Consider the following 114933-nt stretch of genomic DNA (forward strand, 5'->3'; position numbering starts at 1 on the left):
TTATCGTTTCCAAAGCGAAACAGCAATTAAGTACGCTGTCGAGTCCGCAATTCGTGAAGCTGGTATTCGAATTATTCCTCAGTATGAAGTCATCAATCAGTACGATAAGGCTTCAAAGCGAGGCGGCGAGAATCATTTCGTCGATGTGATGGGTACCTTTACCATTACGGATGGAGAAAATACGGTTGTTGGAACCATGCCCGGTAGTGGTCAAGATTCTGGTGAGAAGGCAATGGCTAAGGCTTGCACGAGTGCGCAGAAGTACTTCTACAAACAACTATTCAATATTACCGACAAGGATGAAGATCCGGACGCCGATGATAGTAATCCCAATGGCGGGTATACCCAGGGAACTCAAAAACGCCAACATCCTAATCCTACGCCAGCATCTAAGAAACAAAAGGACACGCTGGGGAAACTATTTCAAGCAATCTCAGACAAGGCTAAGACCGATTTAAATGTCGTTGCGACCGCCATTCTCAATAAGGCAGAGGCAACGAGTATGGATCAGCTAACACACGAAAGCGCAAATGAACTGGTTATTTTAGCAACAAACAAGCTAACTAAGTTATCTGAAGAAGGGAATAAAACAGCATGAGAACAATCACAATATCCGGAAACGTAGGTAAGGATCCAGAAGTACGATCAACACAAAACGGTATGCAGGTTGCTAATTTCAGTGTTGCGGTTCGTCAGAACCGGCAGAGTGAAGATGGCCAGTATGGGACCGACTGGTTCCGATGCACCGTCTGGGGGAACCGTGCGAACGTCATTCAACGTTTCTACCATAAGGGAAGCCATGTTATTGTATCGGGCGACCTAGAAATCACTGAGTACAATGGTCAGACCCAGCTAGGGGTTAATGTTAATGATTTTGACTTGCCTGATCGTCAGAGTGAATCACAACAACATAATACCCAGCAGACCGTACCGGCTAGCGATTCAATCGACGTTACAGACGACGATTTACCGTTCTAGTAAAGCAAGTGGTGGGTGGGAGGAATAGAGAGGTGAACGACTTTTGAATAATTACTTCTCTCATGATAGCAATGCTAGAAATTCAAGTAAGATGCTGCAGGTTCGGATGAAAGTCGGTGCAATCGGGTACGCCATTTACTTTATGCTTCTTGAACGTCTCCGCGATGAAGACGATTACACGAGTGTCAAAGATTATAATGCTATAGCCTTTGACCTTCGTGTTGATGCTTCGCAGATAAAAGCGGTTGTTGAAGATTTCGGGTTATTTGCCTTTACCGATGATGGTAAGTACTTCTACTCCGAAGGATTTAACAAAAGAATGGCGTTAAAGGATGCTAAAAGTAGGCGGCGGTCAGAAGCTGGTAAAAAGGGTGCCAAGTCCCGTTGGGATGGCAATTCTAAAGCTAATCCATCTACTGGCGAAGAAGAATCTAAGCCAAAGCCATCTCAGAAAAATAGCAATGCTATGGCAATGCCATCTGATTCGGATGGCAAGGAAAGTAAAGTAAAGGAAAGCAAAGTAAAGGATAAAAAAACAATACGTCCGAACTCGGACAAGCCGAAGTACGGACCTGATGATCAGCCGTATCAAATCGCCCAGCACTTGCTTAAGGCCATTCGGGATAATGACCCTGACTTCTCGCCTAAGGGTGACGAACGCAAGCTACAGACCTGGGCTAATGATATTCGTTTGGCTCACACCCAAGATGGCCACGCATACGACAAGCTTGATGGCATGGTTGACTGGTGCCAGCACGATGATTTCTGGAAGTCGAATATCTTATCAGGAGCCAAGCTCCGTAAACAATTCGACCAAATGAAAATGCAGGCGGCGTCACGCGGACGAGGTGGATCTAAGCCTACAAGGGCCAAGGAGACACTGCCAGACTGGGCGCAGAAGACGCCTGATAAGCCCGCGGACAAGACAAAGGGGCTAAGTCCTGACAAGCAGGCGGAGTTGGATGCACGCATCAAGAAATTTAAAGCGAAGAGAGCGCCTGAGGAGGCACAAGCATGAACGAAATTACACCCTTTGACTTTGAGGGGAAACAAGTACGTACGGTAGTTATGGACAATGAACCGTATTTTGTTGGGAAAGACGTTGCACTGGCAATCGGATATCTAAACACGAGCAAAGCCATTAAAGATCATGTAAAGGCTAAGTATCAGAGGGAGGAACGAATCGTTACCCCCTCTGGAATCCAGCTGATGACGGTTATTTCTGAGCCAGGTGTCTATCAGCTAGCCGGTCAAAGCCACTTGCCAAGTGCTGAGCCTTTTCAAGATTGGATTTACGAGCAAGTGCTCCCATCCATTCGCCGAGAGGGTGCCTATGTGACTCCGAAAACGGCCTATGACTGGATGTTGAATCCGGATAACATGATCAAGTTTCTGGAGAAGTACAAGCGATCCCAAGCTGAGGTTCAACGCCTACACGACGAGAACCAGATTATGGCACCTAAGGCACGGTTTGCAGACGCTGTCGGAGGATCAACCGATACGATTCTAATTCGTGAACTAGCCAAGTTATTGAAACAAAACGGCGTGCTTATTGGTCAGAATCGCCTGTTCGTTTGGCTTCGTGAACACGGATATTTAATCCGTAGTGGGCGCGACCGTAATCGTCCGACACAACGGTCCGCGGATTTGGGACTATTTCGGGTAAGAGAACTGGTCATTGAGCACTCAGACGGTCACACGACCATCAAAGGAACCACGCTTGTGACTGGCAAAGGGCAGCGGTACTTCATCAATAAGTTCTTGAGAATCAAGCAGGAGGCGTAGGCAATGCGAGAGATTAAATTCAGAGCGTGGAATTGCGTGAGAAAGTGTTATATCTACAACGTAGAGCACGAATACGACGATGACCTATGCTGCTTCTCTGATGCTTTAGATGATTCGGGATTGATTGCTGAGCAGTACACCGGGGTAAATGATACCAATGGCCGAGAGATCTACGAGGGCGACATCATACGTTTTCAGCTGTTTGCGACCGCTCAGGGAATCGTAGGCGACATCCGATACAACTCACGTTATGGATACTGCGTGTTTTTCTACAACGGCGTAAAGACGATGTGGCGGCAAGAATACTGGACCGATTACAAAGCGCTGCAAGTTGTTGGGAACATCCACGAGGACCCAGAACTGTTGGAGGGGGACAACGATGACTAATCCTAATTTAATTGCGGTACTTGCCGCCGTTGATCGCCTAATTCGAGAACACGGATATTCCCCGTCTGTTCGCGAGATTGGAGAGCTGGCAGGGTACACAAGTAGCTCGATGATTTATGACCGGATTACGGCGCTGTACGAAGCAGACTGCATTACTTATATGCCGATGCAAACGCGAACCATTCGGGTGACCAGCAAGGGTAAACGGGTACTGAAGGAGGCGGAAATACATGCCAATTAATACCGGGGGAATTTCATTTAATGAATCGATGGCCAGCACTAAAAAAGGCATAAAGGAAATGCTACTGCCAAAGGGCTTACGGGCCCGACCGTTGGATCGTATTCCTCCTATTACAATCGTTGTTCATGGTGATCCAGTACCTGCAGGACGCCCACGTTTTACACGAACTGGTCACGCCTACGACCCAAAAAAGAGTCACGTCTACAAGAGAATGGTGACTCAGGAGGCCAAGCTACAGTACAAAGGGCCGATGCTCGAGCATAAAGCGCTTCGCGTTGAAATCAAGGTTTACCGACCGATTCAGACCAGTATAAGTAAGCTCAAGCATAAGCGTCGAGCTGAAGGACTAGAGCGGCCAATCGTTAAGCCGGACACCTCAAATTACGTCAAGTTGATTGAAGACGCGCTCACAGGCGTTATCTGGGAAGATGACAACCTGATTGCTGATTTGGTGGCCAGTAAGTACTATTCGGACGAACCGAGAATCGAAGTTACAGTCACGGAGGCGGGAGTATGAGAGTGGATATGAATGGCCGCTTCTTCATGCTTAAGGGTGATCTTTACAGCATCGTCTTCAACACATTTTCAGGGGAATTCATGCTGGTTAATATTTCGACCCAAAAGGTTGAGGCTACGGGGAAGAGCTTTCGAAGAATGCGTGAGTTGCTAGACTATCTGGGAGCCAAGACCACTGAAATTGCATTTGAGGCGGCAGAGTAATGTCGAAACAACGGAAGTACTCTAAGTGACGTACAGTGAAGCAAAAGAAGCGTCGTATGGCGGAACACGCGCGGGAACACCAAGCTGAGGCTAAGGAAGGTAAACAAAAATGATTAAAAAATCAGGATAAATCACGTTCAAAATTGTTGATAAGGAGTAAAAGTTATGTCATTAAACAAGGAAATGGCTGAAATTAGAGCTGCTTACGCCAATTATGGCGACGATCCAGATAAGTGGCCGGAAAATGTTAAAAAAGAAATCCGCGGTCAAGATGAGGAACAGCATACGGCAGAAAATAATATCCTACGCCACCTGATTCTCCGTGGATACACCAGCGAATATATTGCACAAGAACGGTCAAAGTCACTGAAATATCTAAAGCAATTACGTGGCAGAATGAAAAGTCGTGACGAATTGGATTACCAAGCCACACCAGATGAATTAGCACAGTTGAAATACAACCTCGATCACATGGACAATCCTAGCAACCCAAAAATTGCTAGCGCTATGGGACGCGACAAAGATTGGGTGCGCTGCATGCGAGTGAAGCTACGGGAGGCAGACAATGACAGAAATTAGACCAGACTATTACCGCGGTAGTGATGGCAAAGATTTGTTTGACAGATTTGAGGCTGGACTTTTGTCCCCTGAGGAAACTATCGGCTTTTACAAGGCCAATGCCATCAAGTATCTAACTCGCGAAGCGGATAAAAATGGCGAAGAGGACTTAGATAAGGCCTTGACTTACATTGGTCGGCTAAAACAGTTTAAGTATCCGAAGAATGTTGATACAACTACCGATGAGACGCGCGGAAATTATAAGTTTGATAATGATCGTTACCGAAAACATCAGGAATTAGTTGCTCAGGCATGGCTGGACGGGTATCAAGTGGAGGCACAGCATGACACACGAACAGATTGAGTATCGCAAATACGTGCTGCAAGGCATGGCAAGCTATGGTGGCGATGTGGCACAGGCGTTAGTGTGGTGCGGCAATCACTTTATCAAGCTGGGCGATAGCCAACGCAACGCGATTAACAAGTTATCAGCGAAGGAACGCAACCAGGTTATTCATGAGCTGACAATGGCGGTGTATTGATAGGAATAGCTGAGTTTCAATCCAGATTAAGCGATCACAGCGTGCCTAAGGAAGTTTACATTGCTTTGGGTATGCTGAGCAATGCTGAGGTTAATAACGTGCTACACGAGCTTACACGGCCATTTTAGATAGCAAAAAAGGGCCGCCCAGCAGCAGCCCTTACCCAAATTATGCTTACTCAATGGTCAACACATTAATTATACCATTGATAGGGGCTGAAAGGGTTGGCTGAATTGGATTTTGACAATGTGAATATGGGAAGTCTCTTCCCAGAGGTAGATGTTGGAGCAACTTTGCAAAACGTGACACACTTTTTATCTGTAGTATTGCCTAAGATGGTCCGTATCAGTGGACAGTCAATGAGCGACTTAAAATCACCTGGCTATGATGGAATGCCAAAATCTCAGCCATCAGGTAATGCGACAGATTCAAGAATTGTGCGGCGGTTATATGCCGAAGAAGTCGTTAAACGGACAATCCAAGCAATTAAACACTGTGATAAAGATTGCCAGAATATCCTAGATGAACTATATCTACAAGAACTATCAGATACCATGTGCTTTATGGACTTAGGATTTTCTGAGTCCAGCTATTTCCACGTTTGGAAGCCCAAAGCACTATTGCAGTTTGCCGATTGCTACATGCTGGATGATCTCCATATTTTTAAAAAAAGCAGTTTTGATGCAGTTTGAGTGCAGTTTTTGTGCAGTCGGACTGCAGGCACCAGCCATATTTAAGGGTTATTCTAGTATCATCGAAAGAATTAAGAAAAACACGCATAGCTCAATGGCAGAGCAGGCAGTCATTGCCTGACGCGGGTTCGAACCCCGCTGCGTGCATTGTGGTGGAATGATGAACCGGCCACAAGATTACCTCCCTGAGTAACGTGCATAGCTCAACGGCAGAGCAAAGAAGATACGGGTTCGAATCCTGTTACACGTATTAGCCCGCCAAACTCCTTCATAAAATTGACCGGCCTGCATAACCGGTCATTAAGGACCTTTAACTCAGCTGGTTAGAGTAGATGGCTCATAACCGTTCGGTCGTAGGTTCGAATCCTACAAGGTCCATTGACCCTAAACAAATTTTTGCTTAACACTGGGTCATAAAACTAACCTGAAAAGAGGTGAAAACTTCTCTCAGTTTAGTTTGAAATTAGTCCGAGGGGCCGTCTGTGGTAGAGCGGCTCTTTTTTTGTTACATACGAATATTTTTCGTTGCTAAGTGTGTATTCAATGTGTATAATGTGATTATCGATAATAAAGAGGTGAGTAGTATGCCGATGAAGCCACGACAGATGGTTAAACTGTTGAAAGAACATGGCTTTATCGAGAAATCGCAGAATGGATCATCACATTTAAAACTCTACAACACCCAAAGCAATATTACTGTCATGGTACCGATTCATGCTAAGGAACTCGGAAAAGGGTTGAAGCGCGCGATTTTGAGAGAAGCAAATATAGAGAAACCATAGTGTTTCTTTATTGCGGCCAAAATGAGTGATCGTTTTGGTATACTCTCAAATACTAACCTGATTTTTTCTCCCTGAAGTATGAAACTGACAAAGAAAACACAAAGGAGATCGACTCTATGAAGAAGGATATGGTAATTTACCCTGCTATTTTTAGCGAAGATGGGGACTATATTTTTGTTCGAGTCCCTGACCTAAAAGGCGGGTTTACGCAAGGAAACAATACCTTGGACGCCGTTGCTATGACTGAAGATTTGATTGGTAACTTATTAGAAGACCAATCGGACTATCCTAAACCATCAAATCCGGAAGATATTAAACTAGAAGATGGAGAATCTTTGGTTTATATCTCAGTTGACTTAGCAGAATTTCGTATTAAGTATTCGCGAACCGTTCGCAAAAATGTGACTATTCCAGAGTATTTAAATGTAATTGCTAAGGAACGAAAAATTAATGTTTCCCAGGTATTAACTGAAGCGTTAAGAACAAAATTGGAAGTATAGTTTCAAACGTATAACGTCCTACGGGGCGTTTTTATTTTGCCCAAAAATAGGAGGTGGCCGGCATGGCCAGAATGATCAAAACAAAGTTCGGCCTTGTCAGCCGCACAGAGGCACGTTGCTTGGGCGACTTAGAGCGACAGCTTAAAGATGGATGGTGGCAGCGTAAAAAGCCACAGCGACCATTTAAACAGCGTATTACAGTATGGAGGAAGGACAATGCTAAAAAGCTATGACTTGTGGTACTGGGGCTATGACCCAGACAACCACGGTCAAAGCCAAATGCTACGCAAAGAGGTGCTGGTTTCGGAGACGACGCTTAAACGGTTCCTGTCACGTGCCAAGTACGATTATTACGAATTCGTTATTGACGATGGTCAGAAGTGGATTGTGGCGTCCGACCTGGTGCTGCAGTTGAGAGAAAGGGTGGATTAATCATGGATTTTGGTGAAGCAATTAACCTGATAAAACAGAAGGAGAAACTTCGACGTTCTGACTGGGATCGTGAAAAATATGTACGTAGGTTTGATCCAGTTGACAATGACGGAATGGCCAAAGAAGGAACACAACTGGTCATGAATGCAGGCAATGATGATTGGCTACTTGAACCCTATAATCCAACCACTAGAGATATGTTTGCTGATGATTGGGAGGTATTTAAATGAAAAAGCAATTAAGTGATAAAGAAAAGGCCAAGCTGTGGGACGATCTGCCAAATTACATTACCGTCAATCAACCTAACGGGGAGCTGATTGCTTATATCCCGCTTAAGCCCGAAGCGGGTTTCAGTGATGGCATGATTGTCAACAAGGACTATATCTTCACAGAAAACTATAGCAAAGAAGAAGCTCATTTTGCTGATATTGATGGCAAAGTCTACTACAAAGGCGCCATGACGTGGGAAAACCACAAGCAGGCACAGGAGGTTGTTGATCGTGACTGATAAAGAAAACAAGCACTCAATCCGGGTTAGCGACGGTACATTTATTACCTTTTTTGACACTACAAAATTTCATATCTTCGTAAACGATGAAAAATTAGTTGGGCTTGATGGTGAAGTGGCTATAAGAATCATGGACTCTGAATCGAATTATATCGATAAATTGGTGAAAATAGGAGTCCCACTGGGCATGCCGTCGGATAAAATATTGCGCGGATTGGTAAAAAAAGAGGAACCAATTCACTTGAAGATTCAGGATGATAACTTGGGTAATGTTTTTGAAAGCTGCTCTGGATATATCAGGCAAAGCCCTAACCTTGTTTATGGGAATGGATTTCCAATGGGCCAGTTTACAGTGGCCTGTGTATTTATGGATTAGGAGGCGCCCCCATGGGTAAAGGCAAGTATCAAGATTGGTTGACCCATGAGGGCTTGACCAAACTAGAAGGGTGGGCCCGAGATGGCCTAACCGATGAACAAATTGCTAATAATATTGGCATTGGTACAACGACTCTTTACAATTGGAAAAAGCGTTATGTGGAGATTGTGGAGGCCCTAAAAAAGGGAAAAGAAGTCGTTGATCGTGAAGTCGAAGGTTCACTTTTGCGGCGTGCCAAGGGATATACGACAGTTGACCATCAGTACAAAGTAGTTGATGTTGATCCGGATGTGCTGCATGCGCGCCGTCGTAAGGTGGCCAATACTTACAAGTTAGACCATCCGGAAGCAACCAAGCAAGAGGTTGATGACTATGCTGCCGAGAAAGTCCCAACGCGGGAAAGCATCGAGTTGTTTCAGAATCAGCATGAGGTGCCACCAGACACTACAGCAGCTATCTTCTGGTTAAAGAATCGTAAGCCAGATGAATGGCGTGACCGTAAGGAAACAGAATTGTCCGGTGGTGTCGGTGTTCAAGTCAGTGACCCGTATAAGAATCTTTCAGAAGAGCAGCTAGCCAAGCTGGCTGATGATGACGATGGATAAGAACTTAATTCGTCAAGGCGCACGGGTTGAACTGGCTCGGCGCTATTTCTTTTCCTATGCTCGGTTAATGGCCCCAGACTTCTACAAGCGAAGCCGAGGTTACTTAGTTGAATTGTGTGACGCCTTGCAGGACTTCGTGGTGTCTGACGATGATGTGTTGGTCATCAACGAGCCGCCGCGTCACGGTAAATCACGAACGGCGGGGCTGTTTGTCCAATGGCTTCTAGGCAAGGACCCGTCGATAAAGGTCATGACCGGTTCATACAACGAAACGCTGTCGACCACGTTTTCTAAGGGAGTTCGTAATTCCATTCAGGAGGTCAAGGCTGACCCAAACATTCCGGTGTTTGCAGACGTCTTTCCTGGCGTAAGTATCAAGCAAGGTGACGGGGCCATGAACCTGTGGTCACTTAAAGGTGGATACAACAACTACCTGGCCACTTCACCGACTGGTACTGCGACTGGGTTCGGGGCCGACGTCATGATTATTGACGACCTGATCAAGAACGCCCAGGAAGCCTTTAACGAGGTCAAGTTGGACGAGCAATGGTCGTGGTTCGTAAATACCATGCTGTCACGACTAGAATCCGGCGGGAAAATCATTATCATTATGACACGGTGGTCATCTCAAGACCTTGCAGGGCGTGCTGTGACCGAGTTGCCCGGATTAGGGTATAAGGTCAAGCACATCAGTATGAAAGCTCTCCAGGACGACGGAACCATGCTTTGCGAGGATATTCTGTCCCGTGCTCAGTATGAGCGGACATTTAAGACTCAATCGCCCGAGATTGCGGCGGCCAACTATCAGCAAAAACCAATTGATCAAGAAGGTCGGTTGTACAAGCACTTCAAAACTTATGACGAAATCCCACGAGATGAGCAGGGTAATCCGCTCTTTCGGGGGATTTTTTCATACACCGATACTGCCGACGAAGGCTCTGACTGGTTAGCCCATTACGTCTATGGGGTATATAACGATGAGGCCTACATCTTAGACGTAGTCTTCTCACAAGACCCAATGGAGACGACGGAACCAGCTGTGGCCCGATCGCTATTCGAGAATAAGGTCAATGCGGCCACAATCGAATCTAACAATGGTGGGCGTGGGTTTGCTCGGCAGGTTGAACGGCGATTGCGTGAGGAGTATCACAGCAACGTCACTAAGGTTCAATGGTTCCATAACGGGCAGAACAAGATTGCTCGGATTCTGTCGAACTCGACTTGGGTCATGGAACACATCTACTTCCCAGGAAATTGGCGTAATCGTTGGCCAGACTTGTTTGATTTTCTGACGCGATACCAGCGTGAGGGGAAGAATGAGCATGATGACGCCCCTGATGCTCTCACTGGTGTGGCTGAATCGGTTCAAAACAAGGTAAACATCAGCAAGCGTCCTAGCCGTCGCAAGCAAGCCAAAACATTAAGAAGGATGGGATTAGTATGACGAAGAAAATGGGCCACGTTAGCGCGATGGTTGCCAATGCACTGGACCGATACGCGTTAGGTCGCGATGGTGGTCAGATTACTATTGTCGACCGTGAAATTGGTGAAGCGTTTGTACTAAAGCTATCTGGTAAGAAGGCCGACATAGTGTGGCAGGTGCTGATTAGCACACACCCTAATCGCGATATCGGTAAGATTGAATTCGGTACAAAGAAAGGGCCACGCACCATTGATGAGTTAATCAAGACGGGGCCAGACGGAACACTTAAATCGAAACTGGGGTTGATCTAATGGCTGATGTACCTGTATTTGAGTGGAAGGGTGTTAGCATTGCTTCAATGAGTAAGCACGAGCTACTGGCGGCCATTAAAGATAATGAGCAAGGACGCAACTATCCGGATAGTGCCACAACAATCCTGTTGGGTGAAGCAATTAAGCGATTTCTTAATGAAGATGTTGATTTAGAAGATAAACGAGCTGAGGCACGAGAACGAGTGGTTAACGAAATGTTGGCCGGAACTGATGTGAAAGGGGATGAACTAGATGGCGGAAACGAATGATCCACAAGCCCATGGCATGTCTTTACCGTGGCCTGATCGTAAGAGTATCTACATGCTTCGTGGTGGCTCACGCTTTGGATTCGATGCTAACCAAGATTATCAAATGCCAGCTGGTGAATGGAATGCCATCAAAGCTAACCCAGACGCTATCAAGCCGATTCTTTCCTGGTTCGTTAACGACCATTACACCAACCAGCTTCCACGCTTGCTGACCCTCGAACGCTATTATCAGGCTGAAAATGACATTCACTTCTGGCGATCAGACAAGGCTCCTGACCGGGCTGACAACCGCATCACATCTGGTTTGCCACGGTACATTACGGACCAAAAGGTAGGCTATCAGTTTGGAAACCCACTAAAGTTTGCGTACAGTGACCCCGATAATCCTGACGACAGCGGAGAAGACATTGTGAACGCCATTGCGGCATTCAATGACGCGGTAGATGAGCCTTATCACGAGAAGGTGATGAGCAAGAACCTCAACAACACGGGCCGAGCGTACGAGTTGACCTACGTCAAACAGGGAACCAATGACTTAGCTTTGCGCGCTATTGATCCGGCCCACTGTTTTGTTGTATATGACACGACGATAGACCTAAACTCGTTGTTTGCCGTGCGTTATTACATGGTCAATTTCATGAAGACTACGACTTACTATATCGAAGTATATACGGATAGCATGGTCTACTACTTCACCAGCACGGATAGCCCGAACGGTGAGTACACGTTGACCGAACAGTCGCCACATTTCTTCGGCACGGTTCCAATCACCGAGTACAAGCTCAACGACGAGCGACTGGGTGCATGGGAGCCCAAGCTGGACGAGATTGACGCTTACGACAAGTCCATTTCCGAGATGGCAAACAGCCAGGAGGATTTCAATAACGCCATTTTGGTCATCTCCGGAGACGTGGATGACGATGACGACCTTGACGACGCGGAGCCGCTGACGAATGCTGACGGGGAGCAGATCACTAATTCAAATGGAGACCCCATCTACAAAGTTGACCGTGTCGACCCTGATAAGCGAATCTTGTTCTTAAAGCCGCGACTTATCGACAACATCGGCGGCGCCCCGACTGTGATTCAGACCTCAGCCGAGTATTTGACTAAGGAGCTTAACGCTCAGGGTTGGCAGACGTACAACGACCGATTACTTGCTGATATTCATAAGGACACTAACACACCAGATGTTACAGACCAAAACTTCGCGGCTAACGCCAGTGGTGTGGCCATGTCCTACAAGCTGTGGGGTTCTGACCAAGAACGGGCGACACAACAATCCTTATATACTCGGGGAATTAAGCGTCGAATCCGTTTGCTGGCCGCCTATTGGGCGAAGACGTCACTTATCAAGTACACAGACGAGGCTGAGCACGTCAACCCTAGCTATACGCCTAATCTACCGAAGAACGATAACGAAATCATTACGAACGCGGCCTTATTGCTAAAGACCGGTGCTATATCTAACCAGACGTTCTGGGAAGCGGTCGAATCAGCTACCGGGGTCAAACCTGATGGTGAAGAGAAGCGCATGAAAGACCAGAAGGCCCAGGACAAACAGGATGGATTAGATTACATGGATAAGATTGATGGCTCCGACCAAGATAAAGCTCAAGGTGGTGTAAGCGATGGCGAAGACGACAGTGACCGACCAACAGGAGGAACAGCGAATAAGCCAGCTCCTAAGCTCGGACAAACGATTTAAAGGCCAGACTGATAACTTATACTACCAAACACTGAAACTAATCAGTGATAATATCAGGACTTTCTACGCTCGATATGCCAGTAGTAAGGGATTGACCGCTGATGTGGTTCGCGAACGGGTCACTCACTGGGACTTAGACCAGTTCATGCACGCTATCGACCTGCTCACAGATGGTGATCAGTCCAGCGCTGACTTAAAGAAGCGGCTTAAGCTGACAAAGTATCAAGCAGCTGGCGGTGACCATGCTGACGCAGTTGCGGCCCTTATCGGTGCAACCATTGCCGTCACAACTGAGAAAGTCCACAAGACTAGTCGCCAGCACCTCGCTAACGACTATGTGTCTGAGCAAAAGTATCAGCAAGTCATTGCATCGAAGCACCTCACTTGGACGCTTCCACGTACCCAAGACGCTCAAATCACACCAGCCATTGGCCATGCGGTCGATGGCTCGGACTGGTCAGACCGTTTGTGGGTGCGCTCAGATGACATGGTCGCCGACGTTCAGAAAGTGGTACGCGATTCACTTAGTGGTGGATTAGATCAAGACCAGCTCGAAAAGCTCCTACATTTTGGCACTACAGGTATGGTACCAAAGGGTATTCAGGCAGCTGGTGAGACTGAAATGTGGATGGTCGACTGCCTTATTCGGACTGAATCGGCACGAGTAGTTGACAAGGCTACCATGGATTCGTTTAAAAGCCGACGCGTAAAACGCATTGATATTGTGACAGAGCCGGACGCCTGCGAAAAATGCCGCAAGCTGGCAGCTCAAGGACCGTTTTCGCTTAGTGAGTGTCCAGATTTACCATGGCATCCTAATTGCCGATGTAAGAAACGAGAACATGTAGAAGAACCAGTACCTATTTAAGGTGCTTTTTTTATGCCCTTTTTTCGGCCTGCGGGCTTTAAAGAACAGCTGATGAGTTATGCCACTCTAACAAGCATTCAAGGAGGGATTCACTATGCTAAATCGCATTTTGCAACACCAATTCTATGACGCTCCGGACGACAACAATGGCGGCCAACACGATGACCACCAGCCGGATGATGGTAAGAAACCAGTTGACCCAGATCCAGACGACAAGCCTGGTGATGACAATGACCACAAGGTTCCAGCTAAGGACCAGCGCAAGATTCGGCAGGACGCGGTCAACCAATTCAAGAACTCCGATGAGTTCAAACAAATGATTGCCGAAACAATGGCTGAGGGCGAAAAGCGGGCCAAAATGTCCGCCGATGAAAAGGCTGAGGCCGACCGCAAGGCACAGGAAGAACGAGACCAGCAGGAACGAGACAAGTTCCACCGGGAACAAGCTCATTTTTACGCACAACAAGAGCTTGCCAATCGTAAATTGCCCGCTACGTTTGCCGATTACATCGCCGATCAAGACCACGACACCATGGTGGCCAACGCTGATGCCTTCGAGAAGTCCTTCACTGATGCGGTTCACGCCGAAACGTTGAAACGAATGCAAGGAGACCAAACGCCAGCGGCTGGTACTCAAACACCCGGTGCAACAGTCACACAAAAGGACTGGGACGCTATGAGTTTTACGGATCAATACACGTTGATGCAAAAGAATCCTGAGTTGGCAAAACAGTTTACGAAATAGAAAAGGAGTGATTCACATTGGCAGATAATTTCACACAACTGGCCGGCATGCTTCAATCACCATTGTTTGGTCAGAACGTCATTAACGAGTCCACCAAGACTAACCGATTCTTAGCGTCTGGTATTTTGACACCAGATGCACAGTTTGGTGCTCATTTACTGGATTCCACAGAGGATTACATGACTTTGCCATTCACCAATGATTTAGCCGGCGATCCTGATCCATGGACTGATTTGGCCGATATCGAGGTAAGCAACGTCACGACTGGTAAGCAACGTGCTATGCGAATGCGGCTAGTTAAGGCGTTTGGCTACACTGATATTGCACAAGAATTCTCAGTATCTAACCCTGCAAATGTTATTGCAGCAAACTTTAGTGACTTCTGGGCTCGTGCAGAACAAAAAATGTTAGTGCAAATGTTGGCCGGTGTTTTTTCAAATACGGATATTGCCACAGCCAAGTTATTTGACGATTCAGCCAAGCAATTCGGTCCCCGTGGTTTCTTGGCAACCATCGGTCTATTAGGTGACTTGCAAGACCAAACGTTTAGCAAGATTGCCGTTAATTCCAGTGCTTATTCGGAAATGAAGGCACAACAGATGATTGATACAGCTAAGCCAAATGAAGCTGTTGGTCCTTTCGGAAACTATAATGGCATGCAGATCGTTGTCGATGACGACTTGCCACTGGATGAAAACGGAGTGGCCACTAGTTACATTTTTGGTAATGGATCAGTTGGCTACTCCGTGGCCAACCCAGCTAGTTCTACCGAAGTTGAACGAGAAGCCCGCAAGAATGGTGGTCGTACCAATGTCATTAACCGGCGTGTTGAAACCATGCACGTTATGGGAACATCGGTGGTTCCTAGCTTCCATTCAGCAGGTCAAACAGTCACCATGGCCGAACTGGCGTCGCCAGATACTTGGGAAGTCGTCAAGGATGTTGATCCACGGAACATCAAGGTTGTGGCATATAAGGCTAAGGTATCAACCGAATTCTTGCCTAAGAAGAAGGCATCTAGTGGTTCTGGGTCAGGTTCTGGAACAACTACAGGTAAATAAGAGGTGAACCGCAATGGCCGATAACAAGACGACACTCGATAAGCTAAAAAAGTACCCGCTGGCATCCGACCTGGACGATGATGAGTACCTACAACAGCTTATTGATGACTCGTGGACGACCGTACAGGCTGACCACATTAAGCCCGTTAAGCAGGAAGAGGCTAACCGCCTTCTGGTGCTTAGTGAGCTGTATGTGGACACCTTGGTGGCTAACGGCGGCGTTCAGTCTGCCAGCCATTTAGGTGAATCTCAGACCATGTTCGATTGGTCGAAAGGCAATGACCCGTACATGTTGCGGTACCAAGCCTTGGTCGATCAATTCGGACGTAGTTATCGCCGTGGTCGGGCATTCAGTCGGGATTGAGGTGGTTAGGTGGCAAGCTTTAATCACATTTCAGAGTGGATTGAGCGATCTAAACGGCTTAATCAAACGGATTTAATTGTTGGCGTTCCCATCGATGATTCGTTCTTACAGATGGTGGCCCGGGTCAATGAACATGGCATGGTTATTCGTGCCAAGAAGTCGTTTCTGACCATTCCCACTGCCGCAGCTAAGGGACGGAAGCCAAGTGAGATTCCTGGCCTGTTCCGTCCCAAGGGTGCACACAATCACGTCTTAGCGGTAGCTGATAAATCGGCACCATACGGCATGACCATCATGTTCGTGCTGAAAGAGAGTGTCCGGATCCCGCCACGGCGATTCTTATGGATTGCCTACGAACGGAATCACGACGCTTGGAACGAACTGATGGTTGCAGGGTTTTCGAAAGTAATGGACGGGAAGCAATCAGTGTCAGGGTTAGAAAGCCAACTCGGGCGCCGGATATCCAATGACATCAAGAAAACGATTAGAGACCTGCATACACCGCGTAATGCTGGCCTTACGGCAGACCGCAAAGGATTTGATGACCCGTTGCAAGATACGGGTAAATTAATCGGCTCAATCACTTGGGCCAACGAAAGGAAGTTATAAAGCATGGCTGAACAATTAGCAATTTATAAGAAGGGCAGCACCGACCTGGTGGCTGCTGGTGATCCTGCTACTGGGGTTGCAATCACGGGATTAACGGCAGGGACAGTTGTCACAACTGGCGACTACCAAGCTGCAAAGTACGATGGGAACGCTAAGAAAAATACGTCCGGTCTGGTCGACGTACCAGGCTTTACGGTTCTGGGTGGCACTCCTAAGGACGTTACTTCTACCCCTACCGGTGATGGGGCAACTGTCACGGGCAAGTAGTGCCCAACTTTAAACAGCTGAACACGTTTCACTTCATGTTCGACAAGATGAAAGAACCCCTAACTATCACGCCCTATTTGGGCAAGGACGGGAGTGACCCGCTGGGATTGGGTGGCCAGGACTGGGGGACACCGCTTAAGGTTATCGAACCCATTACTCTGACTGCTAACCCGGGGATTACTTACCAATCGGGTTCAGGGGGCGACATGGAAGTCAGCATCCTGGTATGGTCCTCGCGTACGCCGGGATTCAAAAAGGGGACCAAGGTTCTACGAGAGCAAACGGGTGAAACGTACACGGTCACTGGTGAAGCGCCGCTGACGCATAGCCAACTGACCTACTACCAGCTTCAACGGAACGGGGGCGACAACGATGAACAACCGGCAGGTTCTAACAGCTCTGGTGACGGAGCTAAACAAGTACCCGATGAATCCGGGGGAGAAGATCCCCTGGGTCTATGAGAAGGAGCCTGACACCAAAGGTCAGGTTCCTTTTTTTAGTTGGTCCATTTCCAACCCTCATAAGCGGGTCACCTTCAAACATGTTGGTGAGGCTTATCTGAAACTGATTCAGTTAAAGGTTCACTGTGATGACCCACTGGAAGTCAACGATCGAGTTGAGTGGCTGCAGAATGTCTTAGGATCCATGCAGCCACTTGAAAACCTGGCCAAACTGGGTATCTCAGTCGTTGACGTGAGTGACCCGGACCCACTCGATGAAGACTGGACGATTGAGGTTGAGAACCAAGTGGGCGTGACAATCACACTCATGGTCAACCCCAGTTATCAGGACCGGACGCAGGTCGGTGAGATCACGTCGGTCCAACCAAACTTCGAAATCAAAAAGGAGGAATCATAGCTAATGGCAATTACCAAAGTAATCAAGCAACCATCTGACTTGATCATCAACACGACCATCAAGGCGGCTAGCTTGGGCGGTAACGTTGCGCCGGTCGCTTTATTGCGCCGGGGTACCGATACTACTGAAGATGCCATCTTGGTGCACGACATCGATGAAATGCCTGACTTAGGCTTCGGTGAGAACACTGAAGAATATGCCCTAGTCGAATCAATGTTTGACGTAGATGGGTTCGTAGGACCAGTTCAAATCGGGACGTTTGCTAATGCAGATGTACTCAGCCTGGATGACCTGACTGCGACCCCTACGGCAGACGGTGCCAAGGTCACGGGGATGGTACCAGGAGTTCAGAAGTGGCTTGAAGACCACATCTTTGACGGCCCTAAGTGGTATATCCCTGTAGGCATGACGGATGACGACATCAAGGCCGCTGCTGATGTGCTCTACGCCAACCAACGAGGCTTCCTGGTACACCAAGTTGAAACCATCGACGAACTTTCCAAATGGCACGATTATGCCGTATCTACGCAAAGCCTGAAGAACCATGAAGGCCACTTCCACGCCGTCGTTGAAAAGAACGTCGAACACAAGGTCGCGGCCCAAGCTGTTGCCTTTGCTTCTACGACTGTTCTACTTGATTGGATGCGTATTGGAAACCTGAATCGAGACACCTTTACGCCAGACGACTGGACGCAAACCGAGCGGGACATGATTGAATCCTTAAACGGCCTGACCGTCGAAGACAAGGCTGGTGACTTCATGCTGTCCGGCAACATGGAATTGAACGGTGATTACATCGATAATGCCTTCAATGCCCAGTACAACACGGATTACATCCAGTTGAAGGGTCAAAAATGGCTCAACGGTAAGAAGTACACCACTTTCAACGATGACAACATCAATGAGTTAGTGGCAACTTTTGAAGCGGCTGGCGATGAGTTATTCCAACAAGGAACTGTTGCCGCTGGGGATGATGGCAAAGCAGACTTCCACGTTACTGCTGTGGCGCGGGCTAATGTTTTGGCCTACGAAATTTCCAAGCGAACCTACAAGTCCGTAACTATTAAGCAGACTCTGCCGAATGCGTTTGAGAAGGTCTACATCGATAACCAGGTAACACTCTAGGAGGTGGAATAAATGAACCAACGGATTCAATTAGATGACGGGACTTACTTCGCACTGAAGGATTCCCGATTCATTCACGTGTACGTGATCATTGATGGCGTCGCTACGGAACTTAACGGGTTCCAATCCGGTGAAGCGGTCAACTGGTCAAAGAAAGATAACGACGTTGAAGTGGCGTCTGACTTCAAGGGTGTGCCTTTGGGATTGATTAACCATTCTAAGCTGGGTCAATTCGTGGCCCATCTTAATGACGGGGCGCCAGCCCATGACGTTATCTACGGTTGCTACTACCGTCAAATGAATCACGACGCAAGCGTTGTACCTACCTTCGGGTTCAAGGTGCAAAACGACAACAACGGTGAAGTTGTGAAGTCCTCGGTTTGCCTGATTCAAAAGATGCCTAATGGCTCCGTATCTAACGGGATCACCTCGCGTGATTGGACCATTCTTGCCTTACAATACGACGACAGTTTCGGGAACGCAGCCTAACCAGCACGATAGAAGAGCTTACGACGGGTCTCCGGGCCCGCCTTGTACATACCCAAATTTGAAAGGATGGAATTTATTATGACTGAAAAAATGGCAGCACCCAAGGTTGATGTAACGAAGCTTCAGGCTCTCGATACCAAGAAGACGATCGAATATGGGGAACCTGACAAAGACGGGAACCACAAGACTCAAGACGTCGTTTTCCGTGATCCTGGTTATGGCGTCCTCCTTCAAATTCGAGGGAAGCAAAACGTTGGGAACAACGAACGGGACTTTGGCGAAATGGCCAACATGATCAACGAAAACGTGATTATTAACCCGCGGTATGCCTTTGCTGACCTGAACAAGGCCGTCACCAAGCGTGACGAATCTAAGGAAGTTGAACTCGATGGTCGGCAAGGTAAGAAGCCTCACATTGTGATGAAATTTCCTGGGTTCCGAGAAGCCTTAAACCTCAGTGCTGATATCCGTGGGGTTAACGGTGCCGATGCATCACTGGAAGTTCTTCAAGAACTTAATCAAGACGTTTTCCGTCGGGCCGACAATCCGGACAAACCATTAGATATGCAATTCTGGTCCGAAAACGGTGGTGGGCTGCAAGCAATTCAAGAGGCCACTGACTACTTTAACGAGGTCATGGATCGGAAGGGCTACGCAACAATTCTGGTGGAAGCCCTGACGTTTCTGCAACCACTCTTCTAATGACTCTAAGTATTACAACTCGGAAGGTGAGTTTGATCAGAAGCAACTAGATCGAGACGTTGACCGACTCTACGAGATTTACGAGCCCGTTTTAGCGGGTGTGGCTGAAACGCCTGATGAGGTCATGCACTGGCCCTTGGATAAACGAATCCTGATGGGCAACTTGGCACAAAGAATCATTGCAGAGAAAACGGATCAGCGGGCTGTCGCTGTGAATAACGGGATCGCCATGGCACTTGATTCAATCAACAAAGCCAATAAGAAATAGGAGGTGTGGCAATGGCTTGTGAAATTCGGCGTGAAGACGTCGGTATCGGATTCAACATTGATTATCAGGAATTGGAGAAGCTCGACACCACAATCGACAAGGTTGTCGATAAGATTGCCACACTAGGGCACAAGTTTGAGCCAATCAACAAACAGGTGACTAATTTTGGCCGAACTTTCGTCGATGCGATTGATAAAGACATTGGAGCTAATAATAGGTTGGCTGATTCTAACAAAGAAGTCAGCACCACCATGCAGAACAACAGCCGGGTGGCGACGACGTTCCGCGACAAGATCGCGAACATCAACACAGTCACGGACTCCTATACCAGCTCGCAAACGCGCCACTACCACGAAGTTGGAGCCGCTTTAGATCAAGTCAACGTTCACGCAAACAAGGTCGGTAATACGCTTCGCGACCTGCCAAAGGAAACAACCACCAAGGTGGCATTCGACACCAACGGGGTCAAGACCGGGGCCGCAGAAGTTCAAACTCAAACCCGCAAGGTCGGGGGTGAGATGGACAAGACGGCTAAGAAGTCACGGCGCCTGCACGACATTATTATGGGGACGTTTGTCGGGTCCGCCATTTCTAATGGGGTGATGGCCCTAACCAATGGGCTCCATGAAGCTGCTAAGGCTGGGATGGAGTACAACAAGGAACAAGACACGATGAAGACCGTGTGGAAGTCCTTGACGACTGAGGCACCCAAAGATGGTACCGGTCTGGTCAAGTACATCAACAGTATGTCCCAGCACTCTATCTACGCCGCCGACGCGCTGAACAAGATGGCCCAATCCTTCTATCACGTTCACTCGAACGAGAAAGAGACCAAGAACTGGACCAACGACTTCATCGCGCTGGGCTCCACGCTTCACATGTCAAATGACGCGCTAGCCGAATCTGGCGAGCAATTTGCCAAGATTGTTGCCGGTGGTAAGGCCAGTTCTGAAGATATGTCCGTCATGATTAACCGGTTCCCAATGTTTGGGGAAGCCCTACAGAAGGCAACCGGTAAATCAATGAAACAACTCTATGCCATGTCCGCCGCTGGTAAGTTGAGCGCTAAGCAATTCACCGAAACCTTGACTTACTTGGGTAAGAAATACCAAGGCGGGACTAAAGAGGCCATGACATCCTTCATGGGAATGAGCATGTACCTCAAATCCCGCTTTAACACCTTGGCTGGGGATGTCATGAAGACCAGCTTCAACATGGACAAGACGACCGCTAAGTCGATGCGAGATTTGCTTAAAGACGACATGATGAAGAAGTACGCCAAGGGCATTAGTTCAGCCCTGGGCGTAGTCACGGGCGCCGCTGTCGATGCAATTCAGTACCTGGATAAGCATAAAGACACCATCGTCGATATTTTCGGGAATATTGGTGACATTGCTGGTATTTTCGGTAAGGAAGTTTGGACGGACGCGGTCACTATTCTCAACGACATCGGTGGAGCATTTGGCTTAGTCGATAAGAATGGGAAGGCTGCTAAGGATCCATTAGACCGGTTAGATGCACTACTTAAAGGGATCGACAAGCACAAGGAAGGCATTAAGATTGCCGCTCGTGCTATGGTCGGTTTCTTTGCTGTTAAAAAGGCCAGCGAATTTCTGAAGATGCTGAAAGAAATTAATACGCAACTTAAGATTTCAACTGTTCTTGATTCTGCTGGCTCAATTGGTGGAAGTAAAGTTACAGAAAGCAAATCAGGGAAAGCGCTAGGTGCAGTTGCCAACAATTCATGGGTTCTTAATGGCGGTCTGAGTTCAAAGCGCACGAAGATGATTGCGGCCGAAGATGCTCCAAAAATTGGATCACGTCTTGAACGTTACTCTATGAGTGGCAAGGCATCACGGCTAGTTGCTGGAGTAGGCGCTAAAATTGCTGATTCTAAGGCAGGTACGTTATTACGTGGATCAAAGGTAGGATCCTTACTCAAGGGGACAAAGGCTCTAGGATCTAAAATTCCGTATTTAGATGTGGCATTGGCCGGTACTTCGTTGATTGGCATGAATAAGAAAAATGCCGGTGGGAAGATTGGTAACTTCGGTGGATCTTTGGCAGGAATGGAAGGCGGTGCCGCCGTTGGCGCTTCCTTAGGATCATTCCTGCCTGGACCAGGTAATGTAATTGGCGGAGTAATTGGCGGCACAGTTGGCGGCATTGGTGGATCCAAGATTGGAAAGTTTATCGGTAAGAGTGTGCAAGGTGCACTTCCGGGAGTTAAACGAACTCTTTCACGAATGTTTGGCAGACTAGGCAAGTGGGTGGGCAGCAAGCTAGGAACAGTATTTCGGGTTGGTGGAAAAATTGCCAAAGGTTCTGCCAAGTTGCTTGCCGCACCATTTGTGTTTGCCGTCGGACTTGGTACAAAGGCATTTAATAAATTAAAGAAACCTGTCAGTCGCGTGCTCGATTGGATTGGTAAACAGTGGAGTAATTTTTCTAAAAAAGTCGGAAAATACTGGAGTAAGATCACTGCACCGATTGGTCGGGCATGGTCAAAGGTGGCCACGAAAACTAAAAAAATATGGAATGGAATTTCTGACTGGCTTGGACAATATTTTTCGAAAACGGGAAAGTGGATTGGTCAGACATGGGACGGGATTGCTCATTTATTTAGTAAACCGCTGCATTTTATTAGCGATGAATTCCATTCTATTTTTAGTGGAATTAAAAGTTTTGTTGGTGGTATTTTTGATTGGATTTCAAAAAAAGTTGGTAGTTTACTCGGTGGACTGAAGAAGTTTGGTCAAGGCGTAGGTAAAGTAATTAAAGGTATAGCTTCGTGGGCAGGAGATGTTTATAACACTGGGGAAAGTACGTTGAGTGGAAAAGGTCATGCTGCCGGTGGCCCAATTCGCAATAATGGACTTGCCATGGTTAATGAAGCAGGGCGAGAAATTGCCTACAACTCTCATAAGGGAACCTGGCGTTTTCTTGGTAATGGACCAACTATCACAAAACTGATGGCAGGGGAACACGTCTTAAATGCACGGGACACCGCCAAGATTACTCACGGCGGATTGGGCACTGGTAAAGTTCTCCCTGGTTATGCCAAGGGGACCACGACGCTGGGTAAAGGCTCCAAGACCACGGTAAATGTGGCTGGTGTTAATGATGCCACGCTCAAAAACAACGAGTATAAAACCAAACGGTCCGCCGACAAGATTGGCGCCGATATTGCGAAGGGGTACTCCAAGGGAACCAAGGGCGCACAAAGCAAGCTGACCACGTTCGGTAAGAAATCAGGCCGGTCATTCCGCTCGATTACTTCAAATACCAACAAACAGACTGACCTGATCCGCAAGCAGACCATTGCCGATTTTGATGAACTACAGAAAAAGTCGGATAAACAAATCGTTCAAATGAAGAAGTCCATGGCCAAGACCATGAGTGATATTCACGCGGGCATGAATTCGGAAACGAAGGCCATGGTCAGCGATTTTGGTGACATCATGGGTAAACTTGCGGGATTAGCCCATAAGGCCATGAGTGGCGCTATTACGTCCCTTAACGGAGGTTTTAGCGGTATTGATTCGGCTCTTAGTCAGTTTGGCGGGAACAGCTCAGTTCTGAAACCGATTCACTATGCCGAAGGTTCTAAGGGACCAATCGACAGTGACCAGCTGGCTGTTCTGAACGATGCTACGTCGGGACCACGACAAGAATTAGTCGCCCGTGGTGGCCAGCTGTTAAAACCAATGGGTAATAACGTGGCCGTTCACTTGAAGAAGGGTGACGAGGTCTTCAATGGATCACAAGTTGACCGAGCGCGACCTTATCTCCCTCATTTCAAGAAAGGAACTGGGTCAAGCGACTCCAAGCTTCGTTCACTGGCGTCGGCCAATGCGGGTGCCCCTGACAAGGCGTTCAACACCGAGTTCACGGTCAACGTCAAGGCCAACGGTTCTACTCTGCAGAAGGGTGTCACGAACACTGCGAATGCTGGAGCAAAGACGGTTGGTGTCCCATGGGAAAATGCAATGTGGGGATATATCGAATCATTGATCAGTTCTGGTGGTGGCGTCGGTGGTGGCCCTGTATTGCATTCTCCTGGTGCCGGCTGGATGAAGACATCCGGATTTGGTAATCGTGGGGCTGTCGGCGGTGGATTTAGTTCTCATGATGGAAACGACTTCTCCGGTTCTAAGACAGTTCACGCCATGCAGGATGCGGTTGTTACTGGTGCTGGTGGGGCCCCAAGTGGTTGGGGCGGTGGTAATGGTATTGGGGAGTACATTTCTACCAAAGGTGGAAACCTCTCACTCATTTACCAAGAACTCAACGGCAAGAGCAACTCTGGTGCTACTTTACTGGTACACAAGGGTGATCACGTTAAACGTGGTCAAGAAATTGCCAAGTTAGGGCCGTCTGGTACTCACGTCCACGTTGGGGCATCGACTGAGGGGCTTTGGTCTCATGGTGGTGGCTCAACGCGTGGTTGGCTCGACGTTACGAAGCTTAATGGGAATTTCGGAAACAAGGAAGGCAAAGCTAAAAAGAACACCAAGATTAGTAAGGCGATGACCTCACTGGTTAAGTCTCAACTCGGCTCTACGGCCATCAAGTGGATCAAGAAGAACCTGCAAGAATCCGATGACGTTGGTAGCTTCGGTCTATCCGGAAGCATTGCCAGTCGGGCCCGCACCTTAGCAGCGGCCATCAAGAAGATTTATGGTTCAGCGACTAACGCCGGAATCGCTGCCGTGTTGGGTAACTGGGAATTTGAATCTGGTTTGAACCCTGGGGCCATTAACCCCGGTGGTGGTGCGTCCGGACTTGGTCAGTGGCTGGGTGGTCGTAAGTCCGCCCTGATCAGCTATGCCCGAAAGCATGGCGGTAATTGGAAGAACGCAGGCACTCAATTAGCCTTCGCCCTACATGGTGATGGTTCGGATAGTAACGTTCTGAAGAGTGTCCTACGCGGTTCCGGATCCATTGCGGCACTGGCCAATAAATTCTCTAGTCAATGGGAACGTGGTGGCTACAATGCACAACACGTTGCCGGGGCCCGGAAGATTGAGGCTGCACTGCATAATGACGGCGGCTGGTCTAAGTCAGGCAAGCTGAATGTCTTTGGTGAAAAGGATCGTGAAGTTGCAATTAACCCTAAAAAGGCTAGTGCCGATGGATTGATTCAAAGCGCCATTAAGGCCCGTGCCGGTGTTGACGGTAGTGGCTTGGCTGGGACACTTAGCCGGGCTATGTCTAACCGTCCAGCCGCTGAACGAATCCCACAGGCTAAGGCCAACGGGACTAGTAGTCGTAATGTGACGATCAAGATGACCAATAACATCACGGTTCAAGGCGGCGACGGGCAAAACGTTGATAAGCAAATTATCAGTGCAATGCAAACAGTAATTGGTAAGATTCGACGCGCAATTGGTACCGACCAAGGCGAAGGGAGCATGATTATCTAATGGTTAAAAAGGTGAAACTGGATATCACTCTGCAAAGGAACGTTTCAAGTATCGTTAAAGCAGAGCTTAACCGTTATATCAAGACTGGCCATAAGGCCGTTTCACCCCCGTTATTCATAACGCCACCGGCCGACCTAAGCGACAAGTCGTTGGATTCTCACGTTAAATCTTCAAGTCAGGCGGTGAAAACTGATGCATCTAAGATTGCGGCGGTCAAAAAAACGATCGCCGCCCAGAAAGGCATTATTGACAAGACCGACAACTATTTGAGTAAACAGAATGGTTATAAGACGCGAAAGGCCGCCTATGACCATGTGACTGGACAGATAACTGCCTTTGAGAAGAAATTGGCCAAGGCCAAAACCGCTAAGGATAAGAAATCTATTCAGGGCCAGATCGCCTCTAAGAAGAAGGACCAAAAGGCCGCTTTTTCGGATCTTCGCAAGGTTACTAGTTCTAAGACGTATCAGGCTCAGCTTACTAAGCAAAGTAAGGCCCGTTCCAAACTGAAGGGAACCAAAAACAAACTTGATAGCCTGAATCTTAAAAAATCTCAGGATAAAAAGAAAGCGGCCGATTATAAAAAGGAGCAGAACAAGCGTAAGGCCGCGGCGCGCAGAAAAAAACAGGCCGAGAACCAGGATAAAATAAACAAAAAAATAGCCGATCAAAAAAAACAACCTCTCGTTGGGCATACCGCACTTTACCGCGCGGACCGAATGAGTACGGTTGTTTATTTTTTCGGCGAGGTTAAACCTACCGAAACCGATACGAGTGAGGTTACTTCGATTGGGGTTGATAACGCTGACCCGCGGGCCGGTAAATCGACTCGGACGAGCAAGGAGTTAACTGGAACGTATTTGATTTTCGGTAAGAACCCGGCCGCGGTGTACAAGCAGTTTGCGGACCTGCAAAAACTGCAGCGGTTAGATACTGAGTTTATTATTCGCGGTTTTTCTAATTGGAACCACGTCAAGATTTCTTCAATTGCCAAGACGGTGTCCGGGTTGGCCCGGGAGAACGCATTGGAGCTATCCATTACGTTTACCTATGTTAAGCAGGCCAACATCTTGTATGCCAAGAAGAAAAAGAAAACCAAGAAAAAAGGTGCTACTAAGAGCACCAAGAAGAAAGGGTCCGATAAGGGCAAGTACCGTAGCCATACCGTCAAGTCCGGCGATACGTACTGGGGACTGGCTCGGAAATACCATACAACGGTGGCTACATTGACCAAACTCAACGGGTCCCGGTTCAAAACGATGTTTCCGGGGCACAAGCTAAAAATTCCGAAGTAGGAGGGGAAGAGGATGCCTAAACGCGACAGCATTGAGTTTGATTTGAATAACTTGCCAGACACGATCGAAGTCGAGTTTGAAAACGGTGTGTTCGACCTTACCTTGCAACGGAATAAATTATCAGGCCAACTCACGATCGATATTGTTTCGGTTGACGACGACAGCCGCGCCATCTACGGGGAACCCATTACGTATGGCGTTCCGTTGTGGTACTGGTGCTCCTATGACTGGATTCCCGTTGAGCGGTTGATCCCGTTTGACGAAGCCGGATTAGAGTCTACCGTAACGCTCAGTAAACTTCAAAATAGTGTCTTCATCTTAGATGACGATAGCATTTGGGAGAGTGGTGACAACGATGGGGCTTAGTATTACTAATCCAGGCGGTAAGACCTGGTATGGGGCCAAGATTGAAGTCATCGTGTATGCCAAGAGTGGTACTTATCGTTTTACCAATTTCCATCCTAAAGGCTACGGGGTAAGTATAACCGGAGAAATTAGTGGAGGTGACGGGGGTTCCCCGGCCACCAATACGATTACTCTGGCCAACTTATCTAAGGCTCACGAGGCCGTCTTTAAAACTAGGCTGCATATCGTTGTGAAGGCCGGCGGCTACGATATCTTCGGTATTATCGCAGCTGGAAACATCACCAAAATTTCCCCGGTCGCACGTGACGGTGAAGACCGTACCATTTCAGTGACTTTCGTGGCCGGTAAAGATTATGCCAAAAATAAGAAGGTCTACAACCCATATTCCGGGAGCAAGGCGGTCAAGCATTCTTATAAGACGTCCAGTGGTCGAACGATTACTTGGACGACGTCGAAGAAGAAACTTATGGCCATCAAGTTTAAACGTAACACCAAGGCTAAGACAATTATTAAGCGAATTAGTCGTGAGGCCGGTATTCCAATTGCCGTGCTGCACCTTAAGAAGAATAAGGTGTACAAACATGGCTACTCGTTAACCAAAAAGCCAGAATCGGCCATTAAGGCCATTGTTAAGGATTGTGGTAGTCGCTTCCAGTATCGAATGGACGATATCGTGATCGACTACGAGGAGAAGCCCAAGCTATACCAAACGCACCTTTATTTCACACTGAAGGATGGCTTGGTCAATATGCCTACGATCAACAAAGAAGACGGCAAGAAAGTTACTTGGACGATTGTAACCTATCTCAATCCCCTGGTGGCCAATGGTTCCGTTTTTTACGTGGCCGAGAATATCAAATCACTAGTGCGGGTAAAGAATTACACGCATTCCTTAGATGACATGCAAACGACTTGTGAAGTGGAGGTGGTCTAGTGAGCCAGGATAGAAATGATGCACTAAAGCTGATTGTCGATGAACTCATGCCTTACTTTCAGGCCGGAGTTAGTGTCCACTTAAAATGCCGGGTCGTTAGCATTGAATGGGGATCGCCAATGTATGCCGACGTACAACCAATTGCCGAGCAATCTGACGGAACAACCAGGGCAATGATTGGCGACTGTTTGGTGTCTGCCGCGGCCGCAGAGTATTTGAAGGATGGGAAGCCAACCAAACTTAAACGCGGTGATATTGTGGAAGTTTCCTTTGATGATCGTGACCAGGATAATTTTACCGGTTCCGGAGAGTATAGCCTGGCTAGTCGGCGAATGCATAGTGTCAATGACGGGACCGTTGTGGGGGTGATTAGGTGAGTCAAGATTTACAGGTCGATGAAACAAACGACATCCAATTGGATCCGGATACTGGCGATTTCATTATGACCGATGATTCTGATCTAACCGAGGCAACTCGGATAGCCCTGGGTACCAATGCGGGCGAATTGGAATGGAATACCGGCTTTGGCCTAGATCACTTAAACCTGCTATCTATGATTGACGACGAACCAGCCATGGAGGCCGAAATCAGCGATTATCTGGAGGCCCAGTTTGATAACTTTGTGAGTGCCGAGATTACTAGTGTGACGCGTAAGCAACGAGTAGCCACGATTAGTCTGAAGGTAATTTATTCTGATGACAACGGTAATGAGACGACGGCCGAAACAGAAACGGAGGTGGAGACCAATGGGAATGAGTGATGACAAAACCGGGTTTGATAAGCTTGAACTCGATGATGTCCGAGAACTGACCGACCAAGGTTTTAAAGACCACTTTGGCGAAGATGCACCAGTCGACGACGCGCATCATATGGGTCAATTATCTGGCGTGATGGCCGCCCGAGGTGAGGACGTTGAAGAGCTGGCCCAAACCGTCAGAAATGCTAATTCCATTCTTCGTGGACGTAATCAGGACTTGGATATCTTAGGGGCCGATGAAGCCGTTAATCGAAAGCCTGCAACCTCCGCCACCGTTTATCTGCAAATCGACGCCGATGTGGGGACCATTATCCCGGCTGGTACGGAGTATAGCACTGGCGAAGAGGTCATCTTTAATACGCTAGATGATGTTGCAGTCGGTGAGGTGGCCACTATTAAAGGGGACGATGGGAAAGATGTTCCTCTGACCGATGACGACGGTAATGAACTTGGCCGGGTAACGGTTCAGGCGCAGGCCGATGAACCAGGATCAACGGGCAACGTCGGGGCCAACACCATTACTGGTGAAGAGAGTAGCGACGGCATCGAAGGCGTCATGCGAGTAACCAATCCTGAGCCTTCCTCCGGTGGGGCCGATATTGAGTCCGAAGTTGATTATCGGGCCCGGCTGATGACTAATCACCTAGCTAAATCAGACTCCACGGAAGATGGTATGACGGCCAAGGTCGACAACGTCGCCGGCGTAATCCAGTGTAAGGTGACTGCTAACAACGAACTTACTACTGACGCGGCTGGCAATCCACCGAAAACAACTCACTTCTATGTAATCGGTGGGGCCGACCAAGATGTGGCCGATGCCATTTTTCACTCGATTGCATTACCCGGGCATACCTATGGCGAGGTCTCCAAGACGGTTCTTAACCATAGCGGCCAAGAACGGACCGTTTATTTCTCGCGGGCCAAGCTACAAACCGTGTACGTTCAAATTCACATTAAAACGGATGACGGTTATGACAGTGATAACGGTATTGCCAACTTAAAGAATCAGGTTTTAGCTTATGACCACACCTTAACTATGGGTGACTCGCTACTTTACTCGAAACTATTTGAATATCTCTGGCAAGTTAGTGGAATCACCAGTATCGGCCTAACTGTAGGGACTGATAAGACCAAACTAGCGCTTGGTAACGTGACCGTGGACGAATACTCACTGGCCTACATTACGTCTGACGATATCGAGGTGATCCTTGATGACTGATGACCAATGGCAAGACCTATGGGAAGATCTTCAGGTCGACGATGATACGCTTCGTCAGAAGGTGATGAACGCCTTACCGGGCATGATGAATCAAAATCCGGATAGTACCAATCAAGCGGTTCTAGAGATTATCGCTGATGAGGTTGTACGTGAGGTGGATCGATTCCGGACAATCTGGAAGGAATATTTACTGGATAACCAGAGCGGTACCGTCCTTGATGCGACAGCGGCAGACTGGGGCATTAGTCGGATTGACAATGATGACGACTTCCTTCGGTTCCAGATTCGGTTGTCCCGGATGCTGGCTCGAATGGGGGTCACGGAGAACGACATCATTGACCTGATTGCCTACATCTTACAGGCGGACCCGACCGAGTTCGATGTAATCACTGATCCGGAACAGCTGGGCGGGGATCCGGAGGCGGTGCGATTCACCAACATTCCGAATCGCTATAGTAAGTCTGCTCGTAAAAAGAACCTTCTGGTTAAAGCACTAGAGTCAGCCGTTATGCCAGAAGTAAAAATTGTCAGCGTTGACTTTCAAGCTGTCGCTACCCAGACGCTATACGTGGCCACAGTCACTAAAAAGGAGCGTTCTCACTTTGCTGTTATGGATAGCATGAGAGACCGCGCACACACTACGGATGATAATACGACCGTGGCCACAGTCACTCAGCGGCAGCGGCTTCACCAAGTCTCTAAGGAGGGATAAAAGTGCAATTTGATACTACCTATTTGACCGAAGCTGGTCGATCACTGGCAACAGGCACACTTGGGGGCTTGGATAAAATCCAGTTCACCCGAGCAGTGGCCTCAAGCCATGATTACTCAGCTACTCCGGTCAACGATTTAAAAAAGCTCACATCAATTGAAGATGTGCAACAAACGGTCGATTACTCACGAATCATTAAGAAGGATGACACTACCTTGACTATGCGGGTAGACTTTCCGTCTAAAGATGTAACAACGGCATACAGTCTCTATACAGTCGGCTTTTATGCACGACCAGAAAACGGGGATGAAATTCTGTATGGAGTACTGCCGAGCTCTCTACCAGACTACATTGTTGCATATGACGGCAAGTCCAACTTAAATGATTCATTCCAGACTGATACAACGGTTAGTGATGCCGATAATGTTTTGATTACTGTCAGTCAGGCTGGGTCGCTTAATGAAGCCGACCTTGATGCAATCTTTGCATCAAAACACATTGCAACGGTTGAAGACATCAAGGATAACTTGCCGGATGACATCGCCAAGACCAGCGAGGACAATACCTTCACGGGCACCAACACCTTTGAGAAGGACCCGGTGGATGCCGCGGGTGATCCGTATGTAACGGGTGCCGGAGCAATTGCAGCAGCCCAAGGCCACTTTGCTCAGGCGAGCGAATCTGGCGGAGTAACGATTGACGGCGTTGAACTGGGAGTAGACACCGCCGGAAAGCTCAAGTATGGCGATGATTTAGTACTGATGGCGAATAAGCCGCAGGCACCAGGTTTCACCGTCGAAATGGACTTTTCCGTTGGTCAGCCACAATGGACGGTCACACTGCCTAAGATTGATGGTGGGGCCTCGATCGTGTCTTCAACCGTGCAGTACCGTAAGAGCGGCGACACCGATTGGACCAGCATTCAATCTGCAGTATCCACGCTGACGGGCCATGTAACCGGGCTCACAGGCAACTCGGAGTATGAATTCCAAGCCTTCGTCACCAACTATGCCGGCGACAGCCCCTACTCAGAAGTGATGACCGTGAAGACCATGGATGACCGATTTTTCGGCGCGTCTTGGGACATGAGTAGTGATCCGAAGCTAACCCGTACAGATGCCGCGGTCGGCTTGGTAGCAGGGATTAACGGAGCTCAGAACGACTTTGACACAGTTGGCCCTTGGGCAAAGATGGACAAGACTATCACGGACGATAAGGGCAACTCTTTCGTCCGAATTCCTAAGCTGTATATCAAGAAAACTCAGACCGATAAGCTAGCGACCTGGCAAGTATCCTTGAGCAAAATCGATGATTCCTGGTATCTGCCAAAGTGTTTCTGGGACTTCACTAATCAAAAAGAGTTGGATTACGTGGACGTGGGTCGTTATGAAGGAACAATCAGTAGCGGCAAGCTACAATCTAAGAGTGGAGTAATGGCAACGGTTTCTCAATCGATTGGAACGTTCAGAACGGATGCTAAAGCCAACGGGACTGGGTATCAGTTGCTAGATGTTCATGTGATTGATGTTTGGCAAGTGCTATTTGTCATTGAGTTTGCAACTATTAATTCTCAGAGTATCATGAACGGAATTTCTAGTGGGTCACAAGTGACAAACGGCTCTGGAACCAATCATGCTGGTTCTTCTGGATTCCTGTCTCCAACGGGTGCAATGGATTATCGTGGGATTGAGAACCTGTATGGAAACATTTTTCAGTTTGCCGATGGCGTTAATATGGCCTCAACAAAGCCATGGGTATGTGATGATTCGTCTAAGTATCAATCAGATCTATTTGCCGCCCCTTATACTAGTTTGAACTATTCGGTAGCAGCAACAGGGTACTCTGAACAAATGGGATTAGACACCAATCATCCTTTTGCCCAGTTTGCGACGAAAACAGGGGGCAGTGAGTCCACCTATTACTCAGATTACAACTATACCCCAAGTGGTAACTGTGTAGCTCTTTACGGCGGCGACTGGAACAGGTCCGGCGGCGATGGCGTTTTCTGCTGGCATCTGTACGAGTCGTCTTCGGGCTTGTTTTCTGACTTCGGGTCGCGTCTCGTTAAAAAGGCTTTGGCTTAAGGAGGACCGGGGGAGTTCTCCCCCGGGAACTTTTGGGGATTTGTGGTGCGCGGCAACTGGAACAATTCCGGCAACGATGGCGTTTTCTACTGGCATCTGAACGAGTCGTCTTCGAACTTGAATTCTGACATCGGGTCGCGTCTCCTTATTTGATGAATGAAATTGCACTGCATCTTCCCTGCCACTTGGCAAAAATTAGGCTGCTCAAAGCAGGAGCTAGTAGGATATCTCGAAAGTTCTTGAAGCTAATAAGGAAAACAAATTGCATAAATGCACATTTTGAAAAGAAAGGAGGAGCCTAATGAAGCGATATGGAAACTTGTTCGATAAAATTGTGAGTTCAGACAATCTGGGGCTTGCAATTGAAGAGGCCTCTAAGGGAAAACGCACCCGTAAGGGTGTTTCCCGTGTTCTGGATAACAAAGATTTCTACGTCATGCAGTTGCATGACATGCTAGTAGACCATGAGTACGTGCCTAACCATGTGGTTCGGCGCGTTATCCGTGACAAGGTGAAAACACGAACAATTGCTAAGCCACAGTTCTACCCGGACCAGGTAATTCAGTGGGCAACGATGCTAGTGCTACAGCCCATTTTTCTTAAAGGCATGTATGAGTACAGTGTGGGCTCAATCCCTCATCGCGGCACTTCGATGGGCCAGAAGGCGGTTAAAAAGTGGTTGCAAAATGACCCGAAAAATACGAAGTACTGCTTAAAAATGGATGTGCATAAGTTTTACCCATCCATCAACACTTCTGTGCTAAAGTCCAAGTTCCGTCGGAAAATCAAAGACCAGGATATCCTTTGGCTGCTTGATACACTTGTAGACCAGTTCGATAAAGGCCTACCAATCGGATTTTACTCCAGTCAGTGGTTTGCCAACTTTTTCCTGCAGGACCTAGACCACTACATCAAAGACAATTTGCAAATTCCATACCTAGTGCGAAACATCGATGACTTAGTGCTGTTAGGGCCAAACAAGAAGAAGTTACACAAAGCGGAGCGAGCGATATCTAGCTACCTGGCTGCTGAAGACTTAGAAGTAAAGCCCAACTGGCAGGTCTTCAAGGTTAATTCACGTCCGATTGATTTTTTGGGAATGCGCCTTTACCGGGGCCACACGACTTTGCGGCGCCGTAACGCGTTAAAAATCAAGCGAAGAATGGCTAAGATTTCCAAGAAAGCAACGCTAAACCGTTTTGACGCGGCGAGCGTTATAGCTTACTGGGGCTGGCTAAAGCACACCAACTCATACGGCTTCTATCATAAGTACGTGAAACCCAACTGTTCGATCAAAAAAGCAAAGGGGATTGTCAAACATGAAAACAATTTACGCAACCGCACCGACTGATAAGCCGGCCGGCTATGCCGTGTATGCCTTAGATCCGGTGCCCTACGGGGCGGACAAATATATCGGTTGGAAGATGGTCAAGATGAAGCAAACACTGGCCCTAGATGATAATGGCAAACAAATCATAGGCTCGGACGGCAAGCCACAAATGTTGTGTGTGGATGATCCAGACGCCGAAGTAACTTATGACCCGCACACCCAGGTGCTTAAACAGGTTGACCAGCAGGGTGAGCAAATTGAGCAACAGACGAAAAACATTGAGTCATTGCAAACTGAAAATAAAAGCCTTAAGTCAGCCAATGAGTTAACGCAGCAAGGGCTGATGGAAGCCGTCGATTACTTGTCTTCAAAACTAACACCGGCTAGCACCACGACCGACACCGGCTCAGCTGCAACAAGTACAGCAGCCCCAGCTAGTTCGGCAGCGAGTGAATCCTAGGAGGTGATGGCAATGGAATATTCTGCATTGGCACAGATTTACGCGCAAGCAATTATTGATGGCACACGGACTATTGAAGCCGTACCAGTCCCGTTTCGGTCTGATACCCAAGCCGTTTTGACGCAGTTACAATCAAACAAATAAGGAGATAATAAACTATGTTAAATTTCAAATTTTCAGCTTTAGCTGCTATCTATGCCGCAAACGTTTTGGACGGTGGTCGAACTATTGAAGAAGTCCCAGCCTACTTGCAGGACGATGTGAAGAATGTCCTTGGATCCGCAAAAAACTCTACCAGCATCTATTCATCTACTACGCCTGTGGCCTAGGATTGATGATTGGTGCTTTTTTGATGGGATTTTTTGTGGGAAAGGGGTGAAGTAATTGCATCGTATTAAAGATGGCCCGGTTCAACGGGCCTTTTCGCATTGGAATCATTTTTGTTTTGGCTTATTTTCAATGATAGGCGGCTTGTATATTTGGTTTCATCAAGGCTATTTAGATGATCCACGGGTGACACCACCGCCACCACCTTCACCGGCTGAACATGCAATCTTTGCCTTTGCTGACGACTGGTGGTTTTCATTGTGGTTAATTATCTGTGGTCTCGCTATTCTGGTTGGCGTCTTTCACAACCGGCGGTTGTTACGTGATGGTGGCCTAGTCGCCCTATCACCGGCAATGGGGGCCTTATCAGTGGCTTTTATTGTTCGGGGCTTGTTTGATGTGCGGTTTAACCTAACGTGGGTATTCGCCTTACTCATGCTGTTCTTGCTAGTCGGTACGTTGATTAGGGGGGACACACATGGATATTAAGTCCTGGACAGTTGCTTTAGGTGCGCTGGGAACGTTTGTAACCACTATCTGGGCTGTTATTCATGGCTACCATTCTGACACACGGCAAGCTGACCAGGATCGCAAGGGCATGGAGAAGTACATTATGGAGCAAGTCAAAGCTGATAACGAATTGCTTCGTAAAGAACGCGAGAGTGATCAAGCGCAATACGCACGGAATCTGACCGACTTGAAGGCTAAGAAAGGTGCCATGGAACAAGAATTTAACCAGCAGATTGCCTTGAAGGTTAGTGAGAATAAAGCTTTGCGAAAACGCAACGCCGCTTTAGAACGTGAGAATCAAGCGTACTGGGAACGGTATGGTGATCTTTAGGAGGAAAAAGCATGAATGAATTTACGAAGATTATTAAATTACTCAACGACACCGGTATCTTAGGTGTCTTAATTTTTGCCTTAGTTGGCTGGTTTACCCGGATCAATCCTGCTTTAAAGACCAAGATTGTGGCGAATAAGTCCGCTACTCAACGCGAAGTGTTGGGACTGTTAGACACATTAGCGTTCAGTGCTGTCAACCAGGTGGCCACTAATTATGAAATGCCAGGGGAAGAAAAGCGTGAGCAGGCGATTGCTGATGTAACAGGCCAAATGAAAGTATTTGGTCATGACAGTCTGGCACCGGCAATTATTTCAGCAGCCATCGAAAAAGCGTATCAGTCGATGACCACGACGGAGACGAAAGCCCAAGCAAAACAGGCTGAATACAATGCCGCTCTGGCGGACACAGAGCAAACGTTCGCTGATAAACAAGCACAACTGGACAAGCAAGCTGCGACAGTGCCCGCTGAACCAGCACCCTTAGATGTGCCAGAAGACGTGGCCGCTACGGAGGGAGATGTGAAGTAATGCCGCATTATGATGTTGTGGATACGTCCAATAACAATGGAATCATGACCGTTGCCAATTGGCGTTCAATGAAAAAGTATGGTGTCAAAGCCATGATAGCTAAGCTATCCGAAGGCACGTACTTCACTGACCAAACGGCCAAGCAAAGCATTCGTAACGCGGTATCTGCTGGCTTACACGTCAACGGCTATCACTTTGCCCGATTTACGACAGTGGCTGGGGCTAAGGCCGAAGCCCAGATGGCAGCCCGAAGTGCGCTTAAGGCAGGATTGGGCAAGAGCAGTGTGATCGTACTTGACTTTGAAGCCACCAACTCTGGTTGGAATCAGAACTCTAAAATTGTTAAGGCCTGGATTAACGAAGTTCATCGCATGGGCTATCCCAAAACGGATGTCTATACGATGGGTAGCTGGATTAATTCAGTGCCATTGAACAACTCGGGCCGTGGTGGTTGGGTAGCTAACTACCCTTATAACCCGTCAGGATTTAAGCTCTATACCGGATATAATGGTTGGCAATGGACATCAAGCATGCACTTCCCGGGCTGTTATGGAACATTTGATGTGTCCCAGATGTACTCTAACTATTACTACGGCACCGCAACCAAGGCGGTTAAACCGAAGAAGGCCATCTATTACCGATACAATCCCAAGATGATCTATGCCCGGACGCCAATTAATCGCTACAAGGATGTTGCCTTCAAACACAAAGTAGACAGTTTCCCGGCCGGCACCGTATTTGCGATTGCTAAAGTGGTAACCTATGGTAAAATTACCCGGTTCCAGTTGGCCAACGGGTACTATATCACGTCTAACCAAGACAATGTAAATCGACTTTACTATGTGGCTGGTGGTGATGTCAAACGAGTGAAGTCTGTACGCGGTACTCATCGGTACAAAGATAAGGCCCTCAAACATGTTGTGGACTGGCAGCCAGCCGGCGCTGAATTTGATGTCGCTAAGATCGTCAAGTATGGATATACAACTCGGATTCAGTTGGCTAATGGATTATTTATTAGTGGCAACAAAAAGATTAACAGTTTTATCAAGTAACACACGAAGGCGCTCACTCCTGACGGGGTGGGCGCTTTTTGAGTGTTTACGTTTTAACGATGAACAACGAGGATGGCGACCGGTACTGATTGTATCTAACAACGACTTTAATTTGATTCGAGAACAGTCGTTCGATTGGCGGCTATTCATGAACCACGTAGGAAACAGAGGAAATTGCCATCGCGCATTTGCAGGAGAGGGCCAAAAAGGCGCTTGACCGAAAGATTGAGATGGAATCTCGTCTATCAGAATAGTGCACTATAATAGAAGAAAAGTTGATGACCTAATGGGGTTATCTGGAATCCGGATCAGATGGTATAAATTGGTATAAAGAAATATTTTTAGAAAAAAATCACCCAAAAAACGCCCATCCATAAATGGAATGCCTTTATACCAAGGATAGAAAGCTCTATCCAGTCCCCACCTCCGGTATAAGAAGTTTCATCTCGGGAGTCATTGCATTCGGCAATGGCTTTTTTTTGTTCTTAAGGATGGTAAGCCGTACTAGCTATGTTTCAACAGCTGTAGTAATGGTACTTGAATGGTGCGACCATCATGCATGATATGATCGGTACGCCCCAGCTGTTGGGTGAGAACCTGACAACGGGGGCGGTAATGTGTAGTAAAGCGGCTGCTATGTATTGGTTATTAGACAAAGAATTGAGTATGCAGGGTTGTTGAACTGTGACATGTTCGCAGTTGCCTCTGTGAAAACTGTTTTAGGTTTCCTAGTACCTGGCTGAGGGGGCTCTTCGGTACGATGGCAGAAAGGGAATCAACTAGGTAACTATTCAACAGAAGCTACCTAAATTTGGATTACACAGCAGTAGAAGCGTTTTAAAATGGTTTGGTTAGGACTAAGCTAAATCGTCTCAGGAGGTGCTTAGCAAGGTTTGAATGCTGTGTGGAGTGCTGATCACTGATTGTTTACCTTGGCTCAGCTGTATCTGGTTGGTAAAGTTCTTCAATTTGAATTTTAGTTTAACTCAAAATCCTCATCCATCGGTTCTGTAACTGGTGAATGAGGTTTTTTTATATGGTATGGAAAGCTATCGCATAAATAGCACGTGAAAATGACAGATATATCAAAAATCGACCTCGATAATTGACAGGACAGCGACTTTTATATCTATTTTGGGGAAGTATACCTAAATGTAGAAAAAACGTTTAGAGAGGAAAATAGCGCGCTATTTTTACAAGTACGACTTTTGGCTAAATTGTTTGCTGTTCATTTTGGTAACTCCGGTCAGGGAAATCTTAAAGGGTGAGGAAATCGATTGGCAAACCAAGTGCTGCGATTACGTAAAGGTAATTTCTAATGGCTGCCTTCATCTTAAGATTTCGGGTGGTTGAATTATTAGGTTCATTTCGATCCAGGTGTGTTTAGCTGGCCTTTATGAGTTAAACAATGATTAGTACGATTAAGTGAGGGGGGTAAATCCGATAAGAGAGCAAGCTTGACCACTTGGCGGATTCAAGAGATTTTGTAGGTTTCTCTGTCACTAAACCACCGAGCAATTGTTTGATAGAAATCCAAAATTCAGTGCATCAAAAAAGCCTAGCGGGACGGCTAGGCTTTTGCGGGTATTGCTATGTCAATATTAGATAGAGACTTTATTCTTATTCGCCGTAAGCTTCGTCCAAGCCAACCTTGTCTTGGTGGTCAATGGATGCGTAACGGTCGGATGCGTACATAACACTCTTCTTACTGGATGAGTGGCTCAAGCCGAGGGCGTGGCCAATTTCATGAGTAGCAACGTTTGTCCGTTGGTTCTTGGTGTAACCGTACTTAGTAAGTAAGCTACGGTTTAAAGTGGACTTAGCGGAAACAATTTGGTTATCATTGTTACCTTTGTTGATGTATGAGTAGTTAGTGTAACCGGCTAACTTGCCGCTCTTAGTGCTCAGTGAAGCGGAAGAAGTTAAGGTGATGTCAGCTTTTTCGCCGCTCTTAGCAGCTTTCAATTGAACAACGCCGACCTTGTTCCAACGCTTAACGGCGTCCTTCCAAACACCTTTGTAGTAAGAGGAAGTTTTGCTGGTCTTGTATGTAATCGTGGTGTCTTTCCAGCTACCCCATGAAGGTGTAACAGGTGCTTTGGCTGCGGCGAAGATGGTTGAGCTACATGCTGCTAAGGTTAAGACGATGGTTGCGACGATTAAGACTGTCCCTTTAATAATTTTTTCTAACATGATGAATACCCGCTTTCTTAAAATCCGAATTATCTCTTTTTCAATTGCTTGCTATCTTATTGACTGACATAAGTATAGAACGGGTACCAAAGGAGTTGGACGGACACATAAGCGAGTATGGATAGTTTCTAGGGGACAATAATTCAATTGTGGACAAATGTTATCCCAGAAAGCCTTTTGTGTGGGGAAGAATGGTTACACATCAACGGTTGTGGCTATAAAGATAACTACGTAACCGGGTGTTCAATCTAACTTTTTTGGCCAAAATAAAATCCAGCCCGGTCTGCCGCAGTTTAGCGACTGATCTGACTGGATTGTTGGTATATTTCGGCAACTAATTCGAAGTGTAACGAACATTGCATGCAACACAATGGCGAAAGTGGCTAGTTTTTCGGATAAAATCCGAAAGATTAGATAAATTTCACGGCGGTCCCATAAGCGGCTACGGATTGCATATCTGTCCCAATGGAACCGGAATCAAAACGCATCATAACGACCGCATCTGCTCCCATATTTACCGCATTCTGACGTAACCGATCGACCGCAACGTTTCTGGCCTCGTCGAGCATATTGGTGTAGTCGCGGATTTCGCCACCCACAACGTTCTTTAGTGAGGCCCCAATATTTCTGATCAGGTTTTTGGATTGAGTAGTGAGCCCGAAGACTTCACCGATTACTTCGTATTGACGGCCGGGAATATTCTCGGTTGTTGTGACTAAAATATCTGGCATGCTAATTCCTCCTTTGATGATGTAGTTAATATACCCATATACGGCAGGAATAGCAACGACAACTGGCTAAAGGAAAAATAAGTTTAATCTCTTCAATTAGTCTATTTATATGACAAAAGTGCATGAAGGCGGAGCCATTTGGCTGTTTATGCAGCCTAATAGAAGCCCTGTGGAAATAAGATACATTATTTTGATGACAAGTCTAATTTTAAGGATTTTTGAAGTGCGGATTGTTAATAACTCGGACTATTAAGTTCGAGCTGAACGTGCTATCTTTAATTCTATCGTCAGCTTCTATTAAGGGCAGCGATGAGGAGAATTCATGAATAAGAATACGAAGCTTCAATCTGATATGGGGGGCCATAATTTAGAAGCAGCCCCATCACCGTTTGATCACACAGCCATTAAGCTCGGAGCAGCTCATCAGAAAAATGTCATGGCATGTAAGCGATCCGAACAAGCTTTGTATGACTATCTCCCTGAAGCGGGGTGGACAGAATTTCGAAATCAACATCTACTCTATGAAGATATTCGCGATTTGACCTACTTTCGGCTCAACTTCTTTGCGGGTCCCGTCCAAAAACTAATTGACGTTTTGGGAACGGACTATCAGTTGGAGGTATGGGACCGAAAGTCTCACCGCAAGCACAGTTTTACGAAGGACCGGTTGCGAGATGCCCGGTTTGTCCAAGCTGAGGAGGGAGATTTAGTAGAAACCCTTTTCTATCCGTTAGTGGGGTACCGCATTCGCCGCTCCTTTACGATTGTAGAGACGCGGATATATTGGAAGAAGACGCAATTCTTTATAAATGGAAAAAGAGTGTTAGTCGATGAGGGACTGATGCAACTGCAAAAACAAATCAATCAAGTGAAGGACTGGCCTCAGGGCCCTAATTTTCGGATTGCTGACCTGACATAGCTAGTCACTGGGGTCGATGTTCGTCCTCTGGTATAAGGTTCTGATTAATCGGAAAAACAAAAAAGTCCAACCGGATGATGGCTGGACCAATTAGTTAACAGAATAGTGTAGTGAGTCTTGGGCAATTAATCGTTGCTTAGTGGCTGTAATCTGTCCACGGAGCAAGTCCGTGTGGCTAACCGGGATAACGTTCCCGTTGCCTCCTTGATGGCCGCTAACCCGTAAAATTTGAGCATCAATGAGGTAGATGACATTGGGGTCAATCGTCAGATCCCAATGGTGTTCAGCTTGGATAGTGTCACCAGTGAGTTGTAAAGCCATTGCCAAATTTTGACAAAAGTGATCAATTAGGGCCGCATCTACAATTTGATTTCCGGTTAAGCTAGGCTGAAACTTACCGCTTAAGATGTCGCCAATCACTTTGATTTCCGTCATTTCCGTTCCTCCATTAACTAGATGATGCCCCATTCTAGCACAGCTTGCGGGTGAAACGAGTGTTCAATGATGGAGTTTAGCGAAACTTTAAAAGACTGGGGTTACAGAAGGATTAATAAACCAACAATCAGTTGGAAAATCCCAGTCGTGACCAAACGGTAGCGCTGATTCAGCCGACCTTGGAGCCACCAATGAGCGGCTGTTAGTAGAATAATCAGAACGATGTGCCAGCTGAATGGTAACCAGAATAGCGTGAGCACGAAAATCAATGGGGTAATCAAACGTCGCCGCCAGTCTTGCGTGCCCGTGACGTAGTACGGCTCAAAGAATGCCAGGTAGCTGGCCATTAACGGGATTAATGGTGTGAGAAATTGAACAGCCAGGTAGTGGTTTCTGAGAAAGAACAGGACCACGGGGACCCCTAAACCAGCGAGAAAACTAAAGACGACTAGACCGTAGACTGATTGCAGACCTAGTTGTGGAATACAAGCTAATACGAGAAAGATGCAGATCAGAAGGGCAAAAAGTTGTACCAGGTGAGCTTGAGGGGCGGCGAGAAAGCCCATAGTCCCCGCAGCAACGACGAGAATTGGTCCAACCGTCGTTTGAAAGTGTCGCTTTAGAATCAAGAAGTAACCGGCTGCCAAAAAAACGCCATACACTAATAGGAAGAACTTGACGTCGGTTCCTAAAGGATTACCGGTGGAAGCCGTCGAACCAGCAATCCACCAAAGAATATTTTGACACAGAGTAAAGATGAATAATTGTTGCACTGTGCGGTTTTTAAAGAAGGCCATGAGTGTGGTCATGGAATCGCTCCGTTTCGACTGGTTATAGTATTGCCTTTTATCTTAGTGAAAATTGTGGGTTTGGTCAACGTTTCTTTTGAAAATTCACAGCCCTTCCTTGTTAAATCAGCCTGGTTTATGTTAAACTTCTTGAGTTATGAGTCAATTCCCGATAGGATTCACGAGTTTAGTGAAGCTGCCTTGTAACCGAATGGCGACGAGATTATCGGTCAACTTGCCGTCAACACTATCTAGGGGGAATATCCATTGCAAGAAAGACATTTATTTACTTCGGAATCTGTTTCTGAAGGCCATCCAGACAAAATCGCTGATCAAATCAGTGACGCCATTTTAGACGCGTTACTTGCACAAGATCCCGATTCACGGGTTGCCTGTGAAACTTCCGTTACGACGGGTCTCGTCCTGGTCTTTGGTGAAATTTCCACCAAGGCCTACGTCGACATCCAAAAGGTCGTTCGCCAAACAATTAAAGAAATCGGCTACACGGACGGTCAATATGGCTTCGACGGTGACAACTGTGCCGTTTTAGTTGCTATTGATGAACAATCACCTGATATTGCGCAAGGGGTCGACGATTCCTTAGAAACGCGGAAGGGTGACGGGGATCCACTGGACCAAATCGGTGCCGGTGACCAAGGGTTAATGTTTGGATACGCAGTTGACGAAACACCTGAACTCATGCCACTGCCAATCATGCTGAGCCATGCCTTGATGCAACGGATCGCTAAGTTGCGGAAAACTAACGAGATTGACTACCTAAGACCAGATGCTAAGGCTGAAGTTACGGTCGAATACGACGATAATGACAAGCCAATGCGGGTCGATACGGTGGTTCTGAGCACGCAGCATGATCCTGACGTGACGTTAGACCAAATTCGTCAAGATGTGATTGATCAGGTGGTTAAGGAAGTTATTCCTGCCAATTTGCTTGATGATCGGACGAAATACTTCATCAACCCAACTGGTCGGTTTGTTATTGGTGGTCCCCAAGGGGATGCTGGTTTGACTGGTCGAAAGATCATCGTTGATACGTACGGTGGAGCTGCTCACCATGGTGGTGGGGCCTTCTCAGGGAAGGATGCCACGAAGGTTGATCGTTCTGCTAGTTACGCAGCACGGTACATTGCTAAAAACATTGTTGCTGCCAAGTTGGCATCCGAATGTGAAGTGCAGATTGCCTACGCTATTGGTGTGGCCGAACCTGTTTCCGTTTACGTTAACACTTTTGGCACCGGGACCGTGGCAGAAAGCAAGTTGTCCGCGGCTGTCCGTGACCTATTTGACCTTCGTCCAGCCGGAATCATCAAGATGCTCGACTTACAACGGCCAATCTACAAGCAAACTGCTGCTTACGGCCACTTTGGTCGGACTGACATTGATTTACCTTGGGAACACCTTGATAAGGTCGATGCTTTAAAGGCGGCCTGTGAAGTTGCAACGAAATAATTTTTAAAACTTGTAAGAGTTCCGATTGCCCATGGGGGTGACCGGAACTTTTTAGTTGCCATTAAGAGAAGATACCAGTAGTTGGCCGGCTGTTTCGCATCGTAATCGGCGTGGCCTGGGGAACGGCTGGTAAAATAATTAAGCTTAAACTCTTGATATTTCAAGGATTACCCCTGATAATTAATCTATTACTATCTCGAATAGAAATTGGGAAGTGGCAGTTTTTGGCCACTCAAATACGTTGTGTGGCGGGGCCAACGGTAGGAGGAAATTATGGTTAAGAAACAAACTAACGTTGGTATTGTTACCGGTGCTGTCTTCGTCGCAACTTTTATGTCCGCCATTGAGGGAACCATCGTCTCGACCGCTATGCCCACCATTGTCGGTGATTTGCACGGGGTGGCTTTGATGAACTGGGTTTTCTCAATTTTTCTGTTAACCAGTGCATTAGCCACTCCTGTTTATGGCAAGTTGGCTGACACAGTGGGTCGTAAACTCGTCTTCTTGGTTGGGTTGTTCGTCTTCGTATTGGGATCGATGCTGTCGGGGATGTCCCATAGCATGGAGACTTTAATTGCTTGGCGGGCTCTTCAGGGAATTGGGGCAGGCGCCATTATGCCCGTCTCATTTACGATTCTAGCCGACATTTATCCAGTTGAGAAGCGGGCCCGGGTCATGGGATTAAACGGCTCAGCGTGGGGAATAGCGGCTGTGGTTGCCCCGTTACTGGGTGGTTTTATCGTTGACCAACTTTCTTGGCACTGGATTTTTTTCATCAACATTCCCATTGGTTTGGTCACTATGGCATTGATTTGGTTCAATCTTAACGAGTCTACGCAACGCAAGGCGTTTACGATGGACTGGGGTGGATGTATCTGGCTTTCAGTTGGGTTACTAGCCATGATGTTAACGTTCCAGTTGTTGGGTGACGGTGGTATTAGTCTGACTTGGGTCGTTGTAGGTTTTATCGTGGCAATTGTAGCGTTTGGACTGTTTATCCGTCAGGAACGGCGGGTGGCGGATCCCTTGATCCCCATGTCATTATTTAAGGACCGCACGTTTGTTATTCAAAATTTAATTGCGGCACTGCTCAGTGGCTTTATCATGGGGTTTGAAGTGTACTTACCAACCTGGACGCAAGGCCTTCTTGGTCTGTTAGCGTCTCAAGCGGGGTTTGCTATCACGCCCAGTTCTTTGATGTGGATCGTCGGGTCGTTCATTGCAGGTAAACTGTTGTTAGACCGCTCTCCATATCAGATTGTTAATATTGCTTTGACACTGGTGATCATTGGTGCGGCTACGATGGCGGTTGTGCCTATGAGTACGCCATTCTGGAGTTTCTTCGTGATTGCGGCCATCTGTGGGACCGGGTTTGGAATTACCATTACTACGACCACGGTGACCGTACAAAGCCACGTGGCTACTGACGAAGTGGGAGTCGCTACCTCATTCAACACGTTAGCACGAACACTGGGACAGACCATCATGGTTTCTATCTTTGGAATTATTATGAACGTTGCAATGACTCGTGGTGTAGCCAGTCATCCGGGTACAACCATGGCAATGATGAATAAATTGATCAATCCACAGACGGCTAAGGATTTGCCAACGCAACTGGTACCGACGTTGCATGGGATTCTTTACCAGGGGCTACACGCTATTTTTATTGCGGGCGCCTTACTCATTGTTATTTCATTTTTGGTAAATATCTTAGACCGTCGAAGCACGCGGGACGTTGCTTAAGGGTGAGCGTAAATATTCCCGTTTTCAAATAACTTACGCTATAATAGTAGTAAATGACCGAAAGTGGAGGCGAGAAGATGTTTGAAACCAATCATGCGCGGTATGCCAGCTATGGTACCGTTGCGGCCATGCCTGGTGACATGATCGATGCCGTTTGGCAGATTATTGACCGCGACCTCCAAGGGCTATTTCCGTTGGATAACCTGCTGACGTTTAAGTTGCACAACAATCAGGGCAATACAACGTTCGAGTATGTTCAAACGGACGACAAACAGATGACGTTACGGGCGGGGTTTGATACCGAATTTGGTTATACCCCAGAACTCCCGGATACGGTTCTAGCTTATGACGATGGTGACAGTCAGATTATTCTTTTACCATCTGAAACAGCTGATAGATAAGACAAAAAGACCACAGGCCGGAATGGCTTGTGGTCTTTTTTAAAGTTCTTAAACAGTAGCGTTGGAACGAATACCTTTTAAAGCGTCATCGATTTGTGCTAAAACAAGGTCAGTGTTGCCAGGTACGTCTAAGTCGTACTTTTGCAGGTCAATCTTGATCTTAGGACTAATATCGTAATCGGCGAACCAACCTTGGTAGGCGGTCCACATCTTCTTGTAGTAACTTTCCAGTTCTGGATTGTTATCGAATTGTTCGTAGTCACGACCGCGCTTCTTGATACGGTGAAGGATTGTGTCAAAGTCAGCGTCGGCGTAAACTAACAAGTCTGGCGCTTTCTTTGGCAGTTCGTCCAGTTCATTCATCATGTTGTCGAGGAGGTTTAAGTAGACCTCAAGTTCAGTGTCCGTGATGTTCCCTTCAGCGTTGTTCTCGCGCGTGAAGAGGGCATCTTCGTAGATGGAACGGTCGAGGACGTTGTTGTCGTCGGCGAGCGCTCGCTTGATCATACTGAAACGCTTGTTCAAGAAGTAAATTTGCAGTAAGAAACCATATTGCTTAGGATCCCGGTAGTAAAGTGGCAGCACAGGGTTGTCACCAACGGGCTCGAAAAATGCCTGAGTTCCCAAGTGTGTCGCAATCTTTCCAGTAAGGGTCGTTTTACCGACACCAATCATTCCAGCTGTAATTATCACCATGATAGCCCCTCTTTAATTAGAAATACAAGATATAGTGTACCATAAAAATGCTCTGTACTACATCTGCCAGACAGATTTTTCTCCATTTCGTTAACTTTGGTTAGGCTGTATAATGGAACCATAGAGTTGTTGATTAGGAGGTTATGGTATGTATCAAGCAATTGTCTTTTTTGATTTAGATAGTACGTTGTTTGACGACGACAAGAACGTCTTGCCAGCCAGCATCGCCGCTATTCACGAGATGCAACAACATCATATTTTACCAGTTATCGCAACTGGAAGAAACATTTTTGAGATTCAATATGTTTTAGACGCCACGGGAATTAATTCTGTGGTTGGGGCCAATGGCAGCTATGTCCAGTTAGAGGGCAAACGCCTGACCGCGTCCGTAATTGACCAGCAGACGCTAAATGATATCACAGCGTTTGCGAACGAGCAAGGGGACCCGTTGGCTTATTATACCAGCCAGGGGTTTCGGTTGAGTCAAGCCAATGCTGATACATCGGAGAATTTTCAGCTCTTGCGGTTGAATCCGGTGGTTGAAGCTGATTGGTATCAGAATCAAGAAATTAATTTTTTGAACGTCTTTAATCGAGATAAGGACCAAGCTTACCAGGCAAGGTTTGCAGGTAAGCTGGATCTCGTACGCAATAATCCGCGTTGTTTAGACACTATGATTCACGGCGTTAGCAAGCAGTCTGGTATTCGCACGTTGATTGAGCAAGCTGGCTTACAGGGAATTAAGACCTATGCCTTCGGGGATGGTTACAACGACCTCCAAATGTTTGATGAGGTCGACGTGCCTATTTCCATGGGCAACGGTGTTCCCGAGGCCAAGGCGAAGGCTGCGTACGTAACAACAACGAATACCACGGATGGCATCGTCCATGGTCTCCGGCACTTTGGTCTCATCAAGTAGGTGAGCATCAGGATGGATGTGAATAGCCGCACTTCGAATACTAGGTTAGGACCTGTTGTGATGACGTTCCGGCTTCAAAACAGTGTCCGTTCGTTTTGAAGTCACGAAAATCGCATGTCTATAAGTTGGGCCTGATTCTAAGCCTGAGCCCAACACAGCTAACCTAGTAGTTTAGCTGATAATTGTTGGCCATGTTGGGAGAGTGCTCAACCTACGATTGTTATGACTAATAGCCCAGGAAGCGAGTCGTAGGTGGTCAGACGCAACCGCTGACTGTCGGCAGCTAACTAGTTCAATTTGTTTTAGGGAAAAGCTATGGCAGTGGCCATGGCTTTTTTGTTCGGGGGAATGGACACGTAAAGCAGCCTTAAAATGTTCCAAAGTGGGCGACAAATGAGGGTTGGATTTCGTTAGTAATAAATGAGTCGTTAATTTAGGCCATCAGGGTAGAAAGTGGGGTGAGACAGAGGGCGGTTAGTCAATGAACATTAATATTGCTAGCCGAGTAATCTCGGTCTTAGGTTGTTTGTCTAGCGAGGTTAGGCGGAATTGACTGCCTTTTTGACGTACGTTTCAAACATAGACATTCGGAGCGCAAAAAGGGTCCGAGACTTTTGTCTCGAACCCTTAATGACTAAGTGATTAATCTAAATGGACAACTTAGCCTAATTTCTTTTCAATGTTTTCCAGGGTAACTTCAGCCGTATTGCTAAAGACCATGTCAGCAGCACCGAGTTCCTTGGCATCACCAATGCCCAAGGAAACTTCGCCAGCCGCGTTGATGGCGGCGACCCCAGCGGCAGCATCTTCCACACCAATACATTGTTCTGGTGGAAGGTTCAGGAGTTCAGCACCACGGGTGTAGATTTCTGGATTTGGCTTACCATGTGTCAATGTAGCGGGGTCGACGATTTTAGGGAAGTAATTGGCCAGTTGTAACTTGCCTAACACGCGTGGCGCGTTCTTTGAGGCAGAAGCCAATGATAGGTCGTAGCCCTTGGCCCGGAGGCTATCAAGAAAGTCCTTCATGCCGGGTAAAATGTTGGCTGGGGTCATCTTGTCGACTTCAGCGACGTAATTGGTGTTCTTTTGAGCGGCTAATTTTTCTTTCTCGGCTTGGGTGTAATCATTTTCCTTCCCACCAGCCTTTAGAATCATTTCCAAAGAGTCCATCCGGCTAATACCCTTGAGACCGTCACCCAGTTCTTTACTCCAAGCAACGCCAAGACTGTCAGCAAGTTGATGCCAAGCGGTTCCGTGGAGGATTGAGGTATCAGTAATGACCCCATCGAGGTCGAAGACGAATCCTTTAATATCAGCAAATTTTGTCATGTAAAAACACTCCTTAATAGGTAATAGTTTGCGAAACATCGGGTTTAAGTGAAACAGAATGGGTGCCAACCTTGATGGTGGCTGTGTGATCGGCCGTCACGGTAATTTTGTGATGGTCAATGTTGAAGGTGAATCGGGTTCCTCGTAAGAGTTGGTGGAACCGCACACGCTGCCAAGCTGCTGGCAGATGGGGGTTGACCGTTAACTCAGGAGCAAGTGAGTCAACCCCGGCATAGAACCGGGTAGACATCAGCGTGACGGCGCCCATAACACCAAGGTGAATGCCTTCGGCGGTGGTGCCACCCTGAATATCATAGTAGTCAGAGAACAAAGCTTGTGAGAAGAAGCGCCATGATTGATCCATATTTCCAGCCATAGCGGTCAACGCTGCGTACACGATACGAGAGAGGGTGGATCCGTGAGTGGTGCGATCTAGGTAGAATTGCAGGTTATTCAACAGCGCCTGTTGCGGTAAGTCATAGCCTAATTGCTTCAGCAAGGCCAATACCTGAGGCGCATCTAAGTTATAGAACGCCATTAGGGCATCTGCTTGTTTGGCCACTTGGTAGGCATCGGGCGTCTTTCCCTCCGCCTTCAGAATGCGGTCCATCCGGGAGATGTCGCCATATTTTTGCCGGTACTTACCGAAGTCGAGGCGAGGGAGCTTAAAGTACCCCTCAAATTGGCCAATGATGCCGTCACTATTGATGTCCAACTTAAGATGTTGTGCCACGTCGGCCTGCTTTTGTAAAAGTTCTGGAGTGACGGCCGTCTTTTGGTCAACCGTTGTCAGCGTTTCTTTCGAAAGTTGCTGGCGAATTTGTACCAACTGGTTAAACAACCAAGCGACCATTAAATTGGTGTAGGCGTTATTGGCCAGGCCAGTTGTATCAGAATTTGGATAATTTTCGTGGAATTCGTCGGGGCCCATGACCTTGTCGATGGTGTAACGGTGATTGGATTGGTCAAGTTTAACTTTGCTCAACCAGAAGTGGGCAATCTCTTGTAGCATTTCCAAACCGTACTTCGCCATGAAGTCAAAGTCACCGGAAATGCGCGTGTACATGATGACATTGTAAGCAATGGCTAGGGAAACGTGACGTTGCAATGAGGAGTAGTCAGGATCCCAGGTATTGGTGAGGGGATTTAGGTGGACAACTTGCGATTGCTCATCGCCAATTTCACCGGATTGCCAAGGATACATGGCACCAGCGTAGCCAGCCGCCTGTGCATTTTTTTTAGCAGCGGGCAGGCGGCGGTACCGGTACATGAGTAGCTGTCGTGCTAATTTTGGATCATGCAGCGTGAAGACGGGAAGGTCAAACATTTCGTCCCAAAAGACGTGGCCCCGGTACGCTTCACCGTCAAGTCCTCGGGCATTGATAGAGGCATCAATTTTACCGGAACGAATGGCTTGAACGGCTGAGAATAGGTGGTAGAGGTTAACACGGGTCAGTTTTTGCGAGGTAATATCGCCTTCGATTTGAATATCAGCGTCTGCCCAACGCTGCTTCCAGTAATGGGTACTACTTTGTAGCGTGTCATCATAGGAAGCAGACTGTAAGTCAGTCGTAGCTGTTTCTAGAAGGTCACGAGTGGTTTCACGGTTGGTGAAGAGGACGACGTTTTTTTCAAAAGTATACGTATGCTGCGGTTCAACACTAACGGAGCGCATTTGCCGAACCTGTTGGCCATCGACGGGTGAGTTGGCCGGGGCAGTTAATGCGTCACCGGGGCCACTGAGATGCGAACCAATGGCGAAGTGAACTTGCGAAGAGCGCGTTTCACCTTCCAGGAAAATCCGGTCCGGTTGTTGACTGGTACCGGTAACCTGAATATGATGCTGGTCAAAGGCGTTGTACCGTGCAACGTTACCGTTAACGACGCCGCCATCAATGGTAGAGTAGACCTGTAAGGTACCGGCAAAATTGAGGGGCGTAATCTCGTATTTAATTGCGAGCCGGTGCCAATCTTTGAAGTTGGCTAATTTAGAGGTTCGAATCCGTAGTGCATGACCAGTTGAAAGTTGAACCATCATGGTGGTTGTCAGCGTGCCAGTGTGCAAGTCCAGGCTTCTATAAATATCTTGAATATCGGCTGCTTTGATTTGAAAAGGATTTTGATGGTCGACACCAAATGAGAGGGCCTGGGCGTTTGGTAAATTGACCAAGTCTTCATTTTTAACCTGCCGGCCGTTGAGATTGGTCGTCAGTTGATCATAGAGTCCTGCCGTGTACATGCCGGGATAGTTATCCGCGTCAGCATGAGCTTCCGTATAAGCCCCACGGAGACCGAAGAATCCATTACCAACGGTCAACATGGCTTCCTGACCATAGTTGCGTTTGCCAGTATACTGACCGTAATAATCAAGGTGCCAGCTAAGATAGTCGCGCTTGGCAGCTAAAGCTTGGGTCAGGCCATGTTCAGCGATGGCCTGATTGCTAACGACGGGGATGTTCAGCATGTTGGTGATAGCCAGGCCAATGTCGATGCGTTGGTGGTTGATGCCGACGACCGTATCTGAAAACGGGTAGCTGAGGGCGTTGTCAACGATGGCAGCGTTCACATCCAAGCCAGCGAGTTTGAGACGTAAATTTTCAAGGTTCTCACCGATGGTTTGTTCGGCATTATAAGCAATGATAAATTGACGTTGCCCGGACCGATCAGCGGGTTGGTAACTGACTTCTAAGGAGTCATCTAAGACGTGTAATGTAATGATTTTCAAGTTAATTCGTCATCCTTTCTGCTAAATGTTAGCGTATTCTTCACTATTTATCTTAGGCTACCATCAGACAATAAGCAATTAATCCCCTTCAATTTGTTAAAAATAATTTTACTCATAAATGGCTAAACGGCGCAATTGCAACCGATTGCAGTACTTTGGCTTAGATGGGTAAAGTGCCTTACTAGTTGTCTCAACGTAGCTTAGCGGAATCAATTGAAAATATTTGACACAAAAAGAGTCTGACACGGTTACGTCTCAGACTCTAGAATGGATAAGTTTAAGTTGATTGAAATAAAATAGCATTAGCTGCGGTGGTTACGATTGCTGAAGTCATAGATGTCTGTGGCCAGTAAAATGATTACCACAAACATCAGGCGATTAAGGATTGACGACGTATAACGGTTGCTCGCCTGTTGCAACTCTAACTGCATTGTTAGCCACGATGGCAGCCATGGCATCCCGAGCTTCAACGGTAGCATTGCCGACGTGGGGTGTCAAGATGACGTTGTTTAGCGTCTTAAAACCGTCGTCAACGTGTGGTTCCGCCTCGTAGACGTCCAGAGCAGCACCAGCTAATTCGCCTTGTTGCAGGGCAGTTAATAACGCCGCTTCATTGATCACGGGACCACGCGCGGCGTTAATCAGCATTGCGGAGTTCTTCATTTGTTTGAAGGCCGTTGCCCCTAATAAGTGATGCGTGGCTTCAGTCAGAGGACAGTGAATGGTTAAGATATCACTCTGCGTTAAGACTTCATCTAATGTGCCATAAGAAGCGTGCATGCTGGCTTCCGTAGCGGCCGGTAGGGGATGGCGTTGGGTGTAGATGACCCGCATATCAAATGCAGCCAAGCGTTTTGCAACAGCCTGTCCAATCTGGCCCATGCCAATGATGCCTAGAGTCTTGCCTGCTAATTCGTGACCCAGGAAGAAGAGTGGGGACCAACCGGCAAACCCTTTAGTTCGCATCAGCTGGTCACCTTCAACGATTCGGTGAGCTAGAGCGATAATCAAACCGATCGTCACCTCTGCTGTGGAAGTCGTGGAGACCTTGGGGGTATTGGTGACGGGAATGCCTTTGTTTTTGGCGTACGCTGTGTCGATGTTGTTAAAACCGGCACCGTAGTTAGCAATTAGCTTTAATTGGGGTGCCGCATCGATGATGTCTTGATCAACCTGAGTGGATAGTGGTGTAATCAGGACGTCAATGTTAGCAACGTGTTGCAAGAGTTCAGCTTTGGTAATTAAGCCATCACCGGTATAACTTTCAACTGTCAAGCCCGCCTGGTTTAAAATGTCGAGGGCCGACTGGGGAATTGGTGCGCTGACAAATACACGACTCATACATGTCACTCCTTCATTGAATAGGTACTACTGCCATTGTATTCGCTTTCATCGGAGAAAGCACGCCATCCGGGATTTATCGTCGAAATGTCGGGGCAAACGTGGTAAGCTTTTAACAGCGATTCTGAGAAAGGGGTGTGGAGAACCTTGAAAATTGTGACTATCGTGCTAATGGTTTTGCTGACTGCCGGTCTGGTGGGTGGCACCCTTTGGTTGATGCTGAGTTTACAGTTGGTTGCTTGGTTGGAAGCATTACTTGGGTTTGGTGGGTTAACACTCAGTACATTGGTCAATCTGGGATTATTCTGGTTTTTGTGGTCCCGGTCGACGTCACTTGAGTCTGAGGATTCAGACGAAGACGAATGAAATCAACAAGTAAGAGAGTGAACCAAAAGATGATCAGTCAATGAGCCTTATCATCGATGGGCGGATGGTCCTGGTCTTGGATGGGTTAAACGTAGTTGATGGTCCTTTGTTGCACGTTTCGATTATGTATGTTCGGAGCACCCAAGGGGTCCGATACTTTTGTTCCTGACCCAATAAAAAAAGCCATTACGAGAAATCGCAATGGCCAAAGAGTAAGGTTACAACATAATTGGGGGATTATGTTGTAAAAAAATTTCATCTACTTTGGGGGAGTAAAATGAAATCTGTCTGTTGAATGAGGACAGAAGCCTCACGAGTAAGCTAAACTTACCCGCAACCATATAGTACCGCATTCTATATAAAAATGCTATTAAAAAATAAATAATTCATAAAATCGATTTGACTAACTAATATAAAGCAACGTTTTGTCGCTTATTAATAGGCTTTACCCGAGTTAGTTAGCCAGCGTAACAAAAAAGAGAGGGCGAATATTGTGCAAAAGAATCAGCCAAAAGTCGGAGGTTTCATGAGTTGGGGTTGGATCATCCTAATGATATTTTTAGTAAGTGTGGTGCAACTACCACTACTTAAGCTAAACCACGGAACGACGCTTGATCGGGGAATGTGGGCGATAATTTACCTGTTAGGTTTCGCGGTAACGATTGCGATTGGCGGGTGGCAGTATCATAGGTTACATCCCAAGTGGCAGCGTCTAACTGGCCAGGATTGGGGGTTAATGGTTAAGGGCTACGCGTTTATGATTTTCGCAGAAATTGTATTGGGATTGTTGAATAAACTGCTTTACCATGAAACGAGCACGCAGAACAATCAGACAATTACGACACTGATGGATCGGGGCACACTGACGATGGTTCTCTTAGCGGTGACAGCGGTCTGTGCGTCGCCAATCATTGAAGAACTGACATTCCGAGGTCTGTTAATTGACGGGTGTTTCTCGGCGCAGTCGTTTTGGCTACCCATTGTGATTAGTGGGATTATCTTTTCCATTCCCCATGCCAGCAATAATCCCATAAGCTGGATTATTTACGCTGTGATGGGAGGGACCTTCGCCTACGTTTATAAACGTACTGATAAGTTGCAAAGTACGATTCTGATGCACGCATTTAATAACCTGATTGCAGTTGCTATCATGTTAACGACATTAGGGCATTAATCAGGAAATTGCGTCAGAAATTAGGCTAGGTGTTGACTGTTGGTTTGGGTTTCGGCAACAAGGTCAAGATAGTGTGGCTATCGTGCAATTATCGCTTGAGAGGAAACCGAATAGTCTAAAATGAGTTAGCGGGTCAGTGAGGGGTCCGCTTTTTTAGTGCCAACAGCTGACTGCCGGAACGATGGGGTTAACTGGCTTCAGAATCTGGTGGCTAGTATGGAACGCTTAACGAGTAAAAAAATAGGAATCAGCGACCGAATGGTCGTTGGTTCCTAAAAACTAATCTTTGTCGACTTCTTTAGCAATCAGTCGTTGGTGACTTACGGTATCCAGTTGATCTTTGACGGTGACTAATTCGGTCATCATACTGTCGATCTCGTTGTCCGTCATTCCTAATAATGTCTGGCATTGGCCAATCCGGGAGTAGACTTCATCACGCTTAGCTTCAGCGGTTTCGGTCAAGTGAATGAGCACTTGACGCTCGTCGGTTCGACTCCGAACACGTGTGACCCATCCTTGCTTCTCAAGGCGCTTGAGAAGAGGGGTTAATGTCCCACTATCAAGCTCAAGGCGTTCGCCAAGTTGATGAACCGTCAACGGTGCATCTTCCCAGAGCACCAGCATTGCGATGTACTGCGGATAAGTTAAACCAAAAGGTGCCAACGCACTTTGGTAAAAGTGATTAAATTTCTTGCTGGCCGAGTAGATAGAGAAACATAACTGTTCGTCCAGTAAAACTGGGGAAACTTTGGGCATGGCACAGGCCTCCTTTCAGGTACTTTCGAAGAGTATTGTATACAATTAAATTGTTGCTGGCAAGCAATAAACCTTTAATTATTGATATTCTAATGAACCGTTAACGAAAAAGCACTGATGCATGACCACAATTTCACGATAACGTAACCTCAGAATAATTGTATGGCAGAATGATAACTAATCACAATGATTATTGATGAAATAAGATTTTATTTATCAAAAAGCTTGTTTTAGGGCATTTTTGTCGTGACAATCGGCTAAGATATCGTGGAAATTAACGTTTATTCAACCAAATAATCTCGATTGAATTTATTTCTAAAGACTCCCATCGTCACTGTAACGAATTATCAAAAATGACACTAAGAATAAGCTAGCATCAGTCTAAGTTAGTTATCTTTCTAACCATTCTAAGTATAGCAGACCTATTGTAAAAGAAAAGTAAAATCAGTGAAATTATATAAAGAAATCCCGTCCTGAGTGACTTCCTGACAAAATCGGCCTCACAATGTGAAAACTTTATCAGGCGATAGTTTTGCTTGCCATTAGAGATTGTTAATATTCGTTAAGTAACATGGGGGTATCAGTTATGTGCCTATACAATTATGCTTGATATTTACTATAAATCAGGTAGAATAAGGGTGTAATCAAACTATCCAAATCAGTAAATGTGTGAGCAAAATGTTTTATGAATTATTCGATTTAGAAAGTTGTGCTTGATCAGATATCTGCCAACTCGATTAGTTTAATCTATGTGCTTACTAGGGAAGCCACTTACATATAGTGGCAGACTTCACAAGGAGGATGCTATCATGAAACGGCGTGTTTTGGGTGAAACGAAGCAACATTACAAGAGCTACAAGGCAGGCAAACGCTGGGTTTTTGCCAGCATTACAGTTATTTCATTAGGACTAGGTGTGACAGGTATCAGTACGACTGCCAAGGCGGATGCGGCTACGGACGGCACGGCTGAATCGGCTGCAGTTGGTGATCAAGCGGCTAAGCCTAAACAACAAGTTACCCTGCCTAAAGTTGGTGATCAAGCGGGAGCAACTGAACAGAATCAAAATGAAGGTTCTGGACAGGATCAAAATGAAAGCGCTAACGACAATGTGCCAGCAACGACGGAATCCAAGTCAGAGCAACAATCAGTTGTTTCTGAAGCAGGGGACACGCAACCGTCACAAGAGAAACCAGTGGTTAATCCGGTAAAGGAAGAACAATCTGTTCAGAATGGTGATAACTTTAAGCAAGGTAGCGAGAATGTCATACCTGAGAATGAGCGACAAACAGCCCCTAAAAAGATGGCCAAAATGGCAGCACCAGCAGCGCCTGTTTTATTAGGGACTGTAGCTGGTGACCAGGCAGATATTTATAATCAAGATGCGTCAATTTGGTTGCCGGATGCAAACCTTCGTCAGTTAATTGAAGATAATTTGAACTACCAATATTACAGTGGGACTCAAGCCATCAATGACAGCAACTTGTGGACTTGTGTGAACTACGCTGGGTTTAAGGCCGGCGTCAACGTTCGTGAGGTTGGAGTCGCTGCAAAGGGACCAATTACCGACTTGACTGGACTGGAGTACTTTACTGTTTTGAATCAATTTATTTTAAGCGCGAATACATTCCAAGTGCCTGAATCAGAAATGATTTCATTCGCATTTGCTCAGAATCTGATATCTTTCCAGATTGACTTTAGCGGGACGACTTGGAACTCATCGGCTAATGAGATCGTCCAAAAGTACCTGTCTGGTAATCAGAAGCTTCAGTTCTTAGGTCTAACGCATTTGGACAATACGGCGGCCGTAGCCGATGTGATGCCAGACCTGTCTAGTTACCAAGATTTGGAATTTGTTGACCTTAATCACGCTAACTTAAAGGGCACGATTGTTCCATACGCTTATCTGCCGAAGCTAAGTTTCTTCAGAGTAAACAATAACCAATTGACTGGGAGCATCCCGGCAATCGGAACGTGGACGCCAGAATTGACCACCGTAGACTTCAGCGATAACTTGTTGACTGGAGACTTGCCAGACTTAAGTGCTGCTAACTTGCACTCCGTCGACTACGCTCGGAACATGATTTCAATGGGACTTTCACCAGAGTCAATTGCAAGCAAGGAGTACGGTGACGTTCGTGCAAGTGGTCAATCCTTAAATGCCGGTAAGTTTACATTGACGAACAGTCAATCAAGCCTTGACCCAGTTACTAATGTCATCAGTTATCAGGACTTTACGACTGGTCAGGTAGACAAGACTGTGAAGAACACCCTTGGCAACTTTGGCAACGGTGTGACGATTGTTTACACGAGTGGCAATACGGCTGGTATCACAGATTATCCAGCTTGGGCTGCGACGCAAACGGATGCATCCAATTGGTTTACGGTAGTGGCTGATCCGAAGAATGCGCAAGGATTCTCACTGTTAGCTAACGGTAAGGCGAAGTCCGGCAACTATGTTGTTCGGGTGATGACGGCCGGTGATGCCGGTGGTCAGTACAATGCTTGGGTGGCCTTTACCGTTGAGAACCAAATGACGACACCACCGGTTGATCCGGGGACGCCAGAAACGCCTAAACCGGGTGAAACACTGGGAACAGTCACAATCATTAACGTTGACCAAAATGGTAACGTACTCAGCAAACGGGTTCAAACTGGTGCGGTTGGCGACAGCTACACGGTTAATGCAGACAGTATCGATGGTTATCAGGTTAATGGCAGTGGTCAAGCTTCCGGAATTTACACGGCTAATGGTACGACGGTTACCTTTACCTATAGCGCTGTCACGGCTGGTGGCGGTGCAGCCACGGTTGATCCAGCAGATAAGCCAACGGCTAAGCAGAAGGGTCAAACTGAGAAGACGCGTACTGACGGACAAGCTGCAGTGATTGCTAGTGCTCACCAAAAGGGGCAGAGCACGGTTGCTCGTGCCGGGCAGGGCGCTCAGACAGTCAACCTGGCAACCGGGAGTCAGAGTGTGGCTCAGCAGCAGTCAGCTAAGACGACCTTGCCACAAACCAATGAACAATCTAGTGTTGGTATCGTGGCGGCGGGATTAGCCTCCCTGATGGGGGTACTAGGTTTAGCTGGTTGGCAAAAGCGACGTCATGAATAGATTGATGAATTTGTAACCATGGGAGTCGGGACAATGGTCTCGGCTTTTTTTGTGGTGATTACACTAGCAAAGATAAGTACCGGCGAGGAAAGGTGACTGGTTTTTCTTATTGTCGCTGGCTGAAGAAGTCGGTATACTATAAATATTGAGGAGGGTGCGTATGAATCGTTGGTTACCGTATGGTGTTGTCAGTCTGATTTGGGTCAGCTTGATTTTTCGGACAATCTCACGCCGACAGTACCGGCAAGCGTTGTGGTGGCTGGGGTGTTGGGGACTAGCTACCTTAACCTGGACGCCCGTGGCTCTGAACTTCGGCGGCACCGTTGGTGAAATTACGACGCACTGGTGGTTGGGAGGAATCTGGGTCATCCACCCCTTACAGGCCGCTAGCATGGACGCCTCGTTTTGGTTGAACATTTTGATGACAGTACCTCAAGGCATACTGTGGCAGTTAAACCATCGCCGGAGCCGTTGGCGACAGTGGTTTGCAGTTGGTCTGGCAACTGGGCTGACACTGGAAGCTGGTCAGGCCCTTGGCAATTGGGTCGTCAGTTTAGGCCGGTGGGTCGACATTAATGATGTGATTACCAATTGTTTGGGCGTTATGATTGGAGCAGCAGGCTGGTGGTTCGTTCAACGTCACCAGCAACAAAATTGAGCGTGTGTTGATTAGCGTTGTGAGGAGGAGATAGAATGTTTATGACCACTGGTGGGTTGAACCGGGCCCACGCAATTCAAGGGATTTTAACGGCGACAGCCCATACGATGTTACGGTCGGAGAAACCGGATGAATTTTCCCTGTTCGATGGGTTATTTGATGAGGTAAAGCAAGATTTGATGAAGCAGGCTCAGGCAATGGGAGCAGATGGTTTGATTGAGGTGCGGTTCAATACTGAAATTGCTCAAATGAACGTCGCTCCTAAGTTTATCGTGGTTCACGGTTACGGAACGGCGGTCAAATTTCCAAATCAAAAAAAATCTGAATAAGGGGTTCCATTTTATACAGACTTAGTGTAATATATTATTTGTTGTTGAGTTGCCCCGATGGCGGAACTGGCAGACGCGCAGCGTTCAGGTCGCTGTTTGGGAGACCAAGTACAGGTTCGAATCCTGCTCGGGGCATCATGAATAACTAATAAAAAGTCGTTCGTTGAATTTATTCAGCGAGCGACTTTTTTTGCGTATTTAGGGAAATAGGTTAAACGACGACTTCAGGCACAATGTCCTTACCATTTCGGGATTCGGCAATGACAGCGATACTGTTGGAAGTTTTGACCGTGTAACCTAATAACAGCACATCGTGGCCTTTTAATTGTAGCGCAGCCTCGCTAATGATCCGTTGATAGTTCCGAACCAGGCGTTTTTCAGCCTTGGTAGCACTGTTATTTTGAAGATTGGTCCGGGCAGCTTCGACCTTTTTGATGGTGGCATGGTTTTTAAAGATGACCTGAATCTGTTGATGAGGGAGTTGGTCTCCTCGTTTGTCCTTTTTGGATTGATTGTCGACAACATCCGTTTCAACCTTAGCTGTGACTTCTGAGTGGCCAAGTTTCTTCACTACGTTGCGGGCGATTCGTTGGTTAGTTGCACTGGGTTTGCCGGCCGATTTCACCTGGCTGGTGCAGCCCGTCAAAGAAAAGAGGATGATGACAGCGAATAATGTTGATAGCCATTTGTTCATGAGTGAGCGTCTCCTTATGTAAGTGTAATTATGAATATGATGTCTTGCTCGGTAGTTTATCAGTCAAGATAAGTCTATTCTAGATTCCTATTGTTAAGCATATCAAAAATATCCGCCAATAGGGTGACAAAATTATAAGTCGACTTATTTGGACAGAACTTTATCGCTATTGACTGCCTTTTGGCACACGTTTCGACCATGTATGTTCGGAGCACAAAAAGGGGGTTGGGACTTTCGTCCCAACCCCCTTTATATTTAAATTAAAGTTTCTTGGAAACAGTGTAGCGTTCCGTCGTTGACGGTTGCTTCTGGTCTTTTAGTTGTTGTTCAGCTAAAAAGATATCAAATGAAGGTTCGCCGTGTTCGCTCTTAACGACTAGGACGTGGCCAGAATCAAGATGCCGATCACGGTAAATCTGGGCCGTCTGCACGGCTTCGTGATAATCATGAAAGTTACCAATTGAATTACCTGGGTTGAATAATACTACTTCATCCATCGTTATCATTCCTTTCGAAGCTAGCTGCTGATTTCATTATAGCGCATTTGGCGTGAAAACGATATCAATTTACAGGTTCTGGTCCATCGTGAAGGTCAGTTGGGACTGCTCGGCGTTGGCCTGGACGAGTTTTGCGGTCTGTTGGTGGATAGCCTGTGCTAGTTCATCAGCCGTAGCCGCGTTGAACGATCCCAGGGTAGTTGGCGTTGGTTGCTCGACGGCGTCACCGGTTGTTAATCGATGTAGGCCAGCAATCTGGGTTTTCTTTTGAAAGTCAGAGAGCAACTTGCGATTCTGGTGGAAGTGATCTTCACTCAACACGTCAAGCAGTTTGGCTGCCCAGTATGGGTTGGTCGGACTGTAGTCAGTGTTAATAGCCGACCAATCCGTGCCAAATTGGTCGCCAGCTGCGTAGAAAGGCACATACGGGCTGAACGCAGGGTTACCCAAACACTGCCAAATAATACCGGTCAGGAGGGGTGAAACGTGGCGTCGTAGTTGAAGGATGTGGGAGTTTTGCGTACGGGCCAGTCCGACGGCTCTGAACCGATGCCGTTCTTCATCCGTCCCGTGTCCCAGCGGATCAAACGGCGTTTCTTGGTAGTGGGATCCCAGGAAGGCTTCAACTTCCTCGACGCTGATTTTATGTTCGGCATGTTGAATGAAGGGCAGTTCCATACTGATGGGTTCTTCGAAAGCACTGGGCGTGAAGAGTTTGTGACCGTACCAGACACGGGGCGTATTGTAGTGTGCGTCGTCAGTGTTGTGGGTGCCAAAAATATGCCGCGAGTTGAAGCGGTTACCGTCCGGGTTTAAACGGTTGGCCTGAACAAAGTGGCGGATGTCTGGTGAGGTCATGAAGTTGTGGGTGTTTGTGAAGTCGATGTCTTCAATGGCTAATTGATTAGCTACCACAGCGTAGGAATCATCTGGGATACGCTGTGCGACCCAGTGATGGCCGCTGACGATTTCCATGTACCAGACTTCCTCGGTATCGCTGAAGAGTACGCCGTTGGTTTCGGCTGCACCATTGTTCGTGACCAGGTTGCCCAGTCGTTGGATTCCAGCCCGGGCCGAATCGACGTAGGGGAGGACGACCGTCAACATGGCGTCTTCGGCAATGCCATCGGTGACCAACGGATCGATGCCAAGGACGTGGCTGTTGGTATAGGCGCTTTCGGTGGCACTCATGGCCACGTTCTGGTCGTTGATGCCGCTCTCTTCATAGTAACCTTCGCTGGAGTCGGTGTCGGGTGTGGCGGTGTAGGCAAAGCGATGAGTTGGAAGCTGGGTGTGAAAGCCATTATTTTTGGAAATAAAGTCTGAATCATTGATTGCGCCAGCTGCGTGTTTCAGGGCTCGTTTGGGCCAAATGGCGACGAAGTTATCTTCATTACGTGCAATCAAGGTACTGCCATCAATGGTGGCGAGCTTGCCAGCTAAAAATGAAGTGCAGGCTTGATGGGTGTGGCGGTTCATAGAATTCCTCCTTAAAGGTGGTTAAGTGTTAGCGAGTTATATGATAGTCCAATTTAAATCTGTTGGGTTGTGTCTGCACCGTTTCAGTTCATAGCTAGCGGCCGGTAAGACACAAGAAAACACTAATGTTTTTATAAAAAGTTCAATTGGCAGTCGAAGTTTTCAACAGTTAGTACTATAGCATAAATGAGATTGTTGAGCGGATTTAACCGGTTCCCCGATTTAGTTTGCTATTATGAGTATAATGATGGTGAGGCCACTAGGACTGTGGCTTCACTGGTTATTTAGAAAGGGAGATGTCGTCATGGATCACGCGCACCAGCATGAACATTCGATTGAACGGGAATTAGAGTGTGTTTCACAGGTGCCTATTTTTCAGCGCTTGGCCGATGAACAACTGATTTCCGTTGCCCAGGTCACGCGCCCGATTCACGCTGCTAAGGGGGGGACCGTCTTCAGTACGGGAGAAGTGTCCCAGACCCTATACATCGTCAACACTGGTCAAGTTCGACTCTATCATTTAGGGGACGATGGTCGTGAACAGGTCTTACGGGTTCTGAATCCTGGCGACTTTATTGGTGAGATTGCCTTATTTACTGATGAAATCCATTCGTCTTACGCTGAAGCGACTAAGAAGACGGAACTCTGCACAATTTCCCGTCAGTCACTGACCAAGCTGATTGCGGGGATGCCAGAACTCTCTATGAACTTACTGGGGGCCCTAGCAGACCGGCTGAAGTCGGCTGAGCGGCAAGCAACACTGCTGGCTATTCCAGATGCCTTGCCTCGACTCGCAGGCTACCTGCAGGAGTTGAGTGGCCACCAGACGGGGACGTTTGACTTGCCGATGAGTAAGCAGGACTTAGCTGCTTATTTGGGCATGACGCCCGAATCGTTGAGTAGAAAGTTGCGGCAATTAACCACTGATGGGGTAATCGAAACGGTTGGTCGGCGTCAAGTGCGGGTGACGAACGCTGATGAATTAGCTGCCGTAGCCCCAGAATAGGGAATCAATAGCTATCCCTTAAGAATCCTTAATAATATGGTATTCACAAATTAAATTTGCTAAAATGGGAATTGTGAATTATTTAAGTTTAACGAACAACTAATTAAGTCGTAAGATTTTACGTATGAAAAAGGGGATACGCACATGTGTGGATTCGTTGGCTATGTTAATCAAAAGGACGTTCCGACCACAACAATTAATGATATGGCGGATCGGATCAAGCACCGGGGGCCCGATGATGAGGCCTACTTCCATGATGAACAAGCCGTAATGGGTTTCCGGCGCCTGTCAATTATTGACTTGGCGCATGGTAAGCAGCCCATGTATAACAATGATCAAACAAAAGTTTTAACCTTTAATGGTGAAATTTATAACTACCAAGAAATTCGGGCAGAATTATTGAAGCTTGGTTATAAGTTCCAAACGGACGTGGACTCAGAAGTTCTGATTCACGGGTACGACGCTTGGGGTCCTAAGTTGTTGGACCGGTTACGGGGGATGTACGCCTTCGTCATCTACGATCAAGTTAAAAATGAAGTTTTTGGTGCCCGGGACCACTTTGGTATCAAACCCCTTTACTATTACGATGACGGTGAGTCATTCATGTGGGGCTCAGAAATCAAGTCATTCTTGGAACACCCTAACTTTAAGAAGGAATTCAATGAAGCACTCTTACCAATTCACTTGAGTTTTGAGTTTATTCCTTCACGGGATACCATGTTCAAGAATGTTTACAAGGTATTGCCTGGTCAATACTTCTTGCACCATGCCAATGGTGAAACTGAGACGCATCGTTACTTCAAGTTTAGTTATGATCATATCGACAACAGCCAAACGATTGAAGAAGATGCTAAGAAGATTCGTGGGATCGTTGATGAATCTGTTAAGGCACATATGATTGCCGACGTTGAAGTTGGGAGTTTCTTATCCAGTGGGATCGATTCTTCTTACGTTTTGAATGAAGCTTCTAAACTACAACCAATTCAATCGTTCTCCCTAGGGTTTAAGAACTCTAAGTACAGTGAATTGAGCTGGTCTTCAGAATTTGCTAAGGAAATCAAGCAGAAGAACACGCCACTGTACATGACCGGTGATGATTACTTTGATATCTTGCCAACGATTATGTACTACATGGATGAACCTTTATCTAACCCTTCAGCTATGCAATTGTATTACCTGTCGAAGGGGACGCGTGAGTCCGTGAAGGTGGCCTTATCTGGTGAAGGTGCTGATGAATTCTTTGGTGGGTACAACACCTACCTCGAAGCTATTCCATTCGAACGTTACCAGAAGTGGGTTCCTAAAGGGATTCGAAAGATGCTTGGGGGGATTGCTGAAAAGTTCCCTCGGTTCCATGGTCGGCGGTTCTTGGTCCGTGGTGCGCAACCATTGAGTGAACGTTACTACCGGGTCAATTATGTCTTTGACTATCATGACCGGAACAAGATTCTGAAGAATCCTAGTCTCAACCAAGATGCTGGTGCTTACACCAAGCACTTCTTTGATGACGTTAAGGATTTAGATGAAATGACGCAAATGCAATACTTTGATATCAATACGTGGTTGCCTTTTGATATTTTACACAAAGCTGACCGCATGAGTATGGCAAACTCGCTGGAAGTACGGACACCATTAGTCGATAAAGAAGTGGCGAAGTTTGCTGCTACAATGCCGGTTAAGACGCGGATTCGGGCTGATGAGACCAAGATTTCTCTGCGGACAGCGGCTGAGGCAGAGTTGCCTGAGCGGGTTGCTAAGAAGGAAAAGATGGGCTTCCCATCACCAATTGCAACGTGGATCAAGACGGAACCTTACAAGTCCCGAATCATCGAAGCGTTTAATTCTGACGTGGCCCACAAATTCTTTAACACGGACGCCTTGATGGACATTCTTCACGAACACATCAACGGTAAGTCTAGCATGCAAAAGATCTTTACAATTTACACGTTTATCCTCTGGTATGAAGTCTACTTCCCAGAAGAGACGACGGCTAAGACGGTGGACTTGGTTCGCCGCACACAAGTTTAATAGACCAAGCACCGGCAACGGTTTGCTAATCACGATGAAAAACTGCCGGTAGAGCTTTACTGGCAGTTTTTATTGTATCTGTGACGCCTATTTTATAATGTGTTTAATTATTGGTGTGGTGAAGAACCTTGCTCTGGCGGGATTCTTCACGAGAAGCCTGCGGGCTTAGCACGTATTTAATTCAGGTTATCAGTCATTAAAATCTAGTTATCACGAAGGGACTTTACTCGTTATGGAAACCAAAGATGGAAAAAAATTCACCCCGATTCTCTTAGGTAGTGACTTCAACGTTTATGGGATGGCCCGGTCATTCTACGAACTCTACCATGAACCTGTTCAAGCCTTTGCCAGTATTCAGTTAGCGCCAACGCGTTACACGAAGGTGGTCAACTTGGAATTAATTCCAGGTTTTGACGAAGATCCCGTTTGGATCGAATCCATGCGGAAACTGAAGGAACGGTACGCTAACCATCCAGAACCCGTTATTTTGATTGGTTGTGGAGATGGGTATGCCGATCTGATCAGTCGTCACAAGGCTGAACTAGAAGACGTCTTCATCTGCCCATACATTGATCATGATTTGTTGATCACCTTGAGTGAAAAGCGGAGCTTCTACGATGTCTGCGAAAAGTATGGCTTGCCATACCCAGCTACGCGAATCATTACAAAGGCCGATGTTGAGGGCGATAAGCCAGTTGATCAACCTTTTGACTACCCAGTGGCGTTAAAGCCTGCTAACAGTGTTGAATGGTTAGACATCCACTTCGATGGTCGGAAGAAAGCTTACCGGATTCAATCCGAAGCTGAATTCCGGGACATCCTGAAGAAGGCTTATGACGCTGGCTACACCTCTGAAATGATTTTGCAAGACTTCATTCCTGGGGATGACAGTCGGATGCGTGTGGTTAATGCTTACGTTGACCAACACCATCATGTGAAGATGATGTGTTTGGGTCATCCATTATTGGAAGATCCCGCACCATCAGCTATCGGAAATTACGTTGCGATTATTCCTGAATACAATGACACCATCTATGATCAAATTCAGAAATTCCTTGAATCCATTGAATTCACTGGTTATGCAAACTTCGATATGAAGTACGATGACCGTGATCAGACCTTTAAGTTGTTTGATATCAACTTACGTCAGGGTCGGAGTAGTTTCTTCGTGACCTTAGCCGGGTATAACTTGGCTGATTGGGTCGTGAAGGATTATGTTAAGGGTGAATTAGTTGATGCGCCAACGGTTCGGGCTAACAAAGACGAGAAGACCCATGCTTTATGGATGGGTGTTCCTGTCAAGGTCTTCAAGCAGTACACCCGTGAAAATGCGGACAAAGATCGTGCTTTAAAACTGATTGCCGCTGGTAAATACGGCACTACTTATCGGTATGACGAAGATATGAACCTGAAGCGCTGGGCGTTGATCCAATGGATGCAACATAATTACACAGTTAACTTCAAAAAATACTTTGCAGAAAATAAGGGGTAATAATCATGAAAAAATTCTTTACGATTCTCGGCGGTATGGGTACCATGGCTACAGAAAGTTACATTCATCTGTTGAACAAGCGGACTCCTGCACATGCGGATCAAGAATATTTAGATTATGTTCTGGTAAACCATGCCACTGTGCCTGACCGCACGGCTTACATTCTGGATCACAGCAAGCCTAACCCATCAGTTGACTTGCTTGAAGATATTCGTCAACAAGCGCAATTTGGCCCTGAATTCTTCACACTACCTTGCAACACGGCCCACTACTTCTACGACGAATTACAGGCTGCTACGGATGTTCCTATCCTGCATATGCCTCGTGAAACGGTCAAAGAAGTTCAACGTCGTTTCCCTAATGCCAAGAAGATTGGGATTACTGGGACACAGGGGACCATCACTGACAAAGTTTATGAAGATGAAATTAATAAGGCTGGGTTGACTCCCGTTCTGCCTACGAAAGAAATCGAAGCAGAAACCATGCAACTAATCTACGATGACATCAAAGAGAAGGATACTGTTGATGCAAAATTATTCCACCACATCATTCGTGAAATGATTGAAGATCAAGGGGCTGACATTGTTATCTTAGGTTGCACCGAATTATCATTAGCTCAAGAACGTGAACCCGAAACTGAATTACCAGTTGTCGATGGTCAATCTGTCTTAGTTGACCGGACTATTGAAATGGCAATGAAGAGTCGTCAAGAAGCCTAGTTTTTTAATGAAACTAACGGATTCTAGACAACTATCTGGTGATTGCTAGCGTAGGCACTGGTCAAATTGGATGGATTTTAACTGGGGGTGACCCCTAAATTACCCATCGTTCACAAGTCAACAAATTCAGGAATAATCGCATAAAAGCGGGCTTTCTCTTGCAGAGAAGGCCTGTTTTTTGCTATCCTTGTGATGTAAGCGTAAGTGAAAGAGTGCACTTCTTGCACTGACAGCGTGTGCACTAGTTGCACTTGGAAACGCTTTCCGTACGGTCTAAAGTATGAGGTGTCTTAAGAAGCGGAGGTTGACTAGAATGTTAGAAACGTTATTGACACCCGATACTGTCCAAGTACGACAGGCCGGCGATATTGATTGGAAGGAGGCAATTCAACTGGCAGCAACGCCCTTGTTAACTGCAGGGAAGGTTGAACAATCCTACGTTGATGCAATGATTAATGTTGTTGAGAAGAATGGGCCGTTCATCAACATTGGTCCCCACATTGCTTTAGCTCACGCACGTCCCGAAAATGGGGTCAACGAAATGGGCATGGCACTGATGAAGGTCGATCCGGCTATCAATTTGGTCAGTGATGAACATCCGATTACGTTGTTCTTTGTTCTGGCAGCAAGTGATAACACCAAGCATTTGGAAGCGCTACAAGAATTAGCAACGAAGCTTCAAGATGCTGACAGCTTTGCCAGAATGGAAAAGGCAACGACTGTTGACGAACTGGTTAACGAATTCAAAGGAGTGGAATAATAATGAAAATTGCAGCGGTATGTCAATCAGGTTTAGGTTCTAGCTTCATGATTCAAATGAATATTGATAGCGTTCTCAAGGCTGAGAACGTTGACACGGATAACATCGAAGTTACCCACTTTGATACTGGTGGTATGAATGTAAACGCTGCCGATTACTTCTTCTTAGGCAGTGATTTAGCAGAACAAGCTTCAGACATGCCTCAGGAAAAAGTATTCGTTCTGAAGAGCATTATCGATAAGGATGAATTAAAAGAAAAGCTTAACGTATTACTCGACAAGGAAGGCATTAAGCACGATTAGTGTTTATATCGTTTGATTGGAGGAATAGCTATTATGCAAGCAGTTATTAATTTTATTGTTTCTATCGTTAGTACGCCTGCCATCTTAGTTGGGTTAATCGCCTGTCTAGGGTTGGCACTACAAAAGAAGCCTGGTACCAAGATTATGGAAGGTACTGTTAAGACTTTCGTCGGGTTCTTAGTTCTGACCGGTGGTGCCGGAATCCTACAAGCTTCATTGACACCATTTGCGTCAATGTTTAAGTTCGCTTTGCACGTTCAAGGGGTCGTTCCTTCTAACGAAGCCGTTGTGGCCATTGCGTTACAACAGTACGGGACGACGACTGCCTTGATCATGTTTGTCGGCATGATTGTAAACGTTCTCTTGGCCCGGTTCACGAAGTTTAAATACATCTTCTTAACGGGTCAAGCGATGTTGTATGTTTCTTGTTTAACCGCCGTTATCCTGATCTCTACTGGGATGAAGTCCGGTGCAACCACGATTCTTTTAGGCGGGTTGTTTGAAGGAACATTGTTGACGGTAACGCCAGCGTTGTGTCAACCATTCATGCGTAAGATTACTGGTGGTGACGCGGTTGCCATGGGTCATACGGGTAACATTGGTTACGCTGCTTCCGGTTTGATGGGTAAGTGGTTCGGTAACTCTAAGAAGTCTACTGAAGATATCAACGTTCCTAAGGGCTTAAGCTTCTTACGGGACTCAACGGTTTCCATTACATTAGTTATGGCAATTGTTTACTTAGTTTTAGCTTTCGTTTCAGGTCCACATTTTATCGAAACCAAGTTGAGTTCAGGAACTAACTTCTTAATTTACGCACTTACACAAGCCGGGACTTTCGCCGCTGGTTTCTACGTTGTCTTAGCTGGTGTTCGGATGATCTTGGGTGAAATTGTGCCAGCCTTCCAAGGGATTGCAACGAAATTGGTTCCAAACGCCAAGCCAGCCTTGGATGTACCAATCATCTTCCCATACGCACCAAACGCTTTGTTGATTGGTTTCTTCGTCAGCTTTATCGTTGGGACGTTCAGTATGTTTGCAATGATTGGTATGGGAACCACGGTTATCATTCCAGGTGTTGTTGGTCACTTCTTCTGTGGGGGTGCCGCTGGGATTTACGGTAACGCTACTGGTGGCCGTCGTGGTGCCATCATCGGTTCCGCGGTTAACAGTTTGCTGATCAGTTGGTTGCCATTACTCATCCTGCCTGTTCTGGGTGGTTTGAAGTTGGCTGCTTCAACTTTCGCCGATACCGACTACTTGGTACCTGGTATCTTACTTGGTAACTTGGGTCACTACGGTGAAGCTGCTGTTATCACTGGTATCATTGGCTTTACTGTCGTCGTTATCATCTGGTCCTTCTTCCTTAAGGGAGACAAGAAAGATGGTGTCAAGGCTGAAGGTTAATCTAACCTTGAGTCACAACTTTTAAAAATTTTGGTCCATGGATAAGGAGTAATCGTTAATGACAAATACAGGCACAAGTGAAGTTCAAGCGAACTTTACAGAGAAAGACGAATTAGCCGTCAATTCTTTGAGAATGTTGAGTGTGGACATGATTGAAAAGGCTAAGTCAGGGCACCCAGGTCTGTGCTTGGATGCAGCACCCATGGCTTATGTTTTATGGAATTACCACATGAAGACTGACCCAAAGCGTCCAAACTGGATTAACCGCGACCGGTTCGTGCTCTCAGCAGGTCATGGTTCAGCACTGCTTTACAGCTTACTGCACATGAGTGGGTACGCCGTTAAGATGGATGATTTGAAGCAATTTCGGCAGACTGGCTCATTAACGCCAGGCCATCCCGAATATGGTCACACACCAGGCGTTGATGCGACGACTGGTCCGCTGGGCCAAGGGATTGGTATGGCTGTGGGGATGGCTTTAGCTGAAAAGCATTTAGCAGCTAAGTACAATACCACAGATTACGATTTGATCGATCACTGGACCTATACCATTGTTGGTGATGGTGACTTGATGGAAGGTATCAGTCAAGAAGCCATCAACATCGCTGGTAAAGAAAAATTGAACAAATTAATCGTGCTTTACGATTCAAACGATATTACGTTGGATGGACCGTTAGCTAACGGTTCTGTCGAGACGCAAAGTTACCGTTTCAAAGGAGCTGGCTGGAATTACCTCTTCGTCGAAGACGGCGAAGACTTAGCAGCAATCAACAGCGCCATTAACGAAGCTAAGCGGGCTACGCAACCAACGATTATTGAAGTTAAAACACAAATTGGCCATGGTTCACCACAAGCAGGGACTAATAAGGTCCACGGTGCAGCCTTAGGTGCCGAAAACATGAAGAAGACCAAGGAATTCTACCACTGGAGCCAAACCCCATTCTCCGTTTCCGAAGATGCCTATGCTGAATTCAAGCAAGGGATTGAAGAACGTGGGCAAGCCGCTCACCATGAATGGACGGAGCTCTACACGAACTACCAACGCAATGAACCTAAGTTGGCTGCCGAATTTACCCCAGAAGTGGGTCCTAAGTTGGACATGAGTCAGGTTAAATTGAGTGATGAAACGATTGGCAAGGAAGTTGCTACGCGGGTCACTAACTCAGAGATCTTGCAACAAGTTGCTAAGTACAACCCGAACTTCTGGGGTGGTGCCGCTGACTTGTCTTCCAGCAATAAGACGCAGTTGAAGGATGAAGGGCGCTTTAGTCCTGAAGATCCTGCCAACGACAACGTTTGGTTTGGTGTTCGTGAATTTGGTGAAGCTGCTGCTTTGAACGGGATGACTTTACATGGTGGCTCACGGGTCTTTGGGAGTACCTTCTTTACATTTTCAGACTACATGAAAGCTGCTATTCGTTTAGCTGCCTTACAAGGCTTACCTGTGACCTTCGTCTTCACGCATGATTCGATTGCGGTTGGCGAAGATGGTCCAACACATGAACCAATCGAACAATTAGCTGGCTTACGCGCAATTCCTAACGTCAACGTTATTCGGCCAGCCGACGCCCACGAAACTTTGGGTGCTTGGCAGACGATTGCTGAGACGACCGACAAGCCAACCGTTTTGGTTCTGTCCCGTCAAGGGTTGCCATTGCTGGAACAAACGCATCCGGCAGATGTCGCCCGTGGTGGCTACGTTGTTTCACCAGCTAAGAGTGAAGCTTCCGATGGAATTCTGATTGCCAGTGGTTCCGAAGTGCAGTTAGCCTTGAAGGCCCAAGCTAAGTTACGTGAAAAGCAATACGATGTTTCCGTTGTTTCTATTCCTAGCTTTGAACTCTTTGAGCAACAGAGTGAGGAATACAAGAACTCTGTCTTACCACCACAAATTGACAAGCGGATCTCTATCGAAATGGACAGTACGTTTGGCTGGGGTAAGTACACCGGCTTAAACGGTGCGAATATCGGTGTGGATACCTTTGGTATGAGTGGTAAGGGTTCTGAAATCATCGAAAAGTTCGGCTTTAACACGGATACAATCGTTAAGAAGTACGAAGAATTATGGAAGAAGTCGGAATAAGCATTTGAGGTGAAGGATTACATGTCAAAGAGAATTACGGGTATTGCGGCAAGTGACGGTATTGGTATCGCCAAGGCCTACCGCTTAGTAGATCCAGATTTGAGTTTTGAGAAGAGGTCGATTACTGACGCTGATGCTGAAATCAAGCGTCTCGAAGAGGCCATGAGTGATTCTACGGATGACTTAAAAGTTATTCGAGACAAGGCGGCTGAAAATTTAGGCGAAAGTGAAGCTGAGGTTTTTGACGCCCACATAACGATTCTGGCTGACCCTGAAATGACTTCCCAGATTGAGGAGCTCATTAAGAAGCAAAAGATTAACGCTGAAGAGGCTTTGAAAGAGGTCACTGACCAATTCATTACTATCTTCGAAGGAATGACGGATAACAAATACATGCAAGAACGGGCGGCTGACGTCAAGGACGTTACCAAGCGGGTCATGAGTCATTTGTTAGGCAAGTCGCTTCCTAACCCGGCATTGATCGACGAGCCAGTAATTGTGATTGCCCATGATCTCACACCTTCTGACACAGCTCAGATGGACACGAATTACGTGAAGGGTTTCCTGACTGATTTAGGCGGTCGGACGAGTCATTCGGCCATCATGTCACGAACTTTGGAGATTCCAGCGGTTGTCGGAACTGACCAAGCGACTCAGTTAGTTCAGGATGGCGATACATTGGTCTTGAACGGGCTAGATGGTTTTGCCTTGGTTGCCCCCGACGCGGATGAGATTGCCCAATATCAGGAACAAGCCAAGCAATACGCGGCGGAACGTGCCGAATGGCGAAAACTCAAAGACGCTGCATCTGTTTCTAAGGATGGCAAGCACTTTGAGGTTGCGGCCAACATTGGGACGCCCGACGACATTGACGCCGTTGTCGATGCCGGGGCCGAAGCAGTTGGTCTGTTCCGGACGGAATTCCTTTACATGAACAGTGACAAGTTACCATCCGAAGATGATCAGTTTGAAGCTTACAAGAAGGTCGCTGAGGCCATGCACGGTAAGCCAGTGGTCATTCGGACCATGGATATTGGTGGGGACAAACACCTGCCATACTTGCCACTTCCTGAAGAAATGAACCCATTCTTGGGTTATCGGGCAATCCGGATTTCATTGGACCGGCAAGAGATCTTCAGAACGCAGCTGCGGGCCTTGATTCGGGCTTCCCACTATGGTGAGATTCGAATCATGTTCCCAATGATTGCGACGCTGGATGAATTCCGCGCAGCCAAGCAAGTCTTCTCTGAGGAGAAGGCGAAGTTGATTGCCGACGGGGTTCCGGTTGCAGATGACATTAAGCTCGGAATGATGGTTGAAATTCCAGCCTCTGCCGTCTTCGCTGATCAGTTTGCTAAGGAAGTTGACTTCTTTAGTATTGGGACCAACGATTTGATTCAATACACCTTTGCTGCCGACCGGGGTAACGAGCACGTTTCCTACCTCTACCAGCCTTACAATCCAGCTTTACTGCGGTTGATCAAGAACGTGATCGATGCCGCTCATAAGGAAGGTAAGATTGCGGCGATGTGTGGTGAAATGGCTGGCGACCAGGTTGCGGTTCCACTACTGATGGGGATGGGGTTGGACGAATACTCAATGAGTGCCACGTCTGTCCTCCGTGTTCGGAGTCAAATGAAGCATCTTGACACCACTGATTGGGCACAAGTTGTTGAGGAAGCCCTCACTACTTGTCAGACCAATGAAGAGGTCAAGGACCTCGTGGAAAAGCACCTTCAGGCTTAACCACGATTGGGAAGCACTAAAAGAATAATGTTTCACTAAATAGCATGGTTGCCAGGCAAATTGGCATCATGCGTTTAGTGTTTTTAGGACCATTTTGCTGGCGTTGCTTAGTCTGATTGTCTGCATGGCGTGGTACAATCAAGACCGAGTAAGTTAGATATGGGTTCCACTGTCTGATGGGTTCGACTCCCACCAGGTGGTTTCGTAATGCTTGGGCTGGCCGGTGATAAGTGATTATGCCAGTCCAGCGTTAATGGTTGTCGCTTGAGTTGAGAGAGATTGTTGAGGTAATGATATGCTGAACATTAGTAAGAAAGGACAAATTAATCTATTAGTTTCTATCTTGGCTGAGGGTAAGAAGTACAAGACCGTGGCCGATTTGGAAGCTAGAATGAACCTCTCCCGGCGTAGCGTGTTTTACTGGTTGAAACAAGTCAACGCTACTTTGAAGTCGCTAGATTTGGATGATGTGCAGAGACTCTCGCAGGGGGGCTACTTTCTGACACAGTCTACGTTGGATGAGTTGCAGCAACACACCCAGTCTGAAGCACAGCCCCTGTTAAACGTGGCTGAGCGGCGGCTAATGATTATCTGGTACTTGGTCCAGCAGGACGCTCACCTATCGCTGGTGAACCTGTCAGAACGATTAAACGTTTCCAAAAATACCATCATCAAAGATCTACGGGCGTTGCCAGCATTGTTGCCGGCGGATACGGAGATTATTAATACGAGTCATGGTAAGGCTTTGGCTGGAAGTGAAGTGATGCAACGCCGGTGGGTTTACCGGCAGTTGGCCCAGCAAAATTTACTAATTATTCATAAGATCCAGAAGTTACCACACATTCCAATATTGACGGAGCGGTTATCTCAATTGCAGGCGGATACTGGTAACTATTACACGGGTGACGCTGCTCAGACACTGATTTGGTATACAGCTTGGCTACTAGATCGGTTACAGGATACCGATCGCGCACTGACTACGGTCAACAATTACCCCCTAGATCGGTTTAGCCAATGGTGTGAAGACTTGCTGTCACACTATGGACAGGTGACCCCCGGAGAGATTGGGAGCCTGCGGGAACTATTACTGGCTGGTCAGCTGCAACAAGTTAATGATGATGACCGCTTTGCCAAAGAATTGTTGACGACCACGCAGAAGGTAGCTCGGCGGTTTAGTTCTGTATCGGGGATCGATATGGTGACTGACAAGTTCTTAGAGGCTTTGGCGACTCATTTGTACTCGACGTATTTTCGAATTAAATACAATGTACAATATCACCACACCAATCTGACGGATGTGAAGTTAGAATACAGTTACTTGATGAATCTGACCAAATACGCGTTGAAACCGTTTGAAGAGTTTTTGCACGCACCAGTTTCTAGTGATGAGTTGGCACTGATTGCTGTGTATTTTGGTGGCGAGGTCAAACGGCTCTCACCGGATTGGCTAGAGTCGGAGAAACAGCCGGACGTTATCCTAGTCTGCACGAGTGGGGTGGGGACAAGTCTGTTGTTATATCAACAGTTATCGGCACGCTATCCGAATATCAGCTTTTCCCAACCGGTAAGTTTAGAAGAGTTTCAGAAAATTGATTTGACCCAGGGTGCCCCTAAATTGGTACTAACCACAGCTAAACTTCAGGCACCAGTGGACGTACCGACCTTGTGGGTCCAGGCGATTCCAACTTCAAGTGATTTTCAGCGCTTGAGTCAAGAATTTCGGCAGTTAGGCTTATTGGATAATTCCCAGGAGACAAAGTTAGTTCATGCCGTGCTTGACATCATTACGGATTACGCCCGGGTTGATGATTTTAACGGATTGACCGCCAGTTTGCGAGATTACTTCCAGAAAACACCGGTGGAAACGACTGCGGTGAAGAACAGTCGCCCATCGCTGGCAGATCTGATTACGCCGGCGCGCATTCAGATTGCCCCTGGAAAATTAGATTGGCAAGCAGCGGTTCATGAATCATTGGTACCTTTGCAGATCGATGGGACGGTCCAACCGATGTATGCTGACCGGATTGTGGGGATTACATTGGCCAAAGGACCGTACATGATGATCAAAGATGGTGTCATGTTGGCCCACGCTAAGCCAGAGGATGGTGTGAATAGCCTGGGGATGTCACTGTTGCTCCTGAAGCAACCGGCCACCATAGTTGCACAGGGTCAGGAACGTCGGTTAGACGTTGTCTTTGGCCTGGCACCAGTTGACCGGGACGCGCACGTCCACGCTTTGAGCCAATTGTTAGCATTGCTACAGGACGCAGGACTGTATGCAGAATTACGGATCGCTGACCGCCCAGAGGATATTTACAAAATTTTGGAGCGGGCGATTCAGCTGCCTTCATAGAGAAACGTGAAATATCACAATGCACGTTGCTGGTGGCTGACACTCCGGTTTTGATTGGGTATTGGGATGGTCAGAACTGAAGAGGTTGCTCACCTCACGCGTGATGGGCCACCTGATTTGCGCGCTAATGGTGTTTAAGAAGAAATACATCTTGAGCTGCTAAAAACGTCTAGGAATTAGTCCTAGACGTTTTTTTAATTGCATTTTTAGCTAAATTAACGGGTCACTGTAGCGGGGGTTCTTGGCTAGGTCTTTTATTTAAACGCTAAAGTAAGTCCCAAGCCAACGGTAACCAAAGCCACGACTCCTAGAATCCAGTAGACAATGTGCGGAGTGTCTCGTTCCATTTTACGACCAAAGCTAATTTCAATCAGGGCGATAGTTGCAATGCCTAAGAGAAACTTCAAGCTGATGAGGAAGGGGGCGTGAACAAATGTCCGGATACTTAAAACAACCCCACTGATAATCATGACAAGATAGGCAATTCTTGCGATGAGTAGAAATTGTGTTATTCGTTTTTCAGAATGGCGAGTCAATCCTAAAATCACCAAAACCGTTAAGATGATCCACGTCCAAAAGTGTAGTGCCAGCCACATAAAAAACCGCTCCCTTACTTACTCGATACCCTAAGCCTACCATATTCAACGTGGTGGCGGAATTAATTTCCCTGACGGAAGACCATTTCAGCGAGGGGACCATACTGATGAACGGCGGTTAGTTCGAAGTTGTGTGTCGTGGTCAGGTCGCCAAAGAGCCGTTTTCCTTGGCCGAGTACGATAGGGGCCACTTGTAGGTAAAGTTCATCAATTAAGTTAGCCTCGAGTAAGGGAGTCAGAATTTGCTGACCGCCGACAATCCAAACGTTTCCGGGGTTCAACCGTAAGTGACTAGCCAATTCCGACACTGAACTGGCGGTAAATGTGACCTGTGGCGTGTCATCACGTTTAGTATGAGTCATGACGTAACTGTGCATCTGTGGATTCCAGGGATTGAAGGGGGCGTTAGGGGCAAATTGGGCAACGTAGTCGTAGGTGACCCGGCCCATGATGGCACTAGTCATCCGCGACAACGTTTGGGCACCCACGTCTGCGGGAATACCGTTTAGCCCAGTTAGCCAGTCAATATTGTTATTAGTGGTTGCGAGGTAGCCATCCAGTGACGTGGCTCCATAGAATTGAATTTTACCCATTGTTTCAGCTCCTTTTAATATGAATGAGGCAGAATTCCCTTGCTTTTAAATAAGGGATGAATGCCTATGTCTTTTGCTGACTGGCAATATATTTTTCCACGGTCATCTTGCTCATGTCACCCAGGGTACTCATGAAGTAACTAGGAGACCAAAGATGTCCACCCCAGCACTTCTGAGCCTTTATCTCTGGATGTCGTTCGAAAAATAAACGAGCCGAACCGCCTTTAAAGGCTTTGACAATATTAGTTGGCGCGTACTTGGGCTTAAAGCTCAGTAGTAAGTGGATATGGTCAGGCATTACTTTTATTTGCTCAATAGTCACTTCGTTCAGTCGGGCTATTTTCGTTAAAATGTCAGTCATTTCAGCGACTAGCTTTGGCGTTGTAAACGCTTCATGCCGATATTTAGTGACCCAAACCAAGTGAAAATGAAAGTTGTAAACATAGCCTCGTTCGTGAATTACTCCTCCAACGGTTTTGCTCATATGTTACCTCCATAAATATTATTGTAAGATGCTTTACTATGGATACAGTATACTCATATGGTACGCTGGTTATCAAGCAAAGGGAGGTGGCAGTTTATGACGAAAACGATGGCCCAATTACCTTATCATTATGGGGTCAAGGTCCGGATCTTCCCTTCAACCGAACAGAAACGTCTGATCAAACGTAACAGTGACGCTAGTCGGTTTATTTATAATCAGATGAACGGCATGAACAATGACCTGTTCTGGTTAAGGCAAGTGAAGATTCCAATTACAATTGTCTTGGATCGAATCGCTGATCTGACTGAACGTCTAAAGAAGCCATCAACTGCTATCTCCAATATTCATGGGTGGTTAAATCGCCCGGATTTTGACAGTCTGATGAAAGCCAACGCTATCAAGAATTACAAGACTGCTTGGAAGCTATTCCGCCAGGTTCATCAGGCGGGGACGCCTAGATTTCATAAACGTGGTTATACTCAGATTTATCAAACGTCATGTCTTTATAGTGCTAAAGTGACAGTCCCAACTATGGAGAATGGTAGCGTTAGACTAATCGACAACCGCCATCTACAACTACCCAAGTTAGGACACCTCCGATTCAAGGGACTTCCATTGAAGATCTTTGACCGGGCTAATGACATTAGAATTGGGACAACAACGGTCTCAATGGACGCTGTGGGTCATTATTTTGTGTCCATGCAGATTGCGTCAGAACACCCCTTTTTTGCCAAACGACCAGCCATCAAATCTAAAGTCGGTATCGGTTTGAATCTCGACAATTTTCTGACAGATTCCAATGGACAAGTGATTGATAATCCCCGTTACTACCAAGTGATTAAAGGAAAGCTGGCTAAGGCTCAACGGAGACTGTCACGGCGGACCAGACGAGCTAAAAGGAATCAACAACGGTTATCAGAAGCAAAGAATTATCAAAGACAACGATTATTAGTGGCCAAATTACAACTTAAAGTTGCCAATCAACGTCAGAACTTTTTGCACCACGTCGCTACGACCTTGATCAAAAACCACGATTTAGTCGTAGCTGAGGAACTGTGGAGTAAAAATATGTTGCGGAATCACGCCTTGGCAATGAGCATCTCGGACGTTGGTTGGCGAACACTTTTGAACATGTTGTCCTACAAAGCTGATTTGTATGGTCGGAAATTTTTGACGATTAATCCCCGGTCATGGCGTAACCTGCAGCCGTTGCGGTTACGCCATGACCGGGAAGAACAAGTTGGCGTTGGCTGACCGCGAGTGGACGTGCCCTAGTTGTGGGACTTTTCATGTGTGTGATCATAATGCGGCTAAAGATATTCTAGCTAAGGGTTTAGCGGCTTTGTAAAAAGCGAGTCCGTCTGGCAACCTGCGGACCTAAAAGGTTTTGGTAATTGGCGGATAAGTCCTATTCGTAGGCTAGCGCTGTATCTAAGCAAACTGTGGTCACCGTACCAAAGGGGGTGGTTCTCACAAGCGTCCGTTTTTAAACGGATGTGGTTGACAGAGACAACAAAGGCCTGGGCGTTTGACCCAGACCTTTGAAGGACAAAATTTAAGCATTACCGTTAACACTACTTGTCTTTAACCAGTAACTCTTGCCACTTAACGTGACCCGGTACCAGGAGGACTTGTCACTGGTCTTGTAACCAGCCTTGTTGATCTTGACAGTTGTGCCACTTGCAAAGTCTTGCGTGTGCGCGGTGGTCTTGGACAGGTAGTTCGAGTTCAAGACGTGATTGTACATGGCATAGTTCTGCGCATTGTTTAACGTAACCGTGCCGCTAGCATCGCTGTAAGTGACCTTCGGAAAGTTCAGTACCTTGCTGTAGACCCAGTACTTAGTTTTGGCGTTTTTACTGAAACGAATACGGTACCAAGTACCACTCCAGCCGCCCTTTTTAACTCCACGACTATCGACGTAAACCTTGGTGCCACGGTGATCAGAATAGAGGCGACTCCAACCGATCTTGTAAGCACCACTAGTCCCCTTAACGTGGTTGTAGACGGTCCACTTTGTGTAGTTCTGTGCCAGGGTAGCTGTTTCATTATTGCTACCGTGATTGTAGGTGACCGTCTTCTTCTTAGGAGTAGTCGTGGTGTGGTCCGTTGACGTATCCGTGGTATCAATCGTATCCGTGGTAGTATCAACGCTGCCACCTAGCGCGGCATATTGTGTTTTAACTAAGGCTAAGAAATCCGTCATGTTGTAGCTTGTACCAAAATAGGATCTGGCGTTGCTGGACCAATAACCGTCGGGATCGGTATGGTTAGTTCCCCCAAGGTTATTGGAAACATCGTGGTGAGAAAGCACCGTGGTGTAACGTTTAGGCGTCAAACCATATTTTTTCAAAATATAAGCCGTGTAGTACGAGGCATTGTTCAACTCGGAAGCAAAGGCGGCCTTGGAGTGAACTTCCACCTGTTCGAATTGTACGTAACGTTGGTTGGCAACTGGACCAGCACCCCAACAAAGGTACTTGGTATTCGCCACGTTAATAATGCTACTGGCATCCACGAAGGTGTGAACAAACGCGGACTTGTAATTATTCTTCATATAATTGATTTCACCATAAATGGTTGAGTTGGGGTTGGCCGTTTCATGGACCACGACCCCTTCAGGCTTGCCATTTCGGTAACTGTATTGCGGAAAATTTGGCCAAATATTTGTGGTAATTTTTGGCGTCGCGTAATGTTGATTGGCGATGTAGGTATTAATTGAGTTGGCACTGGCGGTCGTGCTTGTCCAGAAGAGGCCTAAACACCCCACAGTGAGAGCCATTCCCCGAACGGCCCATCGTTGCCATTTTTTCATATTATCTTCTCCTCCTGTGGAAATTACTCCTAAATTGAATAAAGAACGTTGTAACGCAACGCCTAAAGTATAACGTATTTATGGTGAGATGGATATGGTTTACAAGGTTATGTAACATTACAAGTTGTTCGGGAACTCGCTACGGCTGGATGATAATTAGGGGGAATTGGTGAAATTAATTGGGTTTTACCGGTTGCGGGGCGCGTCAAAAAAAGGTTATTCGGCTTTAGCCTTTTGTTTCAAATATCTTACAATTTGATTGCGAAGTGGGAAGGCTTTACTTGCTATGACTAGGAAACTTGACTATAATAGTTATTTGCATATGAAAGGAGCGACGAACCATGGCTGAAGAAACAGAGATCAAGATTGGCGATATCATCGCGGCCAAGAAGTTTGGCCCCCTGGAGCATAATTTCACGGGAGAAGTCACCAAAGTGTATGATAATTCAGTTTTAGTCGAGATCCGGGACTATGACCCTAAGGACAAGACAGCGGTTGGCGATATGAATAACCGGGCAGTTGTACGGAAGTCAGCTGCTAAGATTACAGGAAACGTAGCGGATAAAAACTAGTTTTCTGAAGTTCTTTTGAATTTATTTGCAAAAAAATAATGACAACTCACAGATGGTATGCTATACTTTTCTGTGTTGTGCGGGTGTAGTTTAGTGGTAAAATTCAAGCTTCCCAAGCTTGCGTCGCGGGTCCGATTCCCGTCACCCGCTTTCGAATGGGGCGGCCTTAGGGTCGTCTTTCTTATTTATTCGAAAGCTTTTAACCAGCAGTTGAATGAGTACCAGACAGACGTTTTCTTTTCAGCGAATCCGGGAGGCTGTGAGCCGGGTAAGACGCATCTGGGAACGGATCAACTGTTGACAATCAAATTAATCATTTAAGTGGACTTTTAAGTCAATCAGAGTGGTACCGCGGGAATTCTCGTCTCTTACAATTTTATTTGTAGGGGACGTTTTTTTATCCCATCGGTTGAATGGTGTAGACTAAGAGCACAATGTCATTGATGAAGCGAATTACAGGGAGGAAAAATAGCATGGATTATAAACAAAAAGTTACCGCAGCTTTAGCCACTGCCTTAGACGGCCAACTGACTGCTGACGAAATTTCGGCTAAGTTAGAACGTCCTAAGACTTCTGACAAGGGGGACATGGCGTTCCCAACGTTTACTTTAGCTAAGGTGTTGCACCGTGCACCCCAACAGATTGCTCAGGATTTAGCCGAAAAGCTTGATCAGACTGGGTTTGAAAAGGTCGAAGTCGTAGGTCCTTACCTGAACTTCTTCTTTGACAAGGGGGCTTACAGTGAGGCTACCTTGAACACGGTGTTGACGGCTGGTGCCAGTTACGGTCAAAACGAAGCCGGCAACGGTGGCAACGTCCCCATCGATATGTCTTCTCCTAACATTGCCAAGCCAATGTCCATGGGTCACTTGCGTTCGACGGTGATTGGAAATTCAATCGCTGAAATTCTGACGAAGAACGGTTATCACCCAATCAAGGACAATCACTTGGGTGACTGGGGAACACAATTTGGTAAGTTGATCACGGCCTACAAACTGTGGGGGAACGAAGCCGACGTTAAGGCTGACCCAATCAACAAGCTAGTGGAATATTACGTTCGTTTCCATAAGGAAGATGTCGACAAGCCTGAACTGGATGATACGGCTCGTGAATGGTTTAAGAAGTTGGAAGATGGCGATGAAGAAGCCCATCATCTGTGGGAATGGTTCCGTGAAGCTTCCTTGCAAGAATTTAATGATGTTTACGATGAATTAGGTGTTAAATTTGACACTTACAATGGTGAAGCCTTCTACAATGACAAGTTGGCAGAAGTTGTACAAATTCTGAAGGATAAGAATTTGTTGGTTGAATCTCAAGGCGCTCAAGTGGTTGATTTGAGTAAGTATGACCTCAATCCAGCACTGATTTTGAAGAGTGACGGGGCTTCCTTGTACATCACGCGTGACATTGCCACGGCCCTTTATCGTGACCGGACTTACGCACCAGCTAAGAACTTATACGTGGTTGGTTCCGAACAGACCTACTACTTCAAGCAATTGAAGGCTGTTTTACAGGAAATGGGTGTGAAATCTGCTGATAACCTGCAACACGTGCCGTTTGGTCTGATTACCGTTGATGGGAAGAAATTATCAACGCGTTCTGGTCGGATCATCTTGTTGGCGAAGGTGTTGGAAGAATCCGTTAAATTAGCTGGCGAAGAAATCGATGAAAAGAATCCAGACTTAACCAATAAGGCTGAAGTTGCACGTCAAGTTGGTGTTGGGGCCATTGTCTTCGGTGATTTGAAGAACGAACGGACCAACAATATTGATTTCGTCCTGGCTGATCAATTGAAGTTCGAAGGCGAGACGGGCCCTTACGTGCAGTACTCTCACGCCCGTGCTGAAAGTATCTTGCGGAAGGCCGGAAAGGTTGACGTTCAGGCGGATGGTAATCAGATTGATGATCCAGAAGCTTGGGACACGATTAAGACCTTGGCTGACTTCCCAGCAATTGTGAAGATGGCTTGTGCTGAACTAGAACCTTCAGTGATTGCCAAGTATGCCATTCGCTTAGCTAAGACCTTTAATAAGTACTACGCTCACTCCAAGATTTTAACGGAAGATGCTGAGTTACCAGCTCGTCTAGCACTGGTTAAGGCGGTTTCGACGGTCTTGAAGGAAAGTTTACGTCTCTTAGGCGTGCAAGCACCAGATGAAATGTAAGTTTAAATATGTGTGAGGTAGGAAGGATGCCATTTAGTTGGCATCCTTTTTATTTTGTCATTAATCATGTTTTTTTGTAGAACTACATCGAAGACGTTATATTTTAAAGTTCGTATATTGTAAGGATTGTTGATTTTGACGATGAATAGATATGATAGTCGGAACACCTGGAACGGTCTATTGACAAAGTGAGATGCTAATCAAGTCATCAACGACAAAGTGTAGGTGATGACTAATTCCGAATATTAAAAAGATTATACCTAATAAAGTTCTCAAATTCGTTGACACTGAGTGTGGGAGTTGCTAAACTTAAGCTCAAAATAGATGAAGGAGAATTGACATGGTACAAGTGGGATTAGTCATGGGGTCAATTTCGGATTGGCCAACAATGCAACAGACAGCGACGTTGTTGACGGCACTGGGAATCAGCTATGAACGACGCGTGATTTCGGCCCATCGAATGCCAGCGACTCTTCAGTCATACGGAGAGCAAGCACTTGATCGGGACCTGCAGGTAATTATTGCGGGTGCCGGGGGTGCTGCTCATTTGCCGGGAATGCTGGCAGCCAACACATTGCTACCAGTGATTGGCGTGCCAATTCAATCGCATGCGTTGCAGGGGATGGACTCGCTATTGTCGATTGTTCAAATGCCCGGAGGGGTGCCAGTAGCAACGATGGCCATTGGCTCAGCGGGGGCAAAGAACGCAGCGTTAATGGCGGCTCAGATTTTAGGACTACAGAATACGGATATTCGGACGGCAGTGCAGAACTTTCGGCAGCAACAACGACGGGAGGCGGAAGAGAGTGAACAACGGTTCTGAGAAGGTTATTTTGCCACCAGCAACGATTGGCATTGTTGGTGGCGGTCAACTGGGACAAATGTTGGCCTTACAGGCAAAGGCCATGGGCTACCACGTCGGTGTGTTGGATCCAACGCCGGTCGCTCCTGCTGGGCAGGTGGCTGACTTTCAGATTGTGGCCGATTATCAGGACAATGCGGCGTTAATGACGTTGGCACAGCGCAGTGATGTTTTAACGTATGAGTTTGAAAATGTGGATGAGCACGCACTGCAAGCCGCACAAGCTCATACCAAATTGCCACAAGGGACAGCCCTACTTCACATCACTGGCAATCGATTACGTGAGAAACAGTTTCTCAAGGAACACGGCGTACCAGTGACGCCATTTGTGGCTGTAGCTAATGGGACCGAATTGACGGGGGCACTGCAAAAAATCGGCACGCCAGCAATTTTAAAAACTGCTGCCGGGGGATATGATGGGCACGGACAGGTGAATTTAACTTCAGCCGCCGTACCAGCTGAAGTGTCAGACCTATTGCAGGTGCCGTGTATTTTAGAAGCTCGTCAGGCGTTCAAACTAGAAGTTGCTATGATGGTTGCCCGACAGGCTGACGGTCGAGTAGTGACTTTTCCGCTGGTGGAGAATCAGCATCATCGACACATCTTGCATACGACAATTGCACCAGCAGCGGTTAGTCCGGCAGTTCATCGGCAAGCAAAACAGATTGCGACGACGATTGCGCAGGCGTTGACGTTACGTGGTGTACTCGGAATTGAGTTTTTTGTCCTTGAGGATGGTCGTTTGTTGGTCAATGAACTGGCTCCGCGGCCGCATAATTCAGGTCACTACTCAATTGAAGCATGTAATGTGTCACAGTTTGAGGCCCATATTCGCAGTATTTGTGGGTTGCCAATTCCTGACATTACGCTGGTGCAGCCGGCCGTGATGCGTAATCTATTGGGGACGGATCTAACGGTGGCCCGGCAAGCATTGGTAACGGAGCCAACCTGGCATTTTCATGATTATGGTAAGGCAGACATCAAGCCGCAACGTAAGATGGGGCACGTGACGGTATTGGGGTCAAATGTGAACCAACTATTAGCAAGTTTATCGCAATTGAAGGGAGAACATTAACGACATGACGATTGAAAAGGGTGCGTTACTTTATACCGGTAAGGCTAAAAAAATGTACGCGACTAACGACCCAGAAGTTTTATGGGTGGACTACCTTGATCAGGCAACGGCTTTAAATGGTAAGCGTAAGGTCGTGGTTGAGCAGAAGGGGTTGCTGAACAATCGAATTTCTAGTTTGATTTTTCAAGACTTAGCCAAGCATGGTATTCAGAATCATTTCATTGCGCAACCTTCGGAATACGTCCAACTGGTCAAACGGGTCAAGATGATTCCGTTGGAAACCGTGGTTCGAAACGCTGCTTCGGGAAGTTTTGAGCGGAAGTTTGGGGTAGCTTATCTGCAGCCGTTGGTTCCACCAGTCATGGAATTCTTTTACAAGAGTGATGAACTGGATGATCCATTTATTAATGACTCACAAATTTCAGCGTTAGGCTTGGTGAGTCCTGAAAATTTGGCTGAAATGAAGCGTCAGGCGCTTCAAGTTAATCAGCGTCTGCAGGCCATTTTTGATGAAATGGGGATTCAACTGGTGGATTTCAAGGTGGAATTTGGTCTGACGATGGACGGCCACGTCCTTCTGGCAGATGAAATTTCTCCGGATAGCTGTCGACTAGTCGACAAGCAGACTAAAAAGTCACTGGATAAGGACGTCTTCCGTAAAAACTTAGGTTCCTTAACGACCGTTTATCAGGAAGTGTTAAATCGGCTCAGTACCGTTGAAGGGAGTCCCGAATGACGTATTTAGCAAAAGTCACTGTTACGTACAAAGAATCAATCTTGGATCCTAAAGGGGAGGCCATTAACGACGCCCTTCATCGGTTGGGCTACGATAATGTTCAGTCGGTAGAGATGGGCAAATACTTTGAGCTTAAAGTCACTGGGAATGGCGAGCCAATTGAAGCACAAGTCGATGAAATGTGCGATCGATTATTAGCAAATGTCAATATGGAAACCTATCAAATTAAAATTGTGGAAGTGGAGGATTAAGTTATGAAGTTTGCCGTACCAGTCTTTCCTGGTTCTAACTGTGATTACGATATGGTTAACGCGTTGCGGGATATTTTGAATGTTCCGGCTGATCTGGTTTCGGCGCAGGCCACGAACCTTGAAGGCTACGATGCGGTCGTTTTACCCGGTGGCTTTTCATATGGTGATTACTTGCGGAGTGGTGCCATTGCTCGGTTTTCGCCAGTTATGGCGGCGGTGAAGGACTTCGCTGCTACCGGGAAACCGGTCCTGGGAATCTGCAATGGCTTTCAGATATTGACGGAAGCCGGGCTATTACCGGGGACGTTGCAAGCTAATCGGTCCGCCCAGTTTATTTGTCAGACGAGTGAATTGATTATTCGTAATTCGCGGACGATGTTTACTACCGCTTATGGGACGCAAACAGAAATTTCTCTGCCAATTGCCCACGGCGAAGGAAACTACTATTGTGATGCGCAGACTCTGTCAGAGTTGCGGACTCATCACCAAATTGTTTTTGAATACGGCGACAATCCCAATGGGAGTGTCGCTAATATTGCGGGAATTACGAATCAACGGGGGAATGTTTTAGGAATGATGCCACATCCTGAACGGGCCGTAGAAACGATTTTGGGTTCAACTGCCGGTTTGGGAATCTTTCAATCGTTAATCAGTCATCAACGGGAGGGTGCCCATGCTTAAAAATATAGAACCAACGCCGGAAGCCTTACGTGATGACCATATCTACCGTGAGTGGGGATTGTCAGACGCTGAGTATGAATTGATCATCCAGAAAGTTTTAGGGCGGTTACCGAATTACACGGAGGCCGGGTTATTCTCTGGCATGTGGAGTGAACATTGTTCTTATAAGAATTCCAAGCCCGTCTTAAAGAAGTTCTGGACTCAGGGTGACCAGGTCGTGGCTGGTCCCGGAGAGGGGGCCGGTATTATTGATATTGGGGATGGTCAAGCAGTTGTTTTTAAGGCGGAAAGTCACAACCATCCCTCGGCCATTGAACCTTACGAGGGGGCGGCCACCGGAGTTGGTGGGATTATCCGGGACATCTTTTCAATGGGGGCCAAGCCGATTGCGTTATTGGATAGTTTACGATTTGGCGAATTAACCGATGAAGCGACGAAGTATTTAGTGTCACAGGTGGTTGCCGGTATCGGTGGTTACGGGAACTGCATCGGTATTCCAACCATTGGTGGGGATACCGCTTTTGATGCCAGTTATCAGAAGAATCCCTTAGTCAATGCGATGTGTGTTGGTATCTTAAATCAGGCCGACATTCAGAAGGGGCAGGCGACCGGTGTGGGTAACAGTGTCATCTACGTTGGCGCTAAGACGGGGCGTGATGGTATTAGTGGAGCATCGTTTGCATCGGCAGAATTCAACGATGCTAAGGCTGCTCAACGTTCTGCCGTTCAGGTAGGTGATCCATTCATGGAAAAGCTTCTAATGGATGCTTGTTTGGAAGTCATTCATGAGCACCGTGAGAGCCTGGTTGGAATTCAGGATATGGGCGCGGCGGGCTTAGTGTCCTCGTCTGCTGAAATGGCGTCCAAGGCTGGTAGCGGTTTGGAGCTCAATTTGGACTTAGTTCCTCAGCGTGAGAGTGGCATGACGCCGTTTGAATTGATGCTATCGGAGTCTCAAGAGCGCATGTTGCTGTGTATCCGGGCTGGCGCGGAAAAAGAGATTTACGCTGTCTTTGAAAAATACGGTCTCGATGCAGTAACGATTGGTCACGTGACAACCGGTCATCAGTATCGATTATGGCATCGGGGCAAGTTAGTGGCCGATGTGCCAGTGGATGCTCTCGCTAGTGATGCGCCCGTCTATCAGCGGGAGCAAAGGGTACCTGAACGGTTGGTTCAGCAGTCAAACAGTCAGTTTAGTCCGGTAATCGAGGATGCAACAGCCGCATTCAAACAGATTCTCCAACAGCCAACCGTTGCGTCGAAGCGGGCTTTATATCGAACCTATGATTCACAAGTTCAGACCAATACGGTGGTGCAACCCGGCTCGGATGCGGGAGTCGTGAGAATTCGACAAACAGATAAGGCACTGGCGATGACAACGGATGTAAACGGTCGTTATTTATTCTTGAATCCCCGGGTTGGTGGTGAAATGGCGGTTGCCGAAGCTGCTCGAAATATCGTGGCCTCAGGCGGTCTGCCGCTGGGAATTACGGATTGTTTGAACTTTGGAAATCCTGAAAATCCGGAACAGTTTTATGAATTAGCTGAATCCGCTCAGGGAATTAGTCGCGCTTGTCAGCTTTTCAATACCCCCGTTATTTCGGGAAACGTTTCTCTGAACAACGAATCGAATGGGCAATCAATCTACCCAACGCCAATGATTGGAATGGTCGGACTAATTAAGCACCAACGCGATATTACAACTCAGGACTTCAAACGACCGGGTGACGCGGTTTATGTTCTGGGCGACACGCACGCTGATTTTAATGGTAGTGAGTTACAGAAGATGTTGACTGGTTGTATTTCAGGCGCACTATTTGATTTTGATCTTGAGGTTGAGAAGCGGAATCAAGATTTACTACTTGGCGCGATTCAAGCAGGACTAGTCGCCAGTGCCCACGATGCTGCAGAGGGTGGCTTGATTGTGGCTATTGCTGAGTCTTGTTTTGGGAACAATTTAGGAGTGAGTCTAACGAGTGATTTACGGTCGGTGGATTTCTTTGCGGAGACGCAGTCGCGTTTCGTGGTGTCAGTCCCGCAAAAGAGCCGAGACGCTTTTGAAAAGCAAATGCAGTCGCAGGTAACGTATCTAGGTGAGGTGACGGCGGCTGACCAATTGCTCGTTCAGTCTGCTGATCAAGCGTTTGATGTGCCGGTCAGCGTTGCCAAGCAGCTGTGGGAGGAGGCGTTACCGTGTCTACTGAAATAAAGAGCCTTAATGAAGAGTGTGGTGTTTTTGGCGTTTGGGGAACGCCCGATGCAGCTAACTTAACTTATTTTGGGCTGCATGCGCTACAACACCGCGGTCAAGAGGGCGCGGGAATTACGGCGAATAACGCTGGTAGCTTAAGCTCTGAGCGGGGATTGGGATTACTAGCGGATGTCTTCCGTGATCCTCGTCGATTAGAACGGTTGCAAGGAGCCGCGGCGGTGGGCCATGTCCGGTATGCCACCGCGGGCAACCATGGTTTAGAAAACATTCAGCCCTTAGAATTTAATTTTAGTGACGCTCAGTTTGCACTAGCCCACAATGGAAATTTAACAAATGCCATGACGTTGCGACGTAATCTAGAAGATGCTGGTGCAATTTTTCATGCAAGTTCCGACAGTGAAATCTTGATGCACTTGATTCGGCGGAGCCATGCTTCTACGTTGCAGGAACAAGTCAAAGCGGCTTTGCAACAGATTCATGGCGGTTTTGCCTACCTGTTATTGACGAATGATCGGCTATTTGCGGCGTTAGATCCGAACGGGTTACGGCCGCTAGTAGTTGGTGAATTACCAACTGGCGGAATTGTCGTTTGCAGTGAAACTTGTGCTTTAGATGCGGTGGGGGCAACATTTATTCGCGATGTACAACCGGGCGAATTACTAACGATTGACGACTCGGGTCTTAAAATTGACCACTATACCACGGCTACTCAGCTTGCGATTTGTTCAATGGAGTACATCTACTTTGCCCGCCCAGATTCTAACATCTATGGGGTGAACGTGCATTCCGCCCGTAAGCGGATGGGGGCGCAGTTGGCTAAGGAACAACCAGTAGATGCTGATATTGTGGTCGGGGTCCCCAACTCATCGCTCTCCGCTGCCAGTGGTTATGCAGAAGCGAGTGGGTTACCGTACGAAATGGGGTTGATCAAGAATCAATACTCAGCGCGAACCTTTATTCAGCCCACTCAGGAGTTGCGCGAACGGGGAGTCCGAATGAAACTTTCTGCAGTTAAGGGTGTGGTGGCTGGTCAACGGGTTATCTTGATTGATGATTCAATTGTTCGGGGTACTACGAGTCGGCAGATTGTTAAATTATTGAAGGACGCTGGTGCTAAGTCAGTGCATTTGAGAATTGCGTCACCGCCACTCAAATATCCTTGCTTTTACGGAATTGATATACAAACAACCAAGGAACTGATTGCTGCGCAGGAAAGTATTCCAGAGATGCGGCAAAGTCTTGGGGTAGATTCACTAGGCTTCTTGAGCGAACAAGGGGTTATTGACGCCGTGGGGTTACCGACGTCAGCACCATATGGTGGGCTTTGCATGGCCTATTTCAATGGGGATTATCCCACACCTCTATATGACTATCAGGCGGAATATGATGAAGAGATTCGTCAGTCAAAACAGCAATAACAGAAAACGGGGGGACTTACGTGAGTGATGCGTATAAAAAGGCTGGCGTTGATATTAACGCGGGGTATCAGGTTTTAAAAACGGTCAAAGAGATGAGTGGTAATACACAATTGGGAGCCTTTGGGGGGCTATTTCCGTTACCATTAACTGATCTGGTTCAGGACCCAGTGTTGGTTGCGGGAACCGATGGTGTTGGAACTAAGTTGCTGGTGGCCATCACTGCGCACCGGCATACGTCAATTGGCATTGATTTGGTGGCCATGTGTGTCAACGATGTTTTAGCGCAGGGAGCTCGCCCATTGTTCTTTTTAGATTACCTAGGATTAGGTCACACGGAAGAACGACGGGTTGCTGATATTCTGGAAGGCATCGTAGCTGGTTGTCATGAGGCCGGTGTCGCTTTGACTGGTGGTGAGACTGCCGAAATGCCTGATATGTATGGCCAGGAACACTATGATTTGGCTGGATTTGCCGTGGGACTGGCTGACCGAGCAGATCTGCTGCACCCCGAAAGGGTCTCTCCTGGTGATATTTTGATTGGCTTATCCTCTAATGGTTTGCATGCCAATGGATTCAGTTTAGTTCGGGACATCCTATTTAAACAAAATGATTATCAGCTAACTCAAGAGATACCAGAGTTGGGACACTCACTGCAAGAGGAACTATTGCGACCAACAGCAATCTATGTAAATCAGGTGCTCCCATTGCTTCAACGGAAGCTGGTTACTGGTATCGCGCATATTACGGGTGGCGGGCTGGTTGAAAATGTGGCGCGGGTACTTCCCAAGGGGTTGCAGGCCCAATTTGTCCTTGGCAGTTGGCCCGTGCCGCCAATCATGACTTTCCTGGAAACGGCGGGTAATTTAACACCAACCGATATGCGGGAGACATTTAATCTTGGCTTAGGGATGGTATTGGTCGTTCATGCGGATAAGGTTCCTGCAGTTTTGGCCAGTTTAAGGGCGAATGGTCAACCAGCTTATGAGGTGGGGTCAGTGACCATTAATGATCCGGACATCGTTGATAGTCCCACTGTCAGTTTTAAGGAGGCAGGGCATGACTAAGCGGTTAGCTGTGTTTGCTTCTGGTACGGGGACTAATTTTAGTGCCTTGAACCAAGCAATTAAGGACCGACAAATTCCAGCGGAAATCGTACTGCTTGTGTGTGATCATGAGCAAGCACCAGTGGTTCAACGTGCGCGCGTAGCTCAGATTCAAACGCTAATTGTGGATTTTCATGCATACCCAACTAAGGCCGCGGCCGAGGAACAGATTTTGCAGAAATTAAAAGCAAGTCAGGTGGAGGCCATTCTATTGGCTGGTTATATGCGAATTGTGGGTCCGACCCTATTACGAGGCTATCCGCATCGAATTTTGAATTTACATCCAGCATTACTGCCGAATTTTCCTGGGCGTCATGGCGTTGAGGACGCTTTGGCAGCAGGGGTTCGTGAAACCGGTGTGACGGTTCACTTTATCGATGCCGGCGTTGACACTGGCGAAATCATTGCTCAACGGGTGGTTCCAATAAACACTGACGATACGGTTACGTCATTAGCTACCCGAATTCATGCTGCTGAACATGATTTGTATCCAACGGTTCTTCAACGTTTAATTGATGAAGGTGTCTTTTAAGTGTTAGAAGTCAACGTGAAGAATCCACTAAAACTTAAAAGGGATGAAACAAGAATGGCACAGGTATTAATTGTGGGCAGTGGTGGTCGAGAACACGCCATTGCCAAGACTATGCTAGCAAGTCCGCAAGTAACGACAGTTTTTTGTGCGCCAGGTAATCCAGGGATGGTGGCTGATCAAGTTCAGCTAGTTGCGATTGATGAGTTGGACCTTGCAGGTCTCATTGCTTTTGCGCGCAAACAGAAAATTGATTTAACGTTTATTGGTCCTGAGGCGCCCCTGGCAGCGGGGATTGTTGACGCCTTCTTAGCAGCTGATTTAGCAGTCTTTGGTCCGCCTCAAGCCGTTGCCCAACTTGAAAGTTCTAAGGCCTTTGCCAAGCAATTTATGCAGCGAAATGGGATTCCCACCGCCGACTACCGACTATTTCATGACCATGTGGCTGCGTTGGCCTATAGCGAACAAGCTCCTCTACCGCAAGTAATCAAAGTGGACGGATTGGCTAGTGGTAAAGGCGTGACGGTTGCGGTTGACCATCCGATGGCTGCCGATGCCCTAGCGCAGGCTTTTGAAACGACGGATACGGTGCTTATTGAGCAATTTATGAGTGGTTTTGAGTTTTCACAAATGGTGTTGGTTGGGGGCAATCGGTATAGCTTATTGCCAACAGCACAGGATCATAAGCGATTACTTGATCACGATGAAGGACCGAATACGGGCGGAATGGGGGCATATTCGCCCGTGCCCCAGATCACACCTGACATTATTCAAGAGACTATTCAACGCGTGATTGTGCCAACCCTGGCAGGGCTGAGCCGAGAAGGTTTGTGTTTCAACGGGGTTCTTTACGTGGGTGGTATTTTGACGTCCAAGGGCGTGCAAGTGGTTGAGTACAACTTGCGCCTGGGTGATCCGGAAACCCAGATTATTCTCCCTCAGGTAACCAGCGATTTTTATCAGGCAATTCAGGATCTAATGGCGCATCAGCAACCACGGCTAACTTGGCAAGAAGGCGAGACTTATTTGGGCGTCGTACTAGCGGCGCCGGGCTACCCTAGTAGTCCAAAGTTAGGTGTGGCAGTGCCAACCATTGTGGGAGCCGATTATGCGGGCGTATGGGGGAAACCTGGTCAGTTAGTCAGTGCTGGTGGCCGGGTCATGTTGGTAAGCGCGCATGCAGCTGATTTAGCAACCGCGCAGCGGCGAGTTTACGCGCAACTTGAGCGAGTACTAACTGGTGATTTGATTTTTCGAACGGATATTGGCGCTAAAGGTATGGGTTCAATGGCTAACCCTGGCTCTCCAGCATAAACAGGTGATTGGCAAACGATTCGTTTTTTTGCGTTAAAAACGAATATTTGGTACACTTGCTTTATAAATATGCAGAGACATGTGGCGTTTTTCCGCATCCTTTGTTATACTTAGTGAAATTTTATGCGGGAGGGTCGTCGTCATGAAGAAAAGTATTCGCCAAGCGCGCATTGAGCAGTTAATTAATCAGTATCCCATTGGAACTCAGGAAGAATTAATGGATCATCTGGAGGATGTCGGTATTCAGGCGACGCAGGCCACCATTTCACGAGACATTCGGGAAATGCAGATTGTAAAAGCCCAAGATGGGCATGGTCACCTGCGCTATACAATTTTTAAAGCGGGCAATCGCAGTGAAAAGGAACACCTGCGAGAGACCATCAACGAAGTGGTGACTGGCTTGACCCGAGTTGAATTCGTTAATATTTTGAAAACGCTGCCGAGCAATGGCAACCTGTTGGCGGCCATCTTTGATGACTTGAACTTACCAGAGATTGCCGGTACGCTGGCTGGTCATGATACGATCTTTATTATCAGCCCAAGTGCTCAAGTGGCTGAAAAGCTACATGATGAAATTGCGGCAGAAATGAATCCAGAAATTGTTCACTAGGCGTCATTGTGGATTGAACAGGCGTGGGTCGACAAAAGTTGGCTCACGCCCTTTCTCTAAGATGGGCGTCTCTACATAGGCCAATCGCGTTAAGCAAATTTAAAGCTTCATAAAGTTTGCCCGAAAACGCGGCTAAGCGCCATGACTATGCTAAAATAGCCATATTATAATTGAGATAGAAGAGGCTATTTTATGAATAACCAAGAACCGAATGAGAATGCTTGGACCGGGTTTAAGTCCGGTTTTAAGCGTTTCTGGCACCGATTTCAGTTGACTCGCTGGATTATTGTGATCATTCTAAGCATGATCCTGATTATGAGTGGGTACTTAACGTTTATGGCCAAGACGGCTAACGTTGGTGACTTGAAGGCGGCGTTGGAAAATCCCACGCAGATTTATGATCGTCACAATAGTAAAGCCGGGACTCTGTACTCCCAGAAGGGGACCTACGTCCCACTTGAAAAAATCACCACGAACGTGCAGAGTGCGGTGATTTCCACCGAGGACCGGAATTTTTATCACGAACATGGTTTCTCCGTTAAGGGGATTGGACGGGCTTTTTTTCTGTATGCCAAGAATAAAGTACTCCGACAAAACTACATTAGTGGTGGGGGGAGTACATTGACCCAACAATTGGTCAAGAACGCCTACCTCACGCAAGAGCAAACGTTTACGCGGAAATTTAAGGAACTATTCCTGTCAATCGAAGTTGAGAACGTTTATTCTAAGCAAGACATCTTGTCCATGTATCTTAACAACGCTTACTTTGGCAACGGTGTTTGGGGGGTCCAGGATGCTGCTAAACGGTACTTTGGCAAGTCCGCTGCTGCATTGACGGTGCCGGAGTCCGCTGTATTAGCGGGGATGCTAACGTCCCCATCGGCTTACAATCCAGTTGACCACCCGCAGGCCTCACGGGCTCGTCGGAACGTTGTCCTGGGTCTGATGGCGGATACTGGGGCCATTTCGAAGTCGCAGGCGAAGAGTTATCAGGCAACGGCTCTGACCACGAATGATACTTACAATTATAAGAACAGTTATCGGTACCCGTACTTCTTTGATGCCGTGATTAATGAAGCCGTCAGTAAATACGGACTCACGGAATCTGAAATTATGAACAAGGGATATAAAATCTATACCACCCTGGATCAGGGCAACCAAAGGCAAATGCAGACGTTATTTAAGAACACATCTTACTTCCCAGCCAATGCCAGCGATGGGACCAAGGTCCAAGCGGCCAGTATCGCCATTGACCCGAATACCGGGGGTGTCGAAGCCGTTGTTGGGGGTCGTGGGAAGCACGTTTTCCGGGGCTATAACCGGGCGACACAAATGCGGCGTCAACCGGGATCGACTATCAAGCCACTGGCCGTGTATGCACCTGCATTAGAAAATGGGTACTACTATGACTCCGAGCTGACTGACAAGAAAAAGTCGTATGGGACCAATAACTATTCGCCCCATAACTACGGGAATCAGTACAGCGGTAAGGTTCCAATGTACCAAGCTCTGGCGCAAAGTAAGAACGCACCGGCCGTTTGGTTGCTGAATAAGATTGGTGTCGACAAGGGGTACGATTCCGTCAAAAAGTTTGGGCTACCAGTCACCAAGTCTGATAAGAACTTAGCCCTAGCACTGGGTGGACTGAAGACCGGGGTTTCTCCGCAACAATTGGCTCAGGCTTACACAGCGTTTGCCAATAATGGCACCATGTCATCTGCTCATTACATTCGTAAGATTGTGGATGCGTCAGGGAATGTGGTGGTGGACACTTCCGATTCTGCTGCGAAGACGACCAAGGTTATGTCGAGCAAGACCGCTAAACAGATGACCAGTATGATGATGGGCGTCTTTAATTATGGAACCGGGGTCAGCGCCAAGCCTTACGGATACACGATTGCCGGTAAGACCGGGAGTACCGAGGCTGATGGTGATTCCGACGCCACCCGGGATAAATGGATCGTGGGGTACACGCCTGATGTCGTCGTGACGACCTGGGAAGGGTTTGACAATACCAGTAACAAGAATCACCTGGAGAACGTCAGTGGTACTGGTGAGGGTCCACTTTATCAGGCTGAAATGCAGGCTATTCTGCCGAACACTAAGGGAACTGCTTTTGATACCAAGGATGCTTCTACCATCGCTAAGGGTGAGGACAATTCCAACTCCAGCAGTAGTGACATTTGGGATCAGGTACAAGAAGGCATTAACAATGCTGGTAAGTCCTTCAATAGTGCAGCTAATACTGTCAAATCTTGGTGGAAATCAGTCGTTCAATAGTGAAATCCCCCTGGGGTGAAAGCGTAAACCATGGTACAATAATAAATGGTAATTCAACTGGGCGTAGGCCCAACAAGGAGGAAACACCAATGGCTGACAAGATGGAAGACTTGGGTGCACAATTAGCCCAAGCACTTCAAGAATCAGAAGAATTCACAGGTTTAGAAACGGCATACAATGACATGAAGGCTGACGCCGACACGTACCAGCTGTTTAAAGACTTCCAAAAAATCCAAATGGACTTGCAACAAAAGCAAATGGCTGGTCAAGAGTTGACTAACGACGAAATGAGCCATGCCCGCGAAGTTGCTGACAAGGTTTCTAAGATTGACTCTATCAAGTCTTTGATGGAAAAGGAACGGGATGTTAACACCCTGTTATCCAACTTGAATCAGACGATTACGAAACCCATCGAAAGCATCTACCAGGGCTAAAACGTCTGTTAATCGTCGGTACACCCCCTCATTCTTGGGAGGTCCGTGCCGGCGATTTTTCAATTTAAATCAATAAAAAATTGAGAGGAGTGCCCACCTGATGAAATTTATTCACGCTGCAGACTTACATTTAGACAGCCCGTTTCTCGGCCTCACGGGATTACCAGGCTCATTGGCAACCACTGTACGAGAATCTACATTTACAGCGGCCACGAAGGTCTTTGACCGTGCCCTCAGTGAGCACGTCGACTTTGTCCTCTTAGCGGGTGATCTATTCGATCGGGCTGAGCAGAGTGTGGCCGCACAAGCATTTCTATTTACCCAATTCGACCGTTTAAATAATGCGCAAATTCCTGTGATTGTGAGTTTTGGCAATCATGATTATTTAACCGACCAAGCAATAATTTATCCTACCAACGTGACGGTCTTAGGTGAACACGTCACGACCACCACGCTACAGCTGGCTTCCGGTGAGACGGTAGCCGTGAGTGGATTTAGCTATCCGCAACGCTGGGTTCCAGATGATCCGTTGGCTGCGTACCCGGCGCACGCCACAACAGACTGGCACATCGGGATGCTTCACGGCGCCATAGCTACGGGTAGTCAGGACCATTACGCACCATTCACGGTGGCTGAACTGTTGCGCAAACGATACGACTATTGGGCCTTGGGCCACATTCATCATCGGCAAAGTTTAAATGACCAGCCGCCGGTTTTATATGCGGGTAACACGCAGGGCCGCGCTGTGACGGAGACGGGGGCGAAGGGGGCTTACCTGGTTCATAGCCAGGCGGGCCACCTGGTGCCAGAATTTTTCCCAACTGCTACCGTGATTTGGGAAACGGCCAAGCTTGCTTTGGACGGAACTAATTTGGTGGCACTCAATGAAGCGCTAGTTAGCTGGTTAGCTGCTCACCCGGCGGTTCAACCCACGCTCACCACGATAACGTTGACGACTAGTTCGCCACTTTCAGTCGCTGAGCAGCAACGGTTAGCAACTGGTGATTGGTTACAGCTCTTTCAACGGACGCACCAACGTCAGTTAAAGGCGGCCCAGCGCTACATTGTCCGACTTAGCCTAGATGAAACTACTGCGACAGTTTCGGCACCCAATTTGGATCAGAGTTATTGGGAGCTGGGAGCTAAGACGGTGTTTACCGCGGCTAATCGACAGGAATTATTTGGAAAACTAGCACAGGAACCGGCGTTGGCGGCGTGGTTTGACCGGCCTGAGACGGCAGCTAGTTTGGAAGCGGCCGCACGGCGCCGGCTAACTCAGTTAATGGGAGGGGAGGGTCAGGATGAATCTTGAACGGTTAACGATTTATGGTTTTGGTCATTTTCACGATCGAACTTTTGATTTATCACCTGGACTGAACTTTCTGGTGGGTCCTAACGAAGCGGGCAAGTCGACGTTGACGCAGTTCATCACAGCCATCTTCTTTGGCTTTCCCACCAAAAAGCATCCCGAATTACGCTATGAACCACTAGATGGCAGTCGGTTTGGTGGGGCCATTACTTTCCAGCAGGACAACACGACCTATACGGTGACGCGGATGGATGGGCCCAAGGGGGGAACGGTGACGCTTCATAATGACACCACGGACCTGGACTTACCGGCGGAACTGCTCACTAAGTTACTGGCGCCGGTCGATGGTCAGCTTTTTACCCGGGTCTATGCGATTAATGAGCCTCGGTTGGGGACAGTCTTTACGGCCTCTAAGCAAGAATTGGTTGATCGACTCCGCCACGTCGGCGCCGTAGGCAGTGAGTACTGGTTGCAGCAAGCACAGCGACTTGACCAAGCCGCCGATGAGCAGTATAAACCCCAGGGACGTAATCCCTTATTGAATCAGCAATTGCGAGAGCATCAGGAATTATCGGCTAAGCTGGAGAAAGCGAATGGCGCCTACCAAACGTATTGGCAATTGCGCCAGCAACGGGTCGATGGTGTGAGCCAGCAACGGGATCTTCAGGCTAGGCTAAGCCAACAACGGCAGGCGACAACTAGGCTGACCCAATTATTGGCTCAGTGGCCAACCTACCAGCAGTGGTTGGCATTGGCTCCAGCGGCTGACTCTGTCTCACGTGGCTTCACCGCTACCGACGCGACTCGCTTAGAGCAATTGCGTAGTGCAGCGACCGCCAGCGAGCAGGCGTTAGCAGATGATCAACAACGGTTTGCAGAGCTGCAACGTGATCAGCCACTACCGCCATTGTTTGACCAGTATTTACCCGTCGCAGACAAGGTCGATGCTTTTGCGCAACGGTTGTCACAAGTTCAGGGGAGTCAGCAGGAAGCAGAACGGTTAGGCACATCACAGCGAGACTTGGAACAACGTGCTGGTATTTTGGAGCAACAATATGCAGTGAACGGGCAAATGCCGCGACCATTTTCCCTGGCGACTACCCAGCAGGTACACCAGTTGACGGGGGAACTGTCGACGGCCAATCAGAAGCGGCGCCACCTGCAACAACAACTTAATCAGCGAAATGAACAGTTTCGTCAAGTTCAACCGACCCGTCAGCAGCACAACAATCCGTTAGCAGATAAACAGGTCGGGTGGCTGGCGGCCGGTCTGGTTATTCTTGTGGGGGCTATGTTTCTGCCGAACACATTTTTTAAACTTGCTGGTGCCTTGCTGGGCGTGGCGGTTGGGTACTATGGTGTCTTTCTGGTCGACAGTAGTACGCCGGCTAGCCGTCAGTTAGATGAACTGACCGAAGATATTCGGAATTTGCAGGCTCAGCTGCGTGAGGGTGGCCAGGCAGTTGACACGTTGACGAATCAGCTGGATACGATTGGTGATGCTCACGGAATGAGTCAGGTCCCTCTGGAGCAGTGGTCAGCGGCCCAGTCGGCTATTGCCGAATGGGAGCGGTTGACGCGTTTGTTGGAAGCAACGGCCGAGCAGGTAGCGACCCAACAAGCAACGGTTCAGCAATTCTTACAGGATGTGACGAGGGTTTTGCCAACCTTAGCAGACCAGAATCTAGCTGCGGTAGCGTCTCAACTAACAAAACTGCAAGCTACGCGGCAAGCGCTCAGTCATCAAGAAACTGATGTAGCGGCTTTAGCAACCCGGTTACAGGCGGACCAAGCGGCAGTCGAGCGGGGGAAGCGGGATTTGCAAGCATTTTTGCAGACGCGGAATCTAACCGATGTGGCAGCTTTTTATCAGCAATATCAAGCGGACCGGACGCAAACAGAACGTCAGCAACAGCGGCGGGCGTTGGCCAAGCAGATTGGGGTTGCCAACTTGGCGACCTTACAACAACAGCCGAACCAGGCAACGTTGCAGCAACAAGTTACCGTGGCACAACAGAATCAGGCCACTACGCAGGCAACTCTGGACCAGACAACTAGTCACTTGGCGACGTTACAGGGGCAGTTAGCCCACTTGACGGCTAGCGGTACGCAAGCCACACTGCGACAGAAACTTGCCGATTTGGAAACGCAAATGACCCAAACGGCGGCTGCTTGGCTGACTGAACGGCTAGTGAGTCAGTGGATTTCGGCGGCGCTAACCGCAGCTTCTGGTGATCGACTATCACAGATTGTGGCGCAAGCTAGTGAATTCTATGGTAAATTAACTGAAAACCGGTATACTAAAATTGAACTGACACCAACTACCTTACGGGTTCAGCGTGTGACCGGTGAATGGCGCAACGTGGCACAACTTTCACGTGGGACGGCCGAGCAGTTAGATCTTGCGGTGACCCTGGCCTTTGCGGTCGTGATGAATCGCCAGGTACAGATGCCCCTGGTCATTGACGATGGTTTCGTGAACTTTGACGAGGCTCGGCGGCAGGCTACTTATCGCCTGCTAGCGACCATTGCTGCGGATGTGCAAGTCATTCTCTTGACGGCTGACGAAAGTGTGACCACGCTTACCACGGGTAAGGTCTTACGGTTGACGGAATAGGAGGAACTTTCATGGCGGCAACAAAAAAGTTAATGGATTACGGCGTTGATGAAGCAGTCGACGTCTTCGTACTTTTGAAGACGGCGGACGTGCGGACGGCCAAGAATGGTAAACAATACATTGCACTGGTGTTTGAAGATCAATCCGGTGAAATTTCTGGTAAATATTGGGATGCGTCACCCGAAGACATCACGAATTATGTGGCAGGACGGGTTGTTCACCTACAAGGGAAACGGGAAAACTACCAAACGCATCCCCAGATTAAGATCTTTCACTTACGTTTAACGAATCCGGGTGAACCGAGTGATCCCAATGCTTTCATTGAGCAGGCACCAATGAGTCGGTCCGAAATGGAAGATTATATCACGCAAACAATTTTTGAAATTACGCAACCAACGTGGAATCGGATTGTGCGGAAGCTGGTCAGTGAGTATGCTGATCAGTTTTACACGTATCCAGCGGCTAAGAGTAACCACCACGCCTTTCAAGGTGGATTAGCATACCATACGATTTCTATTTTGAAGTTGGCTCATTCGGTGACGACACAATACCCCGACTTAAATGCACCGCTCCTGTTCGCGGGGGCAATTCTCCACGACTTGGGTAAGACGATTGAACTGTCGGGTCCCAAGTCCACGACCTACACACTGGCCGGAAATTTGATTGGGCACATTGTGTTGATCGATGGGGAACTGGTTCGGGCGTGTGACACGCTTAAGTTAGACCCCCAGGCTGAGGACGTTCTGTTGCTGCGGCACATGATTCTCAGCCACCATGGTCTGTTAGAATACGGTTCACCGGTTCGCCCTGAGTTACGTGAGGCGGACGTCTTGCACCAGTTGGATGAACTCGATGCTTCCATCATGATGTTGGATACCGTTGTGGCACACACCCAGCCGGGTGAATTCTCGGAACGGGTCTTCGCCATGGACGGGCGCCGGTTCTACCGGCCGACCACTGACGGCCCTAAGTCAACTGATGAGCCGCAACAACCTTAGGCTTGTTAATGATTGAAATTCAGCAAATCTGTGCTTCGGTAAGGTATTCAGTCAAACGATGGGTCATAGGTTAACGACATAAAATACCCAGTTATTAATCAGATTAATTAATAGAGGCTCTTTGTCAAACATCCTAAAGTAAGAGGTATCAAGATTGTGACGACAATCTTGATACCTCTTTTACTATACTTAAATTGAGGTTGAGGTCGTCAACACCAGTGGAATATAAATTCCGAGTGTCAAACTGGTGTTGATGAGGGGAATTTGAGAGGTTCAATTCATTTTCGAATTGGGCCTCTTTTTTTATGCAAAAATGGTGTCGATGGATTTCTCCATCAATGAAGTGAACCCTTAAAGTTGGACACAGAATTTACGCTGCCTTCTGGATGGCGAGTTCCCGGTATTTTTCCGGGGACTTGCCATCCAGTTTTGTTTTGATCCGACGTTTATTGTAAAAGTTAATCCAGTCAGTCATAGCTTGAGTCAAGTCTTCCTTGTTCTCAAAATGCTCATCCATAACTTCGACCTTCATGATGTGGAAGAATGATTCAACTGCCGCATTATCTAGACAAGTTGCTTTGCGTGACATGCTTTGAAATACGCGATGTTCTTTGAGTGTTTCTCGCCAGAATTTATGTTGATACTGGAATCCCTGATCCGTGTGGACTGTTGTTCGATAACCTAACTTTGGCAGTCCTTCCAATGCTTCTCTAAGCGGCTTTAGGGCAAATTCTACTGTTGGATGGTCACTGATGTTGAAGGCTAAGACTTCGCCTGAGAAGAGGTCAATCACTGGTTCTAAATAGACCCGTTCACTTTGGCTCATACCACCGTATCGAAATTCACTGACATCTGTAACGAGTTTTTGATAGGGTCGGTCCGTTTTGAATCGTCGGTTCAACCGATTAGGCGCAATTTTACCAACGGATCCTTTGTATGAATTATATTTACGTTTTTGCCGATTGTACGCTAAACAAAGCCAATCATGCTCATGCATTAGACGCAAGACTCGTTTATGATTCACCGTGAATCCATGCTCCTGTAAAGCTTTAGTTAGTCGCCGGTAACCATACTTCTTGGTGTACTTAGAATCTTCCTGCCGGATCTCATCGATTGCCTGAATGATTGGAGAATCATCCAGCTTTTCACGCTGACGATGTGAGCGTGCGTAATAATACGTACTTCTTGGTACTTTGACGACCTTGAGTAGGAGCTTGATGGGCACTTGAAAGACCTGCCTTAACTCGGTCACTATTTGCGAGATTTCTTGTCTGCTGACTTCTTCTGAGCTAAGGCATCGAGTTTTTTTAGGTATTCATTCTCAATCTTTAACATCAAGTTTTCTTGTTTTAATTGCTTCAATTCATCGGCGGTACTGGAGTTATTGCGACTCTTTGAAGGCTTCGTTTGCTTATGTTTAGCCATGATTTTAGGCTTTCCTCGCTTCCGTTCAAGGCCAGCGATTCCTTGCTCCTCAAAGCGCTTCTCCCATTGCCAGATGGTGCTTGGCGAAGATAGATTGAAGTGCAGAGCCGTTACCGGAAGCGAGGCCTGATGTTGTTTTCTCCAGTTTAATACATCAACCTTGAACTGACTAGAATATTCTGGCTTCTGATCCTTCAGCTTCAATCCAGCTATACCGTATTTCTGGAAGCGACTAACCCAAAGAAGGATAGTTTCTTCCTTGCTGATACCATGTTTTCTGGCCAATGAGGTTGATCCAACTCCACTCAAATATTCAGTGACGACCTTAATTCTAAAATCTAAATCAAACTTAACCATAGTAAAACCCCCAAGGTTGGACTTTCTGTCCAACCTTGGGGGTTCACTTCACAACACCAAATATCATAGAATTGTTTTTGTTTGCACTGTGAAGTGGGGGAGTGAAGAGTTGAGGTTGGGATTAATCTTCTTGACTGGTACCTGGAACCATGCAGTCAATGTTATCGGTTAAGCTAGTTGCCACTTAGGAGGCTATTACAGTTCAATGATCCAATGTAACCAGAGGCCCCACCCTGACGACCGGAGGTGACCAAGCTCAGCACAATCGCATTAAACCAGTCTCAAGGTAAAAAAAGAAGGTTCCAACCAATTTGGTCGGAACCTTCAAGTTTAATCGAAATTACTTAGATGAAGATGAACCGGAAGTCTTAGAACTTGATGATGCCAAGTAGTCAGACAGGATGTTCTTCAAGTCGTTATCCTTGATAGAAACGTTACCCTTCTTCAGGACCTTAGCAACCACGTTGTGCAGAACAGTACTGTCATTCATATCGCTATCAATGATTTGTGACTTAAGTTCTGCCTTGTGTTGGTTGACGGTACCCTTACCAGGGTTCTTCAGCATCAAGATAACGTGGTAACCATATTGCGTCTTAACAGGCGTCGTGGTGTATTCGTTAGTTTGAAGCTTGAAAGCAGCCTTCTTGAAGGTTGCATCCAGTGAAGTGTCGGTACTATCAAAGGCACTTAACTTACCACCCTTGTTCTTGGTAGCAGTATCAGTGGAGTCCTTCTTAGCTAACTTCGTGAATTCGCTAGTCAAGTCGCTCTTCTTAGTACCCTTTAAGTCTTTGATGATTGATTCAGCAGTAGACTTCTTGGAAACCAAGATGTGAGCAACCGTGACTTCTGGTTCGTAGCTCTTGAATTGCTTCTTGAGTTGGGCATCAGAAATTGTGACGTTGTCCTTAACAGCTTCCTTCAAAAGTAGGTTTGAACGAATTTCCGTCTTTAAACCGGATTGCGTCATACCGCTTTGAGAAAGAACACTGCTAAATGATGATCCGTATTGTGCCTTGTACTTGTTGAATTGCTTGGTAACTTCGGACTTCTTAACCTTGTCACCGTATTGCTTTTCCAAGACTTTGTTCAGAATCATCTGTTGCAGAACTTGCTTACCAGAAGACGTACCCTTTAAACTACTGTAGTACTGGCTTTCAGTAATCTTACCACCATTAGTAGTGGCAACGGTTTTGTTCCCACAACCGGCAAGCGTTACGGTCAGTAACAGACCGGCGAAGGCGATAAACCATTTCTTCATATTGCTCAACACATCCATTCATCAAAATTGGTGTAAACACCATACTCAGTTATCATAACACAAATTAACGTCAACCGAAAAAGGTCAACAAAGTTTTACAAAAAGTTCAGAATTACTCGGCGTCCCATTTGGCCAAAGTCTCCTCAATGGCGGCGACTCGGGGGGCAACTTTAAACCCAAATTTATCAACGGAAACTTGAATTTCATCCAGAGCGGGTTGTGCGTCGGTAATGGCTTGGGAGAGCTTAGTGACGTTGCGTGTCAACTGGTCCTTGGCAGCACGTAGGTCATCCACCTTTTTAACAGTGTGTTTGGCCTGAGCACGAACGCCCTGACTCCAAGTCAGAGGATCTTGCTTCGTTAAAGTTAAGTAGGCGACTAAACCAACACCTGTAGCCAGGGTAGCGCCGGTTAAAAAACGACCAATACCCATAGGTTAGTCCTCCAAACTTAGTTTAATCTTATCTTGAATGGCAGCGTAGTCAGCCGGACTATAGTTGTCGGAATTATCCTTGAAAATCATCTTGAAATCATCGTGGTCCGTGTAGCGCGGAACCAGGTGAATGTGGGAGTGGAAAACGGATTGGTAAGCCACCTTGCCATTGTTGTTCAGGATATTCATGCCAGTGATGGCCGGGTCAGAAGCTTGGACGGCACGGGCAATCTTAGGAATTCGGGAAAAGACGGCGGCAGCGAGGTCGGCGTCGTAAGCGAAGATATCCTTCACGTGCGTCTTGGGAATCACCAGGGTATGGCCGGGAGTCCCTTGTGAGATGTCCAGAAAGGCTTTAACGATGTTGTCCTCGTAGACGGTGTAGCTGGGGATGTCCCCCTTTAAGATCTTGCAGAAAATACAATCGTCATCGTAGTGCGGTTCTAGCGTCATTTTATCCATGAAAACTCCTTCTTTCGCAGTGATTTCATCCATTATACACCACCAACCCGGGGGAGTTCACCCAGAATCGTTCGTTCACTGGGTCAGCTATGGTATAATAGCCTGGTTAAATTAAAGGAAATGAAGGGATGTTGAATGGCTCTAGAAGTCAGCCATGTTGTGGGGGGCTACTCACAGATTCCCGTCTTAAAAGATATTAGTTTTGATGTCCGTGACGGAGAGTTAGTCGGCCTCATTGGCTTGAACGGGGCGGGGAAATCGACCACCATTAACCACGTGATCGGTCTTTTGACGCCTCATAAAGGAAAGATTACGTTGAACGGGATCACCATTGAACAGGATAGTCAGGCGTACAAGCAACAGATTGCCTATATTCCAGAAACGCCCGTGTTATACCAAGAGTTAACGTTGCGTGAACATTTAGAGATGACCATGATGGCCTATGACTTAGACCAAAAGACGGCTTGGGAGACGGCTCATAAGCTGTTGAAAACCTTCCGGCTGGATAACAAGTTGGACTGGTTTCCAGCCAACTTTTCAAAAGGAATGAAGCAGAAGGTCATGATTGTCTGTGCTTTTCTGACCAATGCCAAGCTCTACATTATTGATGAACCCTTTTTGGGGTTAGATCCGCTGGCCGTAAATGACCTGCTAAACCTGATTGAACAACGTAAACAGACCGGGGCTAGCATCTTGATGTCGACCCACGTGTTGGACACAGCCCAACGGTATTGTGATCGTTTTGTTCTACTTCATGACGGTCAGGTCAAGACCGAAGGCACCCTCAGTGAACTCCAAGCCGCTCTTCCGGAAGCGGGGGAATCATTGAATGATATTTATCTTTCCATGACGAAGGTCGATCGCACATGACGGGGTTATTTCAGACCCGGCTCCAACGTCATCTCCGGGAAATGGCGAAGTACTTGCGGCTGGTGTTCAATGATTTCTTTGTCTTTGCCTTGCTCTTCTTTCTGGGGGGCTTGGGCCTCGGCTATTCCAACGTTTTAAAACAACTTAAATATGGTCAGTGGTGGGCACCGGTAATTGCCCTGATTGTCCTCGTTATCGTCAGCCAAATCGGCCGACTGGCGACGTTGATCGAAGATGCGGACCGGGTTTTCCTGCTGCCAAAGGAACGAGCGATGCATGCGTACTTTGTTTCCGCACGGCGGTATAGCCAGGGCTTAGCGCAATCAACTCAGGTAATCACGCTGTTTATTTTGTCGCCGTTTTTGAGTGTGTCAATGCATTGGACCATCGCTCAAATTCTGGTCTTGGCAGTTGCCCAGATTGTTTTGAAGGATGCTTTTCTGCGGCTTGACTTAGCTAGTGCTTACCAAGTGACTGCGCAACGTCGAATGAATCAGTGGTGGATCAAATGGTTGCTAGCCATTGTTATTTTGGCGAGTGGTCTGTGGCTGACAGTCTACGCGGCAGTTATTCTGGCGGTGATTTTAGACGTTGCCGTCGCTGTGTGGTTTCATCAGCATTGGGAAACGCAGCAGATTCGTTGGCGGGAACAGATTAAGCTGGAAGATAACCGGATGCTGGGTATCTATCGGTTTTTTAACCTCTTTACGGAGGTGCCGATGGTGTCCGGGACCATCAAACGGCGGCGGTATCTCGATTGGTTGTTTGCGCGCATCAAACCGCAACACCAGCAAACGTATTTGTACCTATTTAGTCGAGGAATGGTTCGGGGTACTGAATTCAGCGGGTTAGTGGTTCGGTTGACCGTTATCGGCATGTTGTTGCTGTACTTTGTGCGGGGACAGTGGCTGCCAATCATCTTGGCTGCTCTCTTTATCTACCTGATTGGATTTCAGCTTTTACCGTTCTTCCACCAGTACGACGACATTGTTTTTAGTCACGTCTATCCGGTGGCGTCAGACCTGCGGCTCAAGAGCTTTGTTACATTGGTTACATTGATTCTCAGTGTGGCAGCGTTGTGTCTGTGGGTCATCGTCGCAATTGCCAATCCGTCAGTGGAGACGGCTGGCTTAGCGTTGTTGGTCGAGGTCGTTGAAGTTTGGTATTTGGCCCGAATCTATACGCCGCAACGCTTAGCGCGGGCGGGTAAAAATAGGGGTTGACGTGTCCCCGATTTCCCCATAGAATTAGTAGTAGCTGACAAATCGAGGAGGGGTGGCACGAATGGCACTGGATATTAGTGACGGTTGGAGTTTATATCCGCTGGGTGGTAACACAGGGACAGCGTATATGGGGACCAAGGCCTCACAAAAGGTGTTTTTGAAACAAAACGCGTCACCATTTCTTGCGGCACTTTCCATGGAGGGAATCACGCCCCGGCTCGTCTGGACCAAACGGCTTGCGACGGGAGATGTGATGACGGCTCAGGAGTGGCTGAACGGCCGAACGTTACGACGTAGTGAAATGCGTGAACAACGGGTTGCTCGCCTCTTGCACCGCGTGCATCATTCTCATTTACTCCATGATATGTTATTAAAAGTCGGCGGACGATCAACGACGCCCGCCCAGTTGCTGACTCGCTTACAACCCGCACTTGCTACGGATTTGCGACGGCATCCGCTGATTCAGTCGGCGTTTGCTAGCCTATGGAACGAGCAACCCCAACTGCCCAAGACGCAATATGAAGTCAGTCATGGTGATTTAAACCATAAAAATTGGCTGTTGTCGGATCGACAACGGTTGTACTTGGTTGACTGGGACGCAGCAACGTTTGCGGATCCGGCCCATGACCTTGGTTCCTTGTTGTGTGAATACGTTTCCCTTGAGGAATGGCAACGTTGGCTTCAGGATTACGGCGAGACCTTGACGGCGGACTTAACGGCCCGTGTCAACTGGTATGCCCGGGTTCATTGCCTGACGGTGATTGCCGAGAGTTATCATCAACAACGGTTCCAAATTATGAATCAACACTTAATTTTACTTGAAAAACTGACGCGTGAGTCAGTGACTGATTAGACTTCGGCGGGAGCGGGGAGAACCTCGCGCCCGCTGTTGTGATTAAAAGGAGAAAAAACTATGCGTGTACGTAATAAACCGTGGGCTAAAGACTATATGGCCGAACATACTGATCAGATGGTGGTTGAACCTGAACCCCTGATGGGTAAGTGGCAGAGCCGTTTCCCTAAGGAACAACCCTTGTACGTGGAAATTGGAACGGGGAAGGGCCAATTCATTGTGGAAATGGCTAAGGCTCATCCCGAACATAATTTTATTGGGATTGAGATTCAGATGTCGGTGATCGCGGCAGCCTTAAAGAAGGTCGTGGCCAGTGAACTCGCCAACATTCAACTGGTGCATACCGACGGCGAAGCCATCAACACGTTCTTTGCTCAGGGTGAAGTGACGGGACTGTACTTGAACTTCTCTGATCCGTGGCCTAAGACTCGGCATATTAAGCGTCGACTGACGTCACCAGTCTTTTTAGCGCACTACGCTGATGTTTTGCCGGCGGGGGGCAGCGTGCAATTCAAGACTGATAACCGGGGATTATTTGAATACTCCCTGGGCAGCTTGAACAACTTTGGCATGGTTTTTGACGGGGTTTGGTTGGACCTACACGCTGCCACCGATGGGGTGGAAGATATTCAGACGGAGTATGAGCAAAAGTTTTCTTCTAAAGGGCCTATCTATCAGGTAATCGCCCACTTTCCTGAAGATAAATAGGCGTCTGGTTGCCTCCGGCCGTTAGATTGGTGATTTTTTCAGCAAGTATCAATTGTTAAGCAAAAGTAGAATAGAAATGAAACGATTGGAGTTGAGACAGATGTCTTAGCCCCTTTTTTTGTGTTCGAGCTAAGGATTGAAAGTCTTTAGATGCAACAATGTTATTGGCATAAAAATTAGGCAATCAATTTACATTTCTTTTGACTTTAACTTTTTTCGTTCAATCACCACCATCCTGCGTAGTTAGACAGTAGGAGGTGGCGGGGATGTTGATTGCGGAGTTGGAGAACCAGTTGGTGGATGCTAAGAACGTGGAGCGGGGAAGACCATTTGTCTGCCCAGGATGTCGCTTGCCGGTACGGTTGCGACGGGGGTCACGGGTTCAGCCATACTTTGCGCACTTACCTGGTGCCCTATGTCCACTCCAGACGGAGGCCGAAAGTCAGCAGCACGTTCAAGGAAAACGCCAATTGATGACGTTCTTTGCGGCGTGGGGGCAGCCGGAGTTGGAACGGATTCTGCCGAAGATTCAGCAACGAGCTGACGTTTGGCTAGCGCGGAAGCAACCAATTGCCTTAGAGTTTCAGTGTAGCCCAATCAGTCGGACTGAGGTGGCCAGTCGGACGGCGGGGTACCGGCAATTGGGGGTGTATCCAATGTGGCTTCTAGGAAAAAGATACGCCAAGCAGCGATTGACTTGGCGGACGCTCGATCGTTTTGCAAGCTGGCTGCCCGGTTGGGGACTCTGCCTATTATTTTGGGATGTGGCTACGTGTTCGCTACGGGTGGACCACCATCTCTGTCAGGCTGCCACGGGACAGTTTAGTTGGGGGACCAGTTATCTGCGGAGCGTTACCGACCTTCAAAGTCGCTCCGGGGTTTATTTGGCGACGCCGAGGCCCGATTTTCTGGCATTTCGCCGTCAGCTCACGGTAGATTTGCAGCGTGAATCGGCTGGTCTGCGTGACGTTCAGGAGGCAGTCTATTTGACCGGCCACCATCTGGCCGGATTTCCTGAGGAACTGGTGACGACGGCGGTGACGCCGCCTGGTTTTGGCAAGGGCCTCTTGCTATGGCGAGTGGTCATGACGGCTTGGTTATTTCAAACGAAACAGTTTGACGAGCAAGAGGTTCGCCGGTTGAGTCGCGCGGCCCTCATCCTGATTGGTGGACAATTACAGGCGGTGCGATTCAACGTGGCGCCAGCTTTGCGACGGGCTGAAGCGACCCTCTTACGGGATTGGGTACGACTGGGTAAGCTCGAGCGACGTTCCCAGGGGTGGCAGGTCGTTGGCCAGCCACAATGGACGGCAGACTTAGCTGCATATTTGGGGCGGTCGGCCCACGGGTCAAGGCGGGGGTTAAAGTGGTAAACTAGCTGTATGTAAATGATAAAGGAGGACGAAGTGATGAAACAAATTCCACAGCGCACGGAGGTTCCAACAGAACTAACGTGGGACTTGACGACGATTTACCCGGATGATGCGGCCTTCAAAGCCGATATTCAGACCATCAAGCAGCAGTCAGAACGGGTCGCCGCTTTAAAGGGGCAATTGGCCCAAAGTGGGGCTGACCTGTACCGGGTGACGACAGCAGTTCTGGACCTGAACCGGCAATTGGAACGGCTGTACGTCTACGCGTCCTTAAAGAACGACCAGGATACCAGTAACGCCACTTACCAGGACCTCTCTGGCCAAGCTAGCAACCTGCTGGCAACGGTCGCAGCGGCCACTTCTTGGTTTGAGCCAGAAGTCCTAGCACTTTCCCAAACGGCCTTGCAAAAGTTGATTGATGCTGAGCCTCGGCTAACTACCTATCAACACCTATTTGATGTGTTGGGGAAGCAGCGGGAACACACCCTTTCGGCGGCTGAAGAAAAACTGTTGGCGGGAGCCAGTGATATCTTTGATGCCTCATCCAAGACCTACAGTGTGCTGAGTGATGCCGACCTGGTCTTTCCGATTGTTCAGGATGAACAGGGCAATGACGTTCGACTCTCTGAGGGACTGTATGGTGTTTTACTCCAATCAACGACACCTAGGGTCCGTGAGCAGGCTTTTAAGGCGCTGTACAGCGTTTACCAACAATTCCGGCACACCTTTGCCTCGACACTGGCTAGCGAGGTTAAAACGCATAATTTTACTGCTCAGGTTCGGCACTACGGGAGTGCTCGTGAGGCGGCTATGAGTGGAAATGACATTCCAGCGGTGGTTTACGATACCTTGGTCAAAACAGTCAATGACCACCTGGACTCTCTGCACAAGTATGTGAATCTGCGGAAGGAAATTCTGGGATTACCCGAGCTGCACATGTACGACCTCTATACACCAATTACCGGAGAACCTAGTCTGAGCTATACGTACGAAGAAGCTCAGCAGGAAGCTCTTAAAGCATTGGCTGTTTTGGGTCCCGATTACGTGGCCAACGTGCAAAAGATGTTTGATAATCGGGCCATTGACGTGGTAGAGAACCGGGGGAAACGTACCGGGGCTTACTCCGGGGGGATGTATGATACGAAACCGTACATCCTACTGAACTGGCAGGATAGTTTGGAGAGTTTGTTCACGCTGGTTCATGAGATGGGGCACAGCATACACAGCCACTATACGCGGACGAATCAACCGTATCAGTACGGGGACTACTCGATTTTTGTAGCGGAAATCGCGTCGACGACTAACGAGAACCTCTTAACGGATTACTTGTTGAAGACGCAAACTGATCCACAGGTCCGAGCTTACGTCTTGAACCATTATCTGGATGGTTTTAAGGGAACGGTCTACCGGCAGACCCAATTTGCTGAGTTTGAGGACTACATTCACCAACAAGCTGCGGCGGGGCAATCTCTAACCGCTGACTTTATGAGTGAGTTTTATGGGAAGTTGAACCAGCACTACTATGGAGATGGCGTGGTTTCAGATCCACAAATTGCCGACGAGTGGACGCGGATTCCTCATTTCTACTACAATTACTACGTTTACCAGTATGCAACGGGCTTTGCAGCCGCAACGACGCTGGCACAACGAATTTTGAGTGGGAATGTCGCTAAGCGGGATGCCTATCTGAACTACCTAAAGGCGGGGAGTTCAGCCTTACCACTGGATGTCATGCGTCAGGCTGGCGTTGATATGGCTCAGCCGGATTACTTGCAGACGGCCTTTGCGACGTTTGATTCCCGGTTGGCTGAATTTAGTGAATTAGCACGTGAATTAAAGCAATAACTCGCGACAATTAAAAAGACGTTCCTCAGTACCGACCGAAATGGGTCGTTGTTGAGGAACGTCTTTAACTTTGTTATTAGTAGGATTGCCAGTCGCGCTGCCACAGGAGACCCATGGTCTTTTCACCAGTATGCACACTGATTGCAGGGCCGAGCTGGCTCTGAACCACACGTACTGCCGGGAAAGTCTCGGTAAGTTCAGTGGTCCATTCAGCAGCCAGTTCGGCATTGTTGGCGTTGATTACCGTCACTAGGAGAGGATAGTCGACAGCGGCTAGCGTGGCGTTGAGCTTGTTGGTCATGTAATGAAATGCCTTTTTCATGGTCCGCTCCTTGCCAATTGCAATGATTTGACCTTCGGCGTTGAAGGTCAGAAGGGGCTTGATGTTTAACAAGTTACCAATCATGGCGGAGCGGTTGGTAAGTCGTCCGGTTCGGGCCAGGTGACTCAGATTGTCCACCGCAAAGAACACTTGCATCGTGTCACGCATACCCAATAGTTCCGGGACGATAGTCTCAGCAGTATCGCCGTTGGCTACCATTTGGCCAGCCAGTAAGCAGAGGTTGGCTTCGCCAGCACTGGCGACCAGTGAGTCGACTGGGTAAATTTTTGCCTTAGTGTAGGTCTTACAAAACATTCGCAAATTGTTCATGAAGGACGTGATGCCACTGGAGAGATGAATTGAGATAATTTCATCGTAGCCTTCGCCAGCAAGACGGTCGTAGGCCTCCTCAATTTGTCCCAGGGAAACTTGCGCCGTCGTAGGTAGTGCCTGTTCAGATTTTAAGTAATCGTAGAAGGTGTGAAGACTGAGTTTGGATTCGGGATATTGCTGATCACCTAAGATCACTGTGATGGGCAGAACTGTGATATGAAATTGTTCGATCTGCTCCGGTGTTAGATAAGAAGCGGTATCGGTAACGATGGCTGTCGACATAAGTTTTCCCCTTTTGTTCTCAAAAAAATTGATGGGCGAATTTTATAATCAAGTTAGCCACTTGAAATTTAGGACAAAATAAATACACCAAGACGTAAATCTCAGGTATCATTGGAGTTCTCACACAAACAATGAAAGAGGTCTTCGTCTTGATGCAAGAACAGCTTACCATGAATCGTCCCAAGGGTCACCATCTAACTTTGAAAGAGCGTGGAAACATTGAGGTCTACTTTAACCACGACAAGCTTTCTCGGCGGAAGATTGCTGAGTTACTTGGCGTTAGCCCGCAAACCATAAACAACGAAATCAAGCGAGGCTTGGTAACCAATAAGAAAATCGTTAACGGTAACGTAGTCTTCTATGAGGTCTACGTGGCGGAACTAGCCGACCAGCGGTACCACGAGAACCGCAAGGCCTGCCACAGGCCTTGTAAGTTCTTCCAGGCGGCTGACTTTATAGCCTTCTTTGTAGAACACTTTAAGACTGATGGCTGGGCTCCAGATGCTGCTGTAGGCCGCGCCAAGGTGTTAAACCTTTTTCGGCCTGACGAGATGGTCTGTACCCAAACGTTGTACAAGTACATCGACGAACAACTTTTAGAGGTCTGTAACTTAGATCTTACCGAGAAAATGCGGCGGCGACTACCCAAGCACGTTAATCACAAAAATAAGCGTGTAATGGGACGGAGTATTGAAGAACGTCCGGCTGAAGTTGACTCTCGCAAGACGTTTGGTCATTTCGAGATTGATACTATCGTTGGTAAACGTGATGGCCATGAGAGTGTGATTATGACCCTGATTGAGCGTCAAACTCGCTTCCAATTTATCCGTCTGATTGACGGGCGTGACGCCGATTCGGTTGAGTACGCCCTGCGAGAAATCCTCGCAGAGTATGGACCAGTTATCAAGTCGATCACCGCTGATAACGGACCTGAGTTTGCCTTGCTGAGCGAGGCATTGCGTTCAGTGGCACCAGTCTTTCATACGCACCCGTTCACCTCTAGTGAACGGGGAACCAATGAGGTCCATAACCGGATGGTCCGCTATGACTTTCCCAAAGGCATGTCCTTAGACGCCGTAAGTCCTCGGGCTGTTGCTAGAACAGCGGACAAGTTGAATAACACACCTCGTCGTCTGCTAGGCTTCCAGACTCCCGCCGAACTCTTCGCCGCCGCCTGCGGCTAGGCTCCTCGCGCCACCAACTTCAACCCCTGAGAATCCCTTGGTATCAGTATTTGGTCCTAGTGACTAACTTGTTCTTGCAATTTGCGAAAAAAATTGATGGCTCAATCATACCATATTGCGTACCAGATTGATATTGGCTTGGCCCGTGACTGATGGCGGGGGTTGGTGAGTTTAGGGGAGAACAAAAAAG

121 protein-coding genes, 4 tRNA genes, 1 pseudogene and 1 riboswitch (1 of these 127 cut by a window edge) are annotated in these 114933 nt (G+C 47.4%); of the genes and pseudogenes, 104 read left to right on the forward strand and 22 right to left on the reverse strand.

The annotated features are described in order from the left end of the window. The 55 genes from AB3Y94_RS00350 to AB3Y94_RS00620 all read left to right on the forward strand — a co-directional run. Nucleotides 1-598, forward strand: the 3' portion of a protein-coding gene (locus AB3Y94_RS00350) for an ERF family protein (protein WP_125642700.1). Its footprint begins 98 nt before the window's first position; the window shows 598 of its 696 coding nt (coding positions 99-696); the start codon falls outside the window, past its left edge; the stop codon is at nt 596-598. Beyond that, nucleotides 595-978 carry a single-stranded DNA-binding protein gene (locus AB3Y94_RS00355; RefSeq protein ID WP_061777463.1) on the forward strand — a complete coding sequence of 128 codons (384 nt, stop codon included), beginning with the start codon at nt 595-597 and terminating at the stop codon, nt 976-978. The genes AB3Y94_RS00350 and AB3Y94_RS00355 overlap by 4 nt, the downstream gene beginning before the upstream one ends. A gap of 43 nt (nt 979-1021) precedes the next feature. Further along, nucleotides 1022-1996, forward strand: coding sequence for a Lin1244/Lin1753 domain-containing protein (locus AB3Y94_RS00360; RefSeq protein ID WP_367294646.1), 975 nt, complete (start codon nt 1022-1024; stop codon nt 1994-1996). Further along, nucleotides 1993-2763 (forward strand): phage antirepressor KilAC domain-containing protein, encoded by a 771-nt coding sequence (locus AB3Y94_RS00365; protein ID WP_367294647.1) that lies wholly within the window; start codon nt 1993-1995, stop codon nt 2761-2763. The genes AB3Y94_RS00360 and AB3Y94_RS00365 overlap by 4 nt, the downstream gene beginning before the upstream one ends. A gap of 3 nt (nt 2764-2766) precedes the next feature. Continuing rightward, a complete protein-coding gene (locus AB3Y94_RS00370; RefSeq protein WP_061777460.1) occupies nt 2767-3150 on the forward strand; it encodes a YopX family protein in 384 nt (127 codons plus the stop codon). Further along, nucleotides 3143-3391 carry a LexA family transcriptional regulator gene (locus AB3Y94_RS00375; RefSeq protein WP_125545413.1) on the forward strand — a complete coding sequence of 83 codons (249 nt, stop codon included), beginning with the start codon at nt 3143-3145 and terminating at the stop codon, nt 3389-3391. Before AB3Y94_RS00370 ends, AB3Y94_RS00375 begins: the two co-directional genes overlap by 8 nt. After that, the gene (locus tag AB3Y94_RS00380; protein WP_367294648.1) at nt 3381-3908 is read left to right on the forward strand and encodes a RusA family crossover junction endodeoxyribonuclease; all 528 of its coding nucleotides are present in this window, start codon (nt 3381-3383) and stop codon (nt 3906-3908) included. The genes AB3Y94_RS00375 and AB3Y94_RS00380 overlap by 11 nt, the downstream gene beginning before the upstream one ends. After that, nucleotides 3905-4111, forward strand: coding sequence for a hypothetical protein (locus AB3Y94_RS00385; protein ID WP_125642703.1), 207 nt, complete (start codon nt 3905-3907; stop codon nt 4109-4111). Before AB3Y94_RS00380 ends, AB3Y94_RS00385 begins: the two co-directional genes overlap by 4 nt. A gap of 165 nt (nt 4112-4276) precedes the next feature. Further along, the gene (locus tag AB3Y94_RS00390) at nt 4277-4690 is read left to right on the forward strand and encodes a hypothetical protein (protein ID WP_367294649.1); all 414 of its coding nucleotides are present in this window, start codon (nt 4277-4279) and stop codon (nt 4688-4690) included. Further along, nucleotides 4677-5033, forward strand: a complete 357-nt coding sequence (locus tag AB3Y94_RS00395; protein WP_367294650.1) for a DUF3310 domain-containing protein — start codon at nt 4677-4679, stop codon at nt 5031-5033. Before AB3Y94_RS00390 ends, AB3Y94_RS00395 begins: the two co-directional genes overlap by 14 nt. Continuing rightward, the gene (locus AB3Y94_RS00400; protein WP_367294651.1) at nt 5014-5211 is read left to right on the forward strand and encodes a hypothetical protein; all 198 of its coding nucleotides are present in this window, start codon (nt 5014-5016) and stop codon (nt 5209-5211) included. Before AB3Y94_RS00395 ends, AB3Y94_RS00400 begins: the two co-directional genes overlap by 20 nt. Nucleotides 5212-5435: 224 nt before the next feature. Then, complete coding sequence (locus AB3Y94_RS00405; protein ID WP_367294652.1) at nt 5436-5903, forward strand: ArpU family phage packaging/lysis transcriptional regulator; 468 nt, start codon at nt 5436-5438, stop codon at nt 5901-5903. 192 nt (nt 5904-6095) lie between these two features. Then, nucleotides 6096-6153, forward strand: a tRNA-Ser gene (locus AB3Y94_RS00410). Nucleotides 6154-6207: 54 nt separating this feature from the next. After that, a tRNA-Ile gene (locus tag AB3Y94_RS00415) sits at nt 6208-6281 on the forward strand. 206 nt (nt 6282-6487) lie between these two features. Beyond that, a complete protein-coding gene (locus AB3Y94_RS00420) occupies nt 6488-6685 on the forward strand; it encodes a type II toxin-antitoxin system HicA family toxin (RefSeq protein ID WP_367294653.1) in 198 nt (65 codons plus the stop codon). A 116-nt stretch (nt 6686-6801) separates the two neighbouring features. Beyond that, the gene (locus tag AB3Y94_RS00425) at nt 6802-7185 is read left to right on the forward strand and encodes a type II toxin-antitoxin system HicB family antitoxin (protein ID WP_061777551.1); all 384 of its coding nucleotides are present in this window, start codon (nt 6802-6804) and stop codon (nt 7183-7185) included. 62 nt (nt 7186-7247) lie between these two features. Then, nucleotides 7248-7418 (forward strand): hypothetical protein, encoded by a 171-nt coding sequence (locus AB3Y94_RS00430; RefSeq protein ID WP_216577301.1) that lies wholly within the window; start codon nt 7248-7250, stop codon nt 7416-7418. Continuing rightward, on the forward strand, nt 7402-7617 hold the full coding sequence (locus AB3Y94_RS00435) for a hypothetical protein (protein WP_108477422.1): 216 nt from the start codon (nt 7402-7404) through the stop codon (nt 7615-7617). Before AB3Y94_RS00430 ends, AB3Y94_RS00435 begins: the two co-directional genes overlap by 17 nt. Nucleotides 7618-7619: 2 nt before the next feature. After that, on the forward strand, nt 7620-7847 hold the full coding sequence (locus AB3Y94_RS00440; protein WP_141268208.1) for an MW1434 family type I TA system toxin: 228 nt from the start codon (nt 7620-7622) through the stop codon (nt 7845-7847). Next, complete coding sequence (locus tag AB3Y94_RS00445; protein WP_141268207.1) at nt 7844-8125, forward strand: hypothetical protein; 282 nt, start codon at nt 7844-7846, stop codon at nt 8123-8125. The genes AB3Y94_RS00440 and AB3Y94_RS00445 overlap by 4 nt, the downstream gene beginning before the upstream one ends. Then, entirely contained in the window at nt 8118-8501 is a 384-nt protein-coding gene (locus tag AB3Y94_RS00450; protein ID WP_367294654.1) for a hypothetical protein, read from the forward strand. The genes AB3Y94_RS00445 and AB3Y94_RS00450 overlap by 8 nt, the downstream gene beginning before the upstream one ends. 11 nt (nt 8502-8512) lie before the next feature. Next, nucleotides 8513-9106: a helix-turn-helix domain-containing protein gene (locus AB3Y94_RS00455; RefSeq protein WP_125545396.1), complete on the forward strand. Its 594-nt coding sequence runs from the start codon at nt 8513-8515 to the stop codon at nt 9104-9106. Further along, nucleotides 9099-10550 carry a phage terminase large subunit gene (gene terL, locus AB3Y94_RS00460; RefSeq protein WP_367294655.1) on the forward strand — a complete coding sequence of 484 codons (1452 nt, stop codon included), beginning with the start codon at nt 9099-9101 and terminating at the stop codon, nt 10548-10550. The genes AB3Y94_RS00455 and terL overlap by 8 nt, the downstream gene beginning before the upstream one ends. Continuing rightward, a complete protein-coding gene (locus AB3Y94_RS00465; RefSeq protein WP_129033038.1) occupies nt 10547-10840 on the forward strand; it encodes a hypothetical protein in 294 nt (97 codons plus the stop codon). The genes terL and AB3Y94_RS00465 overlap by 4 nt, the downstream gene beginning before the upstream one ends. Continuing rightward, nucleotides 10840-11109 (forward strand): hypothetical protein, encoded by a 270-nt coding sequence (locus tag AB3Y94_RS00470; RefSeq protein ID WP_367294656.1) that lies wholly within the window; start codon nt 10840-10842, stop codon nt 11107-11109. The genes AB3Y94_RS00465 and AB3Y94_RS00470 overlap by 1 nt, the downstream gene beginning before the upstream one ends. After that, complete coding sequence (locus AB3Y94_RS00475) at nt 11093-12817, forward strand: phage portal protein (RefSeq protein ID WP_367294657.1); 1725 nt, start codon at nt 11093-11095, stop codon at nt 12815-12817. The genes AB3Y94_RS00470 and AB3Y94_RS00475 overlap by 17 nt, the downstream gene beginning before the upstream one ends. Next, entirely contained in the window at nt 12741-13685 is a 945-nt protein-coding gene (locus AB3Y94_RS00480) for a hypothetical protein (RefSeq protein ID WP_367294658.1), read from the forward strand. The genes AB3Y94_RS00475 and AB3Y94_RS00480 overlap by 77 nt, the downstream gene beginning before the upstream one ends. 94 nt (nt 13686-13779) lie before the next feature. Continuing rightward, the gene (locus tag AB3Y94_RS00485; RefSeq protein ID WP_367294659.1) at nt 13780-14430 is read left to right on the forward strand and encodes a DUF4355 domain-containing protein; all 651 of its coding nucleotides are present in this window, start codon (nt 13780-13782) and stop codon (nt 14428-14430) included. A gap of 17 nt (nt 14431-14447) precedes the next feature. After that, complete coding sequence (locus tag AB3Y94_RS00490) at nt 14448-15491, forward strand: replication protein (protein ID WP_367294660.1); 1044 nt, start codon at nt 14448-14450, stop codon at nt 15489-15491. Nucleotides 15492-15504: 13 nt separating this feature from the next. Next, on the forward strand, nt 15505-15855 hold the full coding sequence (locus AB3Y94_RS00495) for a hypothetical protein (protein ID WP_099963123.1): 351 nt from the start codon (nt 15505-15507) through the stop codon (nt 15853-15855). Nucleotides 15856-15864: 9 nt separating this feature from the next. Next, nucleotides 15865-16464 (forward strand): hypothetical protein, encoded by a 600-nt coding sequence (locus AB3Y94_RS00500; protein WP_367294661.1) that lies wholly within the window; start codon nt 15865-15867, stop codon nt 16462-16464. A gap of 3 nt (nt 16465-16467) precedes the next feature. Continuing rightward, complete coding sequence (locus tag AB3Y94_RS00505) at nt 16468-16731, forward strand: hypothetical protein (protein WP_367294662.1); 264 nt, start codon at nt 16468-16470, stop codon at nt 16729-16731. Between the two features lie 47 nt (nt 16732-16778). After that, complete coding sequence (locus tag AB3Y94_RS00510) at nt 16779-17192, forward strand: hypothetical protein (protein ID WP_367294663.1); 414 nt, start codon at nt 16779-16781, stop codon at nt 17190-17192. Next, nucleotides 17104-17589, forward strand: coding sequence for an LIC_12616 family protein (locus AB3Y94_RS00515; protein WP_367294664.1), 486 nt, complete (start codon nt 17104-17106; stop codon nt 17587-17589). The genes AB3Y94_RS00510 and AB3Y94_RS00515 overlap by 89 nt, the downstream gene beginning before the upstream one ends. Nucleotides 17590-17592: 3 nt before the next feature. Then, nucleotides 17593-18714 carry a hypothetical protein gene (locus AB3Y94_RS00520; RefSeq protein ID WP_367294665.1) on the forward strand — a complete coding sequence of 374 codons (1122 nt, stop codon included), beginning with the start codon at nt 17593-17595 and terminating at the stop codon, nt 18712-18714. Nucleotides 18715-18726: 12 nt separating this feature from the next. Further along, a complete protein-coding gene (locus tag AB3Y94_RS00525; protein ID WP_367294666.1) occupies nt 18727-19203 on the forward strand; it encodes a hypothetical protein in 477 nt (158 codons plus the stop codon). 78 nt (nt 19204-19281) lie between these two features. Continuing rightward, complete coding sequence (locus AB3Y94_RS00530; RefSeq protein WP_367294667.1) at nt 19282-19905, forward strand: hypothetical protein; 624 nt, start codon at nt 19282-19284, stop codon at nt 19903-19905. Nucleotides 19906-20005: 100 nt separating this feature from the next. Continuing rightward, complete coding sequence (locus AB3Y94_RS00535; RefSeq protein ID WP_367294668.1) at nt 20006-20173, forward strand: hypothetical protein; 168 nt, start codon at nt 20006-20008, stop codon at nt 20171-20173. Between the two features lie 11 nt (nt 20174-20184). Continuing rightward, entirely contained in the window at nt 20185-25599 is a 5415-nt protein-coding gene (locus AB3Y94_RS00540) for a phage tail tip lysozyme (protein ID WP_367294669.1), read from the forward strand. Further along, nucleotides 25599-26894, forward strand: coding sequence for a LysM peptidoglycan-binding domain-containing protein (locus AB3Y94_RS00545; RefSeq protein WP_367294670.1), 1296 nt, complete (start codon nt 25599-25601; stop codon nt 26892-26894). Before AB3Y94_RS00540 ends, AB3Y94_RS00545 begins: the two co-directional genes overlap by 1 nt. Nucleotides 26895-26906: 12 nt before the next feature. Further along, the gene (locus tag AB3Y94_RS00550) at nt 26907-27260 is read left to right on the forward strand and encodes a phage baseplate plug protein (protein WP_367294671.1); all 354 of its coding nucleotides are present in this window, start codon (nt 26907-26909) and stop codon (nt 27258-27260) included. Beyond that, nucleotides 27250-28194, forward strand: a complete 945-nt coding sequence (locus AB3Y94_RS00555) for a hypothetical protein (protein WP_367294672.1) — start codon at nt 27250-27252, stop codon at nt 28192-28194. The genes AB3Y94_RS00550 and AB3Y94_RS00555 overlap by 11 nt, the downstream gene beginning before the upstream one ends. After that, nucleotides 28194-28571, forward strand: coding sequence for a hypothetical protein (locus tag AB3Y94_RS00560; RefSeq protein WP_367294673.1), 378 nt, complete (start codon nt 28194-28196; stop codon nt 28569-28571). Before AB3Y94_RS00555 ends, AB3Y94_RS00560 begins: the two co-directional genes overlap by 1 nt. Beyond that, nucleotides 28568-28954, forward strand: coding sequence for a hypothetical protein (locus tag AB3Y94_RS00565; RefSeq protein WP_367294674.1), 387 nt, complete (start codon nt 28568-28570; stop codon nt 28952-28954). The genes AB3Y94_RS00560 and AB3Y94_RS00565 overlap by 4 nt, the downstream gene beginning before the upstream one ends. Further along, nucleotides 28947-30170, forward strand: coding sequence for a baseplate J/gp47 family protein (locus tag AB3Y94_RS00570; RefSeq protein ID WP_367294675.1), 1224 nt, complete (start codon nt 28947-28949; stop codon nt 30168-30170). Before AB3Y94_RS00565 ends, AB3Y94_RS00570 begins: the two co-directional genes overlap by 8 nt. After that, nucleotides 30163-30882 (forward strand): hypothetical protein, encoded by a 720-nt coding sequence (locus tag AB3Y94_RS00575; RefSeq protein ID WP_367294676.1) that lies wholly within the window; start codon nt 30163-30165, stop codon nt 30880-30882. Before AB3Y94_RS00570 ends, AB3Y94_RS00575 begins: the two co-directional genes overlap by 8 nt. Before the next feature lie 2 nt (nt 30883-30884). Then, the gene (locus tag AB3Y94_RS00580; RefSeq protein WP_367294677.1) at nt 30885-32966 is read left to right on the forward strand and encodes a fibronectin type III domain-containing protein; all 2082 of its coding nucleotides are present in this window, start codon (nt 30885-30887) and stop codon (nt 32964-32966) included. Nucleotides 32967-33267: 301 nt separating this feature from the next. Next, nucleotides 33268-34317, forward strand: coding sequence for a reverse transcriptase domain-containing protein (locus tag AB3Y94_RS00585; RefSeq protein WP_367294678.1), 1050 nt, complete (start codon nt 33268-33270; stop codon nt 34315-34317). Beyond that, entirely contained in the window at nt 34286-34756 is a 471-nt protein-coding gene (locus AB3Y94_RS00590; RefSeq protein ID WP_367294679.1) for a hypothetical protein, read from the forward strand. Before AB3Y94_RS00585 ends, AB3Y94_RS00590 begins: the two co-directional genes overlap by 32 nt. Nucleotides 34757-34768: 12 nt before the next feature. After that, the gene (locus AB3Y94_RS00595) at nt 34769-34900 is read left to right on the forward strand and encodes a CD1375 family protein (protein ID WP_021742236.1); all 132 of its coding nucleotides are present in this window, start codon (nt 34769-34771) and stop codon (nt 34898-34900) included. Nucleotides 34901-34914: 14 nt separating this feature from the next. Further along, nucleotides 34915-35085 (forward strand): CD1375 family protein, encoded by a 171-nt coding sequence (locus AB3Y94_RS00600; protein WP_367294680.1) that lies wholly within the window; start codon nt 34915-34917, stop codon nt 35083-35085. 55 nt (nt 35086-35140) lie between these two features. Continuing rightward, nucleotides 35141-35572, forward strand: a complete 432-nt coding sequence (locus AB3Y94_RS00605) for a hypothetical protein (RefSeq protein WP_225366131.1) — start codon at nt 35141-35143, stop codon at nt 35570-35572. Next, the gene (locus tag AB3Y94_RS00610; protein WP_367294681.1) at nt 35562-35924 is read left to right on the forward strand and encodes a hypothetical protein; all 363 of its coding nucleotides are present in this window, start codon (nt 35562-35564) and stop codon (nt 35922-35924) included. The genes AB3Y94_RS00605 and AB3Y94_RS00610 overlap by 11 nt, the downstream gene beginning before the upstream one ends. Before the next feature lie 11 nt (nt 35925-35935). Then, the gene (locus AB3Y94_RS00615) at nt 35936-36454 is read left to right on the forward strand and encodes a hypothetical protein (protein ID WP_367294682.1); all 519 of its coding nucleotides are present in this window, start codon (nt 35936-35938) and stop codon (nt 36452-36454) included. After that, nucleotides 36454-37506: a GH25 family lysozyme gene (locus AB3Y94_RS00620; RefSeq protein ID WP_367294683.1), complete on the forward strand. Its 1053-nt coding sequence runs from the start codon at nt 36454-36456 to the stop codon at nt 37504-37506. The genes AB3Y94_RS00615 and AB3Y94_RS00620 overlap by 1 nt, the downstream gene beginning before the upstream one ends. A 1620-nt stretch (nt 37507-39126) precedes the next feature. On the opposite strand, the gene AB3Y94_RS00625 is transcribed toward AB3Y94_RS00620, so the two are convergent. Together AB3Y94_RS00625 and AB3Y94_RS00630 are read right to left on the reverse strand one after the other, a co-directional pair. Next, the gene (locus AB3Y94_RS00625) at nt 39127-39699 is read right to left on the reverse strand and encodes a matrixin family metalloprotease (protein WP_367294684.1); all 573 of its coding nucleotides are present in this window, start codon (nt 39697-39699) and stop codon (nt 39127-39129) included. Between the two features lie 410 nt (nt 39700-40109). Next, nucleotides 40110-40430 carry a heavy metal-binding domain-containing protein gene (locus tag AB3Y94_RS00630; protein ID WP_367294685.1) on the reverse strand — a complete coding sequence of 107 codons (321 nt, stop codon included), beginning with the start codon at nt 40428-40430 and terminating at the stop codon, nt 40110-40112. A 322-nt stretch (nt 40431-40752) separates the two neighbouring features. On the opposite strand from AB3Y94_RS00630, the gene AB3Y94_RS00635 reads away from it, so the two are divergent. Then, entirely contained in the window at nt 40753-41349 is a 597-nt protein-coding gene (locus AB3Y94_RS00635; RefSeq protein ID WP_367294686.1) for a hypothetical protein, read from the forward strand. 90 nt (nt 41350-41439) lie between these two features. Here the strand turns inward: AB3Y94_RS00635 and AB3Y94_RS00640 are convergent, their stop codons facing one another. Together AB3Y94_RS00640 and AB3Y94_RS00645 are read right to left on the reverse strand one after the other, a co-directional pair. Next, nucleotides 41440-41784 (reverse strand): hypothetical protein, encoded by a 345-nt coding sequence (locus AB3Y94_RS00640; protein WP_367294687.1) that lies wholly within the window; start codon nt 41782-41784, stop codon nt 41440-41442. A gap of 101 nt (nt 41785-41885) precedes the next feature. Then, entirely contained in the window at nt 41886-42593 is a 708-nt protein-coding gene (locus AB3Y94_RS00645; protein ID WP_367294688.1) for a hypothetical protein, read from the reverse strand. Nucleotides 42594-42722: 129 nt separating this feature from the next. Then, nucleotides 42723-42842: riboswitch (SMK box riboswitch) on the forward strand. Here AB3Y94_RS00645 and metK point away from each other — a divergent pair. The 3 genes from metK to AB3Y94_RS00660 all read left to right on the forward strand — a co-directional run bounded on the left by metK (nt 42840) and on the right by AB3Y94_RS00660 (nt 46183). Continuing rightward, nucleotides 42840-44039: a methionine adenosyltransferase gene (gene metK / locus AB3Y94_RS00650; RefSeq protein ID WP_367294689.1), complete on the forward strand. Its 1200-nt coding sequence runs from the start codon at nt 42840-42842 to the stop codon at nt 44037-44039. Its footprint overlaps the riboswitch before it by 3 nt. Before the next feature lie 273 nt (nt 44040-44312). Further along, entirely contained in the window at nt 44313-45782 is a 1470-nt protein-coding gene (locus AB3Y94_RS00655) for an MDR family MFS transporter (RefSeq protein ID WP_367294690.1), read from the forward strand. A 77-nt stretch (nt 45783-45859) separates the two neighbouring features. Next, nucleotides 45860-46183 (forward strand): DUF960 domain-containing protein, encoded by a 324-nt coding sequence (locus AB3Y94_RS00660; RefSeq protein ID WP_367296457.1) that lies wholly within the window; start codon nt 45860-45862, stop codon nt 46181-46183. A 48-nt stretch (nt 46184-46231) separates the two neighbouring features. On the opposite strand, the gene AB3Y94_RS00665 is transcribed toward AB3Y94_RS00660, so the two are convergent. Beyond that, nucleotides 46232-46879, reverse strand: coding sequence for a deoxynucleoside kinase (locus AB3Y94_RS00665; protein ID WP_367294691.1), 648 nt, complete (start codon nt 46877-46879; stop codon nt 46232-46234). Nucleotides 46880-47027: 148 nt separating this feature from the next. Between AB3Y94_RS00665 and AB3Y94_RS00670 the strand changes: the two genes are divergently transcribed. Further along, nucleotides 47028-47798 (forward strand): Cof-type HAD-IIB family hydrolase, encoded by a 771-nt coding sequence (locus AB3Y94_RS00670; RefSeq protein ID WP_367294692.1) that lies wholly within the window; start codon nt 47028-47030, stop codon nt 47796-47798. A 660-nt stretch (nt 47799-48458) separates the two neighbouring features. On the opposite strand, the gene pgmB is transcribed toward AB3Y94_RS00670, so the two are convergent. From pgmB to AB3Y94_RS00685, 3 genes are all read right to left on the reverse strand, one after another. Next, nucleotides 48459-49130, reverse strand: coding sequence for a beta-phosphoglucomutase (pgmB, locus tag AB3Y94_RS00675; protein WP_367294693.1), 672 nt, complete (start codon nt 49128-49130; stop codon nt 48459-48461). 13 nt (nt 49131-49143) lie between these two features. Further along, a complete protein-coding gene (locus tag AB3Y94_RS00680; protein WP_367294694.1) occupies nt 49144-51855 on the reverse strand; it encodes a glycoside hydrolase family 65 protein in 2712 nt (903 codons plus the stop codon). Nucleotides 51856-52233: 378 nt separating this feature from the next. Continuing rightward, nucleotides 52234-53196 carry a 2-hydroxyacid dehydrogenase family protein gene (locus tag AB3Y94_RS00685; protein WP_367294695.1) on the reverse strand — a complete coding sequence of 321 codons (963 nt, stop codon included), beginning with the start codon at nt 53194-53196 and terminating at the stop codon, nt 52234-52236. A gap of 156 nt (nt 53197-53352) precedes the next feature. Here AB3Y94_RS00685 and AB3Y94_RS00690 point away from each other — a divergent pair, with 156 nt between their 5' ends. The 3 genes from AB3Y94_RS00690 to AB3Y94_RS00700 all read left to right on the forward strand — a co-directional run bounded on the left by AB3Y94_RS00690 (nt 53353) and on the right by AB3Y94_RS00700 (nt 54736). Next, the gene (locus AB3Y94_RS00690) at nt 53353-53562 is read left to right on the forward strand and encodes a hypothetical protein (RefSeq protein ID WP_367296458.1); all 210 of its coding nucleotides are present in this window, start codon (nt 53353-53355) and stop codon (nt 53560-53562) included. Nucleotides 53563-53602: 40 nt separating this feature from the next. Next, entirely contained in the window at nt 53603-53731 is a 129-nt protein-coding gene (locus AB3Y94_RS00695; protein ID WP_367294696.1) for a hypothetical protein, read from the forward strand. A gap of 381 nt (nt 53732-54112) precedes the next feature. After that, the gene (locus tag AB3Y94_RS00700; protein ID WP_367294697.1) at nt 54113-54736 is read left to right on the forward strand and encodes a lysostaphin resistance A-like protein; all 624 of its coding nucleotides are present in this window, start codon (nt 54113-54115) and stop codon (nt 54734-54736) included. A 279-nt stretch (nt 54737-55015) separates the two neighbouring features. On the opposite strand, the gene AB3Y94_RS00705 is transcribed toward AB3Y94_RS00700, so the two are convergent. Then, nucleotides 55016-55492 (reverse strand): MarR family winged helix-turn-helix transcriptional regulator, encoded by a 477-nt coding sequence (locus AB3Y94_RS00705; protein WP_125693372.1) that lies wholly within the window; start codon nt 55490-55492, stop codon nt 55016-55018. An 809-nt stretch (nt 55493-56301) separates the two neighbouring features. On the opposite strand from AB3Y94_RS00705, the gene AB3Y94_RS00710 reads away from it, so the two are divergent. The 4 genes from AB3Y94_RS00710 (at nt 56302) to AB3Y94_RS00725 (ending at nt 59727) form a co-directional block, all read left to right on the forward strand. Further along, nucleotides 56302-58605 carry a MucBP domain-containing protein gene (locus tag AB3Y94_RS00710; RefSeq protein ID WP_367294698.1) on the forward strand — a complete coding sequence of 768 codons (2304 nt, stop codon included), beginning with the start codon at nt 56302-56304 and terminating at the stop codon, nt 58603-58605. Nucleotides 58606-58765: 160 nt separating this feature from the next. Next, on the forward strand, nt 58766-59263 hold the full coding sequence (locus AB3Y94_RS00715; RefSeq protein ID WP_367294699.1) for a VanZ family protein: 498 nt from the start codon (nt 58766-58768) through the stop codon (nt 59261-59263). 35 nt (nt 59264-59298) lie between these two features. After that, nucleotides 59299-59592 carry a heavy metal-binding domain-containing protein gene (locus tag AB3Y94_RS00720; protein WP_367294700.1) on the forward strand — a complete coding sequence of 98 codons (294 nt, stop codon included), beginning with the start codon at nt 59299-59301 and terminating at the stop codon, nt 59590-59592. 51 nt (nt 59593-59643) lie between these two features. Next, nucleotides 59644-59727 (forward strand) — tRNA-Leu (locus AB3Y94_RS00725). Between the two features lie 76 nt (nt 59728-59803). Here AB3Y94_RS00725 and AB3Y94_RS00730 read toward each other — a convergent pair. The 3 genes from AB3Y94_RS00730 to AB3Y94_RS00740 all read right to left on the reverse strand — a co-directional run bounded on the left by AB3Y94_RS00730 (nt 59804) and on the right by AB3Y94_RS00740 (nt 62262). Continuing rightward, nucleotides 59804-60286: a hypothetical protein gene (locus tag AB3Y94_RS00730; protein WP_367294701.1), complete on the reverse strand. Its 483-nt coding sequence runs from the start codon at nt 60284-60286 to the stop codon at nt 59804-59806. Between the two features lie 260 nt (nt 60287-60546). Beyond that, nucleotides 60547-60783, reverse strand: coding sequence for a hypothetical protein (locus AB3Y94_RS00735; RefSeq protein ID WP_125693380.1), 237 nt, complete (start codon nt 60781-60783; stop codon nt 60547-60549). A gap of 69 nt (nt 60784-60852) precedes the next feature. Then, nucleotides 60853-62262, reverse strand: a complete 1410-nt coding sequence (locus tag AB3Y94_RS00740; protein WP_367294702.1) for a C69 family dipeptidase — start codon at nt 62260-62262, stop codon at nt 60853-60855. Between the two features lie 304 nt (nt 62263-62566). Here AB3Y94_RS00740 and AB3Y94_RS00745 point away from each other — a divergent pair, with 304 nt between their 5' ends. The 10 genes from AB3Y94_RS00745 (at nt 62567) to AB3Y94_RS00790 (ending at nt 76155) form a co-directional block, all read left to right on the forward strand. Continuing rightward, complete coding sequence (locus AB3Y94_RS00745) at nt 62567-63268, forward strand: Crp/Fnr family transcriptional regulator (RefSeq protein ID WP_367294703.1); 702 nt, start codon at nt 62567-62569, stop codon at nt 63266-63268. A 144-nt stretch (nt 63269-63412) separates the two neighbouring features. After that, on the forward strand, nt 63413-65296 hold the full coding sequence (gene asnB / locus AB3Y94_RS00750; protein WP_367294704.1) for an asparagine synthase (glutamine-hydrolyzing): 1884 nt from the start codon (nt 63413-63415) through the stop codon (nt 65294-65296). Nucleotides 65297-65528: 232 nt separating this feature from the next. Then, the gene (locus AB3Y94_RS00755) at nt 65529-66788 is read left to right on the forward strand and encodes a carboxylate--amine ligase (protein WP_367294705.1); all 1260 of its coding nucleotides are present in this window, start codon (nt 65529-65531) and stop codon (nt 66786-66788) included. A 5-nt stretch (nt 66789-66793) separates the two neighbouring features. Continuing rightward, nucleotides 66794-67507 (forward strand): aspartate/glutamate racemase family protein, encoded by a 714-nt coding sequence (locus tag AB3Y94_RS00760; RefSeq protein ID WP_125683949.1) that lies wholly within the window; start codon nt 66794-66796, stop codon nt 67505-67507. A 313-nt stretch (nt 67508-67820) separates the two neighbouring features. After that, nucleotides 67821-68267 (forward strand): PTS sugar transporter subunit IIA, encoded by a 447-nt coding sequence (locus tag AB3Y94_RS00765; protein ID WP_367294706.1) that lies wholly within the window; start codon nt 67821-67823, stop codon nt 68265-68267. Between the two features lie 2 nt (nt 68268-68269). Beyond that, a complete protein-coding gene (locus tag AB3Y94_RS00770) occupies nt 68270-68569 on the forward strand; it encodes a PTS sugar transporter subunit IIB (RefSeq protein ID WP_367294707.1) in 300 nt (99 codons plus the stop codon). A gap of 33 nt (nt 68570-68602) precedes the next feature. After that, nucleotides 68603-69973, forward strand: coding sequence for a PTS ascorbate transporter subunit IIC (locus AB3Y94_RS00775; RefSeq protein WP_367294708.1), 1371 nt, complete (start codon nt 68603-68605; stop codon nt 69971-69973). A 58-nt stretch (nt 69974-70031) separates the two neighbouring features. After that, the gene (gene tkt, locus AB3Y94_RS00780) at nt 70032-72056 is read left to right on the forward strand and encodes a transketolase (RefSeq protein WP_367294709.1); all 2025 of its coding nucleotides are present in this window, start codon (nt 70032-70034) and stop codon (nt 72054-72056) included. Between the two features lie 21 nt (nt 72057-72077). Then, nucleotides 72078-73802, forward strand: a complete 1725-nt coding sequence (gene ptsP / locus AB3Y94_RS00785) for a phosphoenolpyruvate--protein phosphotransferase (RefSeq protein WP_367294710.1) — start codon at nt 72078-72080, stop codon at nt 73800-73802. 295 nt (nt 73803-74097) lie between these two features. Further along, complete coding sequence (locus AB3Y94_RS00790) at nt 74098-76155, forward strand: BglG family transcription antiterminator (protein ID WP_367294711.1); 2058 nt, start codon at nt 74098-74100, stop codon at nt 76153-76155. A gap of 254 nt (nt 76156-76409) precedes the next feature. Here the strand turns inward: AB3Y94_RS00790 and AB3Y94_RS00795 are convergent, their stop codons facing one another. The 3 genes from AB3Y94_RS00795 to tnpA form a co-directional block, all read right to left on the reverse strand. Beyond that, nucleotides 76410-76751: a DUF1516 family protein gene (locus AB3Y94_RS00795; protein ID WP_367294712.1), complete on the reverse strand. Its 342-nt coding sequence runs from the start codon at nt 76749-76751 to the stop codon at nt 76410-76412. Nucleotides 76752-76813: 62 nt separating this feature from the next. After that, nucleotides 76814-77344 (reverse strand): dihydrofolate reductase family protein, encoded by a 531-nt coding sequence (locus AB3Y94_RS00800; RefSeq protein WP_367294713.1) that lies wholly within the window; start codon nt 77342-77344, stop codon nt 76814-76816. A gap of 64 nt (nt 77345-77408) precedes the next feature. Beyond that, nucleotides 77409-77828, reverse strand: coding sequence for an IS200/IS605 family transposase (tnpA, locus tag AB3Y94_RS00805; protein ID WP_367294714.1), 420 nt, complete (start codon nt 77826-77828; stop codon nt 77409-77411). A gap of 96 nt (nt 77829-77924) precedes the next feature. On the opposite strand from tnpA, the pseudogene AB3Y94_RS00810 reads away from it, so the two are divergent. Beyond that, nucleotides 77925-79176: pseudogene (locus AB3Y94_RS00810) on the forward strand (RNA-guided endonuclease InsQ/TnpB family protein). A 207-nt stretch (nt 79177-79383) separates the two neighbouring features. On the opposite strand, the gene AB3Y94_RS00815 reads toward AB3Y94_RS00810, so the two are convergent. Continuing rightward, the gene (locus tag AB3Y94_RS00815; RefSeq protein ID WP_367294715.1) at nt 79384-80643 is read right to left on the reverse strand and encodes an N-acetylmuramoyl-L-alanine amidase family protein; all 1260 of its coding nucleotides are present in this window, start codon (nt 80641-80643) and stop codon (nt 79384-79386) included. A gap of 341 nt (nt 80644-80984) precedes the next feature. Here AB3Y94_RS00815 and AB3Y94_RS00820 point away from each other — a divergent pair, with 341 nt between their 5' ends. The 19 genes from AB3Y94_RS00820 (at nt 80985) to AB3Y94_RS00910 (ending at nt 101812) form a co-directional block, all read left to right on the forward strand. Next, nucleotides 80985-81215, forward strand: a complete 231-nt coding sequence (locus AB3Y94_RS00820) for a DUF2187 family protein (RefSeq protein WP_125683928.1) — start codon at nt 80985-80987, stop codon at nt 81213-81215. Nucleotides 81216-81294: 79 nt separating this feature from the next. Continuing rightward, nucleotides 81295-81365, forward strand: a tRNA-Gly gene (locus AB3Y94_RS00825). 323 nt (nt 81366-81688) lie between these two features. Further along, on the forward strand, nt 81689-83380 hold the full coding sequence (gene argS / locus AB3Y94_RS00830) for an arginine--tRNA ligase (RefSeq protein ID WP_367294716.1): 1692 nt from the start codon (nt 81689-81691) through the stop codon (nt 83378-83380). A 340-nt stretch (nt 83381-83720) separates the two neighbouring features. Beyond that, nucleotides 83721-84203 carry a 5-(carboxyamino)imidazole ribonucleotide mutase gene (purE, locus tag AB3Y94_RS00835; protein WP_367294717.1) on the forward strand — a complete coding sequence of 161 codons (483 nt, stop codon included), beginning with the start codon at nt 83721-83723 and terminating at the stop codon, nt 84201-84203. Further along, the gene (gene purK / locus AB3Y94_RS00840) at nt 84187-85317 is read left to right on the forward strand and encodes a 5-(carboxyamino)imidazole ribonucleotide synthase (RefSeq protein ID WP_367294718.1); all 1131 of its coding nucleotides are present in this window, start codon (nt 84187-84189) and stop codon (nt 85315-85317) included. Before purE ends, purK begins: the two co-directional genes overlap by 17 nt. 4 nt (nt 85318-85321) lie before the next feature. Beyond that, nucleotides 85322-86053, forward strand: a complete 732-nt coding sequence (purC, locus tag AB3Y94_RS00845) for a phosphoribosylaminoimidazolesuccinocarboxamide synthase (protein WP_367294719.1) — start codon at nt 85322-85324, stop codon at nt 86051-86053. After that, nucleotides 86050-86304: a phosphoribosylformylglycinamidine synthase subunit PurS gene (gene purS, locus AB3Y94_RS00850; RefSeq protein WP_367294720.1), complete on the forward strand. Its 255-nt coding sequence runs from the start codon at nt 86050-86052 to the stop codon at nt 86302-86304. The genes purC and purS overlap by 4 nt, the downstream gene beginning before the upstream one ends. Nucleotides 86305-86307: 3 nt before the next feature. After that, complete coding sequence (gene purQ, locus AB3Y94_RS00855; RefSeq protein WP_367294721.1) at nt 86308-86985, forward strand: phosphoribosylformylglycinamidine synthase subunit PurQ; 678 nt, start codon at nt 86308-86310, stop codon at nt 86983-86985. Next, nucleotides 86978-89197: a phosphoribosylformylglycinamidine synthase subunit PurL gene (gene purL / locus AB3Y94_RS00860; RefSeq protein WP_367294722.1), complete on the forward strand. Its 2220-nt coding sequence runs from the start codon at nt 86978-86980 to the stop codon at nt 89195-89197. The genes purQ and purL overlap by 8 nt, the downstream gene beginning before the upstream one ends. Then, nucleotides 89182-90618 (forward strand): amidophosphoribosyltransferase, encoded by a 1437-nt coding sequence (gene purF / locus AB3Y94_RS00865; protein WP_367294723.1) that lies wholly within the window; start codon nt 89182-89184, stop codon nt 90616-90618. The genes purL and purF overlap by 16 nt, the downstream gene beginning before the upstream one ends. 20 nt (nt 90619-90638) lie before the next feature. Beyond that, entirely contained in the window at nt 90639-91682 is a 1044-nt protein-coding gene (gene purM / locus AB3Y94_RS00870; RefSeq protein ID WP_367294724.1) for a phosphoribosylformylglycinamidine cyclo-ligase, read from the forward strand. After that, nucleotides 91675-92253, forward strand: a complete 579-nt coding sequence (purN, locus tag AB3Y94_RS00875; protein ID WP_367294725.1) for a phosphoribosylglycinamide formyltransferase — start codon at nt 91675-91677, stop codon at nt 92251-92253. Before purM ends, purN begins: the two co-directional genes overlap by 8 nt. A 54-nt stretch (nt 92254-92307) precedes the next feature. Further along, on the forward strand, nt 92308-93564 hold the full coding sequence (gene purD / locus AB3Y94_RS00880) for a phosphoribosylamine--glycine ligase (protein ID WP_367294726.1): 1257 nt from the start codon (nt 92308-92310) through the stop codon (nt 93562-93564). A 142-nt stretch (nt 93565-93706) separates the two neighbouring features. Next, a complete protein-coding gene (locus AB3Y94_RS00885) occupies nt 93707-94174 on the forward strand; it encodes an arginine repressor (protein ID WP_125683904.1) in 468 nt (155 codons plus the stop codon). Nucleotides 94175-94366: 192 nt separating this feature from the next. Next, a complete protein-coding gene (locus AB3Y94_RS00890) occupies nt 94367-96454 on the forward strand; it encodes a PBP1A family penicillin-binding protein (protein WP_367294727.1) in 2088 nt (695 codons plus the stop codon). Nucleotides 96455-96543: 89 nt separating this feature from the next. Continuing rightward, a complete protein-coding gene (locus AB3Y94_RS00895; protein ID WP_367294728.1) occupies nt 96544-96888 on the forward strand; it encodes a YlbF family regulator in 345 nt (114 codons plus the stop codon). A gap of 100 nt (nt 96889-96988) precedes the next feature. Beyond that, the gene (locus AB3Y94_RS00900; RefSeq protein ID WP_367294729.1) at nt 96989-98200 is read left to right on the forward strand and encodes an exonuclease SbcCD subunit D; all 1212 of its coding nucleotides are present in this window, start codon (nt 96989-96991) and stop codon (nt 98198-98200) included. Next, on the forward strand, nt 98190-100814 hold the full coding sequence (locus tag AB3Y94_RS00905; protein WP_367294730.1) for an AAA family ATPase: 2625 nt from the start codon (nt 98190-98192) through the stop codon (nt 100812-100814). Before AB3Y94_RS00900 ends, AB3Y94_RS00905 begins: the two co-directional genes overlap by 11 nt. An 11-nt stretch (nt 100815-100825) precedes the next feature. Beyond that, on the forward strand, nt 100826-101812 hold the full coding sequence (locus AB3Y94_RS00910) for a 3'-5' exoribonuclease YhaM family protein (protein WP_367294731.1): 987 nt from the start codon (nt 100826-100828) through the stop codon (nt 101810-101812). 370 nt (nt 101813-102182) lie between these two features. Here AB3Y94_RS00910 and AB3Y94_RS00915 read toward each other — a convergent pair whose 3' ends face one another. The 5 genes from AB3Y94_RS00915 to AB3Y94_RS00935 all read right to left on the reverse strand — a co-directional run bounded on the left by AB3Y94_RS00915 (nt 102183) and on the right by AB3Y94_RS00935 (nt 105741). Further along, entirely contained in the window at nt 102183-103064 is an 882-nt protein-coding gene (locus AB3Y94_RS00915) for an IS3 family transposase (protein ID WP_289670704.1), read from the reverse strand. Continuing rightward, nucleotides 103064-103594 carry a helix-turn-helix domain-containing protein gene (locus AB3Y94_RS00920; RefSeq protein ID WP_367294732.1) on the reverse strand — a complete coding sequence of 177 codons (531 nt, stop codon included), beginning with the start codon at nt 103592-103594 and terminating at the stop codon, nt 103064-103066. The genes AB3Y94_RS00915 and AB3Y94_RS00920 overlap by 1 nt, the downstream gene beginning before the upstream one ends. Before the next feature lie 340 nt (nt 103595-103934). Continuing rightward, nucleotides 103935-104855 (reverse strand): peptidylprolyl isomerase PrsA, encoded by a 921-nt coding sequence (locus AB3Y94_RS00925; protein WP_367294733.1) that lies wholly within the window; start codon nt 104853-104855, stop codon nt 103935-103937. A gap of 112 nt (nt 104856-104967) precedes the next feature. Further along, nucleotides 104968-105288 (reverse strand): hypothetical protein, encoded by a 321-nt coding sequence (locus tag AB3Y94_RS00930; RefSeq protein ID WP_367294734.1) that lies wholly within the window; start codon nt 105286-105288, stop codon nt 104968-104970. Nucleotides 105289-105291: 3 nt separating this feature from the next. Then, on the reverse strand, nt 105292-105741 hold the full coding sequence (locus AB3Y94_RS00935; protein WP_367296459.1) for an HIT family protein: 450 nt from the start codon (nt 105739-105741) through the stop codon (nt 105292-105294). Nucleotides 105742-105885: 144 nt separating this feature from the next. On the opposite strand from AB3Y94_RS00935, the gene AB3Y94_RS00940 reads away from it, so the two are divergent. The 6 genes from AB3Y94_RS00940 to pepF all read left to right on the forward strand — a co-directional run bounded on the left by AB3Y94_RS00940 (nt 105886) and on the right by pepF (nt 112622). Continuing rightward, nucleotides 105886-106620: an ABC transporter ATP-binding protein gene (locus AB3Y94_RS00940; RefSeq protein WP_367294735.1), complete on the forward strand. Its 735-nt coding sequence runs from the start codon at nt 105886-105888 to the stop codon at nt 106618-106620. Next, nucleotides 106617-107843, forward strand: coding sequence for an ABC transporter permease (locus AB3Y94_RS00945; protein WP_367294736.1), 1227 nt, complete (start codon nt 106617-106619; stop codon nt 107841-107843). The genes AB3Y94_RS00940 and AB3Y94_RS00945 overlap by 4 nt, the downstream gene beginning before the upstream one ends. A gap of 61 nt (nt 107844-107904) precedes the next feature. Beyond that, on the forward strand, nt 107905-108696 hold the full coding sequence (locus AB3Y94_RS00950) for a phosphotransferase (RefSeq protein ID WP_367294737.1): 792 nt from the start codon (nt 107905-107907) through the stop codon (nt 108694-108696). Nucleotides 108697-108756: 60 nt separating this feature from the next. After that, nucleotides 108757-109404 carry a tRNA (guanosine(46)-N7)-methyltransferase TrmB gene (trmB, locus tag AB3Y94_RS00955; protein ID WP_367294738.1) on the forward strand — a complete coding sequence of 216 codons (648 nt, stop codon included), beginning with the start codon at nt 108757-108759 and terminating at the stop codon, nt 109402-109404. A gap of 266 nt (nt 109405-109670) precedes the next feature. Next, nucleotides 109671-110777 (forward strand): competence protein CoiA, encoded by a 1107-nt coding sequence (locus tag AB3Y94_RS00960; protein ID WP_367294739.1) that lies wholly within the window; start codon nt 109671-109673, stop codon nt 110775-110777. Between the two features lie 36 nt (nt 110778-110813). Next, nucleotides 110814-112622, forward strand: a complete 1809-nt coding sequence (pepF, locus tag AB3Y94_RS00965) for an oligoendopeptidase F (RefSeq protein WP_367294740.1) — start codon at nt 110814-110816, stop codon at nt 112620-112622. A gap of 76 nt (nt 112623-112698) precedes the next feature. Here the strand turns inward: pepF and AB3Y94_RS00970 are convergent, their stop codons facing one another. Then, a complete protein-coding gene (locus tag AB3Y94_RS00970) occupies nt 112699-113559 on the reverse strand; it encodes a DegV family protein (protein ID WP_367294741.1) in 861 nt (286 codons plus the stop codon). A 131-nt stretch (nt 113560-113690) separates the two neighbouring features. On the opposite strand from AB3Y94_RS00970, the gene AB3Y94_RS00975 reads away from it, so the two are divergent. Then, the gene (locus AB3Y94_RS00975; protein WP_367294742.1) at nt 113691-114743 is read left to right on the forward strand and encodes an IS30 family transposase; all 1053 of its coding nucleotides are present in this window, start codon (nt 113691-113693) and stop codon (nt 114741-114743) included. The last annotated feature ends 190 nt before the right edge of the window (nt 114744-114933 follow it).

The sequence above is a fragment of the Levilactobacillus yonginensis genome (assembly GCF_964065165.1).
Lineage (GTDB): Bacteria > Bacillota > Bacilli > Lactobacillales > Lactobacillaceae > Levilactobacillus > Levilactobacillus yonginensis_A.

Excerpts from the sequence above, each read along its gene's own strand:
- AB3Y94_RS00885 (WP_125683904.1), top strand. The coding sequence starts at position 93,707 with ATGAAGAAAAGTATTCGCCAAGCGCGCATTGAGCAGTTAATTAATCAG.
- AB3Y94_RS00395 (WP_367294650.1), top strand. The coding sequence starts at position 4,677 with ATGACAGAAATTAGACCAGACTATTACCGCGGTAGTGATGGCAAAGAT.
- AB3Y94_RS00795 (WP_367294712.1), bottom strand. The coding sequence starts at position 76,751 with ATGTGGCTGGCACTACACTTTTGGACGTGGATCATCTTAACGGTTTTG.
- AB3Y94_RS00820 (WP_125683928.1), top strand. The coding sequence starts at position 80,985 with ATGGCTGAAGAAACAGAGATCAAGATTGGCGATATCATCGCGGCCAAG.
- AB3Y94_RS00430 (WP_216577301.1), top strand. The coding sequence starts at position 7,248 with ATGGCCAGAATGATCAAAACAAAGTTCGGCCTTGTCAGCCGCACAGAG.
- AB3Y94_RS00365 (WP_367294647.1), top strand. The coding sequence starts at position 1,993 with ATGAACGAAATTACACCCTTTGACTTTGAGGGGAAACAAGTACGTACG.
- AB3Y94_RS00495 (WP_099963123.1), top strand. The coding sequence starts at position 15,505 with ATGGCCGATAACAAGACGACACTCGATAAGCTAAAAAAGTACCCGCTG.
- purL (WP_367294722.1), top strand. The coding sequence starts at position 86,978 with ATGCTTAAAAATATAGAACCAACGCCGGAAGCCTTACGTGATGACCAT.
- AB3Y94_RS00470 (WP_367294656.1), top strand. The coding sequence starts at position 10,840 with ATGGCTGATGTACCTGTATTTGAGTGGAAGGGTGTTAGCATTGCTTCA.
- AB3Y94_RS00485 (WP_367294659.1), top strand. The coding sequence starts at position 13,780 with ATGCTAAATCGCATTTTGCAACACCAATTCTATGACGCTCCGGACGAC.
- AB3Y94_RS00550 (WP_367294671.1), top strand. The coding sequence starts at position 26,907 with ATGCCTAAACGCGACAGCATTGAGTTTGATTTGAATAACTTGCCAGAC.
- AB3Y94_RS00945 (WP_367294736.1), top strand. The coding sequence starts at position 106,617 with ATGACGGGGTTATTTCAGACCCGGCTCCAACGTCATCTCCGGGAAATG.
- argS (WP_367294716.1), top strand. The coding sequence starts at position 81,689 with ATGGATTATAAACAAAAAGTTACCGCAGCTTTAGCCACTGCCTTAGAC.
- AB3Y94_RS00615 (WP_367294682.1), top strand. The coding sequence starts at position 35,936 with ATGAATGAATTTACGAAGATTATTAAATTACTCAACGACACCGGTATC.
- AB3Y94_RS00375 (WP_125545413.1), top strand. The coding sequence starts at position 3,143 with ATGACTAATCCTAATTTAATTGCGGTACTTGCCGCCGTTGATCGCCTA.
- pepF (WP_367294740.1), top strand. The coding sequence starts at position 110,814 with ATGAAACAAATTCCACAGCGCACGGAGGTTCCAACAGAACTAACGTGG.
- purD (WP_367294726.1), top strand. The coding sequence starts at position 92,308 with ATGGCACAGGTATTAATTGTGGGCAGTGGTGGTCGAGAACACGCCATT.
- AB3Y94_RS00610 (WP_367294681.1), top strand. The coding sequence starts at position 35,562 with ATGGATATTAAGTCCTGGACAGTTGCTTTAGGTGCGCTGGGAACGTTT.
- AB3Y94_RS00590 (WP_367294679.1), top strand. The coding sequence starts at position 34,286 with ATGAAAACAATTTACGCAACCGCACCGACTGATAAGCCGGCCGGCTAT.
- AB3Y94_RS00700 (WP_367294697.1), top strand. The coding sequence starts at position 54,113 with ATGATATTTTTAGTAAGTGTGGTGCAACTACCACTACTTAAGCTAAAC.
- purE (WP_367294717.1), top strand. The coding sequence starts at position 83,721 with ATGGTACAAGTGGGATTAGTCATGGGGTCAATTTCGGATTGGCCAACA.
- AB3Y94_RS00630 (WP_367294685.1), bottom strand. The coding sequence starts at position 40,430 with ATGCCAGATATTTTAGTCACAACAACCGAGAATATTCCCGGCCGTCAA.
- AB3Y94_RS00370 (WP_061777460.1), top strand. The coding sequence starts at position 2,767 with ATGCGAGAGATTAAATTCAGAGCGTGGAATTGCGTGAGAAAGTGTTAT.
- AB3Y94_RS00555 (WP_367294672.1), top strand. The coding sequence starts at position 27,250 with ATGGGGCTTAGTATTACTAATCCAGGCGGTAAGACCTGGTATGGGGCC.
- AB3Y94_RS00755 (WP_367294705.1), top strand. The coding sequence starts at position 65,529 with ATGGAAACCAAAGATGGAAAAAAATTCACCCCGATTCTCTTAGGTAGT.
- AB3Y94_RS00385 (WP_125642703.1), top strand. The coding sequence starts at position 3,905 with ATGAGAGTGGATATGAATGGCCGCTTCTTCATGCTTAAGGGTGATCTT.
- purC (WP_367294719.1), top strand. The coding sequence starts at position 85,322 with ATGACGATTGAAAAGGGTGCGTTACTTTATACCGGTAAGGCTAAAAAA.
- AB3Y94_RS00520 (WP_367294665.1), top strand. The coding sequence starts at position 17,593 with ATGGCAATTACCAAAGTAATCAAGCAACCATCTGACTTGATCATCAAC.
- AB3Y94_RS00895 (WP_367294728.1), top strand. The coding sequence starts at position 96,544 with ATGGCTGACAAGATGGAAGACTTGGGTGCACAATTAGCCCAAGCACTT.
- AB3Y94_RS00510 (WP_367294663.1), top strand. The coding sequence starts at position 16,779 with ATGAAAGAACCCCTAACTATCACGCCCTATTTGGGCAAGGACGGGAGT.
- AB3Y94_RS00665 (WP_367294691.1), bottom strand. The coding sequence starts at position 46,879 with ATGGTGATAATTACAGCTGGAATGATTGGTGTCGGTAAAACGACCCTT.
- AB3Y94_RS00420 (WP_367294653.1), top strand. The coding sequence starts at position 6,488 with ATGCCGATGAAGCCACGACAGATGGTTAAACTGTTGAAAGAACATGGC.
- terL (WP_367294655.1), top strand. The coding sequence starts at position 9,099 with ATGGATAAGAACTTAATTCGTCAAGGCGCACGGGTTGAACTGGCTCGG.
- AB3Y94_RS00900 (WP_367294729.1), top strand. The coding sequence starts at position 96,989 with ATGAAATTTATTCACGCTGCAGACTTACATTTAGACAGCCCGTTTCTC.
- AB3Y94_RS00950 (WP_367294737.1), top strand. The coding sequence starts at position 107,905 with ATGGCACTGGATATTAGTGACGGTTGGAGTTTATATCCGCTGGGTGGT.
- asnB (WP_367294704.1), top strand. The coding sequence starts at position 63,413 with ATGTGTGGATTCGTTGGCTATGTTAATCAAAAGGACGTTCCGACCACA.
- trmB (WP_367294738.1), top strand. The coding sequence starts at position 108,757 with ATGCGTGTACGTAATAAACCGTGGGCTAAAGACTATATGGCCGAACAT.
- AB3Y94_RS00930 (WP_367294734.1), bottom strand. The coding sequence starts at position 105,288 with ATGGGTATTGGTCGTTTTTTAACCGGCGCTACCCTGGCTACAGGTGTT.
- AB3Y94_RS00455 (WP_125545396.1), top strand. The coding sequence starts at position 8,513 with ATGGGTAAAGGCAAGTATCAAGATTGGTTGACCCATGAGGGCTTGACC.
- AB3Y94_RS00540 (WP_367294669.1), top strand. The coding sequence starts at position 20,185 with ATGGCTTGTGAAATTCGGCGTGAAGACGTCGGTATCGGATTCAACATT.
- AB3Y94_RS00910 (WP_367294731.1), top strand. The coding sequence starts at position 100,826 with ATGGCGGCAACAAAAAAGTTAATGGATTACGGCGTTGATGAAGCAGTC.
- AB3Y94_RS00705 (WP_125693372.1), bottom strand. The coding sequence starts at position 55,492 with ATGCCCAAAGTTTCCCCAGTTTTACTGGACGAACAGTTATGTTTCTCT.
- AB3Y94_RS00545 (WP_367294670.1), top strand. The coding sequence starts at position 25,599 with ATGGTTAAAAAGGTGAAACTGGATATCACTCTGCAAAGGAACGTTTCA.
- ptsP (WP_367294710.1), top strand. The coding sequence starts at position 72,078 with ATGTCAAAGAGAATTACGGGTATTGCGGCAAGTGACGGTATTGGTATC.
- AB3Y94_RS00595 (WP_021742236.1), top strand. The coding sequence starts at position 34,769 with ATGGAATATTCTGCATTGGCACAGATTTACGCGCAAGCAATTATTGAT.
- AB3Y94_RS00655 (WP_367294690.1), top strand. The coding sequence starts at position 44,313 with ATGGTTAAGAAACAAACTAACGTTGGTATTGTTACCGGTGCTGTCTTC.
- AB3Y94_RS00575 (WP_367294676.1), top strand. The coding sequence starts at position 30,163 with ATGACTGATGACCAATGGCAAGACCTATGGGAAGATCTTCAGGTCGAC.
- AB3Y94_RS00775 (WP_367294708.1), top strand. The coding sequence starts at position 68,603 with ATGCAAGCAGTTATTAATTTTATTGTTTCTATCGTTAGTACGCCTGCC.
- AB3Y94_RS00720 (WP_367294700.1), top strand. The coding sequence starts at position 59,299 with ATGTTTATGACCACTGGTGGGTTGAACCGGGCCCACGCAATTCAAGGG.
- AB3Y94_RS00745 (WP_367294703.1), top strand. The coding sequence starts at position 62,567 with ATGGATCACGCGCACCAGCATGAACATTCGATTGAACGGGAATTAGAG.
- AB3Y94_RS00800 (WP_367294713.1), bottom strand. The coding sequence starts at position 77,344 with ATGGGTAAAATTCAATTCTATGGAGCCACGTCACTGGATGGCTACCTC.
- AB3Y94_RS00905 (WP_367294730.1), top strand. The coding sequence starts at position 98,190 with ATGAATCTTGAACGGTTAACGATTTATGGTTTTGGTCATTTTCACGAT.
- purN (WP_367294725.1), top strand. The coding sequence starts at position 91,675 with ATGACTAAGCGGTTAGCTGTGTTTGCTTCTGGTACGGGGACTAATTTT.
- tnpA (WP_367294714.1), bottom strand. The coding sequence starts at position 77,828 with ATGAGCAAAACCGTTGGAGGAGTAATTCACGAACGAGGCTATGTTTAC.
- AB3Y94_RS00355 (WP_061777463.1), top strand. The coding sequence starts at position 595 with ATGAGAACAATCACAATATCCGGAAACGTAGGTAAGGATCCAGAAGTA.
- AB3Y94_RS00570 (WP_367294675.1), top strand. The coding sequence starts at position 28,947 with ATGAGTGATGACAAAACCGGGTTTGATAAGCTTGAACTCGATGATGTC.
- AB3Y94_RS00710 (WP_367294698.1), top strand. The coding sequence starts at position 56,302 with ATGAAACGGCGTGTTTTGGGTGAAACGAAGCAACATTACAAGAGCTAC.
- purQ (WP_367294721.1), top strand. The coding sequence starts at position 86,308 with ATGAAGTTTGCCGTACCAGTCTTTCCTGGTTCTAACTGTGATTACGAT.
- AB3Y94_RS00515 (WP_367294664.1), top strand. The coding sequence starts at position 17,104 with ATGAACAACCGGCAGGTTCTAACAGCTCTGGTGACGGAGCTAAACAAG.
- AB3Y94_RS00940 (WP_367294735.1), top strand. The coding sequence starts at position 105,886 with ATGGCTCTAGAAGTCAGCCATGTTGTGGGGGGCTACTCACAGATTCCC.
- AB3Y94_RS00425 (WP_061777551.1), top strand. The coding sequence starts at position 6,802 with ATGAAGAAGGATATGGTAATTTACCCTGCTATTTTTAGCGAAGATGGG.
- AB3Y94_RS00620 (WP_367294683.1), top strand. The coding sequence starts at position 36,454 with ATGCCGCATTATGATGTTGTGGATACGTCCAATAACAATGGAATCATG.
- tkt (WP_367294709.1), top strand. The coding sequence starts at position 70,032 with ATGACAAATACAGGCACAAGTGAAGTTCAAGCGAACTTTACAGAGAAA.
- AB3Y94_RS00635 (WP_367294686.1), top strand. The coding sequence starts at position 40,753 with ATGAATAAGAATACGAAGCTTCAATCTGATATGGGGGGCCATAATTTA.
- AB3Y94_RS00735 (WP_125693380.1), bottom strand. The coding sequence starts at position 60,783 with ATGGATGAAGTAGTATTATTCAACCCAGGTAATTCAATTGGTAACTTT.
- AB3Y94_RS00960 (WP_367294739.1), top strand. The coding sequence starts at position 109,671 with ATGTTGATTGCGGAGTTGGAGAACCAGTTGGTGGATGCTAAGAACGTG.
- AB3Y94_RS00475 (WP_367294657.1), top strand. The coding sequence starts at position 11,093 with ATGGCGGAAACGAATGATCCACAAGCCCATGGCATGTCTTTACCGTGG.
- purS (WP_367294720.1), top strand. The coding sequence starts at position 86,050 with ATGACGTATTTAGCAAAAGTCACTGTTACGTACAAAGAATCAATCTTG.
- AB3Y94_RS00645 (WP_367294688.1), bottom strand. The coding sequence starts at position 42,593 with ATGACCACACTCATGGCCTTCTTTAAAAACCGCACAGTGCAACAATTA.
- AB3Y94_RS00660 (WP_367296457.1), top strand. The coding sequence starts at position 45,860 with ATGTTTGAAACCAATCATGCGCGGTATGCCAGCTATGGTACCGTTGCG.
- AB3Y94_RS00400 (WP_367294651.1), top strand. The coding sequence starts at position 5,014 with ATGACACACGAACAGATTGAGTATCGCAAATACGTGCTGCAAGGCATG.
- AB3Y94_RS00380 (WP_367294648.1), top strand. The coding sequence starts at position 3,381 with ATGCCAATTAATACCGGGGGAATTTCATTTAATGAATCGATGGCCAGC.
- AB3Y94_RS00640 (WP_367294687.1), bottom strand. The coding sequence starts at position 41,784 with ATGACGGAAATCAAAGTGATTGGCGACATCTTAAGCGGTAAGTTTCAG.
- AB3Y94_RS00740 (WP_367294702.1), bottom strand. The coding sequence starts at position 62,262 with ATGAACCGCCACACCCATCAAGCCTGCACTTCATTTTTAGCTGGCAAG.
- AB3Y94_RS00440 (WP_141268208.1), top strand. The coding sequence starts at position 7,620 with ATGGATTTTGGTGAAGCAATTAACCTGATAAAACAGAAGGAGAAACTT.
- AB3Y94_RS00530 (WP_367294667.1), top strand. The coding sequence starts at position 19,282 with ATGACTGAAAAAATGGCAGCACCCAAGGTTGATGTAACGAAGCTTCAG.
- AB3Y94_RS00505 (WP_367294662.1), top strand. The coding sequence starts at position 16,468 with ATGGCTGAACAATTAGCAATTTATAAGAAGGGCAGCACCGACCTGGTG.
- AB3Y94_RS00480 (WP_367294658.1), top strand. The coding sequence starts at position 12,741 with ATGGCGAAGACGACAGTGACCGACCAACAGGAGGAACAGCGAATAAGC.
- AB3Y94_RS00625 (WP_367294684.1), bottom strand. The coding sequence starts at position 39,699 with ATGTTAGAAAAAATTATTAAAGGGACAGTCTTAATCGTCGCAACCATC.
- AB3Y94_RS00585 (WP_367294678.1), top strand. The coding sequence starts at position 33,268 with ATGAAGCGATATGGAAACTTGTTCGATAAAATTGTGAGTTCAGACAAT.
- AB3Y94_RS00920 (WP_367294732.1), bottom strand. The coding sequence starts at position 103,594 with ATGGTTAAGTTTGATTTAGATTTTAGAATTAAGGTCGTCACTGAATAT.
- AB3Y94_RS00435 (WP_108477422.1), top strand. The coding sequence starts at position 7,402 with ATGCTAAAAAGCTATGACTTGTGGTACTGGGGCTATGACCCAGACAAC.
- AB3Y94_RS00890 (WP_367294727.1), top strand. The coding sequence starts at position 94,367 with ATGAATAACCAAGAACCGAATGAGAATGCTTGGACCGGGTTTAAGTCC.
- AB3Y94_RS00760 (WP_125683949.1), top strand. The coding sequence starts at position 66,794 with ATGAAAAAATTCTTTACGATTCTCGGCGGTATGGGTACCATGGCTACA.
- AB3Y94_RS00600 (WP_367294680.1), top strand. The coding sequence starts at position 34,915 with ATGTTAAATTTCAAATTTTCAGCTTTAGCTGCTATCTATGCCGCAAAC.
- AB3Y94_RS00970 (WP_367294741.1), bottom strand. The coding sequence starts at position 113,559 with ATGTCGACAGCCATCGTTACCGATACCGCTTCTTATCTAACACCGGAG.
- AB3Y94_RS00790 (WP_367294711.1), top strand. The coding sequence starts at position 74,098 with ATGCTGAACATTAGTAAGAAAGGACAAATTAATCTATTAGTTTCTATC.
- AB3Y94_RS00465 (WP_129033038.1), top strand. The coding sequence starts at position 10,547 with ATGACGAAGAAAATGGGCCACGTTAGCGCGATGGTTGCCAATGCACTG.
- AB3Y94_RS00670 (WP_367294692.1), top strand. The coding sequence starts at position 47,028 with ATGTATCAAGCAATTGTCTTTTTTGATTTAGATAGTACGTTGTTTGAC.
- AB3Y94_RS00445 (WP_141268207.1), top strand. The coding sequence starts at position 7,844 with ATGAAAAAGCAATTAAGTGATAAAGAAAAGGCCAAGCTGTGGGACGAT.
- AB3Y94_RS00390 (WP_367294649.1), top strand. The coding sequence starts at position 4,277 with ATGTCATTAAACAAGGAAATGGCTGAAATTAGAGCTGCTTACGCCAAT.
- AB3Y94_RS00765 (WP_367294706.1), top strand. The coding sequence starts at position 67,821 with ATGTTAGAAACGTTATTGACACCCGATACTGTCCAAGTACGACAGGCC.
- AB3Y94_RS00975 (WP_367294742.1), top strand. The coding sequence starts at position 113,691 with ATGAAAGAGGTCTTCGTCTTGATGCAAGAACAGCTTACCATGAATCGT.
- AB3Y94_RS00815 (WP_367294715.1), bottom strand. The coding sequence starts at position 80,643 with ATGAAAAAATGGCAACGATGGGCCGTTCGGGGAATGGCTCTCACTGTG.
- pgmB (WP_367294693.1), bottom strand. The coding sequence starts at position 49,130 with ATGACAAAATTTGCTGATATTAAAGGATTCGTCTTCGACCTCGATGGG.
- AB3Y94_RS00935 (WP_367296459.1), bottom strand. The coding sequence starts at position 105,741 with ATGACGCTAGAACCGCACTACGATGACGATTGTATTTTCTGCAAGATC.
- AB3Y94_RS00685 (WP_367294695.1), bottom strand. The coding sequence starts at position 53,196 with ATGAGTCGTGTATTTGTCAGCGCACCAATTCCCCAGTCGGCCCTCGAC.
- AB3Y94_RS00695 (WP_367294696.1), top strand. The coding sequence starts at position 53,603 with ATGAGCCTTATCATCGATGGGCGGATGGTCCTGGTCTTGGATGGGTTA.
- AB3Y94_RS00925 (WP_367294733.1), bottom strand. The coding sequence starts at position 104,855 with ATGAAGAAATGGTTTATCGCCTTCGCCGGTCTGTTACTGACCGTAACG.
- AB3Y94_RS00730 (WP_367294701.1), bottom strand. The coding sequence starts at position 60,286 with ATGAACAAATGGCTATCAACATTATTCGCTGTCATCATCCTCTTTTCT.
- AB3Y94_RS00770 (WP_367294707.1), top strand. The coding sequence starts at position 68,270 with ATGAAAATTGCAGCGGTATGTCAATCAGGTTTAGGTTCTAGCTTCATG.
- AB3Y94_RS00525 (WP_367294666.1), top strand. The coding sequence starts at position 18,727 with ATGAACCAACGGATTCAATTAGATGACGGGACTTACTTCGCACTGAAG.
- AB3Y94_RS00715 (WP_367294699.1), top strand. The coding sequence starts at position 58,766 with ATGAATCGTTGGTTACCGTATGGTGTTGTCAGTCTGATTTGGGTCAGC.